80 protein-coding genes and 2 pseudogenes are annotated in these 91,670 nt (G+C 70.8%); 35 read left to right on the top strand and 47 right to left on the bottom strand.

Annotated features, from left to right (window positions below; translation table 11 throughout):
• The coding region (locus tag ACZ6S6_RS35270) for an amino acid adenylation domain-containing protein (protein ID WP_469709090.1) at positions 1-4,589 on the bottom strand (4,589 nt) is incomplete at its 3' end.
• A 99-nt stretch (positions 4,590-4,688) separates the two neighbouring features.
• Complete coding sequence (locus ACZ6S6_RS35265) at positions 4,689-4,904, bottom strand: MbtH family protein (protein WP_469709088.1); 216 nt, start codon at positions 4,902-4,904, stop codon at positions 4,689-4,691.
• Between the two features lie 357 nt (positions 4,905-5,261).
• Between ACZ6S6_RS35265 and ACZ6S6_RS35260 the strand changes: the two genes are divergently transcribed.
• Together ACZ6S6_RS35260 and ACZ6S6_RS35255 are read left to right on the top strand one after the other, a co-directional pair.
• Positions 5,262-6,086 carry a thioesterase II family protein gene (locus ACZ6S6_RS35260; RefSeq protein WP_469709086.1) on the top strand — a complete coding sequence of 275 codons (825 nt, stop codon included), beginning with the start codon at positions 5,262-5,264 and terminating at the stop codon, positions 6,084-6,086.
• A gap of 85 nt (positions 6,087-6,171) precedes the next feature.
• The gene (locus ACZ6S6_RS35255; protein ID WP_469709084.1) at positions 6,172-6,657 is read left to right on the top strand and encodes a hypothetical protein; all 486 of its coding nucleotides are present in this window, start codon (positions 6,172-6,174) and stop codon (positions 6,655-6,657) included.
• A 236-nt stretch (positions 6,658-6,893) separates the two neighbouring features.
• Here ACZ6S6_RS35255 and ACZ6S6_RS35250 read toward each other — a convergent pair whose 3' ends face one another.
• Positions 6,894-7,565 carry a hypothetical protein gene (locus ACZ6S6_RS35250; protein WP_362954413.1) on the bottom strand — a complete coding sequence of 224 codons (672 nt, stop codon included), beginning with the start codon at positions 7,563-7,565 and terminating at the stop codon, positions 6,894-6,896.
• Complete coding sequence (locus ACZ6S6_RS35245) at positions 7,550-8,065, bottom strand: sigma-70 family RNA polymerase sigma factor (protein ID WP_362954414.1); 516 nt, start codon at positions 8,063-8,065, stop codon at positions 7,550-7,552. The genes ACZ6S6_RS35250 and ACZ6S6_RS35245 overlap by 16 nt, the downstream gene beginning before the upstream one ends.
• Positions 8,066-8,578: 513 nt before the next feature.
• Between ACZ6S6_RS35245 and ACZ6S6_RS35240 the strand changes: the two genes are divergently transcribed.
• From ACZ6S6_RS35240 to ACZ6S6_RS35230, 3 genes are all read left to right on the top strand, one after another.
• The gene (locus ACZ6S6_RS35240; RefSeq protein ID WP_469709082.1) at positions 8,579-9,955 is read left to right on the top strand and encodes a sensor histidine kinase; all 1,377 of its coding nucleotides are present in this window, start codon (positions 8,579-8,581) and stop codon (positions 9,953-9,955) included.
• Positions 9,943-10,602: a response regulator gene (locus tag ACZ6S6_RS35235; protein ID WP_469709080.1), complete on the top strand. Its 660-nt coding sequence runs from the start codon at positions 9,943-9,945 to the stop codon at positions 10,600-10,602. Before ACZ6S6_RS35240 ends, ACZ6S6_RS35235 begins: the two co-directional genes overlap by 13 nt.
• Before the next feature lie 325 nt (positions 10,603-10,927).
• Positions 10,928-11,992, top strand: coding sequence for a YVTN family beta-propeller repeat protein (locus tag ACZ6S6_RS35230; protein ID WP_469709078.1), 1,065 nt, complete (start codon positions 10,928-10,930; stop codon positions 11,990-11,992).
• A 61-nt stretch (positions 11,993-12,053) separates the two neighbouring features.
• On the opposite strand, the gene ACZ6S6_RS35225 is transcribed toward ACZ6S6_RS35230, so the two are convergent.
• Together ACZ6S6_RS35225 and ACZ6S6_RS35220 are read right to left on the bottom strand one after the other, a co-directional pair.
• On the bottom strand, positions 12,054-13,199 hold the full coding sequence (locus tag ACZ6S6_RS35225) for a serine hydrolase domain-containing protein (protein ID WP_362954421.1): 1,146 nt from the start codon (positions 13,197-13,199) through the stop codon (positions 12,054-12,056).
• 64 nt (positions 13,200-13,263) lie between these two features.
• Positions 13,264-14,433, bottom strand: a complete 1,170-nt coding sequence (locus ACZ6S6_RS35220) for a serine hydrolase domain-containing protein (protein ID WP_469709076.1) — start codon at positions 14,431-14,433, stop codon at positions 13,264-13,266.
• Positions 14,434-14,735: 302 nt separating this feature from the next.
• On the opposite strand from ACZ6S6_RS35220, the gene ACZ6S6_RS35215 reads away from it, so the two are divergent.
• Positions 14,736-15,488, top strand: a complete 753-nt coding sequence (locus ACZ6S6_RS35215; protein WP_469709074.1) for a molybdopterin-dependent oxidoreductase — start codon at positions 14,736-14,738, stop codon at positions 15,486-15,488.
• Complete coding sequence (locus ACZ6S6_RS35210; RefSeq protein WP_362954427.1) at positions 15,472-16,188, top strand: cytochrome b/b6 domain-containing protein; 717 nt, start codon at positions 15,472-15,474, stop codon at positions 16,186-16,188. Before ACZ6S6_RS35215 ends, ACZ6S6_RS35210 begins: the two co-directional genes overlap by 17 nt.
• Positions 16,189-16,371: 183 nt before the next feature.
• Here the strand turns inward: ACZ6S6_RS35210 and ACZ6S6_RS35205 are convergent, their stop codons facing one another.
• The 6 genes from ACZ6S6_RS35205 to ACZ6S6_RS35180 all read right to left on the bottom strand — a co-directional run bounded on the left by ACZ6S6_RS35205 (position 16,372) and on the right by ACZ6S6_RS35180 (position 24,066).
• Positions 16,372-18,912: an FtsX-like permease family protein gene (locus tag ACZ6S6_RS35205; protein ID WP_469709072.1), complete on the bottom strand. Its 2,541-nt coding sequence runs from the start codon at positions 18,910-18,912 to the stop codon at positions 16,372-16,374.
• 2 nt (positions 18,913-18,914) lie between these two features.
• Positions 18,915-19,682 (bottom strand): ABC transporter ATP-binding protein, encoded by a 768-nt coding sequence (locus ACZ6S6_RS35200; RefSeq protein ID WP_469709070.1) that lies wholly within the window; start codon positions 19,680-19,682, stop codon positions 18,915-18,917.
• A complete protein-coding gene (locus ACZ6S6_RS35195) occupies positions 19,679-19,921 on the bottom strand; it encodes a hypothetical protein (protein ID WP_469709068.1) in 243 nt (80 codons plus the stop codon). Before ACZ6S6_RS35195 ends, ACZ6S6_RS35200 begins: the two co-directional genes overlap by 4 nt.
• 439 nt (positions 19,922-20,360) lie before the next feature.
• Positions 20,361-21,152 (bottom strand): DeoR/GlpR family DNA-binding transcription regulator, encoded by a 792-nt coding sequence (locus ACZ6S6_RS35190; RefSeq protein WP_362954435.1) that lies wholly within the window; start codon positions 21,150-21,152, stop codon positions 20,361-20,363.
• A gap of 155 nt (positions 21,153-21,307) precedes the next feature.
• Positions 21,308-22,666 carry a GntT/GntP/DsdX family permease gene (locus ACZ6S6_RS35185; protein WP_469709066.1) on the bottom strand — a complete coding sequence of 453 codons (1,359 nt, stop codon included), beginning with the start codon at positions 22,664-22,666 and terminating at the stop codon, positions 21,308-21,310.
• Positions 22,666-24,066: a homoserine dehydrogenase gene (locus ACZ6S6_RS35180; protein WP_362954439.1), complete on the bottom strand. Its 1,401-nt coding sequence runs from the start codon at positions 24,064-24,066 to the stop codon at positions 22,666-22,668. Before ACZ6S6_RS35180 ends, ACZ6S6_RS35185 begins: the two co-directional genes overlap by 1 nt.
• A 209-nt stretch (positions 24,067-24,275) precedes the next feature.
• Here ACZ6S6_RS35180 and otnK point away from each other — a divergent pair, with 209 nt between their 5' ends.
• Both otnK and ACZ6S6_RS35170 read left to right on the top strand, forming a co-directional pair.
• Complete coding sequence (gene otnK, locus ACZ6S6_RS35175) at positions 24,276-25,550, top strand: 3-oxo-tetronate kinase (RefSeq protein ID WP_469709064.1); 1,275 nt, start codon at positions 24,276-24,278, stop codon at positions 25,548-25,550.
• The gene (locus ACZ6S6_RS35170) at positions 25,547-26,197 is read left to right on the top strand and encodes a class II aldolase/adducin family protein (protein WP_469709063.1); all 651 of its coding nucleotides are present in this window, start codon (positions 25,547-25,549) and stop codon (positions 26,195-26,197) included. The genes otnK and ACZ6S6_RS35170 overlap by 4 nt, the downstream gene beginning before the upstream one ends.
• A 59-nt stretch (positions 26,198-26,256) precedes the next feature.
• On the opposite strand, the gene thpR is transcribed toward ACZ6S6_RS35170, so the two are convergent.
• Positions 26,257-26,865: an RNA 2',3'-cyclic phosphodiesterase gene (gene thpR, locus ACZ6S6_RS35165; protein WP_469709061.1), complete on the bottom strand. Its 609-nt coding sequence runs from the start codon at positions 26,863-26,865 to the stop codon at positions 26,257-26,259.
• Positions 26,866-26,971: 106 nt separating this feature from the next.
• On the opposite strand from thpR, the gene ACZ6S6_RS35160 reads away from it, so the two are divergent.
• Together ACZ6S6_RS35160 and ACZ6S6_RS35155 are read left to right on the top strand one after the other, a co-directional pair.
• Entirely contained in the window at positions 26,972-27,274 is a 303-nt protein-coding gene (locus ACZ6S6_RS35160; protein ID WP_469709059.1) for an ArsR/SmtB family transcription factor, read from the top strand.
• Positions 27,271-27,663, top strand: coding sequence for a VOC family protein (locus ACZ6S6_RS35155; RefSeq protein ID WP_362954448.1), 393 nt, complete (start codon positions 27,271-27,273; stop codon positions 27,661-27,663). Before ACZ6S6_RS35160 ends, ACZ6S6_RS35155 begins: the two co-directional genes overlap by 4 nt.
• Positions 27,664-27,735: 72 nt before the next feature.
• On the opposite strand, the gene ACZ6S6_RS35150 is transcribed toward ACZ6S6_RS35155, so the two are convergent.
• The 7 genes from ACZ6S6_RS35150 to ACZ6S6_RS35120 form a co-directional block, all read right to left on the bottom strand.
• The gene (locus ACZ6S6_RS35150; protein ID WP_362954450.1) at positions 27,736-28,290 is read right to left on the bottom strand and encodes a GNAT family N-acetyltransferase; all 555 of its coding nucleotides are present in this window, start codon (positions 28,288-28,290) and stop codon (positions 27,736-27,738) included.
• Positions 28,291-28,358: 68 nt separating this feature from the next.
• A complete protein-coding gene (locus ACZ6S6_RS35145) occupies positions 28,359-28,598 on the bottom strand; it encodes a LapA family protein (protein WP_362954451.1) in 240 nt (79 codons plus the stop codon).
• Between the two features lie 163 nt (positions 28,599-28,761).
• Positions 28,762-29,724 carry a S66 peptidase family protein gene (locus tag ACZ6S6_RS35140; RefSeq protein ID WP_469709057.1) on the bottom strand — a complete coding sequence of 321 codons (963 nt, stop codon included), beginning with the start codon at positions 29,722-29,724 and terminating at the stop codon, positions 28,762-28,764.
• Positions 29,721-31,706, bottom strand: a complete 1,986-nt coding sequence (locus tag ACZ6S6_RS35135) for a prolyl oligopeptidase family serine peptidase (RefSeq protein ID WP_469709055.1) — start codon at positions 31,704-31,706, stop codon at positions 29,721-29,723. The genes ACZ6S6_RS35140 and ACZ6S6_RS35135 overlap by 4 nt, the downstream gene beginning before the upstream one ends.
• Before the next feature lie 20 nt (positions 31,707-31,726).
• Positions 31,727-33,070: a M20/M25/M40 family metallo-hydrolase gene (locus ACZ6S6_RS35130; RefSeq protein ID WP_362954457.1), complete on the bottom strand. Its 1,344-nt coding sequence runs from the start codon at positions 33,068-33,070 to the stop codon at positions 31,727-31,729.
• The gene (locus ACZ6S6_RS35125) at positions 33,063-33,896 is read right to left on the bottom strand and encodes a M55 family metallopeptidase (protein WP_362954458.1); all 834 of its coding nucleotides are present in this window, start codon (positions 33,894-33,896) and stop codon (positions 33,063-33,065) included. The genes ACZ6S6_RS35130 and ACZ6S6_RS35125 overlap by 8 nt, the downstream gene beginning before the upstream one ends.
• A gap of 151 nt (positions 33,897-34,047) precedes the next feature.
• Positions 34,048-35,049 (bottom strand): aldo/keto reductase, encoded by a 1,002-nt coding sequence (locus ACZ6S6_RS35120; protein WP_362954543.1) that lies wholly within the window; start codon positions 35,047-35,049, stop codon positions 34,048-34,050.
• 153 nt (positions 35,050-35,202) lie between these two features.
• Between ACZ6S6_RS35120 and ACZ6S6_RS35115 the strand changes: the two genes are divergently transcribed.
• The gene (locus tag ACZ6S6_RS35115; RefSeq protein ID WP_362954460.1) at positions 35,203-36,093 is read left to right on the top strand and encodes a LysR family transcriptional regulator; all 891 of its coding nucleotides are present in this window, start codon (positions 35,203-35,205) and stop codon (positions 36,091-36,093) included.
• Positions 36,094-36,265: 172 nt separating this feature from the next.
• Here the strand turns inward: ACZ6S6_RS35115 and ACZ6S6_RS35110 are convergent, their stop codons facing one another.
• The 4 genes from ACZ6S6_RS35110 to ACZ6S6_RS35095 all read right to left on the bottom strand — a co-directional run bounded on the left by ACZ6S6_RS35110 (position 36,266) and on the right by ACZ6S6_RS35095 (position 42,777).
• Positions 36,266-36,985 (bottom strand): methyltransferase domain-containing protein, encoded by a 720-nt coding sequence (locus ACZ6S6_RS35110; RefSeq protein WP_469709052.1) that lies wholly within the window; start codon positions 36,983-36,985, stop codon positions 36,266-36,268.
• A 111-nt stretch (positions 36,986-37,096) separates the two neighbouring features.
• Positions 37,097-39,544, bottom strand: a complete 2,448-nt coding sequence (locus ACZ6S6_RS35105) for an ATP-binding SpoIIE family protein phosphatase (protein ID WP_469709050.1) — start codon at positions 39,542-39,544, stop codon at positions 37,097-37,099.
• A 156-nt stretch (positions 39,545-39,700) separates the two neighbouring features.
• Positions 39,701-42,145: an MFS transporter gene (locus ACZ6S6_RS35100; RefSeq protein ID WP_469709049.1), complete on the bottom strand. Its 2,445-nt coding sequence runs from the start codon at positions 42,143-42,145 to the stop codon at positions 39,701-39,703.
• 188 nt (positions 42,146-42,333) lie between these two features.
• On the bottom strand, positions 42,334-42,777 hold the full coding sequence (locus ACZ6S6_RS35095) for an SRPBCC family protein (RefSeq protein WP_362954467.1): 444 nt from the start codon (positions 42,775-42,777) through the stop codon (positions 42,334-42,336).
• Positions 42,778-42,925: 148 nt separating this feature from the next.
• Between ACZ6S6_RS35095 and ACZ6S6_RS35090 the strand changes: the two genes are divergently transcribed.
• From ACZ6S6_RS35090 to ACZ6S6_RS35080, 3 genes are all read left to right on the top strand, one after another.
• Positions 42,926-43,975 (top strand): Rv2578c family radical SAM protein, encoded by a 1,050-nt coding sequence (locus tag ACZ6S6_RS35090; protein WP_469709047.1) that lies wholly within the window; start codon positions 42,926-42,928, stop codon positions 43,973-43,975.
• A gap of 150 nt (positions 43,976-44,125) precedes the next feature.
• Positions 44,126-45,718 (top strand): alpha/beta hydrolase, encoded by a 1,593-nt coding sequence (locus ACZ6S6_RS35085; protein WP_469709045.1) that lies wholly within the window; start codon positions 44,126-44,128, stop codon positions 45,716-45,718.
• Between the two features lie 49 nt (positions 45,719-45,767).
• Positions 45,768-46,391: a GNAT family N-acetyltransferase gene (locus ACZ6S6_RS35080; RefSeq protein WP_469709043.1), complete on the top strand. Its 624-nt coding sequence runs from the start codon at positions 45,768-45,770 to the stop codon at positions 46,389-46,391.
• A gap of 19 nt (positions 46,392-46,410) precedes the next feature.
• Here the strand turns inward: ACZ6S6_RS35080 and ACZ6S6_RS35075 are convergent, their stop codons facing one another.
• Positions 46,411-46,983, bottom strand: coding sequence for an adenylosuccinate lyase (locus ACZ6S6_RS35075; RefSeq protein ID WP_469709041.1), 573 nt, complete (start codon positions 46,981-46,983; stop codon positions 46,411-46,413).
• A 360-nt stretch (positions 46,984-47,343) separates the two neighbouring features.
• Between ACZ6S6_RS35075 and ACZ6S6_RS35070 the strand changes: the two genes are divergently transcribed.
• The 11 genes from ACZ6S6_RS35070 (at position 47,344) to ACZ6S6_RS35020 (ending at position 62,431) form a co-directional block, all read left to right on the top strand.
• Entirely contained in the window at positions 47,344-49,125 is a 1,782-nt protein-coding gene (locus ACZ6S6_RS35070; protein WP_362954474.1) for a 3-hydroxyacyl-CoA dehydrogenase family protein, read from the top strand.
• A gap of 109 nt (positions 49,126-49,234) precedes the next feature.
• Positions 49,235-50,050 (top strand): TetR family transcriptional regulator, encoded by an 816-nt coding sequence (locus ACZ6S6_RS35065; protein ID WP_469709039.1) that lies wholly within the window; start codon positions 49,235-49,237, stop codon positions 50,048-50,050.
• A gap of 72 nt (positions 50,051-50,122) precedes the next feature.
• On the top strand, positions 50,123-50,932 hold the full coding sequence (locus tag ACZ6S6_RS35060) for a GNAT family N-acetyltransferase (protein WP_469709038.1): 810 nt from the start codon (positions 50,123-50,125) through the stop codon (positions 50,930-50,932).
• A gap of 392 nt (positions 50,933-51,324) precedes the next feature.
• Positions 51,325-52,662: a crotonyl-CoA carboxylase/reductase gene (gene ccrA / locus ACZ6S6_RS35055; protein WP_362954480.1), complete on the top strand. Its 1,338-nt coding sequence runs from the start codon at positions 51,325-51,327 to the stop codon at positions 52,660-52,662.
• 1 nt (position 52,663) lies between these two features.
• Positions 52,664-54,676: a protein meaA gene (locus tag ACZ6S6_RS35050; RefSeq protein ID WP_469709035.1), complete on the top strand. Its 2,013-nt coding sequence runs from the start codon at positions 52,664-52,666 to the stop codon at positions 54,674-54,676.
• Complete coding sequence (locus ACZ6S6_RS35045; protein WP_362954483.1) at positions 54,673-55,689, top strand: HpcH/HpaI aldolase/citrate lyase family protein; 1,017 nt, start codon at positions 54,673-54,675, stop codon at positions 55,687-55,689. Before ACZ6S6_RS35050 ends, ACZ6S6_RS35045 begins: the two co-directional genes overlap by 4 nt.
• Position 55,690: 1 nt before the next feature.
• Positions 55,691-56,218, top strand: a complete 528-nt coding sequence (locus ACZ6S6_RS35040) for a MaoC family dehydratase (protein WP_362954485.1) — start codon at positions 55,691-55,693, stop codon at positions 56,216-56,218.
• 2 nt (positions 56,219-56,220) lie between these two features.
• Positions 56,221-57,426: an acyl-CoA dehydrogenase family protein gene (locus tag ACZ6S6_RS35035; protein WP_469709033.1), complete on the top strand. Its 1,206-nt coding sequence runs from the start codon at positions 56,221-56,223 to the stop codon at positions 57,424-57,426.
• Positions 57,427-57,607: 181 nt separating this feature from the next.
• Positions 57,608-58,255, top strand: coding sequence for a phosphatidylserine decarboxylase (locus ACZ6S6_RS35030; protein ID WP_024489890.1), 648 nt, complete (start codon positions 57,608-57,610; stop codon positions 58,253-58,255).
• Positions 58,256-58,277: 22 nt separating this feature from the next.
• On the top strand, positions 58,278-59,096 hold the full coding sequence (gene pssA, locus ACZ6S6_RS35025; protein WP_469709097.1) for a CDP-diacylglycerol--serine O-phosphatidyltransferase: 819 nt from the start codon (positions 58,278-58,280) through the stop codon (positions 59,094-59,096).
• 503 nt (positions 59,097-59,599) lie between these two features.
• Positions 59,600-62,431, top strand: a complete 2,832-nt coding sequence (locus tag ACZ6S6_RS35020) for a CHAT domain-containing protein (protein WP_469709031.1) — start codon at positions 59,600-59,602, stop codon at positions 62,429-62,431.
• 15 nt (positions 62,432-62,446) lie between these two features.
• Here the strand turns inward: ACZ6S6_RS35020 and ACZ6S6_RS35015 are convergent, their stop codons facing one another.
• From ACZ6S6_RS35015 to ACZ6S6_RS35005, 3 genes are read right to left on the bottom strand one after another with little or no spacing between them, the layout of a single operon-like run.
• On the bottom strand, positions 62,447-62,710 hold the full coding sequence (locus ACZ6S6_RS35015) for a hypothetical protein (RefSeq protein WP_469709029.1): 264 nt from the start codon (positions 62,708-62,710) through the stop codon (positions 62,447-62,449).
• The gene (locus ACZ6S6_RS35010) at positions 62,707-63,399 is read right to left on the bottom strand and encodes a DUF6338 family protein (RefSeq protein ID WP_362954493.1); all 693 of its coding nucleotides are present in this window, start codon (positions 63,397-63,399) and stop codon (positions 62,707-62,709) included. Before ACZ6S6_RS35010 ends, ACZ6S6_RS35015 begins: the two co-directional genes overlap by 4 nt.
• On the bottom strand, positions 63,399-63,821 hold the full coding sequence (locus ACZ6S6_RS35005) for a hypothetical protein (protein ID WP_469709027.1): 423 nt from the start codon (positions 63,819-63,821) through the stop codon (positions 63,399-63,401). Before ACZ6S6_RS35005 ends, ACZ6S6_RS35010 begins: the two co-directional genes overlap by 1 nt.
• Positions 63,822-64,250: 429 nt before the next feature.
• On the opposite strand from ACZ6S6_RS35005, the gene ACZ6S6_RS35000 reads away from it, so the two are divergent.
• Positions 64,251-66,638: a discoidin domain-containing protein gene (locus ACZ6S6_RS35000; protein WP_362954496.1), complete on the top strand. Its 2,388-nt coding sequence runs from the start codon at positions 64,251-64,253 to the stop codon at positions 66,636-66,638.
• A gap of 98 nt (positions 66,639-66,736) precedes the next feature.
• On the opposite strand, the gene ACZ6S6_RS34995 is transcribed toward ACZ6S6_RS35000, so the two are convergent.
• Genes ACZ6S6_RS34995 through ACZ6S6_RS34975 form a run of 5 tightly spaced genes read right to left on the bottom strand, consistent with a single transcriptional unit; the run spans position 66,737 to position 71,606 of the window.
• Positions 66,737-67,990 (bottom strand): ABC transporter substrate-binding protein, encoded by a 1,254-nt coding sequence (locus ACZ6S6_RS34995; RefSeq protein ID WP_469709025.1) that lies wholly within the window; start codon positions 67,988-67,990, stop codon positions 66,737-66,739.
• A complete protein-coding gene (locus ACZ6S6_RS34990) occupies positions 67,987-69,129 on the bottom strand; it encodes a branched-chain amino acid ABC transporter permease (RefSeq protein ID WP_469709023.1) in 1,143 nt (380 codons plus the stop codon). The genes ACZ6S6_RS34995 and ACZ6S6_RS34990 overlap by 4 nt, the downstream gene beginning before the upstream one ends.
• Positions 69,122-70,012 carry a branched-chain amino acid ABC transporter permease gene (locus ACZ6S6_RS34985; RefSeq protein WP_362954500.1) on the bottom strand — a complete coding sequence of 297 codons (891 nt, stop codon included), beginning with the start codon at positions 70,010-70,012 and terminating at the stop codon, positions 69,122-69,124. Before ACZ6S6_RS34985 ends, ACZ6S6_RS34990 begins: the two co-directional genes overlap by 8 nt.
• Complete coding sequence (locus ACZ6S6_RS34980; protein WP_469709021.1) at positions 70,009-70,812, bottom strand: ABC transporter ATP-binding protein; 804 nt, start codon at positions 70,810-70,812, stop codon at positions 70,009-70,011. The genes ACZ6S6_RS34985 and ACZ6S6_RS34980 overlap by 4 nt, the downstream gene beginning before the upstream one ends.
• Entirely contained in the window at positions 70,809-71,606 is a 798-nt protein-coding gene (locus tag ACZ6S6_RS34975; protein ID WP_469709020.1) for an ABC transporter ATP-binding protein, read from the bottom strand. The genes ACZ6S6_RS34980 and ACZ6S6_RS34975 overlap by 4 nt, the downstream gene beginning before the upstream one ends.
• Positions 71,607-72,069: 463 nt before the next feature.
• Here ACZ6S6_RS34975 and ACZ6S6_RS34970 point away from each other — a divergent pair, with 463 nt between their 5' ends.
• The gene (locus ACZ6S6_RS34970; RefSeq protein ID WP_469709018.1) at positions 72,070-72,564 is read left to right on the top strand and encodes a helix-turn-helix domain-containing protein; all 495 of its coding nucleotides are present in this window, start codon (positions 72,070-72,072) and stop codon (positions 72,562-72,564) included.
• Here ACZ6S6_RS34970 and ACZ6S6_RS34965 read toward each other — a convergent pair.
• A complete protein-coding gene (locus tag ACZ6S6_RS34965) occupies positions 72,467-73,582 on the bottom strand; it encodes a glycerate kinase (RefSeq protein ID WP_362954505.1) in 1,116 nt (371 codons plus the stop codon). The genes ACZ6S6_RS34970 and ACZ6S6_RS34965 overlap by 98 nt on opposite strands.
• A gap of 186 nt (positions 73,583-73,768) precedes the next feature.
• Here ACZ6S6_RS34965 and ACZ6S6_RS34960 point away from each other — a divergent pair, with 186 nt between their 5' ends.
• Positions 73,769-74,260 carry an NUDIX hydrolase gene (locus tag ACZ6S6_RS34960; RefSeq protein WP_362954507.1) on the top strand — a complete coding sequence of 164 codons (492 nt, stop codon included), beginning with the start codon at positions 73,769-73,771 and terminating at the stop codon, positions 74,258-74,260.
• Between the two features lie 39 nt (positions 74,261-74,299).
• Here ACZ6S6_RS34960 and ACZ6S6_RS34955 read toward each other — a convergent pair whose 3' ends face one another.
• Entirely contained in the window at positions 74,300-74,716 is a 417-nt protein-coding gene (locus tag ACZ6S6_RS34955; RefSeq protein ID WP_362954509.1) for a (2Fe-2S) ferredoxin domain-containing protein, read from the bottom strand.
• 338 nt (positions 74,717-75,054) lie between these two features.
• Here ACZ6S6_RS34955 and ACZ6S6_RS34950 point away from each other — a divergent pair, with 338 nt between their 5' ends.
• Positions 75,055-75,639 (top strand): TMEM165/GDT1 family protein, encoded by a 585-nt coding sequence (locus ACZ6S6_RS34950; protein WP_362954511.1) that lies wholly within the window; start codon positions 75,055-75,057, stop codon positions 75,637-75,639.
• Positions 75,640-75,721: 82 nt separating this feature from the next.
• Here ACZ6S6_RS34950 and ACZ6S6_RS34945 read toward each other — a convergent pair whose 3' ends face one another.
• Together ACZ6S6_RS34945 and ACZ6S6_RS34940 are read right to left on the bottom strand one after the other, a co-directional pair.
• Positions 75,722-76,252 carry a methylated-DNA--[protein]-cysteine S-methyltransferase gene (locus ACZ6S6_RS34945; protein WP_469709015.1) on the bottom strand — a complete coding sequence of 177 codons (531 nt, stop codon included), beginning with the start codon at positions 76,250-76,252 and terminating at the stop codon, positions 75,722-75,724.
• A complete protein-coding gene (locus tag ACZ6S6_RS34940) occupies positions 76,249-77,736 on the bottom strand; it encodes an AlkA N-terminal domain-containing protein (protein WP_469709013.1) in 1,488 nt (495 codons plus the stop codon). Before ACZ6S6_RS34940 ends, ACZ6S6_RS34945 begins: the two co-directional genes overlap by 4 nt.
• 164 nt (positions 77,737-77,900) lie before the next feature.
• Here ACZ6S6_RS34940 and ACZ6S6_RS34935 point away from each other — a divergent pair, with 164 nt between their 5' ends.
• The gene (locus ACZ6S6_RS34935) at positions 77,901-78,209 is read left to right on the top strand and encodes a UBP-type zinc finger domain-containing protein (RefSeq protein WP_362954516.1); all 309 of its coding nucleotides are present in this window, start codon (positions 77,901-77,903) and stop codon (positions 78,207-78,209) included.
• 183 nt (positions 78,210-78,392) lie between these two features.
• On the opposite strand, the gene ACZ6S6_RS34930 is transcribed toward ACZ6S6_RS34935, so the two are convergent.
• Positions 78,393-79,823, bottom strand: coding sequence for a phytoene desaturase family protein (locus ACZ6S6_RS34930; protein WP_469709011.1), 1,431 nt, complete (start codon positions 79,821-79,823; stop codon positions 78,393-78,395).
• A gap of 198 nt (positions 79,824-80,021) precedes the next feature.
• Between ACZ6S6_RS34930 and ACZ6S6_RS34925 the strand changes: the two genes are divergently transcribed.
• Together ACZ6S6_RS34925 and ACZ6S6_RS34920 are read left to right on the top strand one after the other, a co-directional pair.
• Complete coding sequence (locus tag ACZ6S6_RS34925) at positions 80,022-80,825, top strand: nucleotidyltransferase domain-containing protein (RefSeq protein ID WP_469709095.1); 804 nt, start codon at positions 80,022-80,024, stop codon at positions 80,823-80,825.
• Positions 80,826-80,853: 28 nt separating this feature from the next.
• Positions 80,854-81,249, top strand: a complete 396-nt coding sequence (locus ACZ6S6_RS34920) for a VOC family protein (protein ID WP_469709009.1) — start codon at positions 80,854-80,856, stop codon at positions 81,247-81,249.
• Positions 81,250-81,395: 146 nt separating this feature from the next.
• Here the strand turns inward: ACZ6S6_RS34920 and ACZ6S6_RS34915 are convergent, their stop codons facing one another.
• From ACZ6S6_RS34915 to ACZ6S6_RS34895, 5 genes and pseudogenes are all read right to left on the bottom strand, one after another.
• A complete protein-coding gene (locus tag ACZ6S6_RS34915; protein WP_469709007.1) occupies positions 81,396-82,223 on the bottom strand; it encodes an inositol monophosphatase family protein in 828 nt (275 codons plus the stop codon).
• Between the two features lie 112 nt (positions 82,224-82,335).
• A pseudogene (locus ACZ6S6_RS34910) lies at positions 82,336-82,473 on the bottom strand (gamma-glutamyltransferase); the annotation flags it as partial.
• 41 nt (positions 82,474-82,514) lie between these two features.
• On the bottom strand, positions 82,515-83,543 hold the full coding sequence (locus ACZ6S6_RS34905; RefSeq protein WP_469709093.1) for an iron-containing redox enzyme family protein: 1,029 nt from the start codon (positions 83,541-83,543) through the stop codon (positions 82,515-82,517).
• The gene (locus tag ACZ6S6_RS34900) at positions 83,527-83,775 is read right to left on the bottom strand and encodes a CDGSH iron-sulfur domain-containing protein (protein WP_362954524.1); all 249 of its coding nucleotides are present in this window, start codon (positions 83,773-83,775) and stop codon (positions 83,527-83,529) included. Before ACZ6S6_RS34900 ends, ACZ6S6_RS34905 begins: the two co-directional genes overlap by 17 nt.
• 13 nt (positions 83,776-83,788) lie before the next feature.
• A complete protein-coding gene (locus tag ACZ6S6_RS34895) occupies positions 83,789-84,475 on the bottom strand; it encodes a HemK2/MTQ2 family protein methyltransferase (protein ID WP_469709005.1) in 687 nt (228 codons plus the stop codon).
• A 13-nt stretch (positions 84,476-84,488) separates the two neighbouring features.
• On the opposite strand from ACZ6S6_RS34895, the gene ACZ6S6_RS34890 reads away from it, so the two are divergent.
• Entirely contained in the window at positions 84,489-85,004 is a 516-nt protein-coding gene (locus tag ACZ6S6_RS34890) for an SRPBCC family protein (RefSeq protein ID WP_469709003.1), read from the top strand.
• Between the two features lie 67 nt (positions 85,005-85,071).
• A pseudogene (locus tag ACZ6S6_RS34885) lies at positions 85,072-86,692 on the top strand (phytoene desaturase family protein).
• Between the two features lie 45 nt (positions 86,693-86,737).
• On the opposite strand, the gene ACZ6S6_RS34880 reads toward ACZ6S6_RS34885, so the two are convergent.
• From ACZ6S6_RS34880 to ACZ6S6_RS34865, 4 genes are all read right to left on the bottom strand, one after another.
• Positions 86,738-87,016 (bottom strand): oligopeptide/dipeptide ABC transporter ATP-binding protein, encoded by a 279-nt coding sequence (locus ACZ6S6_RS34880; protein ID WP_469709001.1) that lies wholly within the window; start codon positions 87,014-87,016, stop codon positions 86,738-86,740.
• A gap of 125 nt (positions 87,017-87,141) precedes the next feature.
• A complete protein-coding gene (locus tag ACZ6S6_RS34875; RefSeq protein WP_469709092.1) occupies positions 87,142-89,334 on the bottom strand; it encodes an RICIN domain-containing protein in 2,193 nt (730 codons plus the stop codon).
• A gap of 182 nt (positions 89,335-89,516) precedes the next feature.
• Positions 89,517-90,920, bottom strand: coding sequence for an RICIN domain-containing protein (locus tag ACZ6S6_RS34870; protein ID WP_362967509.1), 1,404 nt, complete (start codon positions 90,918-90,920; stop codon positions 89,517-89,519).
• The coding region (locus ACZ6S6_RS34865; RefSeq protein WP_469708999.1) for a ricin-type beta-trefoil lectin domain protein at positions 90,920-91,670 on the bottom strand (751 nt) is incomplete at its 5' end. The genes ACZ6S6_RS34865 and ACZ6S6_RS34870, both read right to left, overlap by 1 nt.

Below are 91,670 nucleotides of genomic sequence, written 5' to 3'. Positions count from 1 at the left end.
ACCGACAACACCTCAACCAACCCCACCCGCACATCCGGCGACACCACCACCCCACCCAACAAACGAACAAACCGCTCCACCAAACCCACAACCGAGGAACGATCAAACAAGTCAGTCGCAAACTCCAGATGTCCTTCGAGCCCGCGCATCTGACCATCCGGGCCGAACAGCTCGCGCACAGACAGCAGCAAATCGAACTTTGAGGTTTGCGTACCCAGCTGTTCGACCTCCAGGTCCAACCCTGGCAGGCTCAGGTCTGCCTCGTTGTTGTTCTGGAGGACGAGCATGACCTGGAAGAGCGGGTGGCGGGACATCGACCGCGCCGGGTTCAGCACCTCCACCAGGTGCTCGAACGGCACGTCCTGATGCGCGTACGCCGCCAAGTCCGCCTCCCGCACGCGCTCGATCAGCTCACGGAACGTCGGATCACCCGACACATCCGTCCGCAGCACAAGGGTGTTGACGAAAAACCCGACCAGATCATCCAGCGCCTCATCCGTACGACCCGCAATCGGCGAACCAATCGGAATATCCGTACCCGCACCCAACCGCGACAACAGCACGGCCAACGCGGCCTGAAGCACCATGAACACACTCGCACCCGACTCCCGGGCCAGCGCAACCAGCGACGCGTGCAACTCCGGGCCGACCTCCACCGGAACGCTGTCACCACCGAATGAGGCCACCACAGGCCTCGGCCGGTCCGTCGGCAGCTCCAACTGCTCCGGAGCACCAGCGAGCGTCCCCGTCCAGTACGCGACCTGACGACTCAGCGCACTCCCCGGGTCGGACTCCTCCCCCAACAGCTCCCGCTGCCACAACGCATAGTCCGCGTACTGCACCGGCAACGGCTCCCACCCGGGAGTCCGCCCCGCCACCCGCGCCTCGTACGCGACTGCCACATCCCGCGCCAACGGCACCATCGACCAACCGTCACCCGCAATGTGGTGCAACACCAGCACCAGGATGTGCGAGGCCTCGTCCCGCCTGAACAGTCGCGCCCGCAAGGGGAGTTCAGCGGTCAGATCGAAGCCGCGTGCGGCGAACTCTTTGGCGGCACTCTGCAGGTCGGTCTCGCCGCCGGTACCCGTGGTCAGGGAAGTGCCGGCCTCCTGGGCGGACAGGACGTGCTGGTACGGCCGGCCGGCCCGGTCTTCCGGGTACACCGTGCGCAGGGACTCGTGGCGCTCGGTGACGTCCGCCAGCGCCGCTTCCAGCGCTTCCTCGTCCAGCACGCCATCAAGTCGCAAGGAGAAGGCGACGTTGTAGGTGGACGCGTCCACGCCCTCCAAACGGTTCAGGAACCACATCCGACGCTGCGCGAACGACAACGGCACCACCGCCGGCCGCTCCACCGCCACCACACCAGCCCGCGCACCCTCCGCACGACCGATCCACTCCGCCAGCAACGCCACCGACGGCGCCTCGAACACGGCACGCAGCGGCAACTCCACACCCAACACCGCGCGCACACGGCTCACCGCACGTGTCGCTGACAGCGAATGTCCACCCAGATCGAAGAAACTCTCCTCGACCCCCACCCGCTCCACACCCAGGACCTGGGCGAACACCCCGCACAACAGGTCCTCACGCACCGAACGCGCCATACCCGAAGCCGCTCCACCGCCAAACTCCGGAACCGGCAGACCCCGCCGTTCCAGCTTGCCGTTCGCCGTCAGCGGCAACGCGCCCAACACCATCACCACCGACGGCACCATGAACTCCGGCAGACGTATGCCCAGCGCCCGACGCAGCTCGACGCCGTCGGCCGGGACGCCGGAGGCCGGGACGACGTAGGCGACGAGGTGCGTTTCGCCCTGCCGGTCGTGGGTCACGACTACGGCCTGGGAAACGTCATGACGTGCCGTCAGGACGGCTTCGATCTCGCCGAGTTCGACGCGGAAGCCCCGGATCTTCACCTGGGAGTCGGCGCGTCCGTGGAACTCGACGGTGCCGTCGCCGCGCCAGCGGGCCAGGTCGCCCGTGCGGTACATGCGCTCGCCGGGGGTGCCGTAGGGGTTGGCGACGAACCGCTCGGCCGTCAGGTCGGGCCGGTTCAGGTACCCGCGGGCCAGCTGGACGCCGGCCAGGTAGAGCTCTCCTGTCACGCCCACAGGGACGGGCCGCAGGCGGCGGTCGAGGACGTGGACCCGCGTGTTGGCCACGGGGCGGCCGATCGGTGCGATGCCGGCCCCGGTGCCGTCCTGGTACTCCCAGGCAGTCACGTCGACCGCGGCTTCGGTGGGTCCGTACAAGTTGAGGAGCCGGGTGTCGCCGAAGGCCACGGAGAAGGCTTCGGCCAGGTCCAGCGGCAGGGCCTCGCCACTGCAGAACACGGTGCGCACGGTGTCCGCGCAGCTCGCGGCGGTGGGCTCCGCCAGGAATACGGCGAGCATCGACGGCACGAAGTGAAGGGTGGTGATCCGCTCGGTCCGGATCAGGTCCGCGAGGTACGCGGGGTCCTTGTGCCCGCCGGGCTTTGCCAGCACGAGGGTCGCGCCGACCCGCAGGGGCCAGAAGAACTCCCACACGGACACGTCGAAGCCCGCAGGGGTCTTCTGCAGGACGCGATCTCCCTCGCCCTGCGGATGGTCCGCCTGCATCCAGGCCAGCCGGTTGTCGATCGCCTCGTGTGTGACCAGGACGCCCTTGGGGCGTCCTGTGGAGCCGGAGGTGTGAATGACGTACGCGGGGTGGGAGGGAAGCAGTGGTGCCGTGCGGTCGGCATCGGTCAGATCGGCAACGGGGCCGGTGAGCGATGACGCGCTCACTCCGAGGTCGTCGACAAGGATCCGGTGGGTGCCCTCGGGAAGCAGATCGGCCGTGGCCTCACAGGCCAGCACGGTGGCGGGCCTGGCGTCGGCGAGGATGCCGTGGAGGCGGTCGACCGGGTACTCCGGGTCCAGCGGCACGAAGGCCGCACCTGCCTTGACCGCCGCGAACATGGCGACGACGAGGTCGACGGAGCGGGGCAGGGCGAGGCCGACGGTCCGCTCAGGGCCCGCGCCCTGCTCGACGAGCAGCCGGGCGAGCCTGTTCGCGCGGCTATTGAGTTCCGCGTACGACAGCTGGGCACCTTCGCACACGAGGGCAGTGGCGTCGGGGGTCCGCGCTGCCTGCCGCTCGAAGACCGCTGCCAGCAGGGGCGGGCCGTCGGCGAGGCTGTCGGTCGCCGTGTCGTTCCACTCGTGCAGGACGCGTCGACGGTCGTCTTCGGACAGGACGTCGACGCGCCCGGCCCGGATCTGCGGGTCGGCGAGGAGCGTGGCGAGCACGCGCTCGAAACGCTCCAGGTGCAGGGCCGCTTCGTCGGCCGTGTACTGGGAGGTATTGGCATCGAGGTCGATCCGCAGGCCGCTCTCCCCGGCCCGATCGTACACCGCGAACGCCAGGTCGTCGACGGGGCCGTTGGCGAGATTGCTCACCGTGGCGCGGTGGCCGCCGAAGGACAGGTCGTCGTCGAAGGACATGACGTTGACCATGGGGCCGAAGAAGTTCCCCTCACCGGTGCCCGCTCCGGTGTCGCGCACCATGTCCTCGTGGCGGTAGCGCTGGTGACGCAGCGCCGCCTTCATCTCGCGTGCCGTCTCGGCGATGGTCTGCCTGAACGTGTGGTCAGCAGGAACGAATACCCGCAGGGGGACGACGTTGGAGACCATGCCGGGGGTGCGGCGCGACACCGCACTCGTGCGCGCCGCGACCGGGAAGCTGAGCACGACGTCGGACGAGCCGGTCAGGCTCTGGAAGTAGACGGCAGTGGCCGCAGTGAGGACGACGGACCAGTGGGTCCTGGCCTCGCGCGCGACGGCACGCAGGGTCTCCCCGGTGGCGACCGGCAGATGGGAGGTGATCCTTACGGCGGTGGGCGAGGGGGCGCCCTCCGGTCCAGCGATCCCGGCGCGGGGCGTGGTGCGCACGGGAGGAGCGGGTTCGCGGTCGCCGAGGCGGGCCGACCAGTACTCACGGTCCCGTACGAAGGCGTCGGAGGCGCGATAGGCCCGCTCCTCGGCGAGCAGGTCGCTGAGGGAGGCGAAGGGGGTGTCGGCGGGGGCGGCACCGGCGATCAGCGCGTTGTAGATGTCAGCGAGCCGGCGGGTGAACAGGGCGCCGCCGTAGCCGTCCAGGGCGACGTGATGGCTGCGCTGGTACCACAGGAAGTGGTCCTCGGCGAGCTTGAACAGGAGGAAGGCGTACTGGCAGTCGCCCTTCAGGAGGTCGAGTCGGCGGGCCAGGTCCGCGCGGACGATCGACTCGGCGGCCTTTCCGGGCGAAGGATCCCCGGACAGGTCGTGGAACATCAGGCCAGGGCCGTGCTCCTGCATCAGGGTCTGACATACCTGGCCGTCCTCCTCCGCGTAGGAGACCCGGAAGGTCTCCGTCTCCGCGAGGAGTTGGCGCATGGACCGCTGGAAGGCCCCTACGTCGACGTGACCGTGGACCTCGACGCATTGCGCCACGTTGTACTCGAGGTCTGTGACGCCCAGTTGATGGGCCAGCCAAATGCCCGATTGAGCAGCGGACAGCGGCCAGGACGCACGAATACCAGACACCTGAAGTCTTCCCCTGAAGTAAACGCAACTCCCAGGCATCTGTGGTCAGCGGCCCTGGGTGACGGATCTGATCGTTAGAAGAACCCGGCCGCGTCGGTGATCGGTCCGGCAGCCTCAACGGCTGGGTTCGGCCCGGACTCAGGAACCGGCGGACATGGCCTCGCGTAGGTCCTTGGGCCGCATGTCCACCCAATGGGTGTCGATGTAGTCGACGCACTCCTGGCGCGGGGCCGCGTCGAGTACGGCCCGCCAGCCGCCGGGAATGTCGATCGTGCTGGGCCACAGGGAGTACTGCTCCTGGTCGTTGACCAGCACCAGATACGTACCGTCTGCGTCCTCGAATGGATTGGTCATGCCGCAACCTCGCTCCGCTAACCGTGGGTGCATCCGGCGACAGGGTGGCGGCAGGATCACAAGGCAACGAAGAACCGACGCATGTTCAAGCGATCAGTTGGACAGAAACGTTTCCCAAGCCCCCGCAGCAGAAGCCCTGTCGGGGCCCTGGACAAGGGAATATCCGGACAGCCTTGCTACTTGCGCAGTGATCATAAGTACGGTTATCCATGCGCGTCAAGGACGTATCTTCTATCCAAGGGGCCGTAGAGCAACGGAATTTGACGCTCCGCCAGGGAACATGGACTCCGTCCGACCGCCGGCCGAACCGACTCTGCCCGGTGGGACGGACCGGCAATGAACAGGGGAAGGACCGGTGTGGACATACCACGCACCCAACTGACGCAAGACCAGACCAGTGAGAGCCCGTACGCGATCCCCATACGGTCCGATGCCCAGTCTCGGTGGCTGCGCTGGTTCCGTCCCGCAGCGAACGTGAAGGGGCGGCTCATATGTTTTCCACCGGCGGGCTCTGCGGCCAGCTTCTACCGCGCGTGGCCCGATGCGATCCCCTCGGAGATCGACGTGGTGTCGGTTCAGTATCCCGGCCGTCAGGAGCGCTTGGGCGAGGTATGCGCACGCTCCATGGAAGAGCTCTCCACCGCAATCACCGAGGCGCTCCTCCCACTCGCCGACCGCCCGTTGGCCTTCTTCGGGCACAGCATGGGAGCGTCAGTGGCCTTCGAGGTCGCGGCACTGCTGGAGGCAGTTCACGAAATCAAGGGAATCCCGCTGTTCCTGGCCGCGCGCAAGGCACCGCATCGAGTGCGACGCCTGGACATTGACTGTGACGACGATCAGGCCCTGCTGAAGGAACTGGAAGGGCTGGGAAGTCCGGATACCCAGGTACTGGCGGACCCCGAGCTGCGTGAGCTGGCCCTGCCCGCGATCCGCGCCGACTTCAAGATCTGCCAGTCGTATCGGCGCACTGAGCAGCCGGACCCGCTGAACACCAGCGCCGTCTTCTACCGGGGTTCGGGTGATCCGGGAACCGACGCCGACGACGTGCGCGACTGGTCCGCCCTGATCCGCAACGGCGTTCAGGAAAGTGTTCTGCCAGGTGGGCACTTCTTCGTGGTCCAGCACGAGCGAATGATGATCGAGGACGTCACCAGGCGTCTCTACCGCTCCCTGTCCAACTGATCCCAGACATGCGTGAGGCACCCGAGCCGAAAACATCGGTATGGGTGATGACCGACTCCAACTCAACAATGAGGATAGATCTGCAATGGTTACCCCGGACGAACTCTTGGGCACCGTGGGCAGTACTGCTGTCACCGATTCTTTTGCTCTGTACCACATAGCAACGTCCCATACGGCTGGAGCAGTTGTCCTTCGTGAGGCTGCTCTCAGCGGCGCCATCCGGCTGGTGGCATCGAGCGAAGCACTGGCTGTGACATCCGGCATGCGGACCTGCTGGGATGACGAATGCACGTGGGAGCATGTCAAGCTCCCGGGCATCGAGTTGCGGTCGTTCCACGAGCAGGGCGGCTTCGACCTTGCTCGGACTTCAGTCATCGACACGGTGGCGGCGGGACAGGCGTACGCGAACTGCGCCGACCACCGACTGGTAGGCCCCGAAGTACTCGCTTCATGCTTTTCCATCCAGATCGCCGAGTCCCTCGGCTCCGCACTTCTCTCGACGGTTCGGGGCTCATACTGCTACGGCCCGAAGTCAGCGACATCGGCCCGCACCGCCCTACGCCTGATCTGACCGCGAGCGATCCCCCGGCGCGCCCGGACACCGGCCGTCCGCGGCGCCGGGCGGTGTCGCCGGCGGCCGCATTCCATGCCCGCGTCCCGCAGGGCGACGTCCAGGACCCGCGCCGCTTCGGTGATGCTCCCCGGCATCAGGATCGGTAGGCGCGGTGCTCTTCGAGTCCTCGCGCGAGGACATGTTCCACGTGCTCCGCCACACATGAAGCACGTTCTTTGTGCCTGCTTCGACGGTCAGGCCGGAGAGGACCGCACGGGAACGCGGCTCACTACGTGCCCCTCCTCGTCCTCCACGATCAGAGCGGTGATGGTGTCCTTGTCCATGGCCGTGACCATGCGGAAGGAAATCCGCTCGCCGCTGTCGGCTCGCACACTGGCGCCGGGAAGGCGCGTGCCGTCGGCATTGACAGTCATCACGCGGTAGGTCTCCCCCGCCTCCATGCCCGACAGGGCCACCGGGACCTCGGTCCCCCATGCCTGATCCACCATCTGACCTTGACGTACCAGCACAACGGCTGTTCCCGGTGCCTGGCTGTGGTCCGGCATGTTGAGGGGAATGATCACCGCGGCTGCCGTGACGAAGGAAGCGGCAACGCCCAGAACGATCCGCCGGCCGCGACCGGTCCGGACAGTCTTCGCTCCGGCCATGTCCCTGCGAATTCGGTCGCCCAGATCCCCCGACGGCCGCGCATGCTCATCTGACGCTCGTGGGTGGGCCCAGTCCGCGAGCGGGTTCACCCGCCGCAGCGTCCGGACCACGTCATCAGTCTCGGAAGCCTCGCGGGTGCAGTCCGGGCACTGCCTGAGGTGCTGGGAGAGCTCCTCAGGCAGCGGCGTCCCGAGCAGCAGGTGCTCGGTCAGGAGCGGGCGGAAGGGAAAACAGTTCTTGTTCATGGTGCCAGCCACCCGTTCTCCTCCAGGACAAGCCGCAGCGATCGCACACCGTAGTACAGGCGGCTGCGCATGGTGGAAGCCGAAATCCCCAGTTCCGCACCCAGTTCGGCGCAGGTTCGGCCTCCGAAGTACACCTCCACCACCGCCTCCCGGTGCTGAGGGCTCAACCGCTCCAGTGCCTCACCGAGCTGGATCCGGTCAAGAAGCTGGTCAACGGCGTCGAACGCGGAAGGCGACTCGGACACCGCGTCCCATGACGAAATGCCTGGTCCCTCACGGACCTTGCGCCGCCGCATGGCGTCCACCACCCCGTTCCGGGCGATGGCGAACAACCATGTCCGCATGCTGCCCTGACCCGGATCAAATCCGCGAGGCGACCTCCAGGCACGGACAAAGGTCTCCTGCACCACGTCCTCTGCGAGCTGCCGGTCGTCCAGCGCTTTGAACGCGAACCCGAAGAGCTCGCCGCCGTAAAGATCGTAGGCCGCCTGCACCTCGCGCTCGGTCCGCAATCCAGCGGGTTCCGGACTGATCGCCGCAGCCCGCCCGCGAAACCACCGCAGAGGACTACCGCTCACAGCCACAGCCACTCGCATCCGTTCCGCGCCAGACTTTCATGGTGCTCCCCATCTCCGGAGACGACGTACATAAGGGGATACGCAGGCCCCACCGCGCGTGTTGAAACGGGGGGCGAGGAATATCGCTGTCTCCCGAGATGCCTCCGGTCCTCTTCCCCTTCTCGGGCACCGCCACCAGGCCGAGGGGCTCACACACCCACTTGGCCGAGCAGCAGGAGCGACCGCGCGGGGACAGGCACCAGGGACCGGCACCAGGGACCCGGCAGATCGCGCGTCACCCCCGGCGAGGTCTTCAACAGTGCGGCTCGTTGCCGCGTACGCCCCGACCGCACCATCGTCCGACGGCGCACGGGCGCCCCCGGCTCGAGGCACCGCAGGCTGTATCTTCACTGCTGACCGGCGGCCAGCCGATCCGGGCGCTCCAAGGTCATCGCCAGGAGGGCGTGCATGGTGAACGAGAAGAACGAGTCGGCGTCGGCCGAAGGGTCCGATGCCGACGATGCCGACCCGCGGGGACCCCGGCATCGGGTATGGGGATCCGGGCCACGGCGCGCACGCACTCGGGACTCCGGTGCGCGCGACACCATTGACAGAGCCATCGTCCTCGACGCTGTCCGTGCCGCCCTCCTGGCCCTCAAGAAGCTCCTCAGTGGACTCCGTACCGCCCTCCTGGCGCTGGCCGCCCTGGTCTGGCTGGCCGTGACCGCCGTCGCGTGCCTGGCCGGGGTGGGACTGCTGATGGCGCCGAGCGCGCTGCACGCCCTGCACGCCGTAGCCGAGCGCGAGCGCCGCAGGCTCGCCCGGTGGGGGCCTGACCTGCTGGGTCCGGGTCCGGCGCCGACCCGGCTGCGCGCGGCCATCACGGATCCCACCACCCGGCGGGAACTGCGCTGGCTGGCCGGCCATGCCACGCTCGGGCTGCTCCTCGGCCTGCTCGGCCTCCTTCTGCCGCTCTTCGCGCTCCGCGACACCACCTTCCCGCTGTGGTGGAAGCTGAGCCCTGCGGACACCACCACCACCAGTACGGGCCTGGGGCTGGGAGTCGCGCACAGCTGGCTCGATGCCCTGGTTGTGGCCCTGCTGGGGCTGGGCTGGTTCGCCATCATCCTGGGGCTCACACCAGCACTGGCGAACCTGCAGGCCCGTGCGGGGCGACGCCTGCTGTCGGCCGGCCCCGACACGGACGTCTCCCTGCGAATCGCGGAACTCACCGCCACTCGGGCCGCCGCCCTGGACGCCCACGCCATCGAACTGCGGCGCATCGAACGGTCGTTGCACGACGGTACCCAGAACCGTCTGGTGACCGTGACCGTGCTGCTCGGCGCCTCCCGCCGCATGGTGGCCCGCGACCCGTCCAGCGCGGACGAACTACTGGAGCGCGCCCAGTCGGCCGCCGAGCAGGCACTGGCCGAACTACGGACGGTCGTCCGAGGAATCATCCCCCCCGTACTGGCCGACCGAGGGCTCGCCGGTGCGCTCACCGGACTCGCCGTGTCCTGCCCGGTGCCTTGCCGGGTGGACGTCGATGTACCCCAGCGGTGCGCCGCGTCCGTCGAGGCGACCGCCTATTTCGTCGTGGCGGAGGCGCTGACCAACATCGCCAAGCACAGCCATGCCAGAACGGCCGCGGTCACGGTCCGCAGCGGCAGTGGCAGACTGCTCCTGAACATCACCGACGACGGCAGGGGCGGCGCGGACGAGCACGGAGGGTCCGGGATCCTCGGCATCAGCCACCGGATCGCGGCACACGACGGAACCCTCGACATCTCCAGCCCTGCCGGCGGACCCACAACCCTCAAGGTGGAACTTCCATGCGGATCGTGATCGCCGAGGACGACCCCCTGCTGCGCCAGGGACTCGCCCTGCTGCTGCGCGCGGAGTCCCTCGACGTGGTGGCCACGGCCGGCACCGCCGGAGAAATCCTCGACGCCATCGACGAACACAAGCCGGATGTCGCCATCCTCGACGTCAGGATGCCTCCGACCCACACCGACGAGGGAATCGTCGCGGCCGTGGAGGCCAGGCGCCGCATGCCCGGCCTGGCAGTGCTCGTGCTGTCCGCGTACGTGGAGCAGAGCTTCGCCACGGAACTGCTCACCGGCGGAGTGACCGGCCTCGGCTACCTCCTCAAGGAACGCGTCGGCCGGGTCGAGGAGTTCCTCGACGCACTGCGGCGCGTCGCGGACGGCGGTACCGCCATCGACCCCGAGGTCGTCGCGCAGCTCTTCACCCGCAGTCGTGACGACACCCGGCTGGAACGGCTCAGCCCACGTGAGCGCGATGTCCTCGCGCTGATGGCCGAAGGACTTGGCAACGCAGCCATCGCCGAGCGGCTCTTCGTCACGGACGGCGCCGTCCACAAGCACATCCGCAACATCTTCGCCAAGCTCGACCTGTCGCCCGCCGACCGGGTGGACAGACGCGTCGCCGCGGTCCTGCGCTACCTCGAGGACGAACAGCGCCGCGCCTGACCACGGACGCGCTCACTCCCCCGCCGGCCTCACCTCATCGCGGTGAGGGACCGTCCCCGAGGCCGGTCGTGGTGATCGTCGCGGGCTACACCATCGAGGCCGTGGGGGGGACCGGACGGAGCACCCGAGTTCGATCCGCTTCTCCTTCAACACGACGGGATGCGGCCGCGTATCTCCTGGTGACGACGGTTACGGAGCTGACAGAGCACGCAACCGGTCCGTGAACGACCCGGTACCTCAGTCGCGCATGGCCCTGTCCGTGTGCGGCGCAGGACACCGAGAACAAGGAGATATCCAGGTGAAACGCCGCAGGAATCCGCGCCGGATGATTCTCACCACTACCGCGCTCGCCGCCCTCGTCCTGTCGGGCGCAGCGGCTTCGGCGAGCACGGGCTCTCCGAAGGTGAAGGGGTTCCACACCACTGTGGTGTCCTTCGGCGCCTACAGCAGCGCCGTCGGCGAGGTCCGCGACCCCACCGTCAACGCCACCAACAACACGCTGGCGGTCAGTCCCGATGAGCGCTTCGCCGTGGCGACGAACTCCGACTCCGACCACCTGGTCGTGATCAACGTGCGAAGCGGCCGGAAGATCGCCGAGATCAAGGGGTACGTCAGCCCGCGCAACGTTCTGTTCGCCCCGGACAGCAAGAGCTTCACCGTGTCCGACAGCGCACGCGGTGTCGTGGACCGGATCTCCATGCGCAGCTTCCACGTCCAGCAACGTCTGCCGCTCGGGGCCGGCGTGTTCGGCACCGCGCAGAGCAGGGACGGCAAGTGGCTGTACGCCAACAACGCGGCAGCGGACACCGTCTCAGTGGTCGATCTTGCCAACAACAGGCCGGCGAAGGTCATCACCGGCTTCGCCGAGCCGCGCCAGGGGGTCAAGCTCTCGTACGCGGGTGACAAGCTGTACGTCACCAACTTCGAAGGGGGCCGGATCACGGCCGTCGACCTCACGAGCGCGAAGCTGGAGAGGAAGGAGATCGGCGGGTTCGACGAAGTGCGGGGGCTGTCCATCAGCCGCGACGGCACCCGCCTGTACGCGGCCAACAGCAAGAGCAACACGATCTCCGTCGTCGACACCGCGTCCGGTGAGACGATCACCAAGGTCCCCGTGGGCAAGAAGCCCTACGGTGCCGCGCTCTCCCCGGACGAGTCGGTCCTGTTCTCCGGGAACATGGAGAGCAACACGCTGACCGCCGTGGACCCGGAGACCAACAAGCCGGTCGGCACCGTGAAGAGCGGTCCGAAGGGCGCTCTGAAGGGGCCCCGCCAGGCGATCAGCTTCAGTGCCGATTCGCAGACCGCGTGGGTGCTCAACGAGGACCTGACCGTCGCGGAGGTCGACGTGAGCGACCTTGAGGTGACCCGCGTTCTCGGTAAGCGCTGACCACCCGGAGCCGGCCGCCAGGTGCGGCCGGCTCCGCGGTTCTTCACCATCCGGCCCGTCGTCAGCTCGAAGAGCAGAGAGCGGTGTCGAGGGCCGCCTCGACGTGTTCCGCGGCAGGAAGTGTCGTGGGCAGTGCGGTGACGGCGATGGTGGCTGCTCGGCCGTCTGCCGTGACGGCGTTGCGTGTGGTGTAGCCGGGGGCGTTGCCGCCGTGGGTCCAGGCGAAGCCGCCGCAGCTCAGCTTGAAGGTGGCGAGACCCAAGCCGTACCGGCCGTCGCCGACCGTGTCGAGGTCGGGTGCTTCGACGGTGGTCTGCATCTCCTTGAGCTGCTCGGGCTTCAGCAGCTTGCCGTCCAGCAGCGCGGTGAGGAAGCGGTTGAGGTCGCTCGGGGTGCCGGTCAGCTGCCCCGCGGCCCAGCCGGCGGAGGGGTCGTTCTCGGTGACGTCCGTATAGGGGGTGTTCGGTGCGGTCGCGAAGTAGCCGTGCGGGTGCCGGCCCTTGATCGTCTGGTCGCCGATGCCCGGCCAGTACGTGTGCCGCAGGCCGATGCGCTTGATGATCCGGTTGGTGATCTCCTCGCCGACCGGGCGGCCGGTGACCTTCTCGACGAGCATTCCGGCGAGCACGTAGTTGGTGTTGCTGTAGCTCCAGCCCGCGCCGGGAGCGAAGAGGGCCTTCTTCGCCAGGGCCAGGCCGAGCACCTCACGCGGCTCGAAGTAGCGGTGCTGCTGCTTGGTGAGGTAGTCCTGTACAACGTCCTCGTCGTAGTCGGGCAGTCCGCTGGTGTGCTGGAGCAGCTGGCGTACGGTGATGTTCCGGCCGTCGATCCCCTCACCACGGACCAGGCCCGGCAGATACGTGTCGACCGGCGTGTCAAGATCGATCCGGCCCTCGCCGACCAGCTGCAGAATGACGGTCGCGGTGAACATCTTGGTGTTGCTGGCGATCCGCACCTGACCATCGACCGGGACCCTCGCCTTGGTACGGAGGTCCCCCACTCCGGCGGTGTAGTTACGGGTGTGCCCCCTGCTGTCACTCAGCGAGGCCAGTGCGCCGGGGAAACCGTCCTCGGACACCAGAGCTTTGAGGCTCTTCTTCACGGCGGCGTCGGCGCGGCCCTCCGTCGCGTTCGCTCCGGGCACGGTCAGCGCGAGAGCTGCGGCGACACCGGTCAGAGCCAGCAGCGTGTTACGACCTTTGGACATGGTTTTTCCCCTTGCGATCAGCAGAAGTCCGGCGAGTGGCGGAATGTGTGTGGCGCGGGTCCGGTCAACGTGCGCACAGGGCGGTGTCGAGAGCTGCGTTGACGTGCTCCGCCGACTCCAGGCTGGACGGCAGCGCCGTCACCGCGACCGTGGCCGACCGGCCGTCGTCCGTGACGCCGTTGCGGTTCTCGTAGCCATCGAAGTCACCACCGTGGCCCCAGGCGGTACCGCCGCAGCTCAGGGGCATCTCGATGATGCCGAGCCCGTACCGCCAGCCGGTCGGAAATCCCTTGGCCGCGACGGTTGTCCGCATCTCCTTGAGCTGCTGCGGCTTCAGCAGCTTGCCGTCCATCAGCGCGGTGAGGAACCGGTTGACGTCGCTCGGGCGGGCGATGATCTGCCCGGCCGCCCCGCCCCAGGAGGGGTCCACCTCTGTGGCGTCGACGAGCGTGCCGCCGGGGGTGTCGGACGCGTAGCCGTGCGGATGCCGTTCACGGACGCTCTGGTCACCGGCGCCCGGCCAGTACGTGTGCCGCAGGCCGATGCGCTTGATGATCCGGTTGGTGATCTCCTCACCGATCGGACGGCCGGTGACCTTCTGGACGATGAGTCCGGCGACGGTGTAGTTGGTGTTGCTGTACGCCCAGCCGTCGCCCGGAGCGAAGAGCGCCTTCTCCTTCAGAGCCATGTCGAGCAGATCGTGCGCCGCGGCATAGGTGTGCCGCCACTCGGAGAACTCCGGCATGGTTGCCGTGTAGTTGGGCAGTCCGCTGGTGTGCTGGAGCAGTTGGCGTACGGTGATGTCCCGGCCGTCGATCCCCTCACCGCGGACCAGGCCCGGCAGATACTTGTCGACCGAGGCATTGAGGTCGATCTTGCCCTCGCCGACCAGTTGCAGGACGACGGTCGCCGTATACGCCTTGCTGGCGCTGGCGATCCGAACCTGGCCGTCGACCGGGACCCTGGACCGGTTCTTCAGGTCGCCCACCCCAGCGGTGTAGTTTCTGGTGTGGCTCTTCGAGTCGCGCACCGAGGCCAGCGCGGCCGGGAATCCGTCGCCGCGTACGAGGCCGTCCAGACTCTTCTGCACCACCGCACCGGACTTCGCCCGGTCCTGTCCGGCGAGCGCCATGGGCGCGCCCACCGTGACGATCCCTGCGAGTACGGCGAGCGCGGATACCGCCAGGACCGACCGCCGGCGGTTGCGGGATTTCGAGGTGCGGTGCTGAGACACTGGACAACTCCCTGCTGGATGACTCCGGTTGGTGGTCACCAGCTTGTCCCGGGTGCGATCACGCATCGATCCCACGCACTACCCGGCCCGGGTAGCGCAGGCACTACTGCTTCGTACGTGTGTATGGGTTTTCCCGCAGTCCCGGCAGCGGCCGCAGCGGCAGACGGGATCGTGCGGGCCGGCGACGGGACCTGACAACTGCCGACACGACGCGCAGGGCGGAGAGCCCTCCACGGAGCTCACCGGAATCGGAGCGTCCAAGGCCTGTTCAACACGCCTCTACGGCAGTGCGTACACAGGGTATGAGGAATCACTCCGAGGTGCCGGCACCTCTCCAAGGACACGAGGCCGACCACCGCGGCACCCCGGTGGGGCGGCGCGTACTGCTGGGAATGATCGGGCTGGGCGCCCTGGGCGTCGTCGCCGGATCTCCGGTCCGGAATCTGCTCGCCGACTCGATCGACACCGTCGCCCGGAAGGATCCGACAGGCCTGTCGGACCTGCTTCCGGGGAATCGTTTCCGGTACTACTCGATCACCAGCTCCGTGCCCGAAAAGAACGCGACGAGCTACGGCCTCAAGGTCGACGGCCTCGTGGCCAGGCCCACCACGTACAAACTGTCCGATCTGGCTGCACTCCCTCAGCAGCGAATCGTCCGCGACGTGCAGTGTGTGACCGGGTGGCGGGTACCGGAAACCCCCTTCGCGGGCGTGCGCCTGTCCACGATCCTCGATGCCGCGGGGGTGTCACCCGAGGCCAAGGCCATTCGGTTCACCTGCTTCGACGGCGAGTACACCGAGAGCCTCACCCTGGACCAGGCCCGCAGGTCCGACGTGATCGTCGCCACCTCAATGGAGGACAAGCCGATCACCCACGCCCACGGTGGCCCGGTACGGCTCTATGTGGCCCCGATGTACTTCTACAAGTCCGCGAAATGGCTCTCGGGCATCTCGGTCGTCAAAAACGTGGTCCCCGGCTACTGGGAGGAACTCGGCTACGACATCGACGGCTGGGTCGGTCGCTCGAACGGACGCGATGATGCCCCGACTGTCTGACAGCGCCGGCCAGAAGGGCCGTTCCCGTCGTACCCGGCTCCTGAGGTTCACTCCGGCTGAACGCTGGGTCCACCAGAGCACCGCCGTCCTGGCAGCGGTGTGCGTCGCCACTGCGGCGTGCCTGTACATAGGTCCTCTTGCCGAGCTGGTCGGCCGCCGCAGGCTGATGGTCATCCTGCACGAGTGGTCCGGAATCGGGCTTCCCGTGCCGGTGCTGCTGGGGCTGGCATCCCGGGCACTGCGCTCGGACCTGGGGCGGCTCAACCGGTTCGAGGACCGCGACCGCCAATGGCTGCGGGCCGCCGTGAGGCACCGCGACACGTCGCGTGTTCCCTCGGGCAAGTTCAACGCCGGCCAGAAGATCTACGCGTCGTGGGCGGCAGGCGCGGGCGTCGTCATGGTGGGGTCCGGACTCATGCTCTGGTTTCCGCAGCTCTGGCCACTGACCCTGCGGATGGGGGCAACGTTCGTCCACGATTGGCTCGCTCTGGCGATCACGGCGATCGTGGCCGCCCACATCTGGAAGGCGACCGGTGATTCCGGGGCCCGCGAAGGCATGTGGCACGGGACCGTGTCACGGACCTGGGCAGAACAGCATCACCCGTTGTGGCAGCAGGAGATGGACCGCGACCGCCCGGATCCCGGCAGTCCGGCGGATCAGACGGGGGAAGCACCCCTCCCTGACGCCGAGCGGAAGTGAGTCCAGGTGGCCCCGGCGTGTGTCACCCGGGCCGCGCTCCCGCCGGTGTGCGGGAAGACGACGTTGTCGTCCGCGGAGAACTGGCCCTCCGCAGTGTTGCCGAGGAGACCGGCGAATCCCTTACCCGAATGCACGGGGTCGAGCAGGGTGCCGCTGAGCCCAGCATGATCCGGACGAGAGGCCCTAACCGCGGTCCGACAGAGCGTGTGCCGGGGTGGTCCGCAGTGTGCGGCGGGTCGGGAGTTCGGTGCTGAGGAAGGCGACGCTCACGACGGTGACCGCGAGGGCGGGCAGGAGCCAGACGGGGCCCGACGGCCAGGGGCGGTCCAGGAAGCCGACGCCGAGGAGGGCGAGGGGAACCGCGGACAGCACCAGGCCCGCGGTGAGGGACGCGACGGCGATCATCGCGGCCTCGCGCCGCATCATCGTCCGGATCTGGCGGGGCGTGGTGCCGGTGAGACGGAGCGTGGCGATCTCGTGGCGGCGCTGTGCGGTGGCGGCAACGATCTTGTTGGCGACGCTGAGGAGAAGGTAGCCGAGGAGGATCGCGATGGTGGCGAGGTTGATCCACACCTCGGGCGGGGCGTCGCTCAGGCTGTAGGAGGCATCGGCACTCGCGGGCTCGAGCGCCAGACCCGGGTGTGTCACGTCGAGGGCGGCGAGACGCTCGTCCGCGGCCGCGGTGCCGTCAGTGCGCACGAGGATGCTCTGGTCGAGACCGGTGGTGGTGTGGCCCCGTGCGAGGTCGTGGGAGAGCACCACCGGGCCGAAGCCGAGGCCGCGGGTGTAGACGGCAACGACCGTGGGGCTCACACGAGTGCCGTCGCCCAGGATCAGCTTCACCCGGTCGCCGACCTCGGCGCCGCGGGAGCGTGCGACGTCACTGCCGATCGCAACGGTGTCGCCGGTAAGGCGGCTCAGCGTCCCCGAACTCAGGCCGAGGTCGAGTACGGCGGACGCTTCCGGGGTCAGGATCATCGCTGAGGCGGACTCGGCCGCGGGGTCGCCCAGTTCCTCGAAGGACCAGATCGCGGTGGTGCTGCTGACAGGAACCGCCGCCTCTACACCGGCGGTCTTCCGTACGGCCGTGAGCGTACCTTCGGGCAGGCCACCGACTCCCGGCGCGCTCAGGCGGTGCTGGGCGAGCGTGCCGGTGCGGACGTCCTGCGCGGAGGCGACTTGCAGGGTGGTCTGGGCGAACGTGTACGTCAGGAGGAAGGCGGTCATCATGGCCAGGGCACTGACAATTCCCGCGATGCGCAGGGCGTAGCCGCGGATGTTGGACACGGCCAGCCAGGTCGCCGCCGAGGCTCCGGGCCGCAGGCGGCGGGCCAGCGTTTCACCGACCCGTCGGATCAGGGCAGGGCCCGCCATGGCCAGGCCGATCGCCCCGACGATGCCGGCGAGAGAGGTGGTGCTCGCGCCGAGCGCGGTACGGGACAACAGCGGCGTGACGGAGAGGGTGGTCGCGGCGGCGACGAGCAGCAGCCCGGCACCCGTGCGGAGGCGGGAGGGGGCGGTGGGTTCGCTGCGCGACTCGGTGACGGCCTCCGTCGCCGGCAGCCGGGAGGTGCGCCGTGCGGCGCCCCGGGCGGACACCTGCACGGCGAGCATCAACAGCACACCGGTGGCGATCGCGGGCAGCGGACTGATGGCCAGCGGCAGGGCCTGAGGGAGCAGCCCGCTGTCGGCCAGCCGGCTCCGGAACTCTCCGGCAAGCAGGTAGCCGAGACCCGCGCCGGGCACGAGTGCCACGGCCGCGACCACACTGGCCTGGTCGGCGGCGAGGCGGCGGATCTGCTTCGGGGTCGCGCCGACAGCCCGCATCAGGGCCAGCGCACGTCGCTGTCCGGCGATCGACACCCCCAGCGCGCCGGCGATGACGAACCCGGTGATCAGCAGGATGACGCCGGCCAGGGAACCGGCGAGGAGGATCAGCAGGGAGCGGGCCGCCACCGCGTCGGGCGCCGCGAGATCGCCTCGTTCGGCGCCGGTGGCCACTACCAGACCTGTGCCGCGCAGCACGTCACGGACGTCGTCCGCGACCTTGTCGGCGGCACCGGGGGCGGTACGGAGTCCGATCAGGTCGGCCGTCCCCGCCTTGGGGCCGTTGTCGCGGCCGGCCAGACGGGCGGCGGCCTGATCGGAGAAGAGGATGCCGGCGTCGGCGGCGTCCACCACGGCGGTCAGGCGGTAGTCGGAGGACCGGCCTGCCGCCACCACACGGATGGTGTCACCCGGTCCGACGCCCGCAGCGGCGGCGATGGCGCTCTCCACGGCGACCTGGCTCGAGCCGGTCGGCTTCGTGCCCTCGACCTTCGGGTCCTGAAGCAACTTCAGCGAGGACCAGCCGTGCCCGGCTGTCCGGGCGTCCGAGACGGCCACGGCCCGGCCGTGGGCGTCGACGAGACCTGCGGGAAAGGCGGTGTCGGCGACCGAGGCGGTGACACCGGGCACACCGCCCAGTTCACCGGCCAGCCGGGCGGGCACCGTTCCGCGTTCCGGCAGCGCGATCGGCAGGTCCCCGGCCGGGTGGAAGGTCTGGTCGGCGGAGACCACGATGTCCGCGCCGCCGAGCCGACCGGGCGGCAGGTGGGAACGGAGCCCCGACTCGGCCAGTACCCCGGTGGCGGTGAGCAGTGCGGCCGCGCCGAGCACGGCACAGATCACCGCCAGTAGCGAAGTAATCCGGTCCTTGGCCATCTCCACGGCAAGACGCAGCATGGTCAGCCCTCTCCCAGTGCGGCCAGACGGCCGGCCAGTTCGGAGGCCGTAGGAGCCGACAAGCTGTCCACGACCCGTCCGTCCGCCATCACCAGCGTTTGGTGTGCCCGCGCCGCAGCGGCCGGGTCGTGGGTAACCATCACGACTGTCTGTCCCAGCTCGTCGACAAGGTCGCGCAGCAGGTCGAGGACCTGGCGCGCGCTGCGCACGTCGAGCGCGCCCGTCGGCTCGTCCGCGAACACCACGGCCGGCTTGGTTACCAGCGCCCGTACGAGGGCGGCCCGCTGCTGCTGCCCACCGGAGAGTTCGGCCGGACGATGCGACATCCGGTCGGCCAGGCCGACCCGTTCGATCAGCATGCGCGCCCACTCGTGGTCCGGGGAACGCCCCGCCAGCCGCAGCGGGAGCGTGATGTTGTCCGCCACACTGAGCGAGGGCACCAGGTTGTAGGACTGGAACACGAAGCCGACGCGCTCGCGGCGCAGTTCGGTGCGGCGGGTCTCGTTCAGCCCGCCGATCTCCTGCCCCTCAATGTGGATACTCCCCTGCGACGGGGTGTCGAGGCCTGCGGCGCAGTGCATCAGTGTGCTCTTGCCCGACCCGGACGGCCCCATCACGGCGAGGAAAGCACCCGACAGCACTGTCAGGGACACGTCATCCAGTGCCCGCACTCCGCCCGCGTACACCTTGGTAACGCCCGTCAGTGTGATGGCGGGAGACTGCGGCCTGTCGGTCCGGTGGGCCCCGAGTCCCTCGATCGTCGTACTCATCGCCGCCCTCGCAGACGCTCCATGGCGAGCGCGATCAGGCTGGCCCCGGCCACGACGCCGCAGACCAGGTGGACGAGTACCGCACCACTGACGAACGAGGCGACCATGTTGCCGACCATGCTGATCACCAGCACGAACCAGAGCACGGAGCGGACAGCCCCGCTGCGGCTGCCGTCGGGCGACGGCCCCCCAACGGGCCCACTGTCGCCGGTCAGTTGATACGGGTCGTGAGTGGTCACGGTGTGCTCCTCGTTGCGGTGTATTCGCAGGCTTCGCTGTCTTCACCGACCCTATGAACCACCGCCCTCGCCTCCGAGCCCGCCAGCCGCCCGGATCGGGGTACAGCAGGCTGTACCTCCGGCGTCGCCGCATGACGCCCTCCAGCGCCGCCCCTAGCAGCCGGGCCGCGACCAGGACCTCGTCGTCCTGGTCCGTCCGCTGTGCCCGGCCCGCCGCCGACGCCACCGGCACGATCGCGGGTCGGCGTCACCGACGAGCGCGGTGAGGGGGATGTTCAGCACGGGACCGTCGTGCCGGCGGTACGAGGCCGGGGCATGCCGTAGCCGGTCGCGCGGAGCGTCCGGGACCGGGGAACCGGGCATGGCCGACTGCGAACGGCATTGCCCGGCTCAGCCATTGACGTTCTCTCAGCGCCGATCAGCGCCGATCAGCGCTTCGTCAGGCGTTCACCAGGTGCAGTTCGGTTCCTGAGGCCCGCACTCCCTCGGCTGCCGCGTCGGCCAGAGCGCTGTCGGAGATGATCGTGTCGAAGGCGTTGAGGGGTGCCACGCGGTACTTGCCGAAGGTTCCGAACTTCGAGGAACCCGCCACGAGCACGGAGCTGCCCGTGCACTCCATCGCCGCCTGTTTGACTTCGACCTTGGGCTCGGAGGGGGTCGTCACGCCTCGGAGAAGATCCCATGAACTGGTGCTGATGAAGGCCATGTCGAGGGCGAGCTGCCGCAGGACGGTGGCTGCCAAGCGGCCCACGCTCGACCGGTTGGAGGGCTCCACCTGTCCGCCGACGTGGATGATGTCGAGGTGGGGCGCGGCCATCAGCGCGTCGACGGTCGTGAAGTCGTTGGTCACGACCGTCAGCGAGGTGTGGTGCACCAGGAACGGGACCATCGCGAGCAGGGTCGTGCCCGCGTCGAGGTAGACGGTCATCCCGTCCCGCACCAGTTCCGCGGCGCGGCCTGCCATGGCCTGCTTCTCGGGCTGCTCGATGAGGGTCTTGGTCTGGTAGCTCGGTTCGCTCTGCAGATGGCTGGCGATCCTGGCACCGCCCGGTACGGAGAAGACCAGTCCCTGGCGCTCCAGTTCGGCGATGTCACGGCGCACGGTCATGTGCGAGACGCCCAGGAGCTGGGTGATCTGCTGAACGCTGAGCACTCCGTCGCGACGCAGGTGCTTCAGCAACTGCTCACGCCGCTGGTCCGGGATCAGCGGCGGGGAGTGTTCCTCGGCCATCGTCGGTGGTCCTTCCTGTTCTGCGACCGCATCGGTCGTTGGCGATTGTGCCGTTCCTGTGCGGCGGCCGCTCACACCGGGTCGCCGCGCAGAGCGAGGACGGCTGTCTCCCGGCCGCGGTGCACGGTCGGGAGACAGTGGGGGTCGGGTGACGGTCAGCTGCCGACGAAGGTGCTGAGCAGCAGGACCCCGCCGAGGCTGAGCAGCGACTGCAGGGAGAGCATCAGCGTCCAGGTGCGGAACGTCTGCGACACCGAGAGCTGGAAGTACTCCTTGAACAGCCAGAAGCCCGAGTCGTTGACGTGGGACAGCATGACGGCGCCCGAGGCGCTGGCCAGCACCATCAGTTCAGGGGAGAGCCCCGGGTAGGCCCCGAGCAGGGGGGCGACGATGCCGGTCGCGGCGGCGGTGGCCACCGTCGCCGAGCCGAGGCAGATCCGCAGCAGCGCGGCGACCAGCCAGGCCAGCAGCAGCGGGGGCACCGACCAGTCCACGGCGTAGTCGGAGATGATCTCGTCGATGCCGGTGGCCGTCAGCATCGCCTTGAGGCCGCCTCCGGCGCCGAGGATCAGCACGATGCCGCCGACCGGTCCGAGTCCCTTGCCGGCCATCTTCTGGAGCTGGCCGAGGCCGAACCCGGATCGGACGCCGAGGGCGAAGAAGGCGAAGACGACGGCGGCCAGCAGCGAGAGGACGGAGGAGTCGAGCGCCTCGAACACCGCGTACGGCAGGGAGCCCTTCGCCGTGCTGGACGTGCCGAGGGTGCCGATCAGCATGAGGACGGGCGGCAGCAGCACCGTGATCAGCGCGAGCGTGAAGGACGCGGGCCGGCGCTGGTTCTCCGGCAGGGGTTCCGGTTCGGGGACCGGGCCCTTGTCCAGGTCGGGAGCGGGACCGAACCAGCGGCTGGCGACCTTGGTCAGCAGCGGGCCGCTGATCACGGCGATCGGGATCCCGATGATGAGTCCGTAGAGGATGGTCAGGCCGGTGTTGGCGCTGTACGCGGAGACGGCGAGCGTCGGCGAGGGGTGCGGGGGCAGCAGCCCGTGCGAGATGTACAGACCCGCGGCCATCGGCAGTCCGACGTACAGCAGATGGGTGCCGGTGCGCTTGGCGACCGCGTACACCAGCGGTACGAGCATCACGAAGCTCACGTCGAACAGGTGCGGCATCCCGATGAGCAGGGCTGCCGCAGTGATGGCGGCCGGGATCCACTTGACCGGCCGGGATCCGATGAAGACGGTGGCGATGCGGTCGGCCCCGCCGGAGCCGAGCAGGATGCCGCCGAGAACGGTGCCGAGACCGATGGTGGGACCGGTGCTCTTCAGGGCGTCCCCGAAGCCGTTCTGGAAGTTGTCGACGGCCTGGCCCGGACCGATCCCGGCGGCGAGCCCCAGTCCCAGCGCGGAGATGCTCAGCGCCAGGAAGGGGTGGATTTTCGCCTTGGTGATCAGCAGGATCAGGATGACGACTGCTGCCGCACCCAGGAGCAGGTTCTGTATGTCGGTGTCCACTAGCGCACTCCCCCGGTGACGGTGGCGCGGGAGGACCGGCCCAGGGTCCAGGCCCGCAGCAGGTCCTCGTCCGCGTCGGCGAGGTCGGCCAGCCCGATCAGCTCACCGGCCGCGACGGGGCGGGCGAGGGTGCAGTGGGCGGCGAGGTAGAGCGGGGCGACGTCCGCCGGGGTGTCCTCGTCGCGCAGCAGCACGGCCTGGACACCGGTCACGTCGTGGTGGTGCCCGCCCATGGTGAGGACGGTCCCCGCGGGCAGGTCCTGCTGCGCGCGTCCGGCCAGCGCCGCGTGGGCGCGCGGGTCCGTGCCGCCGGAGGGGCGGTGGTGGAGGACGGCCGACAGGAGGGAGAGCGGGGTCTCGACGCCCATCAGGTGGTAGGGCAGGTAGATGGCGGCGTAGCGGCCGTCGCGGCTGACGACGTGGCCCTTGCCGCGCAGGGTCTCCCAGGTGACCGGGTCCGCCGTGCGGACGACGACGAACACGCCGCCGGCGAAGGACGCCTCGTCGGGCAGGCGCAGCGCACTGAACACGTCGACCGCACCCGGGCGGTGCAGGAGTCCGCCGTCCTCGCGCAGCGCGTAGACGTCGGCGAGTTCGGCGATGCGGGCGACCGGGTAGTGCAGGCGCTCGACGTCGGGCCGGAACCCGGTGTTGGTGGCGACGACGGCCATCTCGCAGTAGTCGGCGGTGGCGCCGACGGGCAGCGCCGCCACGGCGGCCGCGCGGGCGGCGAGGGTGGCGCGGGTGTCGTCGCCGAGGGTGAGCAGGCCGGTCAGTTCCGGGGCCGGGACCGTGGTGTCGAGCTGGGTCACGGTGCCCGTGGCGGGGTCGAGGACGAGGTCGTACTCGCTCGACTTCCCGATGGCCACGATGTCCAGGCCCAGCAGCTGCGCCCAGGTCACCAGGCCGATCAGGTTGGCGGGCTGGTCCCCGTCCGCCGTGGTGTAGACGACGCCGTTCTCCTTCGCCAGGTCGGCGAGGTGCAGTCCCGCGACGGAGTCGACCTCCTTGCTCACCATGGCCACGTGCCGGCCGAGGGTGAGGGCCTCTCGCGCCATCGTGTACCCGTCGGCGGGGCTGCCGGTGGCCTCGACCAGGATGTCCCAGGGGGCGGCGGGCAGCAGGGCGCCGTCCGCGACGAGGGCGATGCGCCCTTCGCCGGCCGCGGCTGCCACCTCGTCCGCCGTGTCGCAGGCACGCAGCTCCGAGGCATCGTGACCGAGGTCCAGGAGCATCGCCCGGAGGCGGTCCACATCGCGGTCGCAGAGTACGGCGGGCACCAGCCGGCCGAGCCGGCGGGTCTGGGCCAGCAGGGTCCGGGCGAAGCCGCCCCCGGCTCCGGACAGTGCGTACCGCACGGTCCGGTCGCCGGTGTCGGCGAACAGGTGGTGCAGGTTCATGGGCCCTCCTGGATGGCGCGAGCAAAGTAGTGGCGTACTCCCGGCGCGGGCGGACTCGTCAGGGAAGCGAGGGCCACGAGGAGCGCGTTAACAAGATGTATCAGCAGATCCCATTCACGTAAAGTCTGTTAACATTTTTTCACAAACGCCTGGTCGATGACAGATCCGGCCGGCAGGACTACGCACCGCACCCAACGCAAGGAGGCCTGATGCCGACCCTCGGGGCCATCGCCGACGACTTCACCGGAGCAACGGACCTCGCGACGATGCTCGTCGCCCGCGGGTACCGCACGGTGGTGACCGTCGGCCCCGACGCCATCGCCGAAGACCGCGCCGTGGCAGCGGCGGACGCCGTCGTGGTCGCGCTCAAATCGCGCACCGCACCGGTCTCCGAGGCGGTCGACTCCTCACTCGCGGCACTCCGCGCCCTGCGCGCGGCCGGCTGCGAACGTTTCTACTTCAAATACTGCTCCACCTTCGACTCGACTCCGAAGGGCAACATCGGCCCGGTGACGGACGCGTTGCTGAACGCGATCGACGTGCGACGCGCCGTGGTCGTACCCGCGTTCCCGGACACGGGCCGCACCGTCCACGGCGGACGCCTCCTCGTCCACGGCGAGCCCCTCGACGAGAGCCCGATGCGTCACCATCCGCTCACGCCGATGCGCGATTCCGACGTGGGCCGGCTGCTGACCCCGCAGACCACGCACCCGGTACGGCACGTCGGCCTGGAGACGGTGCGGGCCGGGGCCGAGTCGCTGAAGGCCGCGCTGGACGACCCCGCGCTGTCGGACGCGCTCGTCGTCGTGGACGCCACCGAGAACGAGGACCTGCGCACCATCTCCGCGGCCACTCTGCACCACCGCCTGGTCACCGGGGCCGCCGGCCTCGCACTCGGGCTCACCGGCCCCCGCCCCGGGGCCTCGCGCGCACGGGCCGCCTCACATCCGGGCGATCCGGCGGTCGTGCTCTCGGGCAGCGCCTCCGCGGCCACCCGCGCCCAGGTGGCCCACGGCCGCGCACACCTCCCCCACCGCAAGCTCGACATCGCCGCCCTGCGGGCGGACCTCGACGCCTCGGTGGAGGAACTGGTCGGCTTCGCCCGCGACTGCTGGCAGGACGACCCGCAGCGGCCACCCCTCATCTATGCCGTCGACGACCTGCGCGACCTGGACGAGGCGGCGGGGGACGCCACACCCGCCGCATCCGTCCTCGTCGAGCAGGCGCTGGCCGCCTGCGCCGTACGTCTGGTCGGAGCCGGCGCACGGCGGCTCCTCGTCGCGGGCGGTGAGACCTCGGGGGCGGTGATCACCGCACTCGGCGTGCGCACGCTCGCCATCGGGTCCCCCATCGCCCCCGGTGTCACCTGGGCCACGGCCGCCCGGAGCACCGGACATGCCGACGGGGTGGTGGACGTGGCCCTCAAGTCCGGCAACTTCGGCGACACGGACATCTTCACCGAGGCCTGGAGCGTGCTCGCATGAGCGATCCCCGGTCCGAACTCGCCGCCGCGGGCGCCCATCTCGCCGCGCTCGGCCTCAGCCCCGGCTCCTCGGGCAACCTCAGCGTGCGCGAGGGCCCCTACGTCTACCTCACCCCCACCGGCACGGACCTGTCCCGTATCGACCCCGCCGGGCTCAGCGTCCTCGATCCGGCCGGGGCCCACCTCGACGGGCCGAAGCCCAGCAAGGAATTCCCGCTGCACACGGCGTTCTACCGCCGCGATCCGGCCGCCCGCGCCGTCGTCCACCTGCACTCCCGGCACGCCACCGCGGTCTCCTGCCTGCCGGCCTGGAGCGAGCACAGCGCGATACCGCCGCTGACCCCGTACTTCGTCATGCGGGTGGGCCAGACACCGCTCCTCCCCTACGCCGCGCCGGGCGACAGCGGGCAGGCGGAGCGGATGGAGGCTCTCCTGTTCCCCTTCCGGGCGGCTCTGCTGCAGAACCACGGCCCCGTCACCGCCGGCCACTCCGTCTCGGCGGCCGTCGACGCCGCCGTGGAGCTGGAAGAGGTCTCCGCGCTGCTCCTCGCACTCGGCGACCGCACTCCACGGCTCCTCACACCAGAGGAGATCGCCCCGCTGGCAGAGAAGTACGCCTCACCCTGGACGGGCGGTCCACCGGCCTGACACACGAACCACCCGGACGCCCCCTCCGGGGGCATCCGCCGGCCCGCGCCGAGGACGTCTCAGGTTCGGCCCCCGCCGTCGAACGGCCACGCCTCGACGTCTCGGTAGCGGATCGGTCCCGGGCCGCCACCGGTCGTGCCGCCGACCAGGTGCAGGCGTTCGGCCGGCCACGGGAGGCCGGTGAACCCGGCGAACGTCGCGGCGATCTCCGCCACCGAGGACCGATCGCCCCGGCGGGCACGGGCCAGCGTCAGGTGGGGTCGCAGGGGCCGGTCCTCCAGGGCCACGCCGCAGCTCCCGACGGCGGTACGCACGTCGGCGGCGAGTGCGTGCAACGCGTCGAGTTCTCCGTCGATACGGCTCCACAGCACCCGGTCTTCGAAGTTCCCGCCGTCGCACAGGGCCAGCCGCAGCGGCCGCCGGGCCGCCGCGAGGGCGGCGAGCGGCGCAATCAGCGGGGGAACGGCCGCGGCGGGGAGCTCGCCGAGGAACGCCAGGGTGATGTGCCAGTCCTCGATACGGTTCCACCGCATGTCCGGGTGCGTGGCGTAGGCGGGGCGCAGCTCCCGGGCGAGTTCCTCCTTCGCCCGGTCGGGCGGGGCGAGCGCGATGAACAGGCGAAGGGTCGCGGGCCGGATCTGTTCGTTCACCCGGAATTCGTACACCATCCGGATCGGCGGGCGACGAGCGGGTGGCGGGGAGCCGCGTCGGCCGATGGCGCCGATGGCACACCCCCACATGACAAGCAAGTGAGTACTTGCCTATGATGCGGTGGTGGCCGACGACCTCTTCAAAGCCCTGGCCGACCCCACCCGTCGCACCATCCTCGACGAGCTCACGGAGAAGTCCGGGCAGACACTGTTCGAGATCTGTTCGCGGCTGAGCATGAGGCACGGCCTCGGTATCTCGCGTCAGGGGGTCTCGCAGCACCTCGCCGTGCTGGAAGCCGCCGGGCTCGTCGAGACCAGGCGGGAGGGCCGCTACAAGTTCCACGACCTGTGCACGGCTCCGCTGCGGCAGATCACCGAGCGTTGGCGCGTGCCCGATACATCCGGACCGGAGGAGAGCACCTCATGAAGATCCATCTGACCAGCGTCTTCGTCGACGACCAGGCCAAGGCCGAGCGCTTCTACACCGAGATCCTCGGCTTCGTGAAGAAGCACGACGTCCCGGTGGGCGGGACCGACCGGTGGCTGACCGTCGTCTCGCCCGACGAGCCCGGCGGCACGGAACTCCTCCTGGAGCCCCTCGGCCACCCGGCCGCCAGGATCTACCGCGACGCGCTCGTGGCGGACGGGATCCCGCTCGCCCAGTTCGCCGTGGACGACGTGAAGGCGGAGTACGAACGGCTGAGCGGTCTCGGCGTCCGCTTCGTCCAGGAGCCGCTGGAGACGGGCCCGGTCACCACCGCCGTCCTCGACGACACCTGCGGCAATCTGATCCAGCTCGCGACACAGCCTCGGTAGGAGCCGGGCCGTCCGGGTGGCCGGATACCCGCCCTCGGTGGGCGTCGGCCGGGCCGCACGTTGCCCTCGGCGTCACCGCATGTCGGCGGTGATCGCCCAGCGCTCGTGGTCGCGCCAGCCTCCGTCGATGAAGAGGAAGTCCGGCGAGAAGCCCTCCAGCCGGAAGCCGGCCCGGCGCACCAGTGCGAGCGAGGTCTTGTTGCCCGGCTGGATGTTGGCTTCGAGGCGGTGCAGGCCAAGGGTCCCGAAGGCGTACCGCAGAACCAGGTCGAGCCCCTCGGCCATCAGCCCGCGCCCGGTCGCGTGGGCGAAGGCGCCGTATCCGAGGGCGCCGCAGCAGAAGCCGCCGATGACGATGTTGTTGATGTTGATGAAGCCGGCGATGGCACCCTCGGCCACGCCCTCGCCGCCGGACCGCTCGCACACGAGGAATCCGGCCTTCGTGGGGTCCTCGATGAGCACGCTCGCGTACGCGGCGTACCTGTCCGGATCGGCGGGCGGGAACAGCCAGGGCCGGTGCAGTTCGCGGCTCTCCCTGGACCGTGCGGTGAACTCGTCGGCATCCGCGAGGGTGAAGGGGCGGATCGCCGTGCGCGACCCCTCGGCCAGATAGGTGGTGTCGGACATCGGCCCAGCGTAGTGCTGTACTCAGGACGGTCCGGTGCCGTCCGGGGCGCCCGCCCGGTACGCCGGTGCTACTTGGGCCGCCTGCGGAAGACGTAGGCGCCGCAGGCCATCCCGGCCACGAACATCACGATCAGCGCCACGTAGAGCGGCATGGTCACCAGCGGGATCAGGAGGCGGACCGTCACGTCGCCGGTGTTCTCCGCGATGAACACCACCGACAGGACCGCGACGACGAGAACCAGAATGCGGGCCGGGGTGAACGGCCCGGTGCCCCTCGTCCCGCCGCTCGACACATCTTTCGGGCTCATGAACCGGCCCCTTCCCTGCTCCTGGCGCGTCTCCGCCCCCCGGAGCACCAGGATGGCTCCGTCCGGGTGCCGGGGGGCGGTCCTGTACGCCCATACGGGTGGCAGGGGCGCGGCAGGCGCTCACCTCATCGGTTCACCGCCGGGAAGCCTGCCCCCGCACCGCTCAGACCAGCGCCGGCACCTCGACCGTGAGGGTGGCCGGCCCGCCGTCCGCGGGCGCGTCCAGCACGGCCGGCACCCCGAGCGGAATCGTCAGCCCGGTGGGACCGTGGCCGAAGCCGAGCTCCTCGACGACGGGGACACCGAGGCCGCCGAGCCGGTCGGCGAGCACCGCCCGCACCTTCGCGTACGGCCCGCAGCCCGCCCAGGAGCCGCAGGCCACCCCGGCGACGCCGTCGAGCGCCCCGGCCCGCAGCAGCTGGGTGAGGATGCGGTCGATGCCGTACGGGTCCTCGGTGGTGTCCTCGATGACCAGCAGCCCGCCGCGGGCCGACCGCCGGGCGTGCGGGGTGCCCAGATCGGCGGCCAGCAGGCTCACGCAGCCGCCGTAGGTGATCCCCCGCGCCCGGCCGGGCACCATGACCCCCGCTCCGTCGAGCCCCAATGTCCGTACCGTCTCGGGCTCGAACAGGGTGGCCCGCAGGGACTCCTGGGTACGCGGGTCCTTGAGGAAGGCCTCGGTGCCGACCATGGGGCCGTGCAGGGTGGCGAGCCCGGCCCGCAGGGCGAACGCCTCGTGGAGCACGGTGATGTCGCTGTATCCGACGAACACCTTGGGCCCGGCGGCCCGCATCGCCGCCCAGTCGAGCAGATCGACCATGCGGTGCACCCCGTAACCGCCCCGGGCGCAGATCACCGCGTCGACCGAAGGATCGCACCAGGCGTCCTGGAGGTCCCGGGCACGCGCCTCGTCCGTACCGCCGAGGTAGTCCAGCTCCGGGTGCACGTCCAGGACATGCGGCAGCGTCACGGGGTCCAGGCCCCAGCCGCGCAGGATGTCGAGGCCCGGCTCCAGGCGGTCGACGGGCACCGGCCCGCTCGGGGAGACGACGGCGACCCTGGCGCCCGCGCGCAGCCGGGCGGGGCGGGTCAGGGGTGCGAGGGGCGCGGAGGGCGCGAGGGTCACTTCCGCAGTTCCAGCCGCGGCACGTCGGTCCGCTCGATGCCGAAGGTCTGGGCGTAGAGGGAGAGTTCGGCCTCCAGCGCACTGATCATGGTGTCGGCGCGGCGGAAGCCGTGGCCCTCGCCCGGGTAGGTGAGGTAGGCGTGCGGGATGCCGCGCCCCTCCACGGCGGCGAGGAAGCGTTCGCACTGCACGGGCGGGCAGATCGGGTCGTCCTCCCCCTGGAGCAGCAGGAACGGCGTGGTGAGCCGGTCGGTTCGGGTGATCGGCGACCGTTCGCGGTAGCGGTCGGGGACCTCGGCGAGCGGGCCCACCAGCGACTCCAGGTACTGCGACTCGAAGTCGTGGGTCTCCCCCGTGCCCCAGCCGGTCAGGTCGAGGATGGGATAGATGATGGTTCCGCAGGCGTAGACGTCGGTGCCGGTCAGCGAGGCGGCGGTGGTCCACCCGCCGGCGCTGCCGCCGCGGACGGCGAGCCGGTGCGGGTCCGCGGTGCCCTCGGCGGCGAGTGCCCCGGCGACGGCCGCGCAGTCCTCCACGTCGACGACGCCCCACTGTTCGCGCAGGCGGTTGCGGTAGGCCCGCCCGTAGCCGGTCGAGCCGCCGTAGTTGACCTCGGCCACGCCGATGCCGCGCGAGGTGAAGTAGGCGATCTCCAGGTCGAGGACGAGCGCGGCGTGCCCGGTGGGGCCGCCGTGCGCCCACACGACGTAGGGCGGCAGCTCATCGGCCGGGCCGGGCCGGTCGGGGCTGTGCGGCGGGTAGATGTGGGCGTGGATCTCCCGGCCGCCCGGACCGGTGAAGGTGCGGTCGGCGGGCCGGGGGTAGTACGCGGGGTCGACCGCGTCCTGGTGGGGTGCCCCGATGATCCGGGTGTGCCCGGTCGAGGTGTCCAGCTCCACGATCTCGTACGCGCTGTGCGGGCTCGCGGCGATGCCGATGACCCGGCTGCCCTGCACGGCGAGCGTTCCGGCCCATTCGGTCCAGGGTCCGGCGATGTCGACGAGACTGCCGGTCTCCGGGTCGAGGATGCCGAGCGTGGTGGACCCCTTGCCGTGCAGGGTGGCGATCAGCCCGTTCTCCAGCGGCCGGAACCAGCTGAGGCCGATCTTCCACAGCGGTCCGGCGAACTCCTCCTGCCTGGGGCAGAGTTCCACCGCGTCGCCGTCCGGACCCGCGCGGTACAGATTCCACCACCCGCTGCGGTCACTGGCGAGGAGCAGCTGTCCGTCCGCGGCCCACTGGATCTGCGGTACCGATTCCTCCGGACCTCCCAGGAGGGTCCGGGGGGCGTGGAACGTACCGTCCTCGCCGATGTCCGCGACGATCACCTCGGTGCCGTCCCACGGCATCCGCGGGTGGTCCCAGGCGATCCAGGCCGCCTGCCGCCCGTCCGGTGAGAGCTCGGGCCCGGTGACGAACCGGTGCCGGGCGTCGGAGAGTTCGCGTACCGCCGACCTGTCGGCGGCCGCCGAGCCGTCGAGCGGCACGGCGGCGATCAGCCTGCGCAGTTCGCCCGGTCCCTCACCGGTGAACTCCTCCAGGACGCACCAGACCTCGCCCGAGGCGCCCCGGTCCGGGTGCAGTCGCGGATCGACCCAGCGCAGTCCGCCGCCGACCGGCGAGAGGGGGGTGAGCGGCCAGGGTTCGCCGGGCCCGTCCGGCTCGTAGGCGTACAGCCGCTGGTCGTCGAAGTGGACGAAGACGATCAGCGGGCCGCCCTCGGCGCGTTCCGTGCCGGTCCAGGGCCGTCCGCCGTACTCGATGACGCGGCTGCGGGCGTTCCAGGGGGCGGGCAGCTCCGCGGTGGTTCCGTCGGCCAGGCGTCGCACGAGGGCGCGCCGGCCGGCCTGGGCCGGGCGCGGCTCCGTCCACCACAGTTCGTCGCCGACCGCTTCGACGTACTCCGGCCGGCCGTCCCGCGAGGCGGCCAGCGCGGCGTCGATCGGTGACGGCCAGCTTCCGTAGGCCCCTGTGGTTGCCATGTTCGATTCCCCCGAGTGGGTCAGGCGGTGCGGAGATAATGGTCCAGGACCCGGACGCCGAAGTGCAGCGCCTCGACGGGGACACGTTCGTCCACGCCGTGGAAGAGGGCCTGGTAGTCGAAGCCGACGGGCAGCTTCAGCGGTGAGAAGCCGTAGCCGGTGATGCCGAGCCGGGAGAACTGCTTGGCGTCGGTACCGCCTGACATGGAGTACGGCACCACATGACCGTCCGGGTCGAACCGCTCGACGGCGGCCCGGAGCCTGGCGTACGTGGGTGAGTCGACCGGGGCTTCCAGGGCGATCTCGCGGTGGTGGAACTCCCAGTCGACCGAGGGGCCGGTCAGCCGGTCCATGGTGGCGTGGAACTCGTCCTCGCCGCCGGGCACCGTCCGGCCGTCGATGAAGGCGGTGGCGTGGCCCGGGATCACGTTGACCTTGTAACCGGCGTCCAGCATCGTCGGGTTGGCGCTGTTGCGGACGGTCGGTTCGACGAGGGCCGCGGCCGGTCCGATCTTGCCGAGGAGTTCGTCCACGTCGAAGCCGGGGGCGTCGAGGTCGGGGTGGATGCCGTGCAGTGCGGCGATCTCGGTGAGCGCGGCGCGGACCGTCGGGGTGAGGCGTACCGGCCATTCGTGTGCGCCGATGCGGGCGACGGCGGCGGCCAGCGTGCTGACGGCGTTGGCCTTGTTGACCTTGGAGCCGTGTCCCGCTCTGCCGTGTGCGGTGAGCTTGAGCCATCCGGTGCCGCGTTCGCCCGCCGCGATGGGGTAGAGCGGCATGTTCGGTCCGGCGTGGAAGGTGAAGGCGCCGGATTCGCTGATGCCCTCCGTACAGCCCTCGAAGAGTCCGGCGTGCTGATCGGCCAGGAAGCCCGAGCCGTCGTCGGCGCTGGCCTCCTCGTCGGCGGTGTACGCGATCACGATGTCGCGGCGGGGCCGGATGCCGGTCCTCGCCCAGAACCGGACGACGGCGAGGACCATCGCGTCCATGTTCTTCATGTCGATGGCGCCGCGGCCCCAGACGACCCCGTCGCGGATCTCGCCGGAGAAGGGGTGCACGGTCCAGTCGTCGGCCTCCGCGGGCACCACGTCCAGGTGCCCGTGGACCAGCAGCGCTTCGGCCGAGGGGTCGGTGCCCGCGATCCGGGCGACGACGTTGGTACGACCGGGGGTGCGCTCCAGGAGCACGGGTTCGAGTCCGGCGCCGGCCAGCCGCTCCGCGACGTACTCGGCCGCCGGGCGTTCGCGGCAGTCGCCGCCGCCCCGGTTGGTGGTGTCGATGCGGATCAGTTCGGAGGTGAACGTCACCGATTCGTCGAGTGCGAGGTCATCGACGCTGTTCTTGTGGTTGGTCACCTCAGCCATACTGTTCCTCCACGGCGGAAGACACGATGGTCGTCACCGCCTTGAACGTGCGGATTCCTTCGTACATCGTCTCGCTCGTGTAGGCGACACGCCTCTCGCCGGAGGCCGCCGCGCCGGGTACGACCGTGGCTGCCGCGGCCAGGTGCTCGGCGTCGAACTCCAGCTCCACGGTGAACGGTCCGCCCTCGACCGCCGGGTACCGCCCGGCGAGAGCCGTCGCCTCCTTGGCCGCCGCACGGATGTCGGCTGCGGTACGGGCGGGGGTGCGGCAGACCGCGGCGTACCGCGAGACGTAGTCCTTGACCGCGACCGTACGGGCGTCGGGGGCGTACCCCCGCGCGTCCACACAGGTCAGGTCGTCCCCGGTGACGAGGACGACGGGGACGCCGTACTCGGCGGCGACGTGCGCGTTGAGCAGCCCCTCGCTGGCCCTGACCCCGTTCAGCCACACCCCGGTGATGGAGTTGGCCAGATAGGTGTGGGCCAGGACGCCTTCCGTACCGGCACCCGTGTGGTAGCCGACGAAGGCGACCGCGTCGACGTCCCCGTGCTGGATGCCCTCCACCATGCTGAGCGACTTGTGCTTGCCGGTGAGCATCTGGACCCGGTCGTCGAGCCGTTCCAGCAGCAGGTTGCGCATGGTCCAGTGGGCCTCGTTGATGAGCACCTCGTCGGCGCCGCCGTCGTAGAACCCGAGGGCCGCGGCGTTGACGTCGGAGGTGAACAGGGAACGGCACCGCTCCCACTGCGGGGTGCCGGGCAGCACATCGGCCGGCCAGGTCACACCGGTGGCGCCTTCCATGTCGGCGCTGACGAGGATCTTCATGCGGCCACACGGTACGCGTCGCGGAACGGGCGGGCCAGGGCTGCCCTGACCTCCAGTGGTCCACTCCACTGAAGGAGGTCCGTTCCGCCGGAAGAGGGCCCTTCCGCCGCCGGGCGCCTTTCCGCCGGCGGCGGCCGGACCGGAGCAGGCCTCAGCGGCGCTTGGCGCCCTTCAACAGCTTTTCGATCCGGCTGAGTTCCCTGTCGCTGAACTCCAGGTTGCGGACCGCCTGGACGCTGTTCTCCAGTTGGGCGACGCTGCTCGCCCCGACGACGGCGGAGGTGACCCGGCCGCCGCGCAGCACCCAGGCCAGCGCCATCTGCGCCAGCGACTGACCGCGCTCGGAGGCCAGTTCGTCGAGCCGGCGGAGCGATCCGACCAGCTCCGGGGTGACGGAGTCGGCCGACAGGAACGGGCTGCTGCCCGCCGCCCGTGAACCCTCCGGGATGCCGCGGAGGTAGCGGTCGGAGAGGATGCCCTGCTCCAGCGGGGAGTACGCGATGGAGCCGGTGCCCAGCTCGTCGAGGGCGGTGAGCAGGCCGTCCTCGACCCAGCGGTCCAGCATCGAGTAGCGCGGCTGGTGGATGAGCAGCGGGGTGCCGAGGTCCTTCAGGATCCGGGCGGCCTCGCGGGTCTGCTCGGCCGAGTAGTTGGAGACACCCACGTAGAGCGCCTTGCCCTGCCGCACCGCCGAGTGGAGGGCGCCCATCGTCTCTTCGAGCGGGGTCTCGGGGTCGGGCCGGTGGGAGTAGAAGATGTCGACGTAGTCGAGCCCGAGGCGGCCGAGGCTCTGGTCGAGCGAGGAGAGCAGGTTCTTGCGCGAGCCCCACTCCCCGTAGGGGCCGTCCCACATCAGATAGCCGGCCTTGGTGGAGACGATGATCTCGTCCCGGTGCCGGGCGAAGTCCGTACCCAGCGCGCGGCCCATCGCGGTCTCGGCGGAGCCGGGCGGCGGGCCGTAGTTGTTCGCCAGGTCGAAGTGGGTGATGCCGAGGTCGAACGCCCTGCGCAGGATCTGCCCCTGGGTCTCCGGCGTCCGGTCCCCGCCGAAGTTGTGCCACAGGCCGAGCGAGAGGGCCGGCAGTTTCAGCCCACTGCGCCCGGTGCGCCGGTAGGGCATGTCCTGGTAGCGGTCGGCGGACGGGATGTACATGCGGGACTCCACGGGAGAGATCGTTCCGGTCCGCCGGGGACGCGCCGCTGTTCGGCTCCGCCCCGGCGAGGTTGCGGGGTCCAGGCTCGCCCACATCGATCCAGCAGTCCAACAGGAGATTCCGTTTGGATTCAGCGTCTATATTTCTCAATCATGGAGTTGCGCCAGCTGGAACATTTCGTCGCGGTCGCCGAGGAGCAGCACTTCACCCGGGCCGCCGAGCGCCTCGCGGTGTCGCAGTCCGGCCTCTCCGCCTCCGTCCGGGCGCTGGAGCAGGAGCTGCGGACCCCGCTGTTCAGCCGGACCACCCGCAGTGTGCGGCTGACCGAGGCGGGGCGCGCCCTGCTGGTGGAGGCCGAGCGCACGCTGGCGGGCGCGCGGGCGGCGAAGGATGCCGTCGACGCCGTACGGGGGCTGCTGCGCGGCACCCTGTCGGTGGGCGTCGAGCAGTGCGTGGCCGGGGTGAGCCTGCCCCGGCTGCTCGCCGCCTTCCACCGCGCGCACCCGCACATGGAGATCCGGCTCCGCCAGGAGGGGACGACGAGCCTGGTGGACGGGGTGGCCGGAGGGCGGCTCGACATCGCGTTCGCCGCCACGGTCAGCTCCGTGGAGTGGCGTGGCGAGCTGGTCCCGCTGGCCCGTGAGCCCATGGTCCTGCTGTGCGCCCCCGGCCACCGGCTGGCCGCGACGGACCGGGTCGGGTGGGACGAGCTGCCGGGCGAGCCGTTCATCGACTTCCATCCTGACTGGGGTCCGCGCCGTGCGGCCGACGAGGCGTTCGCGACGGCGCGGGTGCGCCGCACGGTGGCGCTCGAGGTGAACGACGTGCACAGCCTGCTGGAGCTGGTGCAGGAGGGGCTCGGCATCGCGGTGGTCCCGCACCACTTCTCCCGCAAGCCCGAGGCGCGGGACCTGGTGACGGTCCGGCTCGACGGGGCGCTCCAGCCGTACTACGAGAGCGTCGTGGTGCTGCCGGACGCGCGGGCCATGAGCCCCGGAGCGCGGGCGCTCATGACGCTGGTGCGGGACGAGACGGGGCGCTGACGGTTTCCCGGGGGCAGGTGCACGGCCTCGTTGCCAGGATCGGGCGGGTCCGCCGCCGCGGCTGCCGCCCTGACGGACGCCTCCGGCCCCGGACCGTCCGCGCGTCAAGGCCGACGGTCGCCCCCTCCGGCCCCGGACGGTCCGCGCGTCCGGGGCCGGCCCGCGCGTCGGATCAGCCGGCGGCGAGCACGAACCACCTGGCCGGCAGGTCGATCCGGGTCCCGTCTGGCAGCTGCTCGGTCTGCGGCAGGGCCGTGTCGCCGCTGTCCAGGATGGTCAGCCCGGCCGCCCTCAGCAGTTCGGGCACCTCCTCCTCGGTGGCGTCCGCCGGCTTGAGCCCGTGGTCGTAGACCCGGCGCAGCTTCTTGGGCGGCCCGTCCGGCCCCTGCGCCGCCTGCCGGAGCACGGCCTTGGAGGCCGGGGTCAGCTCGGCGACGAAGGCCCGGCCGCGCGCTCCCAGCAGCGTCGCCACGGCTGCGGCGACCGCGGGCCTGGACTCGGCCTCGCTCTGGTGGATCACCGCTCGCATGTAGACGTTGGCGTCCCCGATCCGCTCGCGCAGGGCGCGCACCGCGCCGCCGTCGGTCAGATCGAGCTGGGCGAACTCGGCGACGCCCTCGGTGTCCGCCCGACGGGCATGGCCGATCGCGGCGTGCGAGAGGTCCACGCCGATGGCGCGGGCGAACCGGGTGGCGAGGTAGCGGGTCTGGGTGCCGTTGCCGCAGCCGAGGTCGACGACGGGCAGTGCGGCGTCGGCGTACGGCAGGAGCAGTTCGCTGTGCGGTGCGGCGCTCAGTGAGGGGTCGGCGTCCCAGATCGCCTCGCCGGGCTCGTCCGATGTGGCGGCCCAGAAGCCTTCCCACGCCTCGCTGTACCGCTGTGAAACATCCATGCGCACTCCCAAGTCCCGTCGCACTGAGGCACCTTGCACAACAAGGGACTACCGCCCTCCGCTGATCAGGGCAAGGGTGCGCACAGGACCGGCCGCCAGGGGCGGCTGCTTTTACCAGCCGTTGCGCCGGAGACTGGGCAGCCGGGAGAGCGCCAGCTCGAACCAGACGGTCTTGCCGCGGGCCGTGGTACTGCTGCCCCACTCCCGGGCGAGGCCGCTCACCAGGACGAGCCCGCGGCCGAACTCGTCGTCTGCGGTGGCTTCGAGGAGCGCGGCGGGGGCGGGCTCGTCGTCGGTGACCTCGCAGAGCAGTGCGCCGGTACGGACCAGCCGGAGCCCGATGTGATGGGTGCGTCCGTGCTTCACCGCATTGGTGACGAGCTCGCTGACCATCAGTTCGGCCGCCTCCACGGCGTCCGGCAGCTCCCAGTCGAGCAGCTTGCCGCGGACCATCCGGCGGGCTCGGGCCACCTCGCGTGGATCCAGGGCGAGTTGCCACTCGGCGACGTCGTCGTCGGGGATGCCGTTGAGCCGGGCCATCAGCAGCGCGACGTCGTCGTTGCGGCCGCCGCTGGGGTTGAGCGCGCGGATGATCGTGTCGCAGGCGTCGTCCATGGACGCGGCGGGGTGCGCGGCGGAGGCGCAGAGCGCGGCGAGACCGGCACCGATGTCCTGGCCGCGCACCTCGACCAGGCCGTCGGTGCAGAGCACCAGGCGGTCGCCAGGCAGGACACGCACGGTCGCGGTCGCGAAGGCCACCCCGCCGACCCCGATCGGGGCGCCGGTCGGCAGGTCGAGCAGTTCGGCCCGGCCGTCCTCGGCACGGACGAGCACCGGCGGGATGTGCCCGGCGTTGGCGATCTGGAGTTCGGAACGGATCGGGTCGTACACGGCGTAGAGGCAGGTGGCCAGGTACTGCTCGCCGAGGCGCTGGGCCAGGTCGTCCAGATTGCGCAGCAGCTGCGCCGGCGGCATCTCCATGGTGGCCATCGTCAGTACGGCGGTACGCAACTGGCCCATCATCGCGGCCGAGTTGAGCCCGTGCCCCATCACGTCCCCGACGACCAGCGCGGTCCGGGAGCCGGGAAGCTTCACCGAGTCGAACCAGTCGCCGCCGACCCTGCCGAGCCGGGCGCCGGGCAGATAGCGGGTGGCGATGTCGCAGCCGGCCATGCGCGGCTCGACCTGGGGCAGCATGCTGTCCTGGAGGGTCTCCGCGACGTTCTCCTGGTAGGTGTACATGCGGGCGTTGTCGAGGACGAGCCCGGCCCTGGCGGCGAGTTCGGCGCCGGTGGTGCGGTCCATGTCGTCGAAGGGCTCCCGGCCGGGGCGCCGCATCAGGACCATGAAGCCGAGCACCACGTCGCGGGCCTTGAGCGGCACGATGAGCAGGGAGCGGTGGGTGATCAGCGGACGCAGGTCGCGCTTCTCGAACTCGCCCGAGATCCGGTTGCTCAACTCCTCGCTGACGTAAGGGATGATGACCGGCTCGCCGGTGACCATGCACTGGAAGAACGGGGTGTGTTCCGGGAACGCGATGGACTCGCCGACCGGCACGGTGTCGTCCCAGCGGCCCGGTTCGTCGTTGTGCTCGACCCAGACCCGGTGCCAGACCGTCGTGACGTCGGGCGGGCCGTCCGGGAAGCCCTCGCCGGCGAGGACCGCGGCGCGCAGATGGGTCCCGGCGAAGTCCGTGAAGCGGGGCACCGCGGCGCTGGTGACCTCGCGGATGGTGCGCTCCAGGTCGAGGGAGGAACCGATGCGGCCGCTGACCTCGTTGAGGAACTCCAGCCGTTCACGGACCGCCGCGTATTCGAGGTCCAGCTCGGGGCGGGGCGCCGCGCGGGGCGTGAGCCGGCCGTCGGCGATGTGTTGCGGGTCCCGGGATTCCCGGTGTCCGGCGCGCTGCGGCACTCCCCAGTCAGGGGTCACCGGGATTCGGTCGTGGCGGCTGAACTCCAGTACTGGATAGCCGAGTTCGAGTACCTGGGAGACGATCCGAGTGGCCTCGTGGACGCTCATGCTGGGCAGGATCTCGGGCAGCCGCCCGGACAGCTCCCGGTAGCCGGGGAAGTCGGTGTGCAGGGCGAATCCGGGTGCGATCGTGTCGGCGTCCCGGCCCTCCCCCGCCTCCGCGCCGCGTACCTGCGCGGAGTCCGCGGCGAGCACGAGCAGCCGCTCGGGGCCGGGGCCGACGAGCGGATAGGCCCACCACAGGACCTCGATCCGGCCGCGGTCCGGTTCGTCCACCCGGGCCCGGCCCGCCGCCGGGTAGGCGACGGCGCCGCTGAGGGAGCTGTCCAGCTCGGGGCCGTACTCGGCGTACATCCCGCCTCGCGACGGTTCGCCGTGGTCCCGTAACGCCCCGGCGACCGGGAGCAGTTCACCGGCCGGGCAGCCGATCGCGTCGTCCCTGGCGACACCGAAGAGCCTTCTGGCCCCGGTCGACCAGTGCGACACGAGTCCGTCCGCGTCGACGACGACCACGGCGAGCGGCACTCGGCCCGCCGCGGCGTCTCGCGGTTGTGGTGTCCTCTGCGACGGCACACCGAGGTCCATGGGTGGAAGGCTCCTTCCCCACCGCGAGGTTCTGCGGTACGAGGCTCCACCGTACGGGGCCGCGACGGGCGCTCGCCGGTCATCGACGGAATCACCCCCGAAGGTGGTGCGCCCCGCGCACTCGGGGGCGCACTACCTTCACCACCCGTCGCGGACTCAGTCCTCGTGGCCCAGCTGGAGGTCCCGTTCGGTGCGTCCGCCGCCCGCGACCTGGAGGACGGTGGCCACCGGCGGGTAGCCGGCGGCGATCACGGTGTACTCGCCGGTGGACAGGTCGACGAACCGGAAGGCACCGTCGGGCCCGGTGGTCAGGGTGTCGACCACATTGCCCGCCGCGTCCAGGAGCGTGACCCGGGCGTCCTCCACGAGCCGCCCGCCGCTGGCGCGCACGACGCCGCGGAGCACGGCGCCGCCGGCCAGTTCGATGTCCTGCCGGGTCTCGCGGGCCGCCTGCACACTGACCGGCAGCGCGGCCGGCCGGAACGCGGGGGCGCTGGCCGCGAGGGTGTACTCCCCCGCCACCAGTTCCGAGATGACATAGCCGCCCTCGCGCCCGCTGCGGGTGGAGGAGACCACCTCACCGCGTACGTCGGTCAGGGTGACGGCCGCGTCGCGCACCGGAACACCGTCCGCCGTCACGACGGTCCCCGCCAGCCGGCCCGCACCGCCGAGCACCACGTCGAGTTCCACGGGCCGCTCGCCCACGGTGACGCTGACGGCCTGCGGCTGGTGGCCTCCGGCAGCGGCGATGAGGACGTACGAACCGGCGCCGGGGACGCTGAGCGCGTACCGCCCCTCGTCTCCGCTGGCACCCCTGCCGACCTGCTGTCCCTGGACGTCGATGAGGGTGAGGGCGGCGCGCGGGACCTTCGTGCCGTCGGGGTGCTGGACGCTGCCGCGGACGGGCACCCCCGAGAGGGGTCCGGCGGGCTGGGTGCCCGGATCGGTGCGGGCGGAGGGGATCGTCGCGGGCTCGGCTGCGGTTTCGGGGCTGTGGTGGGACACCAGCGGTTTCTCCTTGAGGAAGAAGGCGAAGAACAGGCCGAGCACGAGGACCGGCACAAGGTAGAGGAAGATCCGGGGCATCGCGTCGGCGTATGCCTGGATATAGCTGTCACGCAGCACCGGGTCCATGGCGTGGACCAGCTGCGGCGTGATCGACTCGGGGTCGGGCAGATCCGCTCCCGACGGCAGGCGCACCGCGAGCGCGTCGGCGAGCCGCCCGGCGAAGAGCGTGCCGAACACGGCCGCGCCGACGCTGCCGCCGATCTGCCGGAAGTAGTTGTTGGCGCTGGTGGCGGTGCCGAGGTCGGCGGGGCGTACGGAGTTCTGCACGGCGAGCACCAGCACCGGCATGATCAGCCCGATCCCGAGACCGAGCACCGCCTGCGAGATGCTGTACTCCAGCCGCGGGGTGTCCGTTTCGAGCCGGGACAGCAGCCACATGCCCACCGCCGCGAGGGCGCTGCCTGCGATCGGGTAGACGCGGTACTTGCCGGTACGGGAGATCAGCTGGCCCGAGACGACGGACGCGGCCACGATGCCGCCCATCATCGGCAGCATCAGCAGCCCGGACTCGGTGGCGGTGGCGCCGTCGACCATCTGGAGGAAGGTCGGCAGATAGCTGGCGGCGCCGAACAGGGCGACTCCCACGACCGCGCCGACGAGGGCGCTGACGTTGAAGATCGAGTCACGGAACAGCCGCAGCGGAATGATCGGTTCGGGCGCGCGGTGCTCGACGACGACGAAGAGCAGAGTCGTTCCGGCGGCTCCGGCGGCCAGTCCCAGGATGGTGCCCGAGCCCCAGGCGTACTCCGTGCCGCCCCAGCTGGTCAGCAGCACCAGACAGGTGGAGGCGGCGGCCAGCAGCAGCGCGCCGAGGATGTCGAGCCGCGGCCGGACCGTGGGCTTCGGGAGCTTCAGCACGACGGTGATGACCGCGAAGGTGACCAGGCCGAACGGGATGTTGATGTAGAAGCACCAGCGCCAGGAGGCGTGGTCGGTGAAGAAGCCGCCGAGCAACGGGCCCGCCACGGAGGCGAGTCCGAAGGCCGCGCCGATGAGCCCCATGAACCGGCCGCGCTCCCGGGGCGGCACGACGTCCGCGATGATCGCCTGGACGCCGATCATCAGCCCGCCGCCGCCGACGCCCTGGAGGGCGCGGAAGGCGATCAGTTCGTCCATGGTGCGCGACCAGCCGGCCAGCGCGGAGCCGATGACGAAGACGACGATCGCGAACTGGAAGACGCCCTTGCGGCCGAAGAGGTCGCCGAGCTTGCCGTAGACCGGGAGCCCGATGGTGGAGGCGAGCAGATAGGCGGTGACCGCCCAGGACATCTTCTCCAGGCCGTGCAGCTCACCGACGATCTTCGGGAGCGCGGTGGCGACGATCATCTGGTCGAGCGCCGCGAGCAGCAGCGTGAGCATCAGCCCGATGAAGATCAGCCGGATGCGACGGGGGTCCGTCTCGGGTTCCGGGGGCAGATACGGAGCGGCTGATTCCGTCGCGGCCGGCGGCGGGGGCGGTTCGGACGTCCGCACCGTTGCGGTGTCGCCCGTACCGTCGGGCTCGTCCTTCACCAGAGTGATCCCACCCACCACGTGCCGCTCCCCTCGTCGCATCTGCGCCGCCCATTTCTCGCATTGCGATACAAGGGAGGGCAAACGCGGCGGGGGGCGCTGACGGCGCACTTGGAGGGCTTAGCCGCCGGTGGGGGCCACTACGGCGCACAACCGTCCGGACGGAAAGACCACCCGAACCGGTGAGGCCGGAAAGCGGGAACCGGGAGTTACTTCTCCACCTCGGTGGCGAGATTCTGCAGGAGCTCGTCGTAGATGCGGCCAAGTCCCTTGGGCGCGAAGGTCTTCTCGAAGAACCCGCCGATGCCGCCGGCGCCGTTCCACACGGTCGAGATGACCGCCTTGGACTTCCCCTCGCCGGCCGGGGTGACGGTCCAGGTCGTGACCATCGAGGAGTTGCGGTCCTTCTCCACGAGCTGACCCTCGGTGGGCTCGCTGACCTCCAGCAGGCAGTCGCGCACCCGCTTGCTGGTGGCCTGGAGCTTCCAGTGGACGAGGGTGCCCTCGCCGTCGCCGCCCTCACGCACCTCGTACTCGCTGAAGTGGCCGGGCAGCACCTTGCCGCGGACGTCCTTGTAGTCGGCCAGCGCGTCGAACACCGCTTCCGGGTCCGCCGCGATGATCCGCTCTGTCGTGGCCTCGACCTGCGCCATGGCTGTTCCTCCAGCACTCGGTTGTTCGGGGTGTGCTGAGCCAACCACCTCCGGCACCCGGCTCAAAATCCGGCCGGGGACGAAGGGGAGAAAACGATCAAGGGAACAAGTGTTCTATTCTCGAGTCAGTGCTACCTAGGAGGCGTCCATGCGCTGGGACAATCTGGCCGATAACCGCGCCAAGACCGCCAAAAGCGGAGAGGCCGCGCTCTTCGCCGCGGACGCGGTGACGACGCGCACCTTCGACACCCCGGAGTTCCGGGGCATCACCTTCCACGAAGTCCGGGCCCGATCGATCGTGAACCGGGTGCCGGGCGCGTCCCGGATGCCGTTCGAGTGGACCGTGAACCCCTATCGCGGCTGTTCGCACGCCTGTGTCTACTGCTTCGCCCGCAAGACCCACAGCTATCTGGACCTCGACACCGGGCTGGGCTTCGACTCGCAGATCGTCGTCAAGGTCAACGCCCCGGAGCTGGTGCGCCGCGAGCTCGGCTCCAGCCGCTGGCACGGCGCGCACATCGCGATGGGGACCAATGTCGACTGCTACCAGCGCGCCGAGGGCCGCTACCGGCTGATGCCCGGCATCCTCGCGGCCCTGCGCGACCACGCGAACCCCTTCTCCATCCTGACGAAGGGCACGCTGATCCTGCGCGACCTGGAGCTGCTGCGGCAGGCGGCCGAGGTCACCGAGGTGGGCGTCTCGGTCTCCGTGGGCTTCGTCGACCCCGAGCTGTGGCGCACCGTGGAGCCCGGCACCCCCTCCCCCGAGCGCCGCCTCGACGTCGTGCGCACCCTCAGCGAGCACGGCATCGGCTGCGGGGTGCTGATGGCGCCCGTCATCCCGTTCCTCGGCGACCGGCCGGAGCAACTGCGGGCGACGGTCCGCGCGATCGCCGCCGTCGGCGCGACCTCGGTGACCCCGCTCGTCCTGCATCTGCGCCCCGGCGCGCGTGAGTGGTTCATGGAGTGGCTCGGCCGGCACCACCCCGAGCTGGTGGGGCGGTACGAGCGCCTGTACGCGGACGGGGCGTACGCGCCCACGTGGTACCAGCGCCGGGTCACCCGCCATGTGCACGAGCTGGCGGCCGAGTACGGCATCGGGCCCTCGCGCCGCGAGACCCCCCGCGCACTCCCCGGGCGCGGCGAGCCGCAGCCCCCGCTCGACGGCGCCGAGCCCACCCAGCTGACCCTGCTCTGACCGGACCGCCGCGGATCCGGCGCACCGGACACCGGGCGGAGGCAAACGGGTCATCTCTCACCAGAACAGGTCCTTCCGGCTCCGATGCGGGGAGCATCCGGCGGGGGCTGCCGTCACGCGCAGCCGTGTTCCCCCACCACGGGAGGCCATATGACGAAACGTTCGGGAATTCTGTTCGCCGTCGGGGCGACGGTCGCCGGTCTGGTGACCGCCGTGCCGTCCCCGGCGACCGCCGACGCCGGTGCGCGGCGCGCCGTATCGCTCAAGTGGGCCGACTGCGCCACCAAGTCGTCCCCGACGCTCCAGTGCTCGTCGGTGAGTGCCCCGCTCGACCATGACGACCCGTCGGGCCGGAAGATCACCCTCGCCCTGACCCGGGTCCCGCACACCTCGAAGACCTTCCAGGGCCCGCTGCTGGTCAATCCGGGCGGCCCCGGCGGCAGCGGACTGTCGATGGCCGGATTCGTCGCCACCTCGCTGCCGAAGGCGGTGGCCACCCAGTACGACGTGATCGGCTTCGACCCGCGCGGCGTGGGCAAGAGCCGGCCGGCCCTGGACTGCGTGCCGGAGTACTCCGATCCGGTACGGCCCGACTCGGTGCCGCGCACCCTCCGCGACGAGCAGGTCAACCGGGACCGCGCCCGGTCCTTCGCGGCCGCCTGCGGCAAGAAGTACCCGGACCTGCTGCCGTACATGGACACGGTCAGCGCGGCCAAGGACCTCGACGTGATCCGCCGGGCGGCCGGCGCGGCGAAGCTCAACTACCTCGGGTACTCCTACGGCACCTACCTGGGCTCGGTGTACGCCAAACTCTTCCCGGACCGCGTCCGGCGCCTCGTCCTCGACTCGAACGTCGACCCGACCGGCGTCTGGTACGACGACAACCTCAGCCAGGACTACGCGTTCGACACCCGCCACAAGGCGTTCATGGCCTGGGTGGCGAAGTACCACGCCACGTACGGGCTGGGCAGCGACCCGGCGAAGGTCGAGGCGGCCTGGTACCGGATGCGGGACGCGGTCAAGAAGCACCCCGCGGGCAAGAAGGTCGGCGCGAGCGAACTGGACGACACGTTCCTGCCGGGCGGCTACTACAACGGCTACTGGCCCGTGCTGGCCGAGGCGTTCGCCGGTTACGTGAACCACAAGGACGAGAAGACGCTGGTCAAGGCGTACGAGCGGTTCGGCGCGGTCGACGCCGAGGGCGACAACGGGTACTCGGTCTACACGGCCGTCCAGTGCCGGGACGCCCAGTGGCCGCGCGACTGGAACGCCTGGCGCAACGACGCCTGGAGGGTGCACACCAAGGCGCCCTTCATGGCCTGGAGCAACACCTGGTACAACGCGCCGTGCGCCGACTGGCCGGTGGAGCCGCTGAATCCGGTCCGGGTCTCCAACCACGGCCTGCCGCCCGCGCTGCTCTTCCAGGCCACGGACGACGCGGCCACACCGTACGAGGGCGGAGTCACCCTGCACCGCAAGCTCCGCGGTTCCAGCCTGGTCGTCGAGCAGGGCGGCGGCAACCACGGCGTCACGCTGAGCGGCAACGACTGCCTGGACAAGTACCTGGCGGACTATCTCGCCAAGGGCACCGTGCCGCGCGGCAGGAGCGGCGGCGTGGACGCGGTCTGCGCGAAGACGCCTGACCCGAAGCCCGCGACCGGCGAGGCCGCGAAGGCGGCGCCCCGTACGGGCGCGGAGGGCCGGGGCAGCGCGCTGCACGGAGTGCTCGGCTTCCGGGGCTGACGGGGCCGGGAATCGCGTTCCCTCCGGGGGCGTGCGCGAGGATGGGCGTGTGACCACACACCCCACTCCGGCGCACGCCCCCGAACCGCTGATCCGGGACATGACCGTTGAGGACTGCGAGGCCGTGGCGACCGTCAGGGTGCGCGGCTGGCAGAGCGCCTACGCGGGGCTGATGCCGCAGGCGCATCTGGACGCGATGAGCATCGCCGAGGACGCGGAGCGGCGCCGCGGGTTCCTCGCCGAGGGCAACGAGGTCGTCAACGTGGTGGCGGAGCGGGCGGGCCTCGGCGTCATCGGCTGGGCGGCGTACGGGCCGTACCGCGAGGACGGCAGACGGCTCGCGCGCGGTGAGCTGTACGCGCTCTACGTGCTGCCGGAGCGGACGGGGACAGGGGTGGGCCGGGCCCTGATGTCCGAGGTACTGGCACGCGCCACCGCGGCCGGTCACCCGGAGCTCGCACTCTGGGTGCTCAGGGAGAACGCGCCGGCCCGCCGTTTCTACGCCCGTGCGGGCTTCCGCCCGGACGGCGCGGAGGAGCCCTTCGAGGTGGACGGTGTGCCGGTGCCCGAGGTGCGTTACGTGCGCTCGCTCGGCGCGTGCGCTGTCGTCGAATCCGAGGACTCCGTCGGCGTGCGTTACGTGCGCTCGCTCGGCGCGTCCGAGGGGCGCTGACCGCCCGCCGCCGCGCCCCTCACACCACCGGCAGCCTGCCGAGCGCCTCCTCGGCCGCGCCGCCCAGTCGCGGGTGCGGCAGGGCCGCCTCCAGCACCGGGCGGGCCTGTGCGTCGCCGAGCCGCCCCAGCCCCTCGACGCAGGCCAGCGCCACCCGCCAGTGCGGTTCGTCCGGCCCGAGCAGCCTGCGCAGGGTGCTCACCAGGGCCGGTACGGACTCCGGGGCGCGCAGTTCGCTGAGCAGCCGGACCGGGTACAGCGCGTAGGCGGTGCGCAGGGAGTTGGTGGCGAGTGCGGCGGCGGCACGCGGGGTGCGCGGGTCGCCGAGGCGGGCCAGGGCGTGGGCGGCTCCGGCGCAGCGCTCCGGGTCGCGGTGGTTGAGCAGCAGCACCAGGGTCTCGAAGGCCCGCCGGTCCCCGCCGCAGCCCAGCCGGAACGCCGCGATCTCGCGGGCCCACAACGGGCGTTCGCGCTCGATGAGGACCTGCGCCAGTTCCTCGTCGTCATCGGTGACCAGGAGCCGGCGGTAGGCCGCCGACTCCCCCGCCTCCTCGGCCAGCCGGTGCGTCAGCGACCGCAGCTCCTCGTCCATGACCGTCAGCGTATCGGTGAACACGCAGCGTTCCGAAGAGGGCGGTGAATGTGAGGGGGCGCACAACGATCCAGGGCTGGCGCGCTCGTTACTCGCCGGTTAACCTCATGTGAGCGGGACACTCTCCCCGCCGGCTCCGGTGGCCTGGTGACGCAGCCACCCGGAGTGAATGTCGGTTCGGCAGCTGTGCGAGGCGTGACTCCGGGACAGAGTCCGCCGCCCTTCCCGGTCCCGGCGCGCCCCGCGCGCCCGGACGCGAGCACCACGACAGACAACTCCCGCGCGCCGCGCACCCTCGGCCCCTCTCATCGGCCGCGCGCCGTGCGTCCCTCAGTCGTCACTCATCCCTGGAGTCCCGTGATGGACACCCCGCTCAGCATCATCGCCGTCGTCGGCCTCGGCACGATGGGCACCGGCATCGCCGAGGTCCTCGCCCGCTCCGGCCGCGAGGTCATCGGAATCGACATCAACGACGCGGCCGCCCGCCGGGCGGTCGCCGCCCTGGAGGCCTCCACCGCACGCGCCGTGCGGCGCGAGCGGATCACCGAGGAGGAGCGGCGCGACATCCTCGCCCGGTTCCGTACCTTCTCCGACCTCCAGGCCGCCGCGGACGCGGAGCTGGTCATCGAGGTCGTGCCCGAGACGTACGAGATCAAGCAGCAGGTCTTCCGGGATCTCGACGCGGTCGTCTCCCCCACCGCGATCCTCGCGACGGGCACCAACGCCCTGTCGGTGACCCGGCTCGCCGCCGAGTCCCGGCACCCGGAGCGGGTGCTCGGCCTGCACTTCTTCAACCCGGCGCCCGTGATGAAGCTGGTCGAGGTGGTCTCCTCCGTGCTCACCGCGCCGCCTGCCGTCGCGGCGGTCACGGAGCTCGCCCGCCGGCTGGGCAAGGAGCCGGTCGCGGTCGGGGACCGCCCGGGGTTCGTGGCCGACGGGCTGCTGTTCGGCTACCTCAACCAGGCCGCGGCGATGTACGAGGCGAACTACGCCTCCCGCGAGGACATCGACGCGGCGATGAGGCTGGGCTGCGGTCTGCCGATGGGCCCGCTCGCCCTGCTGGACCTGATCGGAGTCGACACCGCCCGTACCGTCCTGGAGGCGATGTACTGCGCCTCGCACGACCGGCTGCACGCCCCCGCGCCGATCCTCGGCCAGCTCAGCGAGGCCGGGCTGACCGGCCGCAAGACGGGCCGCGGCTTCTACACCTACGCGGGGCCGGGCAGCCAGGACGTGGTCCCGGACGCGCTGACGCCCGCGCGGGACAGCGCGGCGGTCGCCGGGCGCACCGTGCGCTCGGTGGGGGTCGCGGGCTCCGGGACGATGGCTTCGGGGATCGCCGAGGTCTTCGCGAAGGCCGGGTACGACGTGGTGCTCGCCGCGCGCACCCAGGAGAAGGCGGAGACCGCCAGGGGCCGGATCGCGAAGTCGCTGGAACGTTCGGTCACCAAGGGACGGCTGACGGCCGGGGCCCGGGACGAGACCCTGGCCAGGATCACCGCGGCCGGTTCGCTGGACTCCTTCGCCGAGGTCGATCTCGCCGTCGAGGCCGTGGCCGAGGACCTGCTGGTCAAGCAGCAGCTGTTCGCCACCCTGGACAAGGTGTGCAGGCCTGGCGCGGTGCTCGCCACCACCACGTCCTCGCTGCCGGTGGTGTCGATCGCCCGTGCCACCACCCGGCCGGAGGACGTCGTCGGGATGCACTTCTTCAACCCGGCGCCCGCGATGAAGCTGGTCGAGGTGGTCCGCACCGTCCTCACCGCCGACGAGGTGCACGCCACGGTCCGCGAGGTCTGTGTGAAGGTGCGCAAGCACCCGGTGGACTGCGGGGACCGGGCCGGGTTCATCGTGAACGCGCTGCTGTTCCCGTACCTCAACAACGCGATCAAGATGGTCGAGGAGCACTACGCGACCCTTGACGACATCGACGCCGCGATGAAGCTGGGCGGCGGCTACCCGATGGGGCCCTTCGAGCTCCTGGACGTCGTCGGCCTCGATGTCTCACTCGCCATCGAGAAGGTGCTGCACAGCGAGTTCCGCGACCCGGGCCTCGCCCCGGCGCCGCTGCTGGAGCATCTGGTGGCCGCCGGCTGCCTCGGCCGCAAGACGGGGCGCGGCTTCCGCGAGTATGCCCGCCGCTGAGGGGGCCCGGCCCTCCGGGCCGGGAGCCGGTTGGGGCGGGCTGCTCGGTCCTCCGGGCGGCCCGCCCCCACAGGAGCGCTCTCCCGCACTGATGCAGTACGTTCACACCATGTCCCAGCCCGCCAGGTCCCCCCGTGTGTCCGCCGCGCCCGACGCCCCGGAAAGTGCCGCGGGCACGCGTGCCGCCGCCCAACGGCTCAAAATGCGCCGTGAACTGGCCGCCGCGGCGATGGAGCTCTTCGCCACGAAGGGGTACGAGGCGACGACGGTCGACGAGATCGCGGGCGCCGCGGGCGTCGCCCGGCGGACGTTCTTCCGGCACTTCCGTTCCAAGGAAGAGGCCATCTTCCCGGACCACGACGACACTCTCGTACGCGCCGAGGCGGTCCTGAACGCCGCTCCGGCGCACGAGCACCCGCTCGACACGGTCTGCCGGGGCATCAAGGAAGTCATGAAGATGTACGCGGCGAAGCCCGCGGTCTCCGTGGCCCGCTACAAGCTGACCCGTGAGGTGCCCACCCTGCGGGAGGCCGAGATCGCCTCGGTGGCCCGCTACGAGCGGCTTTTCACGCGCTATCTGCTGGGCCACTTCGACGAGCGCGACCACCATGTCGGCAATGACGACCCGCTGCTGGCGGAGGTGGCGGCGTCCGCCGTGGTCACCGCGCACAACCATGTGCTGCGCCGGTGGCTGCGGGTGGACGGCCAGGGCGATGTGGAGGCGCAGCTGGACCACGCGTTCGCCATCGTCCGCGACACCTTCGGCACCGGGATCGGTGCGGGCCGGACCGCCGGGAGCGAGCCGCCGAAGCCGCCGGCCGCCTCGGTGAGCGCCGAGGGCGAGGTCCTGGTCGCCGTGGCGCGCACGGACGCGCCGCTGGACGAAGTGATGCGCACGATCCAGCAGGCGCTCAAGGAGCGCTGAGCGGCCCGTACGCCCGCGTACCCGGTGCGGAATCCGGTTGCCGTCGCCGTGCCCGGCTGCTGTGGTGTGCGGATGAACGAGCCCCCTCCGCGAGACCGCGAATCCCTGCTGGCCGTCTTCGACCGGGAGATGCGCGAGCACGCCCGCCCCGACGGCCCCGGCGTCCGCGTCGAGCGCACCGGCGACGTCGTACGGCAGGCCGGCGCGGCCCACGACTGGAACGGGGTCGTCTGGTCGTCCCCGGACCTGGACGCCGCACGGGCCGACGCGGCGATCGCCGCGCAGGTGGCCCACTGCGTGGAGCGCGGGTACGACGAGTTCGAGTGGAAGCTGTACGCGCACGACCGCCCGGCCGATCTCGGGGCCCGGCTGCTGGCGGCCGGTTTCGAGGCGGAGGATCCGGAGACCCTGCTGGTCGCGCCGGTCGCGGACCTTCCCACCGAGGTCGTGCTCCCCGACGGCGTCCGGCTGCGCACGGTTCGGGACGAGGCCGGTGTGGAGCTGATGGCCCTGGCCCATGAGCAGGCCTTCGGCTCGGACCGGACCCGGCTGCGGCACCAGATGCTGGCCCGGCTGAAGGAGGACCCGGACCACTTCGTGGGGGTGCTGGCCATGGCGGGCGGGGAGCCGGTGAGCTCGGCCCGGATGGAGCTGTACCCCGGCACCGGCTTCGCCGGGCTGTGGGGCGGCGGCACGGTGGAGGCGTGGCGCGGCAGGGGCGTCTACCGGGCGCTGATCGCCTTCCGGGCCGGGATCGCCGCCGAGCGCGGGTTCCGCTACCTCCAGGTCGACGCGACCGAGCAGAGCCGCCCGATCCTGCAACGGCTCGGGTTCACGGTCCTGGGCACGACGACGCCGTACGTCTACCGCCCCACGTCCTGACCCTCCCCGCTTGCCGCCTCGGCACTTACCGCCTCCGCGGCGGGGCACAACGCACCAAAACGCCCCTCGTGTTGCTCATGCGTGGCACCCGGACGACAATTGAGGGAAATTGCTGGCACTGAGTGCCTTGTCAGCTGTCACGGAGTGCCATACGTTGAAGTCGTCCGGGCGGCCGGCGTGCTGAGACCTCACGTACGCCGGCTGTCCCCGCAAGCCAGGTGCCTGCGTGCCCGGACGCCTGCGTCACAGGCGAACCCTTCTGCTCCACAGAGCAAACAGCCGAAGCATCACCAGCCGAACCGACGGCACACCTCCACGCACCACCGCTCCGCTCCCCTGCTCCGCAGGCCCCTCAAGCGTTCCCTCAAACGCAGCTCCATCGGAGGCACACCGTGAAGGAAATCCTGGACGCGATCCAATCGCAGGACAGCACGGCCGCGGACTTCGCGGCGCTGCCCGTCCCTGAGTCGTACCGCGCGGTGACCGTGCACAAGGACGAGACGGAGATGTTCGCCGGGCTCGACACCCGTGACAAGGACCCCCGTAAGTCGCTGCACCTCGACGAGGTGCCGGTGCCCGAGCTCGGCCCCGGCGAGGCGCTGGTCGCCGTCATGGCCAGTTCGGTGAACTACAACTCCGTCTGGACCTCGATCTTCGAGCCGATGGCCACCTTCGGCTTCCTGGAGCGCTACGGAAGGCTCAGCGAGCTCACCCGGCGCCACGACCTGCCGTACCACGTCATCGGCTCCGACCTGGCGGGCGTCGTCCTGCGCACCGGGCCCGGCGTCAACGCCTGGAAGCCCGGTGACGAGGTCGTCGCGCACTGCCTGTCGGTCGAACTGGAGTCCTCGGACGGCCACAACGACACGATGCTCGACCCCGAGCAGCGCATCTGGGGCTTCGAGACCAACTTCGGCGGGCTGGCCGAGGTCGCCCTGGTGAAGTCGAACCAGCTGATGCCGAAGCCGGACCACCTCAGCTGGGAGGAGGCCGCGGCCCCTGGGCTGGTCAACTCCACCGCGTACCGCCAGCTCGTCTCGCGCAACGGCGCGGGCATGAAGCAGGGCGACAACGTGCTGATCTGGGGCGCGAGCGGCGGGCTGGGCTCCTACGCGACGCAGTTCGCGCTGGCCGGCGGCGCCAACCCGATCTGCGTCGTCTCCAGCGACCAGAAGGCCGAGCTGTGCCGGAAGATGGGCGCCGACGCGATCATCGACCGCAACGCCGAGGGCTACAAGTTCTGGAAGGACGAGCACAACCAGGACCCGCGCGAGTGGAAGCGGTTCGGCAAGCGCATCCGTGAGCTGACCGGCGGCGAGGACGTCGACATCGTCTTCGAGCACCCGGGCCGCGAGACCTTCGGCGCGAGCGTGTACGTGACCCGCAAGGGCGGCACGATCGTCACCTGCGCCTCGACCTCGGGCTACACCCACGAGTACGACAACCGCTACCTGTGGATGTCCCTGAAGAAGATCGTCGGCTCGCACTTCGCCAACTACCGCGAGGCGTGGGAGGCCAACCGCCTGGTCGCCAAGGGGAAGATCCACCCGACGCTGTCGAAGGTCTACTCCCTGGAGGACACCGGCCAGGCCGCGTACGACGTGCACCGCAACCTCCACCAGGGCAAGGTCGGCGTCCTGGCACTCGCACCGCGCGAGGGTCTGGGCGTGCGCGACGAGGAGCTGCGCGAACAGCACATCGACGCCATCAACCGCTTCCGGAGCGTCTGACATGACGGGCCGCCGGAAGGACCGCCCCTGGCTCATGCGGACGTACGCCGGCCACTCGACCGCCGAGGCGTCCAACGAGCTCTACCGGCGCAACCTCGCCAAGGGCCAGACGGGTCTGTCGGTCGCCTTCGACCTGCCGACCCAGACGGGTTACGACCCCGACCACATCCTCGCCCGCGGCGAGGTCGGCCGGGTCGGCGTGCCCGTCTCGCACCTCGGCGACATGCGCCGGCTGTTCCAGGACATCCCGCTGGAGCAGATGAACACCTCGATGACGATCAACGCCACCGCGATGTGGCTGCTGGCGCTCTACCAGGTGGTCGCGGAGGAGCAGGGCGCGGACGCGGACGAGCTCCAGGGCACCACGCAGAACGACATCGTCAAGGAGTACCTCTCGCGCGGGACGCACGTCTTCCCGCCGGGCCCCTCCCTGCGGCTGACTACCGACATGATCACGTACACCGTCAGCCGCATCCCCAAGTGGAACCCGATCAACATCTGCAGCTACCACCTCCAGGAGGCGGGGGCCACCCCGGTCCAGGAGATCGCGTACGCCATGTCGACGGCCATCGCGGTCCTCGACGCGGTGCGCGACTCCGGGCAGGTGCCCGAGGAGAAGTTCGGCGCCGTGGTCGCCCGGATCTCCTTCTTCGTGAACGCGGGCGTCCGGTTCATCGAGGAGATGTGCAAGATGCGCGCCTTCGGCCGCATCTGGGACCGGATCACCCGGGAGCGCTACGGCATCACCGATGCCAGGCAGCGCCGCTTCCGCTACGGCGTCCAGGTCAACTCGCTCGGCCTGACCGAGGCCCAGCCGGAGAACAACGTCCAGCGCATCGTGCTGGAGATGCTGGCCGTCACCCTCTCCAAGGACGCCCGCGCCCGCGCGGTGCAGCTGCCCGCCTGGAACGAGGCGCTGGGGCTGCCGCGCCCCTGGGACCAGCAGTGGTCGCTCCGTATCCAGCAGGTGCTCGCCCATGAGAGCGATCTGCTGGAGTACGAGGACATCTTCGCCGGGTCCCGTGTCATCGAGGCCAAGGTGGACGAGCTGGTCACCGACTCGCTCGCGGAGATCGACCGGATCCAGCGGATGGGCGGCGCCATGGCGGCCGTCGAATCCGGCTACCTCAAGTCCGAGCTGGTCTCCTCGCACGCCGCCCGGCGGGCCCGGATCGAGGGTGGCGACGAGAAGATCGTCGGCGTCAACATCTACGAGAGCACCGAGCCCAATCCGCTCACCGCCGACCTCGACGCCGCGATCATGACGGTCGACCCTTCGGTCGAGGCCGAGGTCGTCGCCGCGCTCCACGAGTGGCGCGACAACCGCGACGAGGCCCGCGCCACCGAGGCGCTGGCCGTCCTGAAGAACGCCGCCGCGGGCACCGAGAACATGATGGAGGCCACCGTCGAGTGCGCCCGCGCGGGCGTCACCACGGGCGAGTGGTCCTGGGCGCTGCGCGATGTCTTCGGCGAGTTCCGCGCACCGACCGGGGTGTCGTCGGCCCCGGTCGCGGTGACGGCCGAGGAGGGCACCCCGCTGGCCCTGGTACGCGAGAAGGCCGCCCGGACCGCCGCGGACCTGGGCGCGGGCCGGCTGCGGCTGCTCGTCGGCAAACCCGGCCTGGACGGGCACTCCAACGGCGCCGAGCAGATCGCGGTACGCGCGCGGGACGCCGGTTTCGAGGTCGTCTACCAGGGCATCCGCCTCACGCCCGAACAGATCGTCTCGGCCGCCGTCGCCGAGGACGTGCACTGCGTCGGCCTGTCGATCCTGTCCGGCTCGCACGCCGAGCTGGTGCCCGACGTGCTGACCCGGCTCCGCCGGACCGGCGCGGGCGACATCCCGGTGATCGCCGGCGGGATCATTCCCCCCGCCGACGCCGAGGCCCTGATCAAGGCCGGTGTCGCCGCCGTATTCACCCCGAAGGACTTCGGCATCACGGAGATCATCGGCCGTATCGTCGACGAGATCCGGAAAGCGAACAAGCTCGACCCTCTGGAGGTCCCCGCATGACCACGCCCGCCCCGTCGCCCGCCACCACCCCGAACTCGGGCGGCTCCGCCGCGCACCCCTCGAACCGGCTGCGTCCCCGTCGCTCCTGTCTGGCCGTGCCCGGCTCGAACCCCCGCTTCCTGGAGAAGGCCCAGGGCCTCCCGGCCGACCAGGTCTTCCTGGACCTGGAGGACGCCTGCGCGCCGCTCGCCAAGGAAGGCGCCCGGCACCACATCGTCGACGCGCTGAACAACGGCGACTGGACGGGCAAGACCCGGGTCGTGCGGGTCAACGACTGGACGACGCACTGGACGTACCGCGACGTCATCACGGTCGTCGAGGGCGCGGGTCCCAACCTCGACTGCATCATGCTGCCCAAGGTCCAGGACGCCCAGCAGGTCGTCGCCCTGGACCTGCTGCTCACCCAGATCGAGAAGACAATGGGCTTCGAGGTCGGGAGGATCGGCATCGAGGCGCAGATCGAGAACGCCAAGGGCCTGGTGAACATCGACGACATCGCCGCCGCCTCGCCCCGTCTGGAGACCCTGATCTTCGGCCCGGCCGACTTCATGGCGTCGATCAACATGAAGACCCTGGTCGTCGGCCAGCAGCCGCCCGGGTACGGCGCGGACGCGTACCACTACATCCTGATGCGCATTCTGATGGCGGCCCGCACCCACGACCTCCAGGCGATCGACGGCCCGTTCCTGCAGATCCGCGACGTGGACGCGTACCGTGAGGTCGCGGGCCGTGCGGCGGCCCTCGGCTTCGACGGCAAGTGGGTGCTGCACCCCGGCCAGGTCGACGCGGCGAACGAGGTGTTCTCGCCCTCGCAGGAGGACTACGACCACGCCGAGCTGATCCTCGACGCCTACGACTGGTGCACCTCCGAGGAGGGCGGCAGGAAGGGCTCGGCGATGCTCGGCGACGAGATGATCGACGAGGCCAGCCGCAAGATGGCCCTGGTCATCGCGGGCAAGGGCCGCGCGGCGGGCATGGAGCGCACCTCCAAGTTCGAAGCTCCGGAGGCCTGAAATGCAATTCGGACGCACATACGAGGAATTCGAGATCGGTGCAGTCTACAAGCACTGGCCCGGAAAGACCGTCACCGAATACGACGACCATCTCTTCTGCCTGTTGACCATGAATCACCACCCGCTGCACATGGACAGCAACTACGCGGAGAAGACGACCGATTTCGGTAAGAACGTTGTCGTCGGCAACTACATCTACTCGCTCCTGCTCGGCATGTCGGTTCCGGACGTCTCCGGAAAGGCGATCGCCAACCTGGAGGTCGAGTCGCTCAAGCATGTCGCACCGACCTTCCACGGCGACACGCTCTACGGCGAGACGACGGTCCTGGAAAAGACTCCGTCGAGGTCCAGGAGCGACCGCGGAATCGTTTATGTGGAGACCAGGGGATACAAGCAGGACGGCACGGTGGTCTGCGTGTTCCGTCGCAAGGTGATGGTCCCCACGGAGACGTACATCAAGGAGCGGGGCGGAGAACAGCCCGGCCGCCCGGAGCCGAAGCAGCCTTCGCAGAAGAACGTGGAGAAGTAGCCATGGCCCGACTCGCCCAGACCGCCGGCCTCAACGACATCCAGCAGGAAATCCTCTCCACGGTCCGGGATTTCGTCGACAAAGAGATCATTCCGGTCGCGACCCAGCTGGAGCACCGCGACGAGTACCCGGCCGAAATCGTCGAGGGTCTCAAGGAACTCGGACTTTTCGGACTGATGATTCCCGAGGAATACGGCGGTCTTGGTGAGTCCCTGCTCACGTACGCCCTGTGCGTGGAGGAGATCGCCCGCGGCTGGATGAGCGTGTCCGGGATCATCAACACGCACTTCATCGTGGCGTACATGCTCAAGCAGCACGGCACGCAGGAGCAGAAGGACACCTTCCTGCCCCGGATGGCGCTGGGCGAGGTGCGCGGCGCGTTCTCGATGTCCGAGCCGGCCCTGGGCTCCGACGTCGCGGCGATCACCTCCAAGGGCGTGCGGGAGGGCGACGAGTACGTCCTGAACGGCCAGAAGATGTGGCTGACGAACGGCGGCACGTCCAACCTCGTCGCCGTCCTGTGCCGGAGTGACGAAGGCCACCCCGAGGGCACGCCGCCGCACAAGTCGATGACGACGTTCCTGGTGGAGAAGGAGCCCGGATTCGGCGAGGTCCGGCCCGGCCTCACGATCCCCGGGAAGATCGACAAGATGGGTTACAAGGGCGTCGACACGACCGAACTCATCATGGACGGGCTACACATTCCGGCCAATCGTGTACTCGGCGGCACCACCGGCCGAGGGTTTTACCAAATGATGGACGGAGTGGAGGTCGGCCGGGTAAATGTCGCTGCCCGTGGCTGTGGCGTCGCACAGCGTGCATTCGAGCTGGGCGTTTCTTACGCACAGCAGCGCCATACCTTCGGAAAACCGATCGCCCAGCACCAGGCGATCCAGTTCAAGCTGGCCGAAATGGCCACCAAGGTAGAAGCTGCTCATGCGATGATGGTAAATGCAGCGCGCAAAAAGGACTCCGGGGAACGAAACGACCTGGAGGCAGGGATGGCGAAGTACCTCGCCTCCGAGTACTGCAAGGAAGTCGTCGAGGACGCCTTCCGGATCCACGGCGGTTACGGCTTCTCCAAGGAGTACGAGATCGAGCGCCTCTACCGGGAGGCACCGATGCTGCTGATCGGTGAAGGTACCGCCGAGATCCAGAAAATGATCATCGGGCGCCGACTCCTCGAGGAGTACCGGTTCCAGGGTTGATTGCCCCATTCGCGGTGATTTAACCGCGAAGAAGATCACACCCTGTCATCCTCATCCGGTGCCTTCCAGACGTCCGACTCGGCTGCTGGCTTGCCCAGTTGCGGTCAGCAACCGATAACATCGCCGGAAAAGCCGCCGTCCCCCGTTGCCAGCGCGGCATCATCCGCTACGAAGGTCATCCATGCCCGACAGCCATACCTCTGCACCACGCGGCGGGGTCCGCCTTGCACGCGGAGCTTCGCCGTGGCTCCTCCCGACCGTCGCCACCGCCGCACTCAGCCTGTCCCGGGCCCGCAGGTCCGGGCGCTGGGCGGCCGTGGCCGTGCCCACCACCGCGCTCGCGGCGGGCATGCTGTGGTTCTTCCGCGACCCCGAGCGCGAGATCACCCAGGGCCGCGTCATCTCACCGGCCGACGGCGTGGTGCAGAGCATCATGCCGTGGAAGGACGGGCGCACCCGCGTCGCGATCTTCATGAGCCCGCTGAACGTCCACGTCAACCGCGCGCCACTGGCCGGCACGGTGACATCGGTCGAGCACATCCCCGGTGGCTTCGTTCCGGCGTTCAACAAGGAGAGCGAGAACAACGAGCGCGTTGTCTGGCACTTCGACACCGAGCTCGGTGACATCGAGATGGTGCAGATCGCGGGTGCCGTCGCCCGTCGCATCGTCCCGTACGTCCCGCAGGGCACGAAGGTGGACCAGGGCGAGCGGATCGGCCTGATCCGGTTCGGCTCCCGAGTCGACATCTACCTTCCGGAAGGTATCGATGTCGCGGTCGAGGTCGGCCAGGCCACCACCGCGGGGGTGACTCGAATTGACCGTGATTGATCCCGAGACACAGGCGGGCTGGGTGCCCGAGGCGGATACCGAGGACGACACCGAGGACATGCCGCTCTCCATGCGGCTGTCGATAGCGGACACCCTCACTCTCGGTAACGCCACGTGCGGTTTCATGGCGGTGTACTTCACCACCACGGGCATCCTCATCCCGCACCTCACGGGCAGCGACGAGAGCGGCATGGCCCGGCACTCCGCGGCCACCGCCGTCATCCTGATGCTCATGGCCGCGATCTTCGACCTGTTCGACGGACTCGTGGCCCGCAAGCTGCGCTCCTCGCCGATGGGTGCCGAGCTGGACAACCTCTCGGACCTCGTCAGCTTCGGGCTCGCCCCGGCGTACTTCGTCCTCGTCTACGGCATGGTCGCGGACGACGCACACCAGCGGGTCTCGGCCCTCGCGGCGATCGTCGTGCTGCTGGCGGTGGTGCTGAGGCTTGCGCGATTCTCCTGTGTGACCTTGAAGGACGGCATGTTCCAGGGCATGCCGAGCCCCTTCGGAGCGCTCACGGTCATCTCGATCGTGCTCCTGGAGCTGCCCTTCGTACCGACGCTGCTCGCGATCGTCGGAGTGGCGTGGCTGATGGTCAGCCGGGTCGAGTACCCCAAGCCGCGGGGCGTCCTCGCGGTGGCGATGCTCGGCTGGATCGTGGCCGCGATGGGGCTGCTGGCCGCGTGGGCGTTCGAAGCCCCCGGCGGTCAGCTGCTGCTCCAGACCGGCTGTGCGCTCCAGGTCGTCCTGGGGGCGGTCATCCCGCTCTTCGCGACCGCCCGCCGGGTGAACACCTTCCGCGACAACCGGCGCGAGGCACGGGCGGCGCAGCTGCCGTAACGGCTCACGCACGTCGTGCGAGAGGGCCCGGATGCTCCCCAGCATCCGGGCCCTCTCGCATGTCCCGGGAAGACGCCTGCCGAACAGGCGCCCGGTCAGTCCACATGCTGCCTGGGCTGCCCCGGAATGACATGAACGAGCGGTCCGGTCCCCGATCCGCCGGACGGTCCCTAAGCCTGTGCTATTGACCCGGCACGCCTTGAGCGGGGGCTATTGACCGGGCAGCCCTTAGCGGGGGCTGTTTGTCGAAGGGCACATACCCGAGGCAGTCGCAGATATTCTCCGTTCGATTCCATCACCGGCACCAATCGCCACCGTTGTCAGCCTGCCGTTCCGGGCACTCGGCCGGCATTCCTCATGCCGTGGGAGCACATCACTCATACATGCCACCGGCACGTCCCTCATACGGAAACTTCTCCACTCTCACGCCGGGCCCGGCGGTACGGTGCCAGCGCGAAGGCACCGCCCGTGACGCGGCGGGACCGGAAGAGGGGATTCGGCGGATGTCGGACTGGCCACTGGCGATCGGTGTGCTCGGCACATTGACGATGCTGTTCTTCCTCTGCGCCGGTGACCGGTTCGTCGGCCTCATGGGCGGACGCACTCCCTGGGGCGTCTTCGGATTCGTCGTGTCGCAGATGGTGGAGAAGGGTGTCTGGTTCTTCCCCGGCTCCACCCCAGCCTGGTACGGGCCGTCGACCTACGTCTCGGCGATGGTGGCCGGCTTCGTGGGCTTCGCCCGCCTCCAGCTGACCACGCCGGAGCAGCGCGCCAACCCGGAGAACGACCCGCTCTCGGCGAACGAGCACGCGGCCTCCGCCGAGGAGCGGCTGCGGAGCTACGCCGTATCGGACGATCTGGCGGTCCTGGACCTGGCCGTGGACGACTTCCGTACCGCCACCCGACAGAGCGTGGGACACGGCTCCCACCTCGTCCATGTCTGCGCCCTCATCCGGGCCGTAAGGATGCGGTACGAGCGGCTCGGGCGGCTCCAGGATCTCGACGAGGCCATCGAGGCCGGTGAGCGGGCCGACCGGGCCCCAGGCGCACGCCAGGCCCGTGGCCGTATGCTCTGCCAGCTCAGTACCGCGTTACGGCTGCGCTACGACCACCTCGGCGCGGCGGACGATCTGGCGCGCGCCGTCGCCGCCGGGCGCGAGGCCGTACGGCTCGTCCCGTCCCGCAGCCCTCACTTTCCCGGTACGTGCGGCCAGCTCGGCGCTGCACTGCACAGCGAGTTCCTGCGCACCGACGACATGGCCGTCCTGGATCAGGCCGTCGCCCAGGTGTCGGCCGCGGTGGAGTGGTCCGACGCGCGCGGCTACCGGCGCGCGGCGGACCGGGCCACCCTCTGCTACCTCCTGGTGCAGAGGGGGAAGCGGACCGGGGACCTCGCGGACATCGACAGGGCCGTGAAGCTGGGGCGGGAGGCGCTGGAGACGCTCGCGCCGGGAGAGGCGCTGTTCGCGACGTGCCTGAGCAATCTCGGCCTGGCGCTGCGTACCCGGCACGGACTGCGGGCGGGCGCTGACCGGAAGCCGCCCACGGACGATCTGGACGAGGCGATCGGCCTGAGCGAGCGCGCCCTGAGCACCGCGCCGGCCGATGCCCCCGAAAGGGCGGTGTACCAGGTCGTCGCGGCCCTGGCACTTCGCGATCGCGCCCAGTACGACACGGCCCGCACGACCGGCGGCGGGGGTTCCCCCCGCCCGAGACTGGACCTGGCCCTCGACGCGGCTCGGGCCGCGGCGACCCACCCGAGGGCCGATGTGCCGACGCGGATGCGGGCCGGACTGCTCTGGAGCGATATCGCCGCCTCGGCCGCCCGGTACCAGGACGCGGTGACGGCGTTCGAGACCGTCATCGCCCTCCTGCCCCGGCTGGCCGGCCGCGAACTGCGCCGAGCCGACCAGGAGGACCGGCTCGGCCGGTACACCGGCATCGCGGCGGACGCCGCCGCCTGCGCCCTCTGGGAAGGTGCGCCCGAGCGGGCGGTGGCGATGCTGGAGCTGGGGCGCGGGGTGCTGCTCTCGCGGGAACTGGACCTGCGGGCCGACATCGGTGAACTCCGTGCCAGGAAGCCCTCGCTGGCGCGGGAGTTCGAGGAGCTGCGGATGGCTCTCGCCGAGGGCCGCGCCGAACGGCCGGCGGCCGGTGCCGCGGACTCCCGCTCCCGGCGCCGCGAGGAGGGCGAGCGCTGGGACGTGCTGCTGCGCGAGATCCGCTCGCTCGACGGGCTCGCGGACTTCGCGGGGCCGCCCTCCCCGCAACGCCTGCTCGCCGGGGCTGCCGAGGGTGCCGTCGTCTGTCTCAACGTGAGCCGGTACCGCTCCGACGCGGTCATCATCGCCCCCGACGGCATCCGTTCCGTCCCGCTGCGGGTCACCCCGGACGAGGCCGAGCACCAGCGGCGCACGCTGGACGCCGCCCTGGACGCCCGGTACGGCGGCGAGGCGGAGCGTGCCGCGGCGGTGCACGAGGTGCTCGGCTGGCTGTGGGACACCTTGGCCGAGCCCGTGCTGAACGCCCTCAAGGACCTCCACAGCGCGCATCGCGGCCCAGGGCTGCCACGGGTGTGGTGGGTGCCGACCGGATCGCTCGCGCTGCTGCCCATTCACGCGGCGGGACACCGCGGCGGTACGCGCTCCCTGCTCGACCGGGTGATCTCCTCCTACACGCCCACGGTGCGGTCCCTGGCCACCGCCCGCGCCGCCCGCGCCGTCCCCGCCCGGCCACGGGTGCCCCTCGCGGTCACCATGTCCAGCACACCGGGAGCGGGCCCGCTCTCCGGGGCCGAGGCGGAGGCGCGGATGGTGAAGGGCCTCTTCCCGGGAACCGTCCGCCTCACCGATGCGGACGCGACCCGGGAGCGGGTCCTGAGCGCACTCCCGCACCACGCCTGGGCGCATTTCGCCTGCCACACGGCAACCGATCCCGACGTCCCCTCACGCAGCGGGCTGCTCCTGCACGATCATCAGCGGCATCTGCTGACCGTCGAGGACGTGTCAGGACTGGACCTGGGCAGCCCCGAACTGGCCTATCTGTCCTCGTGCGACACCGCCCGCACCGCGCCCCGCCATGCCGACGAGGCCATCCACCTGGCCTCCGCCTTCCAACTTGCGGGCTACCGCCAGGTCATCGCGACGCTGTGGCGGGTGGAGGACGAGGTCAGCTCCGTGTTCGCCGAGAACGTCTACGCGGAGCTGGCCGAGGCGGTCCGGTCCGACGCCTCGGTCGACGCGGCGGCCGCGGTGCGTCGCGCCACCCTGGCGGTCCGTGACCTGTGCCCCAACAGGCCGCAGTTCTGGGCGAGTTATCTGCACGTCGGGTGCTGAACGGCGGCCGGGGGCTCAGGCCCCGGCCGCCGTGGTACCCGACGGCACCGGCGGCTCGGGCGGCTCCGGCAGCTCGGGCGACTCCGGCGGTTCGGGCGGCTGCGTGGTCGCGTCGGCGTCTCGCGGCGGGCAGGAGACCCCCGCCGGATCGGAGGGGCCACGGGTCGGTTCGGGCATCCTGACGACCGGCGCGTGCCCCCGGAATTCCCCGCCGCCCTTCATGCGTAACTTCTTCTCGAATTCGGTCAGTTCCGGCTCTTCGGCCCTGGGCGCGGTCATCCTGGCTCCTCGGTGGTCCGGGCGGCCGGGACGGCCGGCGGAGGGGTGTCGGGCGGCGCGGCGGCGGGCGGGGAGAGGAGTTCCAGCACATCGGTGTCCGCCGCCCTGATGTGGATCCCGGCGCTGTCCCGGACGGGCCGGACGAAGCTGCCGTCCGGCTTCATCAGCCACGCCGACTCAAGGTAGATCTCGGGGGCCTGCGGATACGAGGTGGCGTAGGACCGGCTTCCGTACCAGCCGCCCACCCAGGCACCGTCCCGCAGCCGCATGCGGACGAAACAGGGCCCGGACCGGCGGAACAGGTGGTCCCAGGCAGTGGGCGTGGAGCGGTAGCGCGCGGGCCGGCGCCGCCGTTGCCACCAGGTGACACCACCGGCGGCCGCGGCCGGCACGACGATGAACAGCACCAGCCCCAGCAGCCCGGCCGACCGGGGCTGCTGCGCGAACGCCTCCCGGCCGGCCGAGCCCGCGTGCCGGGCGAAGCGCACCAGCTGGGGTCCTGCCGCGATCAGATAGAGGGTGTCGAGCACGACGGATGCCGCCACGGCCCGCAACACCCGTTCCCCCAGGTCGCGTTCACCGGGGACCGGGCCCCGCCAGCGCTCCCGCAGGAACTGGTAGGTGACTCCCGGCAGGACGAACAGCACCAGCAGGGCGATCTGGAGCAGGGTGGACGGGGACTGTCCCATCACATGCCCCGCAGGCCCTCGGACGGATCGTGCGCGATCAGCCTCGCCCGCCGCGCCCGGACCGCCAGCACGGCCGCGGCCACCGCCGTCGAGATCGCCACCCAGGGCCTCGCGTGCACGATCCCCCAGGCGACCTCCGACTGCCGGGAGACGGCCACCGCGACCAGCACCCCACCGACCATCCACAGGGTCCCCGACACCCGCCTCGGAACGGTCATCTCCGCGAGCAGCAGGAGGGCTCCGAGCAACGCGGTGACGGCCACCGCCATGGTGAACGGGTCGCTCGCCACGAGCACCCGGTACTCACCGATGTTCATCAGGCACGCCACGGTCAGCCACTTGGCCCGGCCGAAGCCGATGAGGGGCGACAGGACCACGAGAGCCAGCACCATCGCGTAGACCACCGACTCCGGTACGTGCATGAACCGACTCCCCCGCCCCGCTGTGCGCCCATCAGCGTCCTGCGGGAAATGCTAGTCAGGTCCGGGGAACATCGAGGTCCCCCGTTCGGGTGATTGCGGTGCCCCAAGGTTTCCGGCCGCCCGGCCTTCGGGGCACGCGCGGCCCACCGCGCAGGACAGCCGCCTCCGCCCTCCCGGAGACAGTTGTTTTTTACGTACGAATGCAAATCTTTTGCACACCGCCCGAGGTCGCCGAGCCCCCAGGTGTTCCGTACACCGCACCACGACAAGCGATCACGCACCTCGCATCCCGCGTTCTTCGCAGGTTTAAGTCATGAATTTGAGTATCCAAAGCAGAATCTTGCGCAGCGGCATGGACTTCCTTGCGGTGCTGCTCCTAGCCTGTGGGGCGTCCGAAGAGCCCCCACGAGCCGCAAGGACGACTGATAAGTGACTCCACCTCCCAGACGCAAGTTGCTCAGACGCTCCATATCCGCCTCTCTCTCGCTGGCACTCGCCGCGTTCGGCACCGCAGCCGCCGTGGTCATGTCCAGTGCTCCGGCCGCCCAGGCGGCAGGGATACCCGCCCCCTCCCCCGTGGCGGTTCCCGGTCGCGGTGCGACCGTTCCGTTCAAGGAGCAGGAAGCCGAGTACGCGGCCACCAACGGCACGCTGATCGGCCCGAACCGGCTGTACGGCACGCTGCCCTCCGAGGCCTCGGGCCGGCAGGCCGTGACGCTGGACGCCGTCGGCGAATACGTGGAGTTCACGCTCACCGCACCGGCCAACGCGATGTCCTTCCGGTACTCGCTGCCGGACAACGCCGCCGGATCGGGCCGGGACGCCTCGATCGACGTGCTGGTGAACGGCGCATCGCCGAAGGCGGTGCCGGTCACCTCGAAGTACGGCTGGTACTACGGCGGTTACCCCTTCAACAACAACCCGGGCGACACCAATCCGCACCACTTCTACGACGAGGCCCGGACCATGTTCGGGTCGACCCTCGCCGCCGGTACCAAGGTCCGGCTGCAGGTCTCCTCCACCTCCGCGTCACCGTCGTTCACCATCGACCTGGCGGACTTCGAGCAGGTGGCCGCGCCGACCGCCAAGCCCTCGGGCGCACTTGACGTCGTCTCCGACTTCGGCGCCGACCCGACCGGGGCCGCGGACTCGACCGCCAAGATCCAGGCGGCCGTGGACGCGGGCAAGGCACAGGGCAAGGAGGTCTACATCCCGCAGGGCACCTTCCAGGTCCGCGACCACATCGTCGTCGACAAGGTGACGCTGCGCGGTGCCGGCCCCTGGTACTCCGTGCTGACCGGGCGCGACCCCTCGAACCGGAGCAAGGCCGTCGGCGTCTACGGCAAGTACGCCAAGGACGGCGGGAGCAGCAACGTCACGCTCAAGGACTTCGCCATCATCGGTGACATCCAGGAGCGGGTGGACGACGACCAGGTCAACGCCATCGGCGGTGCGCTGTCGAACTCCACAGTCGACAACATCTGGATGCAGCACACCAAGTGCGGCGCCTGGATGGACGGTCCGATGGACAACCTCACCATCAAGAACAGCCGCATCCTGGACCAGACCGCCGACGGCGTGAACTTCCACTACGGCGTCACCAACTCCACCGTCACCAACACCTTCGTCCGCAACTCCGGTGACGACGGTCTGGCGATGTGGGCGGAGAACATCCCGAACGTGAAGAACAAGTTCACGTTCAACACAGTGATCCTGCCGATCCTCGCCAACAACATCGTGACGTACGGCGGCAAGGACATCACGATCTCCGACAACGTCATGTCGGACACCATCAGCAACGGCGGCGGGCTGCACATCGCCAACCGCTACCCCGGAGTCAACTCCGGTCAGGGCACCGCGGTCTCGGGCACCACCACAGCGGCGCGCAACACCCTGATCCGGACCGGGAACAACGACTTCAACTGGCAGTTCGGCGTCGGCGCGATCTGGTTCAGCGGGCTCAACGAGCCCATCAACGCCACCATCAACATCTCCGACACGGAGATACTCGACAGCTCCTACGCCGCGATCCACCTCATCGAGGGCGCGACCAACGGGCTGCACTTCGACAACATCAAGATCGACGGCGCCGGTACCTACGCGCTCCAGATCCAGTCGCCGGGCACGGCCACCTTCACCAACGTCGTGGCCACCCACATCGCGCAGTCCAACCCGATCCACAACTGCGTCGGCAGCGGCTTCCAGATCACCCGGGGCGCCGGCAACTCCGGCTGGTACTCCGACCCGCCCGCCTGCACCGGCAACTGGCCGGCCCCGGTGTGGACCAACGGCGGTGTGCCGCAGGGCGGCAGCGGTCCGACCGACCCGCCCACCGACCCGCCGACCGATCCCCCCACCGACCCGCCGACGGACCCGCCCACCGATCCGCCGGCCGACACGGGCAACCTCGCCCAGGGCCGTCCGGTGACCGAATCGGGCCACGCGGACGTGTACGGCGCGTCCAACGCGGTGGACGGAAACGCGAACACCTACTGGGAGAGCACCAACCACGCCTTCCCGCAGACGATCACCGTCGATCTCGGCGCGGCCAAGGCCGTCAAGCGGGTGGTCCTGAAGCTGCCGCCGGCAGCCGCCTGGTCCACCCGTACGCAGACCCTGAGCGTGTCGGGCAGCACCGACAACAACACGTTCAACTCACTGAAGGCTTCGGCGGGTTACACCTTCGACCCGTCGAGCGGCAACAAGGCGACCGTCACTCTGCCCGGCACGTCGGCCCGCTATCTGCGGCTGACGTTCACCGGCAACACCGAGTGGCCGGCGGCGCAGCTCTCCGAACTGGAGGCATACACCAGCTGACCCCGCCGCGACCGGTCGCCGGACGGACACCCTGAGCGTGTCCGTCCGGCGGCCGGTCCCCGCCGCTTCCGCTGTCTTCTCCGCTTCCTCCGCCTCCGCTACTTCAGCGGGAAGGACTTCGCTGCCGCTGCCGCCTGTGCCGGCCTGACCACCTTCAGGCCGCCGGGGGCCTTGGCGTCCGGCTTCATGATCACGCTCTCCCGGGTGGAGGGCGCCGCCGGGTCCGAGAAGTCGTGCGACATCCCGAAGTCGCTCCCGAAGTCCGTGATGGTCAGCAGCGCCTTGTCGATGCCCGCACGGGTGAGGTCCTTCGCGGCGCAGGCCTTCTTGAGGGCCTCGCCGTACAGCTTCGCCGCCGTGTATCCGGCGATGACGCCGTTGTCGAGGCCGTCCTTCGGGTACTCGGCGCCGTACTCCTTGGAGAGCTTGGCCGGACCCGCTCCCGGGTCGCCGATCGGCAGGGTGGAAGCGGCGACGTAGTAGTCCTTGAGCAGGGCCGGGCCCGCCTGGGTCTTCAGCAGCTGGGGGGCGAAGGCGGAGTTGTTGCCGATGACGGGGACCTTGAAGCCGGTGGCGGCGGCGACGCCGACCAGTGAGGCCGCCTGGCGCGGGCCCGCGCTGACCACGACGGCCTTGACCCCTGCCTGCTTGAGCGCCGCGACCTGGGCGGTCATGTCGTTGTCGGTGGGCTTGATCTTCTGCTGGACGACGGTGAGCCCCGCCTCCTTCGCCGCGTACTGGGAACCGGCCAGGGCGTTCTCGCCGTAGTCGCCCTCGAAGTAGACGTGCCCGATGCTGTCCCCCTTGGCGATGCGCTTCCCGGCGAGCAGGTAGTCGATCGCGTTGACGGTCTCGACGTCGTAGGTGGCGCCGATGACGCGGATGTACTTGCTGCCGAGCAGATTCGCCGACCAGGCCTGCGGCAGGACGAGTCCCTTGTCCTGGCCGTCGATCCGCTGCTCGACCGCCGCGACGAACGGCGAGCCGATGAACTGGACGAAGCCCAGCACCTTCGGCTCCAGCTCCGTGTATCCGGCGATGGCCTTCTGGGGGTCGTAGCCGTGGTCGCGGACGGTCAGCGCGATCTTCCGGTCGCAGATGCCGCCGGCCGCGTTGGCCTGCTTGACCCACAGCTGCTGGGCCTGGGTGACGCTCTTGCCGAGGGAGGCGTAGACCCCGGTCATGTCGGTGAGGGCGCCGAGGGAGATCACCGAGTCGGTGACGCCCTCGCCGGTCCTCACCCCGCCCTTGTCCTCGGCGCCGCCCCCGCCGGAGGTGTTCGCCTTCTCGCTGCAGCCCACGAGGGTGAGGGTGAGGGCCGCGCACACGGCCCCGAGCACACGCAGTTTCATTTCTTCTCCCCTGAGTTCTTCGAACGTGCCGGGCCACCGGGCAGGAGCCGTGTCAGGCCGCCGGGCAGGAACAGGACAGCCGCGACCACCGCGGCGCCGTACAGGTAGCGCGAGGCCTCGCCCGGTGCCAGACCGCCCGTACCGGGGGCGGAGACCAGAGGCAGGGAATCGCTGTAGTGGGTGAGCACCTGCGGCAGCAGCGAGACGAAGGCGGCCCCCACGACCGCCCCCGCCACGGTGCCGAGCCCGCCGATGACGATCATGGCGAGGTATTCGAGGGACAGGACCATGCCGAAGTACTCGGGCACGGTCCGCTGGAAGACCAACGCGAGCAGTACGCCCGCGAGCCCGGCGTACATCGAGGACAGGACGAAGACACCGGCCCGGTAGCGGGCCACCGGCACCCCCATCACGCCGGCCGCGATGCGGTGGTCACGGATGGCGTTCAGCGCCCGTCCCGGCCTGCCGCGCAGCACACCGCGGGCGAAGAGCCCACTGAGGAGCAGGGCGAGCAGCGCCGCGTACCAGAGCTTCTCGGCGGACTGGAAGGGCACCGCCGCCACCACGACCTCGGTGTCGTCGAAGTCGAGGCCGAACAGCGAAAGAGGCGGTACGGCACGGCCGTTGAAGCCGCCCGTGAGGGAGCCGGCGTTGAACAGCACATGCTGGCCGATGAAGATCAGCGCCAGGGTGGCGATGCCGAGATAGGCGCCGCGCAGCCGGCCGGCGATGGGGCTGAACAGTCCCCCCGCGACTCCGGCCAGGAGGACGGCGAGCACGGCGGCGAGCCAGCTGGGCAGGCCGAGTCCGGTGAGTTCGTGCCCGTTGTCCGTACTGCTCTCCCCGGCCAGGACGCAGTAGCCGTACGCGCCCACCGCGAGGAAGAAGGCGTGTCCCATGGAGAGCTGGCCGGTGGCGCCGGTGAGCAGGTTGAGTCCGATGGCGCCGATCGCGGCGGCCATCGCGAAGAGCCCGGCCTGCAGCCAGAAGCGGTCGAGGTAGAACGGGAACGCGAGCAGGAGCGCCGAGCCGATGGCCCAGAGCCAGGTACGGGGATGGCGCAGCCGCGCGCTGAGGCCGGCGCCCGGTCCACGGGTCATGGTCCCCGTCGGGCCCGGGGTGGTCGTGGTCTCAGACACGGGCGAGCTCCTTCGTACCGAAGAGTCCGGCGGGCCGCAGGAGCAGCACGATCACCATCACCAGGTAGGGGGCGAGGTCTCCGATGCCGCGGCCCAGGAAGGAGAGGTCGCTCTGGTAGCCGGTGGCGAGGGATTCGGTGACGCCGACGATCAGCCCGCCCGCCAGGGCCCCGGTCGTGGAGTCGAGTCCGCCGAGGATCGCGGCGGGGAAGGCCTTGAGGGCGGCCAGTGAGGTGGCCCGTTCCAGGCCGGGGGTGGGGAACACCGTGAGGAAGAGGGCGGCGACGGCGGCGAGCGCTCCGGCGACCGCCCAGGCGGCGAGCGAGACCCGGCCGAGTCTGATCCCCATCAGGGCGGCGGTCTGCGGGTTCTCGGCGGCCGCCCGCATCGACACCCCCCAGGAGGTGAAGCGGAAGGCGAGCAGGAACACGGTGATGAGGAGGGCGGCGGCGACGAAGGCCGCGACCCTGGTCTGGGCGAGGGTGACATCGCCGACGGTGATGACCCGGTCGCCCCAGGGGTCTCCGAGCGAGAGCACCTCCGTGCCCATGCGGCGGGTGAGTTCGGTGGTGAGGAGGATGTCGACGCCGATGGTGACGATGGCCAGGACGCTGTGGTCGCTGCCCCGGTAGCGGCGCATCACCAGGAACTCGACGGCCGCTCCGACGACGGCCGCGCCCGCGATTCCGACGGCGAGCGCGGGCCAGAAGCCGATGTCGTCGTGGAGCACGGCGGTGACGTAGCCGCCCGCGAGCAGCAGGGAGGCGTGGGCGAAGTTGACGACCTCGGTGGCCTTGAAGATGACGACGAAGCCGAGTGCGATCAGGGCGTAGACCGAGCCGATGGAGAGTCCGCCGAGGAGGAGTTCGATGAAGGTGGTCATTCCGGTGCCCCCAAGTAGGCCTGGACGACGGCCGGATCGTTCTGGACCTCGGCGGGGGTGCCGTCCGCGATCCTGCGTCCGAAGTCGAGTACGGTCACGGCGTCCGCGAGCCGCATCACCACTCCCATGTCGTGCTCGACGAGGACGATCGAGATGCCGAGGCTGTCGCGGACCCCGGCCACGACCGCCGCGGTGCGCCGGCGTTCGTCGGCGGTCATTCCGGCGACGGGTTCGTCCAGGAGCAGGACCCGCGGCTCCATGCACAGTGCGCGGCCGAGCTCGACGAGCTTCTGCTGCCCGTACGGGAGCGCCCCGGCGGGCCGCTCCAACTCCTTTTCCAGGCCGATGAATTCGGCGATCTCGCGGACCCGTTCGAGGTGGCGCCGGGCCTCGCGGGCGGCGGCCGGGAGGCGCAGTCCGCTCGCGAGGAACCCGGCGCGGGTGAGCCGGTGGCGGCCGAGCAGCAGGCTGTCCGCGACGGTGGCGTGCGGGGGCAGCGCGAGGTTCTGGAAGGTACGGGCGACGCCGAGGGCGGCGATCTTGTGCGGGGCGAGTCCGGTGAGTTCCGCCGTCCCGAGGCGGACGCTTCCGGCGGCGGCCCGGTACACCCCGGAGAGCACGTTGAAGCAGGTGGACTTCCCCGCCCCGTTGGGGCCGATGACGGCATGCACGCTGCCGGGTTCCACGGTGAAGGAGACGCCGTCCAGGGCGGTGAGCCCGGCGAAGCGGACGGTGATGTCACGGACGGCGAGTGCGGCCGGGGCGGTCGTGAGCGGTGCGGCTTGCCCGGCGGTCCTCATGCGGACCACCTGCTCAGGGTGCGTACGGAACCGGCTGCCCGGTCCGCGTCCGCGGCGGCCGTCTCGTCGACGACGCCCAGATAGCGCCGGCGCACCTCGTCGGATGCGGCGAGCGCGTCGGCCGGTCCCTCCAGGGTGACCTCGCCGACCTCCAGCACGTACGCCGTCGAGGCGAGCCGCAGGGCGATCGCCGCGTTCTGCTCGACGAGCAGGACGGAGGTGCCCGCCGCGTTGATCTCCCGCACCGTCTCGGCGATCCGCGCCGCCATCAGCGGGGCGAGGCCGAGCGAGGGCTCGTCGAGCAGCAGCAGCCGGGGCCGGGCCATCAGGGCGCGCCCCATGGCCAGCATCTGCTGCTCGCCGCCGGAGAGCAGCCCGGCGCGCTGGTGGGCGCGCCGGCCCAGGACCGGGAACAGTTCGTGTACGCGGGTCAGGGCGCCGGCCGACGCCTTGCGGCCGCCGCGGGCCCCGAGGGCGCCCGCCCGCAGATTGTCGGCCACCGTCATCCGGGCGAACACCTGGCGTCCCTCGGGGACCTGGACCACTCCGGCGGCCACCACCTGGGCGGGGCGCAGCCCGTCCAGCCGGTGCCCGTCGAAGCGGACGGTGCCCGTGCCCGTACCTCGGTGGAAGCCGAGGGTCCGCGAGACGGCCCGCAGCAGTGTGGTCTTCCCGGCCCCGTTGCCGCCGAGTACGGCGGTGATCGCGCCCGCCGGCACGTCGAGGGAGACGTCGCGCAGGGAGCGTACGGGGCCGTAGCTGACGGACAGTCCGCGGATCTCCAGCGTCGCCATGCGTCCTCCTCCTTCCGCCTTGTCGTCGAACCGGTCCGGCGCGATTCGCCGGGCCGGGCGGCGCCGTGGCGTCGGCCGCTGCTTCCGGCCGCGCCCGCCACCTGCGCCATGGGGCCCCAGACCAGCAGCGGGCGGGCCGCCCGTCCACGGAACCCGGCGCAGACGCTGCGGATGACCAGCGCGGGAGACCGGTGCTTGTGCACGCGCACAGAGTCGGACCGCCGGCTGTCGCCCCCCGTCCGGGCCGTCGGCATGCTCACGTCGGCGACACGGCGGCCGGGCGGCCGGGCGCGGAAGCGGTCCCCGGCGGAGTGCGGAGGACGGAGGACGGAGCGGGCATGCGGCAGCGCGGGGAGGAGCGGGTCTGGGCACGGCGCGCCGGCCGGCCGACGCGGCGCTGCTGACGTGCGGCCCCGGCGGGGAGGACGTCGTCTGCCTGGACGGCAGGGTCCTCGCGGCCCTGGTGGCCGGCCGGCCCGTGGTGTCGGCCTACCTGGCCGGGGAGGTCTTCGGCCCCCTGCCGGCCCGTGACCCGGCGGACCGGGGCCTGCTGGTGTCGACGCTGGACGCGTGGCTGGAGTGCGGAGGATCGGCGGCGCGGACGGCGGACCGGCTGGGCTGCCACCGCAACACCGTGCTGAACCGGCTGCGGTGGCTGGAGGGGCTGACGTCACGGTCGTTGTCGCGGCCGCGGGAGCTGGTAGAGGTGAAGGTGGTGCCGGCGCTGGACGCGGTGCGGTCGCTGCCGGGGGCGGCGGTGCTGCGAGGCGTCCGCACACCGGGGCTCCGCCCCGCGCACCGCGCCTCAAACGCCGGCGAGGCTGATGTCCGGCCCCTCCGGCGATTGAGGCGCGGGGAGGTCAGCGCAGGAAGTCCCGGGCGATGGACTCCGCCGCCCGCTCCAGCAGCGGCCCCGCCTCGGCCATGCACACCGCCGGATCCGGCTCCAGCTCGGTGAGCGCGTACGCACGGCGGATCCCGGCCCGGCCGAGCGCCTCGGGCGCCAGCGCGAGGCGGCCGCAGACCGCGACGACCTCGATGCCCGCCGCACGGGCCGCCGCGGCGACACCCGCCGGGGCCTTGCCGTGCAGGGTCTGCTCGTCGAGCGAGCCCTCACCGGTGATCACCAGCGTGGCGCGGGCCAGCGCGGGAGCGAAGCCGAGCACGTCGAGCATCACCTCGATCCCCGGCCGGAACCGCGCACCGAGGGCGACCAGCGCCCCGTACCCGATGCCGCCCGCCGCCCCGGCCCCGGGCAGTTCCGCGTGGTCAGGACCCAGCACCGAGGCGTAGTGGGCGAGCGCCGCGTCGAGGACCGCGATGTCCTCCTCGGTCGCGCCCTTCTGACGCCCGTACACCTCCGGCGCGCCCTTCGGCCCGGTCAGCGGGTTGTCGACATCGCTCGCGAGGACCAGGTCGATCCCGGCGAGCCGCGGGTCGAGCCCGGACAGATCGGCCGTGGCGAGATCGGCGAGCCCGCCGCCGCCGGGGCCCACGGGCTTGCCGTCCGCGTCCAGGAACCGTGCGCCGAGCGCGGCCAGCATGCCCGCACCGCCGTCCGTGGTCGCACTGCCGCCGACCCCGAACACCAGGGTCCTGGCGCCCGCTTCGAGCGCGGCGAGCAGCAGTTCGCCCGAGCCGTACGTGGTCGCGGTGAGCGGGGCGAACACGCCCTCGGGCAGCTGTTGGAGGCCCGAGGCCTCGGCCATCTCCACCACCGCCGTGGTGCCGCGCAGGGCGTACGCCGCCGTCACCGGCTCCCCCAGCGGCCCGGTCACCCGCGCCTCGCGGCGCTCGAACCCGGCGGCCACGGCCGCTGCCACCGTGCCGTCGCCGCCGTCCGCCACGGGCAGGGTCTCGACCCGCACCTCGGGGGCGATGCGCCGCAGCCCGGCCGTGACCCGCTCCGCGACCTGTACGGCCGTGAGCGAGCCCTTGAACTTGTCCGCCGCGACGAGCACGCGTGCGGTCTCCATCACTGCTCCGTCCGTCACCTTGATTCCCTTTGCTTTCGAACAGGCAGTCGCGCCGCCCCGACCTTATCCGGACCACCCGCCCCCTGCCCATGGCTGTCCGTGCCCTGGACCCGCGGCGCCCGGCAGGCTCCAGGAGTGTTCGCGAAGTAACGTCGTCCGCCGAACGGCAGGCCCTAGGCTGCTCGTGTGACCACCGATGACTACGCCACGTATATCGACGGACTCCCCAAAGTGCTCGCGGGCGCGGCCTGCATCTTCCGCGACGCGGAGGGCCGGCTGCTGCTCGTCGAGCCGAACTACCGGGACGACTGGACCCTGCCCGGCGGCACGATCGAGTCGGCCGAGGGCGAGACCCCCCGGCAGGCGGCCCGGCGCGAGTCGGCCGAGGAGATCGGTCTCGACCTGGAGCCGGGCCGGCTGCTCGCGGTCGACTGGGCGCGCGGCACCGCGCGGCCACCGATCGTCGCCTACGTCTACGACGGCGGCGTGCTCGACGAGCAGCAGCTGAAGGCGGTGCGCATCCAGGAGGACGAGCTGCTGTCGTGGAAGCTGGTCGGCCGGGCGGAGCTGGGCAGCCATCTGCCCGTCGGACTCGGGCTGCGGGTGAAGGCGGCGCTGGACGTCCTGGACTCGGGCGCGGGCGCGGCGGAGCTGGAGGACGGTCTGCCCGTCGCCTGAGGCGAGCGGCGAGGGGCGGGGGGCGAGGGGCGGGGGGGCTCACATGCCTTGGTCCTCCGCCAGTTCCTCCAGTTCCTGCCGCACCCGGCGGGAGGGACGGAACTCGTACAGGTCCAGGATTCCGGGCGGGTCCACGAGTCCCGGGCCGCCCGCCGCCACCCAGCCGGCGATGTCGGCGATCGCCTCGGTGTCGTTCACCAGGCCGAGCCAGACCGGCCGGCCACCGGCGCGGCGGCCTTCGGCGGACGGCTGGACGACCACGACGTCGGCCTGGTCGCAGGCGTCCAGGCAGTCCACGACCCGGACCGTCGCGATCCCGTCGAGCGAGCCGCGCACCGCGGCGAGCAGCCCCGCGTGGTCCACGCCCACGATCTTCGGGGTGCCGCAGCAGCAGCCGCGGCAGACGCTGACGGTGGGCCGGGGCGGGGTGGTGGCCCTGCGGTCGCGGCGGCTCATGCGGGCAGACTCCCGATCGGGACGTGGATGATCACCGTGGGACTGTACCGGGGCCGCTGTCGGCTCGAACGGGTGAGCTCCCCCGCTGCCGGGTGCGGTAATGTTGTGGGTTGCGAAGGGGAGTAGCCCTGCAAACCGGTCGTCGACACACTGGAACCCCCGGGTTCCCGGTGGCCGGGTTCGTGGATCATCACGGGCGGGCGAGACCTTCGGTCAGGTATGACACACCCGCGTCCCGCGGGTGCCGCCGTCATGCCGGGCCGAGTGGTCCTCCGAAAAGCCCGAGTGGCACTTCGCGGAAGGCCCCGGAGCCCGGCTCTTACAGAAAGCCACCCGGAATGCATCTCGACCCCCTGGCGATCCTCACCGCTTTCGGGCTGATCTTCCTCGCGGAGCTCCCCGACAAGACGATGTTCGCGTCGTTGGCCATGGGCACGCGCATGCGCCCGCTCTACGTCTGGTTCGGCACGTCGTCCGCGTTCATCGTCCATGTCGCCATCGCGGTCGGAGCGGGCGGCCTCCTCGGGCTGCTGCCCGACTGGATCGTCAAGCTCGTCTCGGCGTCCCTCTTCGCGTTCGGCGCGTTCATGCTGCTCCGGGCCCACGCGGGCGACGAGGACGACGAGGACGGCCCGAAAACGGTGACCGGCTTCTGGCCCGTCTACTCGACCGCCTTCATGGCGGTGTTCATCAGCGAATGGGGCGACCTCACCCAGATCACCACGGCCAACCTGGCCGCGAGCAACGGCGCCTGGTCCACCGCGATCGGGTCCGCGGCGGCCCTGATGTCCGTATCGGCGCTGGCGCTGCTCGCCGGACGCTTCATCGCCAAGCGCGTACCGCTCAAGACGGTCCAGCGGATCGGCGGCGTGTGCATGCTCGGCCTGGCGATCTGGACGGTCGTCGAGATCTTCGTCGGCTGACGCGAGGAGCCCCGGCACGGGGCACCGACGCGGGCCCGTCCGCCCGGCACGTGGGCGGGGGCGGGCCCGCGGGTCGCGTGCTCTAGAAGAGTGCCTGGACCGTGTCCCGCGTACCGTTCTCGAAGGCCAGCAGCCGCTGCTTGCGGTCGAGTCCGCCGCCGTATCCGGTGAGACTCCCCGACGCTCCGATCACCCGGTGGCAGGGCACGATGATGCCGACCGGGTTCTTGCCGTTGGCCAGCCCCACCGCACGCGAGGCCCCGGGCTTGCCGAGGATCTCGGCCAGTTCGCCGTACGAACGCGTCTCACCGTACGGAATCCGCCGGAGCTCCGCCCAGACGGTGCGCTGGAACGGCGTTCCGTCCAGGTGCAGCGGAAGGTCGAACTCCTTTAGTTCACCCGCGAAATAGGCGTCCAGCTGCCGGATCGTCTCGCCGAAGGGGACGGGATCGGGCTCGCCGAAGGTCTCCTCGGGCGGACGGTGCCGCTGAGCGGTCATGTAGAGGCCGGCGAGGACCCCGTCGGTGGCGACGAGGGTCAGCGGGCCGTAGGGGCTGTCGGTCACGGTGTGCCGCCGGGAGGCGACGACGGTGGTGGTGCGTGCTGTGGTCACGATGGACTTCCTGGTGCGGGAAGGTGGTTGATGGGGTGGTCGTCGACGGTCCACAGATACTGGACCGCATACGCCCGCCATGGGCGCCAGGCCGCCGCGCGGGTGGTGAGCGCGGCCGGTGTCGAGGGCAGACCTAGTTCCCGCGCGGACCGCCGGATGCCGAGATCCGTCGGCAGGAAGGCGTCCGGATCGCCGAGTGCCCGCATGGCGATGACCTCGACCGTCCACGGCCCGAAGCCGGGCAGCGCGGCCAGTTCGGCGCGCGCCTTCTCCCAGTCGGTGTCGGTGCCGAGCCGCAGCGAACCGTCCGCCAGCGCCTCGACGAGTGTGGTGAGCGTCCGGCGGCGGCTGCGCGGCAGGGCCAGCTGCTCGGGATCGAGCCCGGCCAGCGCCCCGGATGCCGGGAAGAGGTGGGTGAGACCGCCCTCCTGGTCGTCGACGGGCGTGCCGTGGGCGGTGACCAGCCGGGCCGCGTGGGTACGGGCCGCGGCGGTCGACACCTGCTGGCCGAGCACGGCCCGCACGGCGAACTCCGCGCCGTCGACCGTTCTCGGCACCCGCCGCCCCGGCGCCTTGTCGACCAGCGGGGCGAGCAGCGGATCGGCGCGCAGCTGTTCGTCGACCGCGACCGGATCCGCGTCGAGGTCCAGCAGCCAGCGGCAGCGGCTGATGGCCAGGGTGAGATCACGCGGGTCGGTGAGCGAGAGCCGGCAGGCGATGTGGTCGGGGTGCGGGGTGAGGGCGACGATGCCGTGCCCGTACGGAAGATCGAGCGTGCGACGGTAGGCGCCGTCGCGCCACTCCTCCACGCCGGGGACGGCCGTCGCGGCGAGGTGCCCGAAGAGGTTGCTGGGGTTGAGCGGTGCGCGGTACGGCAGCCGCAGCGCTATCACGCCCGGCGTGGACGGGGGTTTCGCCGACCGAGCTGCGCGGCCGCGCAGCTCGCCCGGGGCGAGGGCGAAGACTTCACGGACGGTGTCGTTGAAGGTGCGGATCGAGGCGAACCCGGCCGCGAACGCCACCTCGGCCATGGGCAGCCCCGTGGTCTCGATCAGCACCCGCGCGGTCTGTGCCCGCTGCGCCCTGGCCAGCGCCAGCGGGCCCGCGCCCAGCTCCGCGAGGAGCTGCCGCTCGATCTGCCGGGCGGAGTACCCGAGCCGGGTGGCGAGCCCGGGTACCCCTTCCCGGTCGACGACCCCGTCCCGGATGAGCCGCATCGCGCGGGCGACGGAGTCGGCGCGGGCGTTCCACTCGGGCGACCCCGGACTGGTGTCGGGCCGGCACCGCTTGCAGGCCCGGAATCCGGCCTGCTGGCAGGCGGCGGAGCTCGGGTAGAAGGTCATGTTCTCGACCTTGGGCGGCACGACGGGGCAACTCGGCCGGCAGTAGATCCCGGTGGTCAGGACCGCGGTGAAGAACCAGCCGTCGAAACGGGAGTCCTTGGACCGGACAGCTCGCACGCAGCGCTCGGTGTCGGTGTGCATGGTTCAAGGATGGGGCACCCGGCCGGGCCACGGCTGGCGAGAATCCGACATCAGCCCTGAGCTGCCCGCACCGCTGCGATCCGCTCCTCCTCTCGCCCCGTTCCGGACTTCGCACGAGAATGGGACAGGGCGGCTGCGGCGAGCGACGAGAAGGAGGCCCGACGATGACGGACGCACAGGCGACACCGATCTGCTCCCACCTGGACCAGGTGCGGCAGGTCGCCCCGGACAGTGCCGACTCCTGCACGGAATGTGTCGCGAAGGGCGACACCTGGGTGCATCTGCGCGAGTGCCCGACCTGCGGACACGTCGGATGCTGCGACTCGTCCCGCAACAAGCACGCCACCGCGCACCACTCCACCACCGGGCACCCGCTCATCCGCTCCTACGAGCCGGGCGAGACCTGGTGGTGGTGTTACGAGGACGAGGTGACCTTCGACGTCGAGGGAGCCGGACCGGCGCGGACCGCCTGAGTCCGGCGCGGACCGCCTGAGTCCGGCACGGACCGCCTGAGGGCGAGCGGGTCCGGGGCTCCCGGCGCCCACTCCGGGCCCGCACCGCGCTGCGCGGGGCCGGCCGGGCGCCTCGTCGAGCACGACGACACCGAGTCCCGCTTCCGCGCCCTCGCGGACCCGCACCGCCCCTGAGGCCGAGGGTCACCTGCGGGACGGACCCGACTCCCGCAGCCGGCGCCATACCGCCTTCGCCGCGTGGTGTCCGGACATGCCGTGCACACCCGGTCCGGGCGGGGTCGCCGACGAGCAGATGAAGACCGCCGGATGCGCCGTCGCGTACGGCACCCGGGCGAGCCTGGGGCGGATCACCGTCTGCAGCCCCGAGAAGGCACCGCAGGCGATGTCCCCGTCCACGTAGTTCGCGTTGCGCGCGGCGAGCTGGGGCGGTCCCGTCACCGCGCGGGCGAGCACCAGGTCACGGAAGCCGGGGGCGAAGCGCTCCAGCTGGCGTTCGATGACCTCGGTGGCGTCGCCCTCCCAGCCTGCCGGGACGTGTCCGTACACCCAGAACACCTGCTTGCCCTCGGGGGCGCGGGACGGGTCGACGAGGCTGGGCTGGGCGGTGATCAGGAACGGCACACTCGGGTCGTGGCCGGTGACCGCGGCGTGCAGGGCGGAATCGATCTCGCCGGCCGTGGGGCCGATGTGCACCGTGCCCGCCCGGCGGGCCTCATCGGCGGTCCAGGGGACGGGGCCCGACAGGGCGTAGTCGATCTTGAAGCAGGACGCGCCGTAGCGGTAGCCCTGATAGGCGTTGCCCAGTCCGGCGATCCGGGCCAGCGCGGTCGGCGAGGTGTCGAAGATGTAGGCGCGGGCCGGCGGGAGTTCGTCCAGTCGCTTGACCTCCGTACCGGTGTGGATGACACCGCTCTGTTCCCGCAGGTACGAGGCGAGGGCGTCGGAGATGGCCTGGGAGCCGCCGCGCGGCACCGGCCAGCCCTTCTCGTGCGCGGCCAGGGCGAAGAGCAGGGCGATTCCGCCCGTCGCGACACCGCCGGTGGGGGCTATGGCATGGGCGGCCAGTCCGGCGAAGAGGCCGCGCGCCTTCTCGCCGCTGAAGCGACGGGACAGCAGCGTGGCGGGCTGGATGGCGTCCAGACCGAAGCGCACCCAGCGGTACGGGTCGCGCGGCAGCCCGTCCCACGGGGTACGCAGGAAGTCCTGGGCGATGCTGTCCCAGTGGCCGAGGAACGGTGCGAGGAGTCTGCGGTACGCCCCCGCGTCACGCGGTCCGAGCGACATGGCGCTCTCCCCCACCGAGCTCGCCAGCACGGCGGCGGACCCGTCCGGGAACGGGTGGGCGAGGGCCAGCCGGGGCTGCAGCCACTCCAGGCCGTGCCGGGCGAGCGGCATCGCGTCGAAGGCGGGTGAGCCGATGCCGAGCGGGTGGACCGCCGAGCAGGGGTCGTGGCGGAAGCCGGGGAGGGTGAGCTCCTCGGTGCGGGCTCCGCCGCCGACGGTCCGCCCGGCTTCGAAGACCTCCACGGTGTAGCCGCGGCGGGCCAGTTCGACTGCGGCGGTCAGCCCGTTGGGGCCTGCCCCCACGACGACTGCGTCAAGCATCGACGGCACCTTCGGACTCCTTTGTCAGCCGACGGTCGGAGTCCCCAGGATATTCACAGGCGCAGGCGCTGCGGGCGCGGGTAGGGTTCCCGCTCGATGACCTCTGCGAACCCGGCGCGGCCGCCGCGCCCCACACCGCTCTCCGATCCGCTCCCCGGCTCCGGGGCGGCCCCGGAGGATTCCGCGACGTACCGGTGGATCGGCGCCATGGCCGAACGGCTCGTCGCCGTGCCCGGGATCCGGGCCGTCGTCCTGGGCGGCAGCCGGGCCCGGGGCACCCACCGCCCGGACTCCGACTGGGATCTGGGCCTCTACTACCGCGGCGTCCCGGACCTGGCCGCGCTGACCGCGCTGGCCCGTGAGGTGCAGGGTTCGCCGGTCGAGGTGGCCGGGCCCGGCGGCTGGGGGCCCTGGGTCAACGGCGGGGCCTGGCTCCGGGTGGACGGCACGCCGGTGGACTGGATCCTGCGCGATCTGGACCGGGTCGAGGCGGTCTGGTCCGACTGCCGCCAGGGGCGCTACGAGGTGGGCGTCCAGCCGGGCCATCCGCTCGGCTTCTGGTCCCCCGCCTATCCGGGCGAGGTCGCACTCGGACGGGTACTCGCTGACGTGCAAGGGGAATTGACGGAGCTTCAGGCCGAGACCCGCGACTACCCGGAACCGCTGCGCACGGCCCTCGCCGATGCGGCCTGGGAGGCGGAGTTCTCGGTGGCGTCGGCCCGTAAGTCGGCTCCTTCCGGCGACCGGCTCCATGTCTCGCTCTGCCTGTCCCGGGCGTTCGGCATCCTCACGCAGTCGCTCCACGCCCATCACCGCACCTGGTGCCTCAACGAGAAGGGCGCGCTGGCGGCGGCCGCCGCCCTGCCGGACACGCCCGCGGACTTCGCGGACCGGGCCGGCGAGGCGCTGCGGGGGCTGGACGCCGCGGCGGTGGAAACGGCCGCGGAAGTCGTGAACGACGTACGGGCGGTCCTGGCCGGCACGTCCGCCCAGGACCCTGACCGAAGCTGAGCCGTCGGGCAGGCCCTACGATTCCGCCATGATCGCCGAACTGCAGTGCGTGGTGCTCGACTGTCCCGATCCCGCGCGTCTCGCCGGGTTCTACCACTCGCTGCTCGGCGGGCGTGTGAACCAGGCGGACCGCCGATGGGCGCTCGACGAGAACTGGGCGACGCTGCACACCGCCGCCGGGCTGGTGCTCGCCTTCCAGCGGGTGGCGGACCACCGGCCGCCGCGGTGGCCCGATCCGGAGCGCCCGCAGCAGTTCCATCTGGACTTCGGGGTCCCCGACCTGGACGCGGCCGAGTCCGAGGTGGTGGCGGCCGGTGCGGCCGTACTCGACGACGGCGCCGGGTCCGCGCGGCCGTGGCGTATCTACGCCGACCCCGCAGGGCACCCGTTCTGCCTGGTCAAGCACGGTACGAGCGTGAACTGAGGCAATCCGCCCAGTCCCGCCGGACGGCCGTGGCGCAGCGGGCCGGGGGCGGCGAGGCCCGCGCCTGCCTCGCCGCCCCCGGCTCCTCAGCCCCCGTCTCCTCAGCCCCCGTCTCCTCGGCCTGCGTCTCCTCAGCCTGCGTCTTCTCAGCCCCCGGCGCGCAGCGCGGCCAGGACGCTGTCGGCCGTCGCCCGGTCGCGGGCGGCCGTGAAGGGCAGGTCGTTGCCCCCGGCGATACGGAACGGCACACCGGACAGCGTGGCCTGGGCGCCGCCCGCCTCGGTGACCAGCAGGAGGCCCGCCGCGTGGTCCCAGGCGAACTCCCAGTTGAAGGCGACCGCGTCCAGGGCCCCGCGGGCGACGCCGAGGTATTCGAGGCCGGCCGAGCCGCAGGGGCGGGCGTCGATGCCCTCGGTGCGCAGCCCCAGCAGGGCGCGCTTCTGGGCGTCGGTGGTGTAGTCGGGGTGCGACATCGCCACCCGCAGGACCGTGCCGGGCGCGGGCGAACCGGAGTGCAGGGGCGCGCCGTTGAGTGTCGCGCCCCGGCCCCGGACGGCCACGGCCATCTCGTCCAGGGCGGCGGCGTACGTCCAGGAGGCCAGGGTCTCGCCGTGGTGCGCGAGGGCGACCAGGGTGCAGAAGCCGGGCTCGCCGTGGACGAACTGGCGGGTGCCGTCGACCGGGTCGACGATCCAGACGGGCGCCTCGCCGCTCAGTGCCTCGTACACCTTCGGATCGGCGTGGACCGCCTCCTCACCGACGACCACCGAACCGGGCAGGAGCCGGCTCAGGGAGGCGGTGAGGTGTTCCTCGGCGAGGCGGTCCGCGGTGGTCACGAGGTCGTGCGGGCCGTTCTTCTCGACGATCTCGTGTGCGGCGAGCTGCCGGTAGCGCGGCATGATCTCGGCGGCGGCCGCTGCGCGGACCGCCGCCTCGACCTCGGTCAGGTCCCCGGCAAGGAAGTCATCGATCATGCCCCCAGCTAAGCACGCGGGGCCGGGGCGACGACGACCTGGTCATGACGGGTGGATGGCCGGCCGGCGTCCGGTCACGACCGGCCCGGTCGTGACCGGGTGGCGGCGCCGGTCAGCGGGCGACCGCGTACCCCTGCATTCCCCGCGGGTTCGCGGCCGCGGACAGCACCCCGGTCCGCGGGTCGCGGGCGACCGCGCACATCCGGCCCTCGGACCACGGGTCACCGACGTACCGCACGGCCCGGCCACGCTCCCACTCACTCCTCGAACCGTCTGAGCACGGCCCTCGCCTCAGGGTGGCAGCCGGGTGGAACCATCGCCGTCGCGCAACGCCGACCGCCCAAGCTGCCAAGTCTTCAGCAGATGAGACGCCAGCCGGCTTTCCAGGTACACAGTGGCGTCAGCGCCGAAAGCCACCTCGGCATCCAGGCTCGGTTCCTCGGTGAGCAGCCCGCCGATCACCTCTCGCCGTACGACCTGCTCGTGGACGGCGTCCGCCTCCACATGCTCGGTGTAGAAGCGTTCGGCCGCGGGCCCGGCGCCGACGCGCCGCATCGCCGCAGCGAGTCGTCGGGAACCTGGCGACGAGGTGATCTCCACGCATGCGAAATGGCCCACCAGTGCGCCGCGCAGGGCTCGCCGCAGGCCGAACAGCGTCATGACGTTAACGACGGCGAGCGCGGGGGCGGGCGCCGCCTCCACGTAGCCGCCGTAGGCGGTGTCCAGGCCCAGGTCGTCCATCAGCTCGGCGAAGAGCTGAGCGTGAATGTTCTCGGCCCGCCCGGCACCGAACTCGTCGTATTCGATGGCGACCATGCCGGCCTTGGCCCGCCCGCGCAGCCGGGGGATCACCCAGGCATGCGGGTCCGCCTCCTTGAGGTGGTAAAGGGAGCGCAGGGCGGCGTACTCGCGCATCTGCCACAGTTCTCCCGCGTGTTCGAGGTGGTGGGCGACGCTGCCACGATGATCTGCAGGCTCGACCAGCAGCTCTCCGACGGCCTCGTCGGCCGAGCGTCCGGAAGGAACGTCGGTCCGCAGAGCGCCGAGGAACCGCCGTTCGAGGGCCCGGCGCAACGGCATCAGCGCCGGGTCCCATTCACGGTCCTCGGCGACTGCTGCGAATCCTTGGTAGTGCAACTCGTAGAGCACGTAGAGGGCCAGCTGCAGGTCTTCCCCGTACGGATCCGCGGCTGCGGCGTCGTCCACCCCTGGAGGAGCATGCTGCGGCGATGCAAGGGCAGCGAACAGACCGGCCGAGAGCGGCCCTCGAGCACGGGGCACGGTGGGGCCGGCAGGGCTGTGCTCAGTGGTGGTTGCCATCATGCGTGTCCTTCGGGTCGCTGCCGGAAGACCGGTCGCCGCCCTCGCTGCTGCCGGCGCGGGAAGGTTTCGTACGGCGGCGGTGGCTGGTGTCGCACCAGGGATACGCGCGGCTGCGGCGGCAGGTGCAGACGGCGACGACGAACCGGTCGGAGGCGGTGGTCGTGCCGTCCTCCTGGACGATTTCCACCGGCCCTTCGATGAGAATCGGACCGTCGCGGACAACGGTCACACGCCTGGCGTGGTCAGGTTCGTTCGGCACGGATGACCACCAGTTCCTCTGTGTCTTCGTCGGCGTTGATCAGTCCCTGATCCCGCAGCCACGGCAGTCTCTTGGTGATCACGGGTCCGTAGGGCACGCAAGACCGCTCCGTCACGGAGCAGCGCAGGCCGGAATCCGTCATCCTGCTGAGCGTCTCCTCGACGCCGCAGAGCCCGGAGTGCACCAGGAGCAGTACGCCGTGTGGCCGGAGCAGGTCCCGTGCATGAGCGCATATCCGGTCCAGGGCCTGCCGCCCGCCGTGTCCGGCGTCCCAGGCGACCGCGGATCCATGAGGGTGGGAACGGTGTTCGTAGGGTGTGGGCACGTAGGGCGGGTTACTCATCACCAGATCGAAGCGCTGACCGACGACCGGCCCGGTGAGGTCGCCGTGCATCACCCGGATACGGTGACCGGCGCGGGCGGCGTTCATCCGTGCGGTCATCACTGCCCGCCGGGAGATGTCGGTCGCTGTCACCCGGGCGCGCATCCGCGCGGCCAGCAGAGCGAGCGCGCCGCTTCCGGTGCAGACATCGAGGACTTCCATGCCCGCTGTGAGCCCTTCACTTCGAAGAGCCTGGGCGAGCAGGTAGGTATCGGCCTGCGGAGCGTAGACCCCCGGCAGCGTCCACAGGTTCCCGAAGCCGGCGGGCCGTGTGGCAGCGATCGTCATCGAAAGCCTCCCCATGGGGACACAGACAGGTTCGGGATCCCGCTCGTCTCGCCAGGCACGTGCCCACCTCGTCCAGGTTCGACCTTCTTGGTGGCCGCCGCCACTGGAGCCGCGGTCTCCGGCCTCCTGCCCTGTCGTTGGCGCCGCCAAGGCCCAGGTGGACGCGGGTCAGTGGCCGGAGCTGGGAGCAACCCTCCGATACGAGATCAGGATCGGGCCGTTCACCCTGCACAACCGGACCGTGGTGCGCCGCAGCGAACCGACCGCCGTCCTCGAGCTGGAGGCGGACAGTGGGCCGCTGGGGTCCGCCAGGATCGCGATTGAGCTGCGGCCCTGGGGCGAGCACACGCTGATCATCTTTGACGAACACCCCCTACGCGGTGCGGGAGGCGCTCTGCACAACGGCCTCCTGGACGCGGCCCAGCAAGTGAGGCACCGCGTGATGCTGGGCCGTCTGGCCCGGCTGTGCGAGGCCGGCGAAGTCCCGCCCCGCTCGGCTCGCGGGCGACCGCGACCTCGCAGGGTGTGAACCGATACCCCGCTGGCCCCAACCGCTCCCCCGGACGGGGCGCCAACCACCGAGCCGGGAGCCAGCCATGCCGGACGCCGTAGTGATCGGGGCGGGTCCCAACGGGCTGGTCGCGGCCAACCTCCTGGCCGACGCGGGCTGGAGCGTGGAGGTTCTGGAAAGCCCAGAACGAGCCCGGTGGAGCGGTCCGCCACGACCGGAGAGTGGACCCGGAATTCACCAGCGACCTCTTCAGCGCCTTCTACCCCCTCGCGGCCGCCTCCCCGGTCCTGGGCGGCCTGCGTCTGGAGCGTGAGGGGCTGAGCTGGAGCTACGCCCCGAAAGTGCTCGCCCACCCCCTGCTCGACGGCCGCTGCGCCGTCCTCAGCCGTGACCTGGAAGAGACGGCCGCGAGCCTGGAGGCGTTCGCTCCCGGGGACGGGGCCGCGTGGAAAGAGCTGCGGAACGTCTGGGAGACACTGCGGCCCGGCATCATCGACGCACTGTTCACGCCGTTCCCCCCGGTCCGCGCCGGCGCCCGTCTGGCGCTCCGGCTGCGCGCGGCGGGTGGGCTCCGACTGGCCAGGACGATGGTGCTGCCGGTGCGACGACTGGGAGAGGAGGAGTTCCGCGGAGAGGGCGGCAGACTCCTGCTCGCGGGCAATGCCCTGCACGCGGACCTCGCACCGGAGGCGGCGGGCAGCGGCGGCTTCGGCTGGCTCATGTCCATGCTCGGCCAGACCTACGGCTTCCCCGTCCCCACCGGAGGCTCCGGGGCGCTCACCTCCGCTCTCGTCCGCCGGCTCGCGCGGCACGGCGGTACCGTCCGCTGCGGGGAACACGTCACCGAGGTCATCGTCCGCGGCGGCAGGGCCGTCGGAGTACGCACCGCGAGTGGCGAGGCAGTCCCGGCCCGCAAGGCAGTCCTGGCCGATGTGTCCGCGCCCGCGCTCTACGGCTCCCTGGTGGCCGAAGAGCACCTTCCCGGACAGCTGCTCGCCGACCTGAAGCGTTTCCAGTGGGACTTCGCCACGTTCAAGGTGGACTGGGCGCTGAACGGCCCGGCGCCCTGGACCTGCCCGGAGGCCGCACAGGCAGGGACCGTCCACCTCGCGGAGGGCGTGGACAGCCTCACCCGCTTCGCCTCGCAGATCGCCATGGGCCGCATCCCCGACGAACCCTTCGCCCTCTTCGGCCAGATGACCACCGCCGACCCCAGCCGCTCGCCCCTCGGCACCGAATCCGCGTGGGCATACACGCATGTTCCGCACCGGGTCCGGGGAGACGCTGGGGAGGCTGGACTGACCGGGTCCTGGGACATCCCCGAGCAGGAGATCATGGCGGACCGGGTCGAAGCACAGGTCGAACGCTATGCCCCGGGCTTCCGCGGCCTCATCAAGGCCCGGCGCATCCTCGCCCCACCCACTCTGGAGAGCATGGATGCCAACCTCCACGGCGGCGCCATCAACGGCGGAACCACCGCCATGCACCAGCAGTTGGTCTTCCGCCCCTCCCCCGGCACGGGCCGCCCGGAGACGCCCCTTCCCGGGCTCTATCTCGCCTCTGCTTCCGCGCACCCCGGCGGCGGTGTTCACGGCGCCCCCGGAGCCAACGCAGCGCGAGCGGCTCTGCGCCGACAGCACACCGAACTCCTGCCTTACTTCCAGCGCCGATTGACTCAACGCGACCGCAAGGGCAGGAAAACATAGCGCCCCGCGCCGCCACGACCGCGGCCCGTAGCCAATTCACACCAGTCATGATCCCCACCGCAGAGCACTCCAGCGGCATCGTTCGTCACGCCTCCGGCTGATAGCCACACCACCCGCCGAACAGCTCTGGGGGAAGCGGCAGCCGGGCGGAGGGTCCAGCGGGCTGGGCAGCTCGCCGTGGAGCACGATACGTTCACGGGAGCGCTGGAGAACCGGGTCGGGTACCGGAGCGGCGGGGAGCAGGGCCTGCGTGCAGGGGTGCTTGGCGGCGGCGAACAGCTCGGCGGTGGGGGCCTGTTCGACGATCTGGACGAGGTACGTCACGGCGATCCGGCGCCCGAGGCGGCGAAGTGCCGCTCCATCGAGCGATCGGACAACGGCGGGCGCGGAAGGTGTGAAGACACCTTCCGCGCCCGCCGCCGTCAGCCCGTTTCCGGACGTCGCTGTACTCAGGGGTGGCTGACGAGATTGGCCACGTTCGACGAGGAGTTGGAGGGGCCGCCCCGCCCGTTGATGACGTGGCGGATCGTTCCGGTGCCGCCGAGCGAGACGGTCACCATGCTCTGGAACCGGACGTTCGGGTTGTCCGGGACCTCGAAGGCGTGCTCGGCCGTCACCGCCGGGTTCGAGCTGAAGTAGCAGTAGCTTCCGAGCCCGTACGCCTGGTGGCTGGTGACCGAGTCCGCGACCTTGTAGGCGGCGTAGCCCTGGGTGGAGCCGTTCATCCAGGACGCCTGGTCCGGCACGTCGTACGGCATCTCGTTCTGGTAGAAGTACGTGCGCCCGCCGTTGCCGTTCCAGATCGTCTGGTGCTTCTGGTAGTGCTCGACGAAGAGTCCGTACATCGTCACGTCGTCCCCGTTGACGACGAGGCCGGTGTCCGCCTTGTTGCTGTTCCAGCCGATGCCGCTGCCGTGATCGCCGCGCCAGATCCACATGTGGTCGCCGATGACGTGGTCGCTGTTGACCACCAGGCTGGTGGTCGCCCGGCCCACGGCGGCGCCGCCGACCCGGAAGAAGACATCGTGCAGCGAGGTCGGATTCGCCGCGTGCCCGGCCGAGGAGCCGGCCGGGCCGACCTCCATCAGGGTCTGGGAGTTCGTCGTACCGGCGTCGAAGAGGATGCCGGCGACCTTGACCCCGTCGACGTCGGCCACCGTCATCGCGGTGACCCCGTTGTCCGGGATGAACGTGGCAAGGCCGAGCCCCAGGACGACGGTGTCGGGCCTGGTCACCTTCAGCGTCTGGTCGAGGTGGTAGACGCCCGGGGTGACCAGCAGGTTCTTCCCCTCGGCCAGCGCGGCGTTGATCTGCGCGGCCGTGGCTCCCGCCTTCACGACGAAGAACTTGTCCATGCCGATCGAGGTGCCCGCGGCGTTGCCGCCTGCCCAGGTGGTGCCCGAGGCGTTGCTGCGGACGGCCGGCACGAACACCTGGTAGGCGCCGGCGCCGTCCACGTACAGGAAGGGCTTCTCCCGGATCACGGGCGCCTGGTTCACCGTGGTGTAGGGCGGGTTGGGGAAGCTGGTGGCCGGGACGCCCTGGCTGCCGACGAAGACCATGTTCCAGTTGGAGCCGGTCCAGCTGCCGAGCGTGGAGTTACGGGTGATCCACTGCTGCTGCGTACCGGACCGCACCTGGCCGTCGATCTTGGTGTCGGCCATGAAGCCGCCGCTGGCCCAGCCGCCGTCGTCCAGGGCCAGATTGCCGCGCACATGCATGCGCCGGTACGGGGCCGCCTGGGAAACGGCCCAGCGGTCGGTGCCGCCGGTCGGGTTCACCGAGAGGTTCTCGGCGCCGCGCCAGAAGTTCTGGGTGGCGTTCTGCGGCGGGAACCAGTCCGCCTCGGCGTGAACGGCGCCGTTGATCGTCACCGAGTCGGGCGACTGTCCGAGTCCGAGGACCTGGGTGTAGAAGCCCACGTTGACGTCGTTGCTGTACGTACCCGGCTTGAACATCACCGCGTAGCGCTGGTTGCCGAACTGATTGGTCTCCTGCTGCCGGAAGATCGAGTCGAGCCGGCTCTGAATGGTGGCCGACGGCATCGACGGGTCGAAGACCACCACGTTCGGCCCGAGGTCCACATCGCCCGGCGCGGTGGCGACCGGTGTGACCTGGAACCGCTGGGCCGCGGTGTTGTTGCAGGTGTACTGGACGAGCTGGACGCTGTCGGCCGTCGAGGCGGCGGGCACGTCCAGGCACTTGCCGCTGTTGCGGTTGACGAAGTGGTAGGCGCCGCCGCCCTCGTCGACGGGCTGCCACTGCTGGTTGGTGCCGCCGCCGTACGTCCAGAGCTGGACGGCGGCGCTGTCGGCGGTGGACACATCGCTGACGTCCACGGTCTGGGCGGCGTCGTTGCGGTTGTTGATGCGCACATAGCCGCCGGAGGTCGCGGTCAGGCTCCACTGCTGGGCCGTGGAGTTGTTGCACGTGTACTGCTGGACGGCGGTGCCGTTGACGGTCGCGGCGGACCGGGCGTCCAGGCACTTGCCGCTGCCGCTGTTGACGACGGTGGCCCAGCCGGACGGCAGCGCGGCTGCCGCCGCGGCGGCCGGGGCGGGCCCGGCCGGGACCGCGGCCGGGGCGGGGGTGGCGGCCAGGACCGACCCGGCCAGGGCGCCGGCCGCGAACACCGCGGTCAGCGCCCGCCGTCGGCGGGTCGGCGAGAGGCCGGATCGGCGGCCCTCGGTGGGCCTTCGGACAGATCTGGGCACGGTTGTCTCCTGTGCGGGTCGGACGGCGCGACGGGCAGGGCGGGCAGGGCGGGCAGCACGATCTGGACGGTCAGGCGGCGTACAGGCCGGTCAGCCGGCGTACAGGCCGGTCAGCCGGCGTACTGGGCGAACACCTTCGTGAAGTCCCAGGGCTGCTGGGATACGCCCGAGCAGGAGTCGGCGCCGCCTCCGGCGCACGGGCGGTCCCGGTTGACCGACCAGAAGGTGAGCCGGGCCAGATGGCGCTGCTGGGCGTAGGCCAGGATGGTGCGGAAGTCCGCGACCGTCACCGTCTCGTTGTCGTCGGTGATGCCGTTCATCGAGGAGATCCCGGTGTGCCGGTACGCCTGGTCGTCCGTGTATCCGTAGGCGCTCTTGACGACGTTCTTCAGCCCTTCGGCCGCGCTGACGGTGAGGTTGCCCATGTTCTGGCCCGCCCCGCCGAAGTCGAACGGCATGATCGTCCAGCTGTCCACGGTCAGCCCGGAGGCCGACGCCTTGCGGACCATGCTGTCGTCCGGCCCGCTCTGGCCGGTGCCGAAGGTGACGTACACCTTGATGCCCGGGTTGTTGGCCTTGACGGTCTTCAGCGCGTCGACCGTGCGCTGCTGCACCGTGGCGCTGGCGTACGCGTCGGCCTCGATGTCGATGTCGATCGCCTTGAGGCCGTAGGCGTTGATCACCTTCTGGTACGCGGCCGCCAGCTCGCCCGCACTGGAGCACGAGCTCTCCAGCTTGTTGCCGCTCCAGCCGCCGAAGGACGGGATGACATCGCCGCCGGCACTCCGGACGGTGTTGACCGTCTGCTGGTCGACGCCGCCGGTCAGCGGTCTGCCGCCGTCCCACTGCGGGTTGCAGTAGCCGTTGCTGAGGACGAAGGCGAGCGTGAACCACTTGACGCCGGTGGCGTTCATGACGGTGGTCGGGCTGGGCGGGCTGCCCCAGCCGTTGTAGAGGTACGGTGCGACCGCCATGGCCCCGGGAGCGGCCGGGTCTCCCCCGCCTCCGCCCTCGACGGCGGGCGCGGTCCACTTCTGGTTGGTGGCCCCGGTGCAGGTCCAGATCTGGAGCCGGGTGCCGTTGGCCGAACTGTTCCCCGTGGCATCCAGGCACTTGTCGGCCTGCGGGTTCACGATGTCGCGCGCACCGCTGACCGCCCACCGCTGGGCCGCCGAACCGTTGCAGTCCCACAGCTGAACGACGGTTCCGTCCGCCGTACCGCCCGACGCGACGTCAAGACACTTGCCCAGCGCCTTGACCGTCCCGTCACTGCCCAGGCTCCACTGCTGAGCGGCGGAGCCGTTGCAGTCGTAGAGCTGTACGGGAGTGCCGTTGGCACTGCTCGCCGCGGCCACGTCGACGCACTTGCCGCCGACCCCGGTGATCTGTCCGGTGGCCGTGGCCGCGCCCAGGGCGGGCGAGCCGGTCAGCCCGGCGAGGAGGGCGGCGGCGGCCACGACTCCCAGGGCGCTCCGTACGGCGGGGGCGTGCCCGCGCAGCAGGTCTCGGCGCATCAACTGTTCACCGTCCACTTCTGGTTGGTGGCCCCGGTGCAGGTCCAGATCTGGAGCCGGGTGCCGTTGGCCGAACTGTTCCCCGTGACGTCCAGGCACTTGTCGGCCTGCGGGTTCACGATGTCGCGCGCACCGCTGACCGCCCACCGCTGGGCCGCCGAACCGTTGCAGTCCCACAGCTGAACGACGGTTCCGTCCGCCGTACCGCCCGACGCGACGTCAAGACACTTGCCCAGCGCCCTGATCGTGCCGTCGCCGCCGACACTCCACTTCTGGGCGGCGGAGCCGTTGCAGTCGTAGAGCTGTACGGGAGTGCCGTTGGCACTGCTCGCCGCGGCCACGTCGACGCACTTGCCGGCCAGGCCGGTGATGGTCCCCGAACCGGCCGGGGGCTGGGTGTCGCTGGTGGTGACGCGTACGTGGTCGACGACGAGTTGCTGGGGGAAGGTGGTGTTGTTGTCGGGGTCGCCGGGCCAGTAGCCGCCGACGGCGAGGTTGAGGATGAGGAAGAAGGGCTTGTTGAAGGCCCAGGTGTTGCCGCCGGTGTCGGCGGGGGTGCGGTGCTGGTAGACGTTGCCGTCGACGGACCAGGTGATGGAGTCGGGGGCCCAGTCGATGGCGAAGGTGTGGAAGTCGTCGGCGAAGGCCTGGCCGCCGGGGAGGGTGTATCCGGCGCCGATGCCGGCGGAGCCGGAGTAGCCGGGGCCGTGCAGGGTGCCGTGGACGGTGGAGGGTTCGAAGCCGACGTTC

It is taken from the genome of Streptomyces sp. NPDC048671 (assembly GCF_055587045.1).
This window is presented reverse-complemented; position numbering and strand designations above follow the sequence as displayed.

Excerpts from the sequence above, each read along its gene's own strand:
- ACZ6S6_RS35265 (WP_469709088.1), bottom strand. The coding sequence starts at position 4,904 with ATGACCAATCCATTCGAGGACGCAGACGGTACGTATCTGGTGCTGGTC.
- ACZ6S6_RS35255 (WP_469709084.1), top strand. The coding sequence starts at position 6,172 with ATGGTTACCCCGGACGAACTCTTGGGCACCGTGGGCAGTACTGCTGTC.
- ACZ6S6_RS35240 (WP_469709082.1), top strand. The coding sequence starts at position 8,579 with ATGGTGAACGAGAAGAACGAGTCGGCGTCGGCCGAAGGGTCCGATGCC.
- ACZ6S6_RS35235 (WP_469709080.1), top strand. The coding sequence starts at position 9,943 with ATGCGGATCGTGATCGCCGAGGACGACCCCCTGCTGCGCCAGGGACTC.
- ACZ6S6_RS35230 (WP_469709078.1), top strand. The coding sequence starts at position 10,928 with ATGATTCTCACCACTACCGCGCTCGCCGCCCTCGTCCTGTCGGGCGCA.
- ACZ6S6_RS35225 (WP_362954421.1), bottom strand. The coding sequence starts at position 13,199 with ATGTCCAAAGGTCGTAACACGCTGCTGGCTCTGACCGGTGTCGCCGCA.
- ACZ6S6_RS35215 (WP_469709074.1), top strand. The coding sequence starts at position 14,736 with ATGAGGAATCACTCCGAGGTGCCGGCACCTCTCCAAGGACACGAGGCC.
- ACZ6S6_RS35210 (WP_362954427.1), top strand. The coding sequence starts at position 15,472 with ATGCCCCGACTGTCTGACAGCGCCGGCCAGAAGGGCCGTTCCCGTCGT.
- ACZ6S6_RS35205 (WP_469709072.1), bottom strand. The coding sequence starts at position 18,912 with ATGCTGCGTCTTGCCGTGGAGATGGCCAAGGACCGGATTACTTCGCTA.
- ACZ6S6_RS35200 (WP_469709070.1), bottom strand. The coding sequence starts at position 19,682 with ATGAGTACGACGATCGAGGGACTCGGGGCCCACCGGACCGACAGGCCG.
- ACZ6S6_RS35190 (WP_362954435.1), bottom strand. The coding sequence starts at position 21,152 with ATGGCCGAGGAACACTCCCCGCCGCTGATCCCGGACCAGCGGCGTGAG.
- ACZ6S6_RS35180 (WP_362954439.1), bottom strand. The coding sequence starts at position 24,066 with ATGAACCTGCACCACCTGTTCGCCGACACCGGCGACCGGACCGTGCGG.
- otnK (WP_469709064.1), top strand. The coding sequence starts at position 24,276 with ATGCCGACCCTCGGGGCCATCGCCGACGACTTCACCGGAGCAACGGAC.
- ACZ6S6_RS35170 (WP_469709063.1), top strand. The coding sequence starts at position 25,547 with ATGAGCGATCCCCGGTCCGAACTCGCCGCCGCGGGCGCCCATCTCGCC.
- thpR (WP_469709061.1), bottom strand. The coding sequence starts at position 26,865 with ATGGTGTACGAATTCCGGGTGAACGAACAGATCCGGCCCGCGACCCTT.
- ACZ6S6_RS35155 (WP_362954448.1), top strand. The coding sequence starts at position 27,271 with ATGAAGATCCATCTGACCAGCGTCTTCGTCGACGACCAGGCCAAGGCC.
- ACZ6S6_RS35150 (WP_362954450.1), bottom strand. The coding sequence starts at position 28,290 with ATGTCCGACACCACCTATCTGGCCGAGGGGTCGCGCACGGCGATCCGC.
- ACZ6S6_RS35145 (WP_362954451.1), bottom strand. The coding sequence starts at position 28,598 with ATGAGCCCGAAAGATGTGTCGAGCGGCGGGACGAGGGGCACCGGGCCG.
- ACZ6S6_RS35135 (WP_469709055.1), bottom strand. The coding sequence starts at position 31,706 with ATGGCAACCACAGGGGCCTACGGAAGCTGGCCGTCACCGATCGACGCC.
- ACZ6S6_RS35130 (WP_362954457.1), bottom strand. The coding sequence starts at position 33,070 with ATGGCTGAGGTGACCAACCACAAGAACAGCGTCGATGACCTCGCACTC.
- ACZ6S6_RS35125 (WP_362954458.1), bottom strand. The coding sequence starts at position 33,896 with ATGAAGATCCTCGTCAGCGCCGACATGGAAGGCGCCACCGGTGTGACC.
- ACZ6S6_RS35120 (WP_362954543.1), bottom strand. The coding sequence starts at position 35,049 with ATGTACATCCCGTCCGCCGACCGCTACCAGGACATGCCCTACCGGCGC.
- ACZ6S6_RS35115 (WP_362954460.1), top strand. The coding sequence starts at position 35,203 with ATGGAGTTGCGCCAGCTGGAACATTTCGTCGCGGTCGCCGAGGAGCAG.
- ACZ6S6_RS35110 (WP_469709052.1), bottom strand. The coding sequence starts at position 36,985 with ATGGATGTTTCACAGCGGTACAGCGAGGCGTGGGAAGGCTTCTGGGCC.
- ACZ6S6_RS35105 (WP_469709050.1), bottom strand. The coding sequence starts at position 39,544 with ATGGACCTCGGTGTGCCGTCGCAGAGGACACCACAACCGCGAGACGCC.
- ACZ6S6_RS35095 (WP_362954467.1), bottom strand. The coding sequence starts at position 42,777 with ATGGCGCAGGTCGAGGCCACGACAGAGCGGATCATCGCGGCGGACCCG.
- ACZ6S6_RS35090 (WP_469709047.1), top strand. The coding sequence starts at position 42,926 with ATGCGCTGGGACAATCTGGCCGATAACCGCGCCAAGACCGCCAAAAGC.
- ACZ6S6_RS35085 (WP_469709045.1), top strand. The coding sequence starts at position 44,126 with ATGACGAAACGTTCGGGAATTCTGTTCGCCGTCGGGGCGACGGTCGCC.
- ACZ6S6_RS35075 (WP_469709041.1), bottom strand. The coding sequence starts at position 46,983 with ATGGACGAGGAGCTGCGGTCGCTGACGCACCGGCTGGCCGAGGAGGCG.
- ACZ6S6_RS35070 (WP_362954474.1), top strand. The coding sequence starts at position 47,344 with ATGGACACCCCGCTCAGCATCATCGCCGTCGTCGGCCTCGGCACGATG.
- ACZ6S6_RS35065 (WP_469709039.1), top strand. The coding sequence starts at position 49,235 with ATGTCCCAGCCCGCCAGGTCCCCCCGTGTGTCCGCCGCGCCCGACGCC.
- ACZ6S6_RS35060 (WP_469709038.1), top strand. The coding sequence starts at position 50,123 with ATGAACGAGCCCCCTCCGCGAGACCGCGAATCCCTGCTGGCCGTCTTC.
- ACZ6S6_RS35050 (WP_469709035.1), top strand. The coding sequence starts at position 52,664 with ATGACGGGCCGCCGGAAGGACCGCCCCTGGCTCATGCGGACGTACGCC.
- ACZ6S6_RS35045 (WP_362954483.1), top strand. The coding sequence starts at position 54,673 with ATGACCACGCCCGCCCCGTCGCCCGCCACCACCCCGAACTCGGGCGGC.
- ACZ6S6_RS35040 (WP_362954485.1), top strand. The coding sequence starts at position 55,691 with ATGCAATTCGGACGCACATACGAGGAATTCGAGATCGGTGCAGTCTAC.
- ACZ6S6_RS35035 (WP_469709033.1), top strand. The coding sequence starts at position 56,221 with ATGGCCCGACTCGCCCAGACCGCCGGCCTCAACGACATCCAGCAGGAA.
- ACZ6S6_RS35030 (WP_024489890.1), top strand. The coding sequence starts at position 57,608 with ATGCCCGACAGCCATACCTCTGCACCACGCGGCGGGGTCCGCCTTGCA.
- ACZ6S6_RS35020 (WP_469709031.1), top strand. The coding sequence starts at position 59,600 with ATGTCGGACTGGCCACTGGCGATCGGTGTGCTCGGCACATTGACGATG.
- ACZ6S6_RS35015 (WP_469709029.1), bottom strand. The coding sequence starts at position 62,710 with ATGACCGCGCCCAGGGCCGAAGAGCCGGAACTGACCGAATTCGAGAAG.
- ACZ6S6_RS35010 (WP_362954493.1), bottom strand. The coding sequence starts at position 63,399 with ATGGGACAGTCCCCGTCCACCCTGCTCCAGATCGCCCTGCTGGTGCTG.
- ACZ6S6_RS35005 (WP_469709027.1), bottom strand. The coding sequence starts at position 63,821 with ATGCACGTACCGGAGTCGGTGGTCTACGCGATGGTGCTGGCTCTCGTG.
- ACZ6S6_RS34995 (WP_469709025.1), bottom strand. The coding sequence starts at position 67,990 with ATGAAACTGCGTGTGCTCGGGGCCGTGTGCGCGGCCCTCACCCTCACC.
- ACZ6S6_RS34985 (WP_362954500.1), bottom strand. The coding sequence starts at position 70,012 with ATGACCACCTTCATCGAACTCCTCCTCGGCGGACTCTCCATCGGCTCG.
- ACZ6S6_RS34980 (WP_469709021.1), bottom strand. The coding sequence starts at position 70,812 with ATGAGGACCGCCGGGCAAGCCGCACCGCTCACGACCGCCCCGGCCGCA.
- ACZ6S6_RS34975 (WP_469709020.1), bottom strand. The coding sequence starts at position 71,606 with ATGGCGACGCTGGAGATCCGCGGACTGTCCGTCAGCTACGGCCCCGTA.
- ACZ6S6_RS34965 (WP_362954505.1), bottom strand. The coding sequence starts at position 73,582 with ATGGAGACCGCACGCGTGCTCGTCGCGGCGGACAAGTTCAAGGGCTCG.
- ACZ6S6_RS34955 (WP_362954509.1), bottom strand. The coding sequence starts at position 74,716 with ATGAGCCGCCGCGACCGCAGGGCCACCACCCCGCCCCGGCCCACCGTC.
- ACZ6S6_RS34950 (WP_362954511.1), top strand. The coding sequence starts at position 75,055 with ATGCATCTCGACCCCCTGGCGATCCTCACCGCTTTCGGGCTGATCTTC.
- ACZ6S6_RS34940 (WP_469709013.1), bottom strand. The coding sequence starts at position 77,736 with ATGCACACCGACACCGAGCGCTGCGTGCGAGCTGTCCGGTCCAAGGAC.
- ACZ6S6_RS34935 (WP_362954516.1), top strand. The coding sequence starts at position 77,901 with ATGACGGACGCACAGGCGACACCGATCTGCTCCCACCTGGACCAGGTG.
- ACZ6S6_RS34925 (WP_469709095.1), top strand. The coding sequence starts at position 80,022 with ATGGCCGAACGGCTCGTCGCCGTGCCCGGGATCCGGGCCGTCGTCCTG.
- ACZ6S6_RS34920 (WP_469709009.1), top strand. The coding sequence starts at position 80,854 with ATGATCGCCGAACTGCAGTGCGTGGTGCTCGACTGTCCCGATCCCGCG.
- ACZ6S6_RS34915 (WP_469709007.1), bottom strand. The coding sequence starts at position 82,223 with ATGATCGATGACTTCCTTGCCGGGGACCTGACCGAGGTCGAGGCGGCG.
- ACZ6S6_RS34905 (WP_469709093.1), bottom strand. The coding sequence starts at position 83,543 with ATGGCAACCACCACTGAGCACAGCCCTGCCGGCCCCACCGTGCCCCGT.
- ACZ6S6_RS34895 (WP_469709005.1), bottom strand. The coding sequence starts at position 84,475 with ATGACGATCGCTGCCACACGGCCCGCCGGCTTCGGGAACCTGTGGACG.
- ACZ6S6_RS34890 (WP_469709003.1), top strand. The coding sequence starts at position 84,489 with ATGGGGACACAGACAGGTTCGGGATCCCGCTCGTCTCGCCAGGCACGT.
- ACZ6S6_RS34870 (WP_362967509.1), bottom strand. The coding sequence starts at position 90,920 with ATGCGCCGAGACCTGCTGCGCGGGCACGCCCCCGCCGTACGGAGCGCC.